The following is a 115,343-nucleotide window of genomic DNA, read 5'->3' on the forward strand; positions in this document are numbered from 1 at the left end:
CCTCACGCGCGAGTACGGGCTGCCGCCGATCGCCGGACGGGTGCTCGGCCGGCTCATGACGTGCGACCCGCCGGAGCAGTCGGCCGCGCAGCTCGCCGAGGCGGTCGGCGCGAGCCGCGCGTCGCTGACCACGAACCTGCGGCTGCTCGTCGCCGTGGGGCTGGTCGCCAAACGCGCCGGTCGCGGCGAGCGCACCGCGTACTACCGCGTGGACGACGACGCCTGGCAGCGCGTGATCCGCCGGCGCATCGCCACGCTGGGGTCGTTCCGCGACATCACGCGCGCGGGCGTCGAGCTGCTCGAGCGCGACGGCGGCCGCGCCGCGCGCGTCCGCAGCGCCGACGCGGCGTTCGCGTGGCTGGCCGAAGCCTTTCGAGACGCTGGGGAGCCGGGATGAAAGCAGTGGTGGTGGGCGGCGGGATCGGTGGACTCACGGCGGCGATCGCGTTGCGGCGCACGGGACACGAGGTCGCCGTGCTGGAACGGGCGCCCGAGCCGCGCGAGATCGGTGCGGGCCTGTCGCTGGCGCCGAACGCGTTGCGCGCACTGGAGGCACTCGGCATCGGTGAGCGCGTGCGGAAGCACTCGGCGCCGTCGGAGGTCACGGGGACCCTGCGCACGTCCTCGGGCCGGTACCTGCGGCGGTTCCGGGCCGGCCGCGACGAGCCGCTGGCCGCGTTCCACCGCGCCGAACTGCACGGCGCGCTGCTGGCCGAGCTGCCGGAAAGCGTGCTGCACACGGGAACCGAGGTCACCGATCCGTCCGAAGTGGACGCCGATGTGGTGGTCGCGGCCGACGGTGTGCACAGCGGGCTGCGGCGCCGCCTCTTCCCGGCCGCGCCGGCGCCGGGCTTCCGCTACACGTGCTGGCGCGGCGTCACCGAACCCGGCGCGGCACCGCCGGTGCGCGGCAGCTTCACGATGGGGCGCGGCGCGTACTTCATGATCCACCCGCTGCCCGGGGACCGCTCGTGCTGGGCGCTCGGCGCCGCCGAGGCCACGCCCGGCGTGACTCACCCGGACGAGCACGCCGAGGTGTCCCGTCGCGTCGCCGACTGGCCGGCCGAGCCGCGCGAGCTCGTCGCGGCGACGCGGCCGGAGGCCGTGCTGCACAACGACATCCTCGACCTCGACCCGCTGCCCGCGTTCACCAGCGGCCGCGTCGCGCTGCTCGGTGACGCGGCTCACGCCGTGCCGCCGGACCTCGGGCAGGGCGCCTGCCAGGCGATCGAGGACGCCGTGGTGCTCGCCGCCGCCCTGCGCGACGACTCGGTCGCCGACGCCTTGGCCGCCTACGACTCGGCGCGCCGGCCGCGCGCCGCGTACGTCACGAAGCAGGCGCGCGCGAAGGCCGTGGCCGACACGTCGTCGGCGTGGTGGCTGCACTTCCTGCTGGCCGTGACGGTGCCGGTGATGCCCGCGTCCGTCATCCGCCGCCAGGCGTCGCCGCTGTGGGACTGGACACCGCCTGCGCTCTGACCGGGCGGGCGGACCGTCGCAGGTGGACGGCTACGCTGGTGGCATGGCTGTGGCGGTGAGGGTGATCCCGTGTCTGGACGTCGACGCGGGCCGGGTGGTGAAGGGCGTGAACTTCGCCGACCTGCGCGACGCGGGCGACCCGGTGGAGCTCGCCCGGCTCTACGACGCGGAGGGCGCCGACGAGCTGACCTTCCTCGACGTCACGGCGTCCTCGGGCAACCGCGAGACCACCTTCGACGTGGTCCGCCGCACGGCCGAACAAGTCTTCATCCCGCTGACCGTGGGCGGCGGCGTGCGGTCGAACGACGACGTGAACCGGCTGCTGCGCACGGGTGCGGACAAGGTGAGCATCAACACGGCCGCGATCGCGCGCCCGGAGCTGCTGCGCGAGGCGTCGCGCCGGTTCGGTGCCCAGTGCATCGTGCTGTCGGTCGACGCGCGGCGCGTGCCCGAAGGCGGCGAGCCGACGGCGTCGGGCTTCGAGGTCACCACCCACGGCGGCCGCCGGGGCACCGGCATCGACGCGGTCGAGTGGGCCGCGCGCGGTGAGGAGCTGGGCGTCGGCGAGATCCTGCTCAACTCGATGGACGCCGACGGCACCAAGTCCGGCTTCGACCTCGGGCTCATCGACCTGGTCCGGCGCGCCGTGCGCGTGCCGGTGATCGCCAGCGGCGGCGCGGGCGCCGTCGACCACTTCCTGCCCGCCGTCGAAGCCGGCGCCGACGCGGTGCTCGCGGCCAGCGTGTTCCACTTCGGACAGCTGAAGATCGGCGACGTGAAGCGCGCGCTGCGCGGCGGCGGGGTCGTCGTCCGATGACCCTCGACGCGGCGCTGTCCCAGCGGCTCAAGCGCAACGCCGACGGCCTGATCGCGGCCGTCGTCGTCGAGCACTCGACCTCCGACGTGCTGATGATGGCCTGGATGAACGACGAGGCCCTCGAAGCCACCCTCACCACGCGGCGCGGCACGTACTGGTCGCGCAGCCGCCAGGAGCTGTGGGTGAAGGGGGACACCTCGGGCCACGTCCAGCACGTCCGCGAGGTGCGGATCGACTGCGACGGTGACACAGTGCTCCTGCGCGTGGACCAGACCGGACCGGCCTGCCACACGGGCACCCACACCTGCTTCGACTCCGCGGAGCGCCTGCTCCTCGCCGACGAGAGTGAGAACACCCCGTGACGGTGGTCGCGAACGTGCTGGTGGGGCTCGTCGCCCTCATCCACGTCTACATCGTGGTGCTCGAAATGTTCCTCTGGACGACCCCGCGCGCCCGCGCGGCGTTCGGCACCACCGAGTCCTTCGCCCAAGAGAGCAAGGCACTCGCCGCCAACCAGGGCCTGTACAACGGTTTCCTCGCGGCCGCCCTGATCTGGGGCCTGATCGCCACCGACCCCACCGGCTTCCAGCTCAAGCTCTACGGCCTGGCCTGCGTGATCGTCGCCGGTCTCTACGGCGCCGCGACGGCGTCGAAGCGGATCCTGCTGGTGCAGGTCGTGCCGGGCGTTCTGGCGCTCGTGTTCCTGCTGCTGGCCCGCTGACCGGCGTCGACCTCACGCGCGAAACCGCCCGGCTGCGGGCCGTCGCCTGGCGGGCGTGGGTGCTCACGGGATTCTGGACCGCGGGGTTCGCCGCCGGCCTGCTCGGTGTGCTCGGTGCGCTCCACGCAGCCGACGACCTGCTCGTGACCGGGACCCGCGTGCCCGGCACGGTCGTCGGCGTCGACAGCCCGGACACGGGCACGCGGTCGATCGTCGTGGCCTTCACCGCCGACGGCCGCGAGGTCTCCGAACGGATCGATCGAAGCTCCCCGGCGACGTACGCATCCGGGCAACGCGTGACGGTGGTCTTCGACCCGGCCGACCTCGAGCGGGCCCGCACGACCGAAGAGGACGGCCTGAACGACACCGGCCTCGGTTTCGCGTGGACAGGGCTCGTCCTGGTGGCGGGCTGCGCGCTCGTCGCCGCGTCGGCCGCCGCCGGCTGGTCCCGCCGCCACCACGCGGTGCGCCGCACGGGCTGGCGCGCGGCGACGGCCACGGTGGTGCTCGCACCCAGTACGGGCCGCGGGCTCAACCCGCCGTACCTGGACGCGCGCCTGGCGTCCGGCGAAGCCGTCCGCCTGCGCGCCGCGCCGTCCACCCACGGCGCCCGCTTCCTCCGCGTGTACACCGACCGGCCCGCGTGGCTGGGCGGCTCCGGCGCCGCGTCGGTGGTCCTGTTCCGCCACGGTCGCGGCGAAGCGCCGTACGCGGTGCCCGCCGGGGTCGTCGACCCGCGGGCACAGGACTAGACAACACGCCGGACGGGGGCGTTCGGTTGCCTTCCCGCCTGGTGTTCTCCATCGCAGACTTTTCCCTGGTGGAGCTGCATTTCGCAGCCGTACGCTCAGCAGATGGATCTGGGGACGACCAACGAAGAAGGCGGCAGACCCGAGCGGGCTGCCGAAGACGGCGAACCGCTCTTACCCGCTTCGAAGCCGACCGGGCGTGCGCGCAAGCGCATGCGCCGGCACGAACTCGCCCAGCGCGAGCGGGCGCGCCGCGGCCCGGCGGCTCCCGCGGAATGGGACCGGGCGCTGCGCCGGCGGTTCTGGCGCGCCGTCGTCGCGGCGACGGTGTGGTTCCTGGTGATCCCGGCGGCAGCGGTGGGGATCACGGTGCTGCAGAACTCGTCGGACTGGTTGCTGCAGAACGGTTCCACGGCGCGGGGCGAGGTCGTGGCCGTGCGCACGCCGGTGAGCGGGCACGGGACACCGACCATCATCGTGGCCTACCTCGCCGGCGACGTGTACGAGCAGCAGGAGATCAACCGCGACTCCGGCGCCGGCTACACGGTCGGCCAGGCCGTGACGGTGTACTACGACCCGGCGGACCCCGAGCGCGCGCGGACCGACGCCGAGCAGAACCTGAGCGACGGCCGGATGGGCGTCTTCGTCGTCCCGCTCGTACTGGTCCTGATCTTCTTGCCGTTCGCGGTGGCCTACGCGGTGGGCTGGGCCGGGCGCCGGCGCGCGGCGCGGCGCACGGGGTGGGCACCAGTGGCGGCGCAGGTGTTCGACTCGTCGGGCGGTTACCACCTCCTGCGCCTCGAGTTCCCCGGCGGCGCACACCTGGTTGCCCGGACGGTCGCGGCGGTGCGCGGGCGGTACTCGTTCCTGCGCAAGGGCCCGTTCGAGGCCTGGGTCGCGGGCGAAGGCCGCCGCCTGGTGCTGGTGCTCCCGAGCGGTCCCCGCGGCCCGACCCCGTACGCGGTCCCGCTCCGCATCCCGCGTGGTTCGAAGTGGAGCGGACGATGACCCGGCGGCCGGTAGGCAAACGTCGGCGCGAAGCCTTCCCCGCCGACCGCACGGCACCCGAAGACGGCGAACTGTGGCTTCCGCCCGGCGACGACGCCCGCCCGGACGGCCGCTACCGCGTGCTGTCCTGGCTGGTCCGTCGCGTCGGCTGGGCGTTCGCCGGCGTGGTCGTGGCCGTCGGCGTGCTGGTCTCGGGGATCGTCCTGCTCGTGGTCGAAGAGGCCACCGCGGCCCGGGCGCACGCGAACGACCTCACGGTCTACGGCGTGGTGGTGTGGCTCGCCGACCGGCACTTCGAGGTGTCCTACCCCGGCCCCGACGGTCCGCACGAAGTCGACTTCCCCTACCGGAAGAGGGAGTTCCTGGGCGTCGGCGAGCGGATCGAGGTGACGTACGACCAGGCGGCGCCCGGTGTCGCGCGCCGGCCGGACGACTCCGTCCTGAACCCGCTCGGCGCCACCATCGCTTACGGCCTGATCTTCGGCGGACTCATCGGCGGGCCGACCGCCGCCGGGTTCGTGGTGCTCTTCCACCGCCGCCGCCGGGCGGTGCTCAGGACGGGCTGGCGCTCGGCCACGCTCGACTTCGGCGAGCCCGGCGTCACCCGCGCCACGTTCGCCGACGGCAGCCACCTGCGGCTGCGGCCGGCGCGTGGCCTGTCGCGCCCATACGCGCGGCTCGGCACCCGTCGCCGCGGCGGGTTCCTGGCGGGCGAAGGCAACCGCATGATGCTGCTCGTCCCCGGGTTCCACCCGGTCGACGTGCAGGCCGTGAGCACGCGCTGGACCTAGAGCCCGAGATCTCCGGTCAGGTACCGCTGGATGGTCGGCGCGATGGCGGTCACCAGCGTCTCGACCTCGGCCGTCGCCATGGGTTCGAAGCGGGCGATGTAGCGGATCACGCCGAGGCCGACGAGCTGTGAGGCGCACAGCGTGGTGCGCAGGGCGCCGTGGTCGGAGCCGAGGCCGCCGATGAGCTCGGTGAAGAACTTCGAGAAGAACTCGCGCAGCACGGTGGACGCGAGTTCGTGGCCGGCGACGCTGCGGACGAGCGCCTGGAACGTGTCGCCGCCCGCGCCGTCCCAGCGGGTGACGAACGTGCGCACCACGCGTTCGCCGAACTGCTCGTCGGGCCCGTCGCGCAGGGTCGCCACGAGTTCGATCGGCGAGAAGGGCAGTTTCAGCACGGCCTGGGCGAACAGGCCCTCCTTGCCGCCGAACCAGTGGTTGACCATGGCGGCGTCGACGCCGGCGCGGGCCGCGATCGCGCGGACCGTCGCGCGTTCGTAGCCGTTCTCCGCGAACACCGCCCGCGCGGCCTCCACCAGCGCCGTCTTGGTGTCCTGCCCGGCCGGGCGGCGGCCGCGCCGGCGGGAGGTAGTGTCTTCGGTCGTCACGGTGTCCACTATGAACCCTGGCCACGTTGAATTCAACAGGCGCTGAATTCAAGGCCGCCCACGGTCGGCCCAGGCCCGCGCGGCACAATGGCCCCTATGGTCAGTTCAGCAGCCGGCAAGCCCGCGGGACCCGGCCCGGTCAGCCCGTCCCGCGCGGAGTTCCGCGCCCTCGCCGAAGACCGCCGCGTGATCCCCGTGGTGCGCAAGGTGCTCGCCGACGGCGAGACCCCGCTCGGGATCTACCGCAAGCTCGGCGCCGATCGCCCCGGCACGTTCCTGTTCGAATCGGCCGAGAACGGGAAGTCGTGGTCGCGCTGGTCGTTCGTGGGCGTGCGCAGCCCGGCCGCGCTGACGGTGCGCGACGGGAAAGCCGTGTGGACCGGCACGCCGCCGGTCGGCCTGCCGACCGAAGGCGACCCGCTGCAGGTGCTGCGCGCCACCGTCGAAGCGCTGCACACCGAACCGCTGCCCGGCCTGCCCCCGCTGACGGGCGGCATGGTCGGCTACATCGGCTACGACGCCGTGCGCTGGCTGGAGAAGCTGCCCGAGCTCGCCGAGCGCGACCTCGACATCCCCGAGCTGACCATGCTGCTCGCCACCGACCTCGCGGCGTTCGACCACCACGAGGGCACGGTCACGTTGATCGCCAACGCGGTCAACTGGGACAACTCCCCGGAACGCGTCGACGCGGCGTACGACGACGCGCTGCAGCGCCTGTCGGCCATGACCGAGCAGCTGCGCGTGCCCGCGCCGCCGACCGTCGCGACGTTCGACCGGCCCGCGCCGGAGTTCACGCGCCGCCGGACGAAGGAGGACTTCCACGCCGCCGTCGACAAGGCCGTGGAAGCGATCAAGGCCGGCGAAGCGTTCCAAGTCGTGCCCTCGCAACGGTTCGAGATCGAGACGGGCGCCGACGCCCTCGACGTCTACCGCGTGCTGCGCACCTCCAACCCCAGCCCGTACATGTACCTGCTGCGCCTGGAGGGCTTCGACATCGTCGGGTCCAGTCCGGAGTCGCTGGTCACCGTGCGCGACGGGCGCGCCACCACGCACCCCATCGCGGGCACGCGCTGGCGCGGCGCCGACCCGGAGGAGGACGCGCAGCTGGCCAAGGACCTCCTGGCCGACGAGAAGGAGCGCGCCGAGCACCTCATGCTCGTGGACCTCGGCCGCAACGACCTCGGCAAGGTCTGCCGCCCCGGCAGCGTCCACGTGGTCGACTTCTTCCAGATCGAGCGCTACAGCCACGTGATGCACATCGTGTCCACGGTCACCGGCGAGCTGGCCGAGGGCAAGACGGCCTTCGACGCGGTCGCCGCCTGCTTCCCGGCCGGCACGCTCTCGGGCGCGCCGAAGGTGCGGGCGATGCAGCTGATCGAGGAGCTCGAACCCGTGCGCCGCGCGCTGTACGGCGGCGTCGTCGGCTACCTCGACTTCGCCGGCGACGCGGACACCGCCATCGCCATCCGCACCGCCCTGATGCGCGACGGCGTCGCGTACGTGCAGGCCGGCGGCGGCGTCGTGGCCGACTCCGTGCCGGACTACGAGGACACCGAGTCGCTCAACAAGGCGCGCACCGTGCTCTCGGCCGTCGCGGCGGCCCAGACCATGGTGCCGGCGGGTGAACTCGACCCGGCCGAGGACTCAGCCGGTGTCTGACGAACCCGAACCGGCCGGCGCCACCCCGCCGGAGCCGGAATCGCCGCAACCAGCCGGTTCGGCGCGGTCCGGCGCGGAAACCCCCGCCACGGTGGGGGAAACCGCGGCGCCGCCGTCTCGACGTCCACTGTGGACGATCATCATCGGCCTGCTCCTCGGTGCCCTCGCGTTGTGGGGCGCCGCCAAGCTCGCCTGGTACGCCGAGTTCCGCGACGAGGGCGTGCTCGGCGTGAAGCTCTACACCGAAGACGGTGAGCAGCGCGCGACCGCCCTCGTGCCGCTGGCCCTGCTGGCGCTGGCCGGCGTGGCGGGGGTGATCGCGACCGGCGGCTGGGCGCGCCGGCTCCTGGGCGTGGTGCTGGCGCTGGCCGGGCTCGCGGGCGTCTGGACCGGCGTGAACGGCGTGAAGTTCAGCGGCTGGGCGTCCGGGCTGCCCGTCGCGGAGTTGCTGCTGGGGCGCGGTCTGGCGGTGCTCGGCGGAATTCTTCTCGTCGTCGCGGGGTTGGTGGCCGTCAAGGGCGCCGGTTCCGCGCGGCGGCTCGGTGCCCGCTACGCCGCGCCGGGTGCCAAGCGCGCCCGGCGTGATCCGGACACCGAGTTGTGGGAGGCGCTTTCCGAGGGTGAGGACCCCACCGCGGGCAGGTGAACGCCGGGTACCGAAGGGCATTCGGAGCAAGGCGTGCACCCGGAACGGGCGGGTCTCAGAGCGGGGGTTAGCATCGTTTCGGCGGGAAGGGGAAGGTTTTTGTGAGCGACCTTGCGAATGGATCGATGACTTCACCGTCGGGTGGGGTTGCCCGGTGAGCGTGCTCGAAGACATCGTCGCCGGTGTGCGGGAGGACCTCGCGGTGCGCGAGTCCGTGCTGCCCTTCGACGAGCTGAAGGCCCGCGCGGCGAAGTCCGCGGCGCCCCGCGACGTGATGGCCGCCCTGAAGGAATCGGGCATCGGCGTGATCGCCGAGGTGAAGCGGCGCAGCCCGTCCAAGGGCGACCTGGCCACGATCCCGGACCCCGCCGCGCTGGCGAAGGACTACGAAGACGCCGGGGCGCGCGTGATCAGCGTGCTCACCGAGCAGCGCCGCTTCGGCGGCTCGCTCGCGGACCTCGACGCGGTGCGCGCGGCGGTCGACGTTCCCGTGCTGCGCAAGGACTTCATCGTCAGCCCGTACCAGGTGCACGAGGCCCGCCTGCACGGTGCGGACATGGTGCTGCTGATCGTGGCCGCGCTGGAGCAGAACGCGCTGGCCGCGCTGCTCGACCGCGTCGAGTCGCTGGGCATGACCGCACTCGTGGAGATCCACAACGCCGAAGAGGCCGACCGCGCTCTCGAGGCCGGCGCCAAGGTGATCGGCGTGAACGCCCGCAACCTGCACACGCTCGAAGTGGACCGCGACGTGTTCTCGCGGCTCGCCCCCGGCCTGCCGTTCGAGGTGTTCAAGGTCGCCGAGTCCGGGGTCCGCGGCCCAGGCGACCTGATGTCGTACGCCGGTCAGGGCGCCGACGCCGTGCTGGTCGGCGAGGGCCTGGTGGCCTCCGGCGACCCGAAGGGAGCGCTGGTGAAACTCGTCACCGCCGGTTCGCACCCCGCCTGCCCGAGGCCGTCGCGGTGACCGAGCAGGAGCACAGCAAGCACGACCCGGACGAGCGCGGTTACTACGGCCCGTACGGCGGCCGGTTCATGCCGGAAGCGCTGATCGGCGTCGTCGACGAGGTCGCGGCCGAGTACGACAAGGCGCGCCGCGATCCCGAGTTCACCGGCGAACTGCGCCGGCTGCTCAACGAGTACGCCGGCCGCCCGTCGCTGCTCACCGAGGCCAAGCGCTTCGGCGAACACGCGGGTGGCGCCCGGGTGTTCCTCAAGCGCGAGGACCTCAACCACACCGGCTCGCACAAGATCAACAACGTGCTCGGCCAGGCACTGCTCACCAAGCGCATGGGCAAGAAGCGCGTGATCGCCGAGACGGGCGCCGGCCAGCACGGCGTGGCCACGGCCACCGCGTGCGCGTTGCTCGACCTCGAGTGCCTGGTCTACATGGGCGAGGTCGACACCGAGCGCCAGGCGCTGAACGTCGCGCGCATGAAGCTGCTCGGTGCCGAGGTCGTGCCGGTCAAGACCGGGTCGCGCACGCTCAAGGACGCGATCAACGAGGCGCTGCGCGACTGGGTCACCAACGCCGACACCACGCACTACCTGTTCGGCACCGCCGCGGGGCCGTACCCGTTCCCGATGATGGTGCGCAACTTCCACAAGGTCATCGGCGAGGAAGCGCGCGCCCAGATCCTCGAGCAGGCCGGGCGGCTGCCCGACGTCGTCGCCGCGTGCGTGGGCGGCGGCTCCAACGCCATCGGCATCTTCTCGGGCTTCTACGACGACCCGTCGGTGCGGCTGGTCGGGCTCGAGCCGGGCGGCGAGGGCATCGACGGCAACCGCCACGGCGCCACGCTCACCAAGGGCAGCCCGGGCAACCTGCACGGCGCGATGTCGTACCTGCTGCAGGACGAGGACGGCCAGACGGTGGAGTCGCACTCCATCTCCGCCGGTCTCGACTACCCGGGTGTCGGCCCGGAGCACGCGTGGCTCAAGGATTCCGGCCGCGCCGAGTACCGGCCGGTCACCGACGCCGAGGCGATGGACGCGTTCCGGCTGCTGTCGCGGACCGAGGGCATCATCCCGGCGATCGAGTCGGCCCACGCGCTGGCCGGCGCCCTCGTGCTCGGCCGCGAACTCGGGCCCGACGGCCTGATCATCGTGAACCTCTCGGGGCGCGGCGACAAGGACATGGACACCGCGGCCAAGTGGTTCGGGCTCGTGGACGGGGAGGACAAGTGAGCGGCCTCGACGACCTCTTCGCGGCGACGCGGGCGGAGGGCCGGGCCGCGCTGGTGGGCTACCTGCCCGCAGGCTTCCCGTCGGTCGACGGCTCCAAGGACCTCCTGGCCGCCACGATCGACGGTGGTGCGGACCTCCTCGAGGTCGGCGTGCCGTACTCGGACCCGGTGATGGACGGCCCCACGATCCAGGCGGCCGCCGAATCGGCGCTGGCGAGCGGGTTCAAGCTCAAGCGGCTCTTCGAGGTCGTCGAGTCCGTGTCCGCCCGCGACGGCAAGGCCGTGGTGATGACGTACTGGAACCCCGTGCACCGCTACGGCGTGGACCGCTTCGCGCGCGACCTCGCGTCGGCCGGCGGCCTCGGCATGATCACCCCGGACCTCATCCCCGACGAGGCCGGAGAGTGGATCGAGGCGTCGAACAACCACGGCCTGGACCGCATCTTCCTCGTCGCGCCTTCGTCCTCGGAGGAACGCCTCGCCCTCACCACCGCAGCCTCCTCCGGCTTCGTCTACGCGACGGCCGTCATGGGCGTCACCGGCGCCCGCGACCAGGTCGGCGTGCACGCGGAAGACCTGGTCTCCCGCACACGCGCCCACACGAACCTCCCGATCGGCGTCGGCCTCGGCGTCCGCTCCGGCGACCAGGCCGCCCAAGTCGCCGCCTTCGCCGACGCGGTCATCGTCGGCTCCGCCCTGGTCACCGCCGCCGCCAACGGCGGCCCCGACGCCGTCCGCCACCTGGCCGGCGAACTAGCCGAAGGCGTCCGCCGAGCCCCGGCTCCTGCCTGACACGGGTTTCGCTTCAGGTTGCCCCGGGCTTGGATTGGGCTTGGGGCCACGCGATCTGCGCACCCGCCCTTTCAGCTCGCGTTGCCCCGGCTACGGATGTGTGCCGGTCCCGCACCGAACCTGCGCTGCCCTCGGCTACCCAACCCACCACCCAGCCGCACCCACCCCCACCCAACAACGCAACTCACCGCGCACCCAGACCCCGCCCTGCATCTCGATCCCCGCTCTTCACGCGGTCTGGATCACCTTGTCAAGGCACGCTTTCCAGCCTTGACAAGGTGATCCAGACCGTCGTCACAATCCAAGATCGGGGTGCCCCTCCGCACCACCCCAGGCGCAACGTCGCGCTCCGCGCGACGAGCCGCCCGGCCAACGACGAGCCGCCCCCACACCCCCTCAATGCAACCACCGCATCACCTCACACAACTCCTCATCCGACAAACCCCCCAACTCCGCCACCTCACCCCGCCGCACATCCATCAACGTCGTAGCCAGCTCCGCCCCGAACTCCGCCTTCAGCACGTCATCGGCCTCAAACGCCGCCACCGCCTCGTCCAGCGACCGCGGCAACCGCCGCACTCCCGCAGCCGCTGCCTCCGCCGCCGACAACGAACCCGGATCCACCTCCACCGGCGCCGGTAACCGCGTCCCGGCAGCTACCCCGGCGAGCCCCGCGAACAGCAACCCAGCCACCACCAGGTACGGGTTCGCCGTCAGGTCGAAGCACTTCACCTCGAGATTCGCCGCGGTCTCGCGCCGCCCCACCGGTCCGCGCACCAGCCGCAGCGGCGCCTCCCGGTTTTCCCACCCCCACGCCGTGAAAACCCCGGCCCAGTGGTGCGGCTCCAGCCGCAAGTAACTCACCACCGACGGCGCACCGACGGCCAGCAGTGCCGGTAAGCGCGTGAAAATCCCGGCCGCGAACATCTCGGCGGTGTCCGTCAGCCCGAACTCCCCGTCGCCTCCCGAGCACAGGTTGCGGGCGCCCTCCCAGAGGCTCAGGTGCACGTGGCCGCCGTTGCCGACGCCGCCGGGCGCGAACTTCGGCGTGAACGACGTCCGCAGCCCGTGGTGGGTGCCGACGACCCGGATCGTCTCGCGGATCAGCACCGCCACGTCCGCCGCGCGCACCGGGTCGGCCGCCGCGACCGTGAGCTCGAACTGTCCCGCCGCGTACTCCGGGTGCAGCTGTTCGACGTCGACGTGCTGACTGTCCAAAGCGGACACCAGCTCGCGCAGGTACGCGGAATTGCCGGTGAGGCGCGAAAAACCGTACGCCGGGCCGGGCACCGGGACGCCGTCGGAGTCCGCGACGACCCACTCGATCTCGAAGGCCATCCGCGCCGACCAGCCCCGGGAAGCCAGCCGCGACACGGCCGCCGCCGCGAGCGCCCGCGAATCCTGCGGGTGCGGTGCACCCTCCTGGTCGTAGCGCAGCGCCGGCGCCCACGCCCAGCCGGGCTGGGCCGCGAGCGGGGTGAGCGCGTCGAGGTCCGGGTGCAGGCGCAGATCGCCGACCGGGCCGAGTGAGTACGGGCCGGGGGCGATGGTGTCCGTGCACAGGAAGAAGTCGAACGAGTTCGACGCGCCCACACCCCACGCCGCGGCGTCGGCCAGCCGGGCCACCGGCACCGCCTTCACGCGTGAAATGCCGGAGTTGTCGACGAAGGTCAGCGCGACCAGCTCGACCCCCGAACGGCCCAGCCGCGCTGCGGCGTCCGCACCCCGCCGGCCGAGTTCCGCCCGATCGAGCTGGCTCATCCGTGCCCCCGCGATGTTCACTGTGTACTTCACGTCGCCCAGCAACGAGGAGTTCGCTGCCTCCGGACCACCGAGGAGCGCATCGTGTCAGACATCGTCGAAACCCGTCCAGCGCTGCGCCGCACCCTGTCGGTGTGGCAAGCCGTCGGCCTGTCCGTGGCGCTGATGGCGCCCAGCATGGCCGCCAACATCAACCCGCAGCAGACCGCGGCCGCCGCCGGGCGCGCCGTGCCGCTCGCCTTCCTGCTCTCGGCCGTCGGGGTGCTCCTGGTGGCCTACGGCTTCGTCCGCCTGTGCCGGTACTACAACCACGCCGGGTCGGTCTACGCCTTCGTCGGCGCGACGCTCGGCCCGCGCGCGGGCGTGGTGTCCGGCATCGGCCTGCTCGGCACGTACACCTTCTACGCCGTGGTCACCAGCTCCGCCGCGGGCACGCTGGGCACGGCGTTCCTCACGCAGGTGGGGATCTGGCCGAACCCGCCGTGGTGGGGTCCGTTCGTGCTGACGGGCGTCGCGCTCGTCGGCACGTGGCTGCTCGCGGTCGCGCCGGCGCGGCGCGGCACGTCGACGTTGCTGGCCGTCGAGGGCGCGACGATCGCGGTGATCCTGCTGGTCACCGCTGTGATCCTGGTTCGGCTGATCGCCGGCGGCGCCCCGGGCGGAGCGCACTTCACGCTGTCGGTCTTCACCTTCACCCCGGACGTCGGCCTGTCCGGGGTGTTCCTCGGTGCGGTGTTCGGGTTCCTGTCGTTCGCGGGCTTCGAAGCGGCCGCGACGCTGGGGGAGGAGACCCACAACCCGCGCCGCAACATCCCGCGCGCGATCCTCGGCACGGCGCTGTTCGGCGGCGCCTTCTTCGTGGTCGTCACCGCCGTCGAGATGATGGCCTTCGGCGCCGACGCCCAGGCGTTCCACGACTCCGCCTCGCTGCTCGGCGACCTCGGCACCTCGTTCGTCGGCGCCTGGGTCGGCGACGTGATCAGCATCGGCGCCGCGATCAGCGCCTTCGGCTGCTGCCTCGCCTGCGTGGTCGGCGGTTCACGTCTGCTGTTCGCCGTGGGCCGCGACGCCTTCAACGGCCGCGCCATCGGGCGGGCGTCGGCCAAGGGCACACCCGTCATCGCCGTGACGGCCGTCGCGCTGGCCGCAGCCCTGATCATCATCGTGTGCGCGGTGTTCTTCGGTGCCACCGCGGAGGACACGTTCGCGTGGAGCGGGTCCATCGGCACGCTCATCCTGCTGGTGATCTACCTCCTGACCACCCTGGGCGCCATCCTGCTCCTGTTCGTCCGCCGGGCGATGCACGTGCCGTGGTGGCACCTGATCTTCCCGCTGGGCGCGTTGGCCCTGCTCGGCTACACGGTGTACGTCAACGTCGTCCCGTACCCCACCGAAGGCCCCGCCCGCTGGTTCCCCGTGGCGGCCGGCGCGGTCCTCGTGCTGGCGATCGTCTTGGTGCTCGTGGCGCCGGGCTTCGCCCGTAGGGTGGGGGAAAAGCTGGCGGTCGCGGGAGGGGACGGGTGAGCGGGGTGCTGGACTTCGTCGCCGACGTGCCGCTGGTGGACCACCACTGCCACGGCGTGGTGACCGGCGAGCTGGCGCGCGAGGCGTTCGAGGCGATGCTCACGGAGGCCGACTCCGTGTCTCCGCTGGGGACGTCGCTGTTCGACTCGCTGATCGGGCTGGCCGTGCGGGAGCGGTGCGCGCCCGTGCTGGACCTGCCGAAGCACGCACCCGCCGAGGACTACCTCGCGCGGCGCGCGGAGCTGGGCGCCGACGAGGTCAACCGGCGGCTCCTGCGCGCTACCGGCACCACCGACTTCCTGCTCGACGGCGGTTTCCGGCCGGACTCGCTCACCGGCACCGGCGAGTTCGCGCAGCTCGCCGGCAGCCGCGCGCACGACGTGGTGCGGCTGGAGCAGGTCGCGGAGGACGTGGTGCGCGCGGGCACCACCGCGAGCCGGTTCGCGGCCGACTTCGGGGCGGAGCTGGCGAAGCGCGCGGAGCACGCCGTCGGGGTCAAGTCGATCGCCGCGTACCGCGTGGGGCTGGCGCTGGAGGGCGACCGTCCCGACCCGGTCGAGGTGTCCGACGCGGCCGGGCGCTGGCTGGCGCGCGTCGGCGCCGGGCTGCCGCTGCGGCTGGCCGACGAGGTGCTGCACCGCCACCTCGTCTGGTCGGGCATCGACCTCGGCCTGCCCGTGCAGTTCCACGTGGGCTACGGCGATTCCGACGTCGACCTGCACCGCTGCGATCCGTTGCTGCTCACCGGTTTCCTGCGGGCCACGCGGGAAACCGGGGTGCCGATCCTGCTGCTGCACAACTACCCGTTCCACCGGGGCGCCGCCTACCTCGCGCAGGTCTTCGAGCACGTCTTCGTCGACACCGGGCTCATCACGCACAACGCCGGCTTCCGCGCCCCCGCGATCCTGGCCGAGACGCTGGAGCTCGTACCGTTCGGCAAGCTGCTGTTCTCGACCGACGCGTTCGGTCTCGCGGAGCTCTACCACCTCGGCACAACCCTGTTCCGCCAAGGACTTTCCGATTTCCTCGAGTCCGCCCTCGCCGCCGACGCGCTGTCCGAAGTGGACGCGCAGCGCCTCACCCGGCTGGTCGGCCACGAGAACGCCCGACGCGTCTACCGCCTGGAGCCCCGATGACCGACCTGGCCGCGCGGTGGCGCGCCGCACTCGCCGACGAGCTGCCCGCGGCGATCGAGCTGCGCCACCGGCTGCACGCCGACCCGCGCGCGTCCGGCGACGAGGAGGACACGGCTCGTGCAGTCACCGCCGCGCTCGGCCTGGGCGAAGGCACGCGCGTCGCCAAGACCGGGCGGCTGCTCGAGCTGCCCGGCGAGCACCCCGGCCCGGCCGTGGCGCTTCGGGCCGAGCTCGACGGGCTGCCGGTGGCCGAACGCACGGGCGTGCCGTGGGCGTCGGCGTCCGGGCTCATGCACGCGTGCGGCCACGACGTGCACCTGGCCGCGCTCGTCGCCGTGTGCCGCGCGGCGCGACGGCTGGGCCTGCCGCGACGGCTCGTCGCGGTGCTGCAGCCGCGGGAGGAGACGTCGCCGTCGGGCGCGCTGGACATCGTCGAGTCCGGCGCGCTGGAGGAGCTGGGTGTCGAAACGGTCATCGGCGCCCACGTGCAGCCGCGGCTCGCGCACAACGTCGTGTCGGCCGCGCCCGGGCCGGTGAACGCGTCGACCGACGAGTTCGAGATCGTCCTCCACGGCCAGGGCGGGCACGCCGGCTACCCGCACCTGGTGCGCGACCCGGTCCTGGCGCTGAGCCAGCTCGTGGTCAGCCTGCAGCAGCTGGCCAGCCGCCGGATCGACCCGGTGCACGGCGCCGTGTGCACGGTCGGGCGCATCTCCGCGGGCACGGCCGCCAACGTCGTCCCGACCACGGCGACCGCTCTCGGCTCGCTGCGGCTCATGCGCGCGAGCGATCGCGACGAGGCGCTGGCCGCGCTGGCCGAGATCGTGCACTCGACTGCCCGCGCGTACGGCTGCACCGCCGACCTGCACCTCAGCCCGTGCGAACCCGTGCTGGTCAACGACCCGGCGCTGGCCGCCGCGGCCCAGCCGTGGCTGCTCGAGGGCGGCGCCGACGTCGACGTGGACTTCCGGTCGTTCGGCGCCGACGACTTCGCCCACTACTGCGGCTCCGGGACGCGCGGGCTGATGCTGTTCGTGGGCCTCGGGGACACCGCCGGTGCGCGCAGCCTGCACGACGAGGTGTTCCTGCCCGAGGACGCGGCCGTCGGCCAGGTCGCGGGCGCGTTGCTCGCCGGGTACCTGGCCGCTCTGCAGCCGGGTGGCTACGAGTAGTCATCGTCGCGACCGGACCGTGACCGGTCCTTCACGAACCCTTCGGCGGCGTCCTCACCACACCGGAGCATTGACGCGCTACGGTGACCGCGTGTATTCCGCCTCGGCAGCAGCCTTCCTGGCCACGATCCCGAGCCCCGACCGCGGTGTCTGGCATCTCGGGCCCATCCCGCTCCGCGCCTACGCGCTGTGCATCATCGTCGGCATCATCGTCGCGATCTGGTGGGGTGAGCGGCGCTGGGTGGCCCGCGGCGGCACCAAGGGGACCGTGATCGACGTCGCGGTGTTCGCCGTGCCGTTCGGCCTCGTCGGCGGCCGGCTCTACCACGTGATCACCGACCCCGAGCTGTACTTCCTGCCGGGCAAGAACCCGTGGAACGCCTTCGCCATCTGGGACGGCGGCCTCGGCATCTGGGGCGCCATCGCCCTAGGCGGGGTCGGCGCGTGGATCGCCTGCCGCCGCAAGGGCATCCCGCTGCCCGCACTCGCCGACGCGATCGCGCCGGGCATCGTCACGGCGCAGGCCATCGGCCGCATCGGCAACTACTTCAACCAGGAGCTCTACGGCGCGCACACCGACCTGCCGTGGGGCCTGGAGATCTACCAGCGCTTCGACCCGGTGACGGGCGCGCCCGACACCCTCTCCGGTGTCGCCACCGGTCACATCCCGCTGCCCGACAGCCCGGTGCACCCGACGTTCCTGTACGAGCTGATCTGGAACCTGCTGGTCGCACTGGTCGTCGTGTGGGCCGACCGCCGCTTCAAGCTCGGCCACGGCCGCGCGTTCGCCCTGTACGTGGCCGGTTACACGCTGGGCCGCTGCTGGATCGAGCTGATGCGCACCGACACCGCCAACCACATCCTCGGCCTGCGGGTCAACGTCTGGACCTCGATCCTCGTGTTCCTCGGCGCGGTGATCTTCATGATCGTCGCGAAGCGGCGCGGACCGCGCGAGGCGCCGGAAACGTTGCGCAGCAAGGGCGACGAGCGTGATGCGGAAGAGGCGGCCGAGACACCTGAGGCACCGGCGGCCGAGGAGCCCGAAAGCCGCAACGAGATCAAGGTGGACGCCGGATCGTCCGGTTCGGACCCGGAGAAGCCCGAAAAGTCCTGACAGGTTTCCCAAGCACGAGGTCCCTGGTCCGAGCTGGACCGGGGACCTCGTGCGTGAGGGGCTCAGCCGAGCGGAGAGCCGCCGAAGTAGTCGTCGTCGCCGGGCGCGGGGTCGGCCGGGCGGCGGCGCGGGGGCGGGTCCTGGCGCTTCGGCGCGCCGTCGCGGTTGGCGAGCGGGTTGGTGAACTCGTCGTCGTCCGTGGCGGGTTGTTCGTGCCGGGGTGCGGCGTGCCGGCCGTGGTCCGGCGCCGGCGGTGCGGGCTCCGGGGCCGGGGTGCTCGGCGGAGCCGGAGTGGCCGGGGTGGCCCGGCCGCGGTCCGCGAGCGGGTCGGCGAAGTCGTCGTCCGACGGCGCGCTGTGGCGCGCCCGCGGTTCCTCCTGCGGCGGCCCGGTGTGCCGCTCCTGCTCCGGGGCGTCCTGCGCCTGCTGCGCACTGCTCGCGAGCGGGTCTTCGTTCGAGAAACCCTTCGGCTCCACCTCGGCTGCGGGGTAGGCCGAACGGCCGCTGTCGGCGACGTCGTTGCGGGCGCCTTCGCGTGCTTCGAGGACCTCTTCGGGCGAGAGTCCTTCCTGCAGCTCCTCGAACATGTCCTTCGCCTCGCCGAGCTTGCCGGACGCGAGCGCCCGAACGTCCGGGTCGGCGAAGGCGCGGCCGGAGGCGACGTCCTCCCACGTGAGCTTGCCGGCGTCGACCTTCTTCTTGACGAGCCGCAGTTCGGCCGGAGCGTCCGGCTTCGACGCGGCCTTCTTGACCGCCTCGACGCGCTCCGGGGTGTCGGTTTTCGGGAGTGGCTTCAGCCGCAGCTTTTCGAGGTTCTTCAGCAGCTCGCGCGACTTGGCCACGGCGCTGTCGAGCGCCGCTTCCGCCTGGCGGATCTCCGGGGTCTTCCACGCGTCCTGCGCGGGAACGGGCCCTGACATGACGGACGGTCCTTTCAGTCGATGTGGCCGCTGATCCGGCCGCTTCCGGAGTGCGCCGGGGACCGGCTCTCCGCGCGGCTGTCCCAGTACTTCTCGTTCTTCTCTGCCTGCTCGTCGGATTCCTTGACGCCCTTGGCCGCGGTCTTCCCGATCTTGACCCCGTCGCCGGCGATGGCTTTGGTGTCGTCCTTGATGTCGCCGACGTCGCCCGCGATGTTCTTGCCGATGTCGACGGCATCGCCGATGCTGCTGATGTCCTTGATCTTGGCCAGCTGGGACCCGATGTCCTTCACCGAGTTCCACAGCTCGCCGACCTTCTCGATCACGTCCTTGATCGTGTCGATGATCGAGATGATGGCGTTGATCAGCGGCAGGATCTCCGTGAGGCCGGTGATCGCGTCGGCGACCCACCCGGCGATCGGCACGCACGCCTCGGCCGCCATCGTGAGCAGCCGGTCGATCAGGCTCTTCAGCAGGTCGAGTGCCTTGGCCGTGAGCTTCTTCGACGTGTCCGACAGGAAGTCGAAGCCCTTCGCGATCAGGCTCGCGATCCCGGCCTCCGCGACCAGCCCGGCGCGCCACCCCGCCTCGACGTACGCCTTGTGCGCGAGCGCCGCGGGGCCGGTCCAGCTTTCGCCGAGCACCTTCTCGTTGCCGATCATCACGGCCGAGAACGCCTTCATCGACGTCGAGATGTTGCGCCACGCCTCGGCGTCGGCCGACATCTTCGAGAAGTCGCCCGTGATCGGCTCGATGAACTTCTGCGTGAGCGTTTCGCCGGTGAGCTTCTGGAAGATCCACTCCACCGCCATCACCTCGACGCCGGCTTCCTTCACGAGGTCCTGGATGTCCTCGCCGGACGTGTCCTCGGGCGGCTTGAGCGGCTCGGTGATGGTGCTGCCGTCGTCGAACCCGGCAGGCGTCTGGCCGCCGGGCCCCGGGAGTTCCGGCGCCTCCTTCTTGTCGTCGTCGGAGTCTTCGTCTTCGTCCTTTTCCTTTTTCTTCTTCGGCTCTTCCTCGTCCTCGTCCTTGTGCTTCTTCGTCTTGGTGCCGCCGCCGTGCTTGGCCATGTCGGTTCCCCTCGAGGCTGTGGATCAGAGGCTGTGGGTCAGGTGAGTGGTGGTCAGCCCACGGTCGGGGGCTTGATCGAGTCGAGTGAGCCGCCGAGCTCCTTCAGCAGCGCCGAGACCTGACCCTGGTGGTGGTCGTAGGCGTCGGCCGCGCCCTTGATGCCCTGGCTCAGGGACGAGAGCCGGTTCTGGCCGAAGCCGAGGGTGTCGCCGTAGAGGCCCGACACGAGCTCCACCACGGGGCGCAGGACGTAGAACAGCCCCGTGAAGCCCGCCGTGTCGCACGCGGTCGTGGTCATGTAGTCCTTGATCTTTTCGACCTGCGCGTGGAGCCCGTCGACCACGTCGGCGTATTCCCGCATCGTGCCCGTGTGCACTTCGAAGTCCGGCACCGATTCCTCCCCTTTGATCGTCGGTCGACGAACACTATGGCAGGAACCGATCACCCAGCGTGGAAGGTTTGGGGAAATCAACCCGTTCGACGACAGCAACCAGTCAAACGGGGCAAATCAGGCGCAGATCCACAGTGGACGGTCAGAGGTCCGGCAGGCCGAGTTCCAGGTTGGGCGCCTGCAGCCCACCGTCCACTTCGAGCACTTTGCCCGTCACGTATGCACCGGCCGGCGAAGCGAGGTACAGCACCGCCGCGGCGACGTCCTCGGCGGAGCCGATGCGCCGCAACGGGGTGGCACCCTCCATCTTGGTCCGGATCTCTTCGTTGCCCGCCACCAGTTCCAGTGCGGACGTGAGCACCGAACCGACGCAGATCGCGTTCACGCGCACCTTCGGCGCCAAGTCGACGGCGGCCAGCCGCGTGTAGTGCGACAGCGCGGCTTTCGCGGTGCCGTAGGCCAGGAACCCGCGGCCCTGCACGCGGCCCATGATCGACGAGATGTTGACCACGGCGCCGCTGCTGTCGAGCAGGGCGGGGGTGGCGGCGACGGTCAGCGCGTGGGCCGTGGCGACGTTGAACCGGAACGCCTCCTCGAGGAAGTCCGCCGTCGTCTCCGTGAACGGGCGCGGGTACGTGCCGCCGACGTTGTTGACGACGATGTCGAGCCGGCCGAACTCCCCGGTGGCCGCGGACGCCAGCGCGGCGGCGGCCGCGGGGTCCGACAGGTCGGCGGGCACCACGTGCGCGCGGCGCCCGGCCGCGGCCACGCGCTCGGCGACCTCGCGGAGCTGCTCTTCGGTGCGGGAGGCGATGACCACGTCGGCGCCGGCTTCGGCGAGCGCCACGGCGGTGGCCGCGCCGATGCCGCGGCCGGCGCCCGTGACCACCGCGACCCGGTCCGTGACGCGGAACCGATCGAGGATCATGCGGCGGACGCTAACACGTTTCACTTCGGTGCGGCAGCGGTCACACAGGTGGACGCGGGGCAGCGGGCCGACCACGCTCGGTGCCGGAAATCCGTCTGTGACCCAGGATCCGTTAAGGGCCGGTTACACTTGACGGAATCGCGTAGATCAGATAGTTAGCTAAGCGAACGACATAGTTGTCATCAGGAACTACATCGTTCCGCGCAGCCAGATCGTTACCGTTCACCGCCGTTCGGGCCGCTCTGAGGTGCTGCTCGCCTGTTTCCCAGGTGTTAAAGTCGCGCTAACAAGCGGGCCATCGTCGTCCCGTGCGCTCCCCACGGCCGGTTCGCCGGCCATCGCACGAAACGACGAAGGAGGTCCCTTTTCCATGATCTTCTCCGCCAATCCCGGCAAGCAGGGTCTCTACGACCCGACGAGCGAGCAGGACTCCTGCGGCGTCGCCATGGTGGCCGACGTCAAGGGCCGCCGCTCCCACGGCATCGTCACCGACGGACTGACCGCGCTGGCGAACCTCGAGCACCGCGGCGCCGCGGGGGCCGAGCCCACCAGCGGTGACGGTGCCGGGATCCTGCTGCAGCTGCCCGACGAGCTGCTGCGTGCCGAGGCCGGCGTCTCCCTGCCCGCACCCGGCACGTACGCCGCCGGGATCGCGTTCCTGCCCGTCGAGGCCGAGCAGCGTCGCAAGGCCGTCGAGCTGACGAAACGCGTCGCCGCGGAAGAGGGCCTCGACCTGCTCGGCTGGCGCGACGTACCCGTGGACGCCGAGCGGGCCGGAATCGGTCCCACGGCGCGTTCGGTGATGCCGCACTTCGCGATGCTGTTCGTCACCTCGCCGGGCGGCGAGTCCGGGCTGGACCTCGACCGGCGCGTGTACGGCCTGCGCAAGCGCGTGGAGCACGACAGCGAGTCCGCGGGCTGCGGCACGTACTTCTCGTCGCTGTCGGCGCGCACGATCGTCTACAAGGGCATGCTCACCACCGAGCAGCTGCCGCGGTTCTTCCCCGACCTCACGGACACCCGGCTCGAGAGCGCGATCGCGCTGGTGCACTCGCGCTTCTCCACCAACACTTTCCCGTCGTGGCCGCTCGCGCACCCGTTCCGGTTCGTGGCCCACAACGGCGAGATCAACACCGTGCGCGGCAACCGCAACCGCATGCGCGCCCGCGAGGCGCTGCTCGAGTCCGACCTGATCCCGGGCGACCTCACGCGGCTCTACCCGATCTGCTCGCCCGAAGCGAGTGACTCGGCGTCGTTCGACGAGGTGCTCGAGCTGCTGCACCTGGGCGGGCGATCGCTGCCGCACGCGGTGCTGATGATGATCCCGGAGGCGTGGGAGAACCACGTCACGATGGACCCCGAGCGCCGCGCGTTCTACCAGTTCCACGCGAGCCTGATGGAGCCGTGGGACGGCCCGGCGTGCGTCACGTTCACCGACGGCACGCTCGTCGGCGCGGTGCTCGACCGCAACGGCCTGCGCCCGGCGCGCTGGTGGCGCACCGTCGACGACCGCGTGGTCCTCGCCTCCGAGGCCGGTGTGCTCGACGTCGCACCGGAGGACGTCGTCGCGAAGGGCCGCCTCAAGCCGGGCCGGATGTTCCTCGTGGACACCGAGGCCGGCCGCATCGTCTCCGACGACGAGGTCAAGTCCGCGCTCGCCAAGGAACACCCGTACGAGGGCTGGCTGCACGCCGGCCTGCTGAAGCTCGCCGAGCTGCCCGACCGCGACCACGTGGTGCAGAGCCACGATTCGGTGCTGCGCCGCCAGCTCGCCTTCGGCTACACCGAAGAAGAGCTCAAGATCCTGCTCGCGCCGATGGCCGCCAAGGGCGCCGAGCCCATCGGCTCGATGGGCACCGACACCCCGGTCGCCGTGCTGTCGCAGCGTTCGCGGCTGCTGTACGAGTACTTCAAGCAGAACTTCGCGCAGGTCACCAACCCGCCGCTCGACGCGATCCGCGAGGAACTCGTCACGTCGATGGCGCGCATCATGGGTCCGGAGCGCAACCTGCTCGCGCCCGGCCCCGCGTCGTGCCGGCACCTGAACCTGCCGTACCCGGTCATCGACAACGACGAGCTCGCCAAGCTCATCCACGTCAACGACGACGGCGACCTGCCGGGCTTCGCGTGCAGTGTCCTCTCCGGACTGTATGAAGTGGACGGTGGCGGCGAGGCGCTCGCCGCCGCCGTGGAGCGCGTGCGCCGCGAGGCGTCGGAGGCGATCGCCGCCGGGGCGCGCACGCTCGTGCTGTCCGACCGCGATTCCGACCACCGCCTCGCGCCGATCCCGTCGCTGCTGCTCGTGTCCGCGGTGCACCACCACCTGGTGCGCACCAAGGAACGCCTGCGCGTCGCGCTCGTCGTGGAGACCGGTGACGCGCGCGAGGTGCACCACGTCGCGCTGCTGCTGGGGTACGGTGCCGCGGCCGTGAACCCGTACCTCGCCTTCGAGACGATCGAGGACATGATCGCGCAGGGCGCCATCTCCGGTCTCGAGGCGGGGAAGGCGGTCCGCAAGTACGTGCAGGCGCTCGTGAAGGGCGTCCTGAAGATCATGTCCAAGATGGGCATCTCCACCGTCGGTGCCTACACGGCGGCGCAGGTGTTCGAGTCGCTGGGCCTGAGCCAGGACCTGCTCGACGAGTACTTCACCGGCACGTCGTCGAAGCTCGGCGGAGTGGGCCTGGACGTGCTCGCCGAAGAGGTCGCGGTGCGCCACCGCCGCGCGTACCCGGACAACCCGACCGACCGCGTGCACCGCGGCCTGGACACCGGCGGCGAGTACGCCTACCGCCGCGAGGGCGAACTGCACCTGTTCACGCCGGAGACGGTGTTCCTGCTGCAGCACGCGTCGAAGACGGGCCGCGAAGAGGTCTACCGCAAGTACACCGAAGAGGTGCACCGCCTCTACCGCGAGGGCGGCGCGCTGCGCGGGCTCTTCGAGTTCCGCGAAGGCGCGCGCGAGCCCGTGCCGCTCGACGAGGTCGAGCCCGTGGAGGCGATCCTCAAGCGCTTCAACACCGGCGCGATGTCCTACGGCTCGATCTCGGCCGAGGCCCACGAGACGCTCGCCATCGCGATGAACCGCATCGGCGGCCGCTCCAACACGGGTGAGGGCGGCGAGGACGCGGAGCGCCTCTACGACCCGACGCGGCGCAGCGCCATCAAGCAGGTGGCGAGTGGCCGGTTCGGCGTCACGAGCGAGTACCTGGTCAACTCCAGCGACATCCAGATCAAGATGGCGCAGGGCGCGAAGCCGGGTGAAGGTGGCCAGCTGCCGCCGAACAAGGTGTACCCGTGGATCGCGCGCACGCGGCACTCGACGCCGGGCGTCGGGCTGATCTCGCCGCCGCCGCACCACGACATCTACTCGATCGAGGACCTGGCGCAGCTCATCCACGACCTGAAGAACGCCAACGAGCAGGCCCGCGTCCACGTGAAGCTGGTGTCTTCGCTGGGCGTCGGCACGGTCGCGGCGGGCGTGTCCAAGGCGCACGCCGACGTGGTGCTCATCTCCGGGCACGACGGCGGCACCGGCGCGTCGCCGATGAACTCGCTCAAGCACGCGGGCACCCCGTGGGAGATCGGCCTCGCCGAAACCCAGCAGACGTTGCTGCTCAACGGTTTGCGCGACCGCATCACCGTGCAGGTCGACGGCGCGATGAAGACCGGGCGCGACGTGGTGATCGCGGCGCTGCTCGGCGCCGAGGAGTACGGCTTCGCGACGGCCCCCCTCGTCGTCGCGGGCTGCGTGATGATGCGCGTGTGCCACCTCGACACGTGTCCGGTGGGCGTCGCGACGCAGAGCCCCGTGCTGCGCAAGCGGTACACGGGCCAGGTCGAGCACGTCGTGAAGTTCTTCGAGTTCGTGGCCGAAGAGGTGCGGGAAACGCTGGCGCAGCTGGGTTTCCGCACGCTCGACGAGGCCATCGGGCACGCCGAGCTGCTCGACACGGCCGAGGCGCAGGCGCACTGGAAGTCGGCCGGGCTCGACCTCGCGCCGATCTTCGAGATGCCGTCGGAGACCCCGTACGGCGGTGCCAAGCGCCGCGTGCGCGGGCAGGACCACGGTCTCGAGCACGCGCTGGACCGCACGCTCATCCAGCTCGCGGAGGCGGCGCTGGAGGACGCGCACCCGGTGCGGCTGGAACTGCCCGTGCGCAACGTGAACCGCACCGTCGGCACGCTGCTGGGCTCCGAGATCACGCGCCGCTACGGCGGGGAGGGCCTGCCCGAGGACACGATCCACGTGCTGCTCACCGGTTCGGCCGGGCAGTCGCTGGGTGCGTTCCTGCCGAGCGGCCTCACGCTCGACATGGTCGGCGACGCCAACGACTACGTCGGCAAGGGCCTCTCGGGCGGGCGGATCATCGTCCGGCCGCACCCCGACGCCAAGTTCGCCGCCGAGGCGCAGACGATCGCGGGCAACACGCTCGCCTACGGCGCCACGAGCGGGGAGATGTTCCTGCGCGGCCAGGTCGGCGAACGCTTCTGCGTCCGCAACTCCGGCGCCACGGTCGTCGCCGAGGGCGTCGGCGACCACGCCTTCGAGTACATGACCGGTGGCCGCGCCGTGGTGCTCGGCCCGACGGGCCGCAACCTCGCGGCCGGCATGTCCGGCGGCGCCGCGTACGTGCTCGACCTCGACCGCGCGAAGGTCAACGACGACATGGTGGACCTGACCCCGCCGGATGCCGAAGACCTGGTGTGGCTCAAGCAGATCGTCCAGCAGCACCACGACCTCACCCGCTCGGCGGTGGCCGCGTCGCTCCTCGGCGACTGGACGCGGCGCTCGGTGGCCTTCACCAAGGTGATGCCACGCGACTACCAGCGGGTCCTCGACGCGGCGAAGGCGGCTCGCGCCGACGGCCGCGACGTCGACGAAGCGATCATGGAGGCCGCTCGTGGCTGACCCGACCGGTTTCCTGAAGTTCCGGCGCGAAGAGCCGAAGAAGAGGTCCAAAGAGGACCGGCTCGCCTCCTGGGGCGAGGTGTATGCCGACGTGGATCCCGGCGAGCGCAACGAAGCCGTGCGCGCGCAGGCTTCGCGGTGCATGGACTGCGGCATCCCGTTCTGCCACTCCGGCGGTTCGGGCTGCCCGCTCGGCAACCTGATTCCCGAGTGGAACGACCTCGTCAGCCGCGGCGACTGGGCCGCGGCGAGCGATCGGCTGCACGCCACCAACAACTTCCCCGAGTTCACCGGGAAGCTGTGCCCGGCGCCGTGCGAGGCGGGCTGCGTGCTGGCGATCTCGCCGCTGTCGGGCGGGCCCGTGGCGATCAAGCGCGTCGAGGCCACGATCGCCGATCAGTCGTGGGAATCGGGCCACGTGCAGCCGCAGGCAGCCGAGGTCTCCTCGGGCCGGCGGGTCGCCGTGGTCGGGTCCGGGCCGGCCGGGCTCGCGGCCGCGCAGCAGCTGACGCGCGCGGGCCACGAGGTCACGGTCTTCGAGCGCGACGACCGGCTGGGTGGCCTGCTGCGCTACGGGATCCCCGAGTTCAAGATGGAGAAGAAGGTCCTCGACCGCCGCCTCACGCAGCTGCGCAAGGAGGGCACGCGGTTCGTCACCGGCTGCGAGGTCGGCGTGGACCTCACGGTGGAGGACCTGCGTGAGCGCTACGACGCCGTGGTGCTGGCCGTGGGCGCGCTGCGCGGGCGCGACGACCGGACCATCCCGGGCCGCGAGCTCGCCGGCGTGCACCTCGCGATGGAGCACCTGGTGCCCGCCAACAAGTTCGTCGAGGGCGACGGCCCGTCGGCGATCGACGCGGCGGGCAAGCACGTCGTGATCATCGGCGGCGGCGACACCGGCGCCGACTCCTACGGCACGGCGACGCGCCAGGGCGCGCTGTCGGTGACGCAGCTGGACCAGTACCCGGTGCCGCCCACGACGCGCGACGACGAACGTTCGCCGTGGCCGACGTGGCCGTACATCCTGCGCACCTACCCGGCGCACGAGGAGGCCGGCGAGCGGAGGTTCGCCGTGGCCGTGAAGCGGTTCGTCGACGACGGTGAGGGCCGCGTGAAGGCCTTGGAGCTGCAGCACGTCCGCGTGGAGAAGGACCCGGAGACGGGCCGCCGCGAGGTCGTGCCCACCAGCGACGAGGTCGAGGTGCTGCCCGCCGACCTGGTGCTGCTCGCCATCGGCTTCGAGGGCGTGGAGGAGATGCCGCTGCTCGACGGGCTCGGCCTCTCGCTCACCCGTCGCGGCACGCTGTCGTGCGGCCCCGACTGGCAGACCGCGCCGGGCGTGTTCGTCTGCGGCGACGCGCACCGCGGTGCCTCGCTCGTGGTGTGGGCCATCGCCGAAGGCCGCTCCGTGGCCAACGCGGTGGACACCTACCTCACCGGCGATTCGGATCTGCCCGCGCCGGTGCACCCGACGGCGCTGCCACTCGCGGTGGTCTGACCCGCACCCCCCCGGCCGCAGGCCCCGGCGCAACGGCGCGCCGGGGCCTGTTTTTCACCCGTCGGCGGCGTCGCGATCGAGGGTGACACCGGGTCCTTCGCGGACCACGGCACGTCGCCGATCGTTTGAGCGAGAGGCTCACCGCGGGCGGCTGAACTCGGCGGACACCACGCGGGTTCGGGGCTGCCGAGGCTGCGCAGACCGCCGCTGCCGCGCCTCGCCCCCGCCGCGGCGACCAGGCGAGCCGCACCGCCGGGAAGGCCTGGACGCGTGACCCGCGTCGCCCTCGCGCAGCCGGGCGGGGCGGCGAACCTTATCCTGGGTCGCGTGAACTGGACAGTGGACGTTCCCGTCGACACACTTCCCGAACTCCCGCCGCTCCCGCCCGAGCTGCGTGAACGCCTGGACGCGGCGCTGGCGCTGCCCGCCGCGCAGCAGCCCGAGTGGCCCGACGTCGAGCTGGCCAAGCGCGTGCGCGGTGTCCTCGAGAGCGTTCCGCCCATCACCGTGCCCGCCGAGATCGACCGGCTGCACAGCGAGCTCGCGATGGTCGCGCGCGGCGAGGCCTTCCTGCTGCAGGGTGGTGACTGCGCGGAGACGTTCGAGTCCAACACCGAGCCCCACATCCGCGCCAACCTGCGCACGCTGCTGCAGATGGCCGTGGTCCTCACCTACGGCGCCAGCCTGCCCGTGGTCAAGATGGGCCGCATCGCCGGCCAGTACGCGAAGCCGCGTTCGGCGTCCACCGACGCGCTGGGCCTGCCGGTCTACCGCGGCGACATCATCAACTCGCTGGTGCCCAAGCCCGAGCTGCGGGTGCCGGACCCGGGCCGCATGATCCGCGCGTACGCGAACGCGGGTGCCGCGATGAACCTCGTCCGCGCCCTCACCGGCGCCGGCATGGCCGACCTGCACCAGGTGCACGACTGGAACAAGGACTTCGTGTCGTCCTCGCCCGCGGGCGAGCGCTACGAGGCGCTGGCCGCCGAGATCGACCGCGGCCTGCGGTTCATGAACGCCTGCGGGGTCACCGACTCGTCGCTGCAGTCCACCGAGATCTTCGCGAGCCACGAAGCGCTGCTGCTCGACTACGAGCGCGCCCTGCTGCGGCTGGACAACGCCGACGCGGCCAACCCGAAGCTGTACAACCTGTCCTCGCACTTCCTGTGGATCGGCGAGCGCACCCGCCAGCTCGACGGCGCGCACATCGCGTTCGCGGAGCTGCTGGCCAACCCGATCGGCCTGAAGATCGGCCCGACGACCACGCCGGAGCAGGCGCTGGAGTACGTCGAGCGGCTCGACCCGCGCCACGAGGAGGGCCGGCTCACGCTCATCTCGCGCATGGGCAACGGCAAGGTCCGCGAGGTGCTGCCGGCGATCGTCGAGAAGGTCGAAGCCTCGGGCCACAAGGTCATCTGGCAGTGCGACCCGATGCACGGCAACACCCACGAGTCGTCCACCGGGTACAAGACCCGCCACTTCGACCGCATCGTCGACGAGGTGCAGGGCTTCTTCGAGGTGCACCACAAGCTCGGCACCTACCCGGGCGGCATCCACGTGGAGCTCACGGGCGAAGACGTCACCGAATGCCTCGGCGGCGCCCAGGAGATTTCCGACGTCGACCTCTCCGGCCGCTACGAAACCGCCTGCGACCCGCGGCTGAACACGCAGCAATCGCTCGAGCTGGCGTTCCTCGTGGCCGAAATGCTGCGGGGCTGATCCCTCACACGGTGTTCAGGAGCGCGGCGGCGGACTTCACGACGGCGTCGCGCAGGCCGCCGAGGTCGGGCACGGCCTCGGCGTTCGCCTGGAGTCCGATGTGGACGCCGTCGCGGTAGGTCGCGACGGCGATGCCCACGGCGTGGTTCGGCGCCAGCGGCACGAACGGGTAGACCTGCGCCAGCGGCGCGCCCGCCAGCGTCAGGCGCGCCGGCGGCAGCGGCACGGTGGTCACGACCAGGTCGAACAGCAGCGGCGCGGCCCGGCCGGCGGTCTTCGTGCCGAGGCGGTGCAGGACCGTCGGCACGCGCTCGGCCAGCAGCGGGAACGCGCCGGCGCCCCGGGCGGGGCCGGCGGCCTTGTTGCGGGTCATCGCGCGGCGCACCAGGGCGAGGCGCTCCACCGGGTCGTCGACGCCGATCGGCAGGTCGCACAGGTAGCCCGACAGCTTGTTGCCGCCGACCTGCCCGCCCGAGCGGCCGCGCACGCTGACCGGGACGAGGGCCCGCAGCGTGCGCCCGTCGGCGCGTTTGCCGCGGTTGACCAGCCAGTCGCGCAGTGCCCCGGCCAGCACGGCGAGCACCACGTCGTTGCTCGTGCCGCCGTGCGCGCGCCGGATGCGGCGCACGTCGCCGCCGCTGAGGCGCACGAACCCCAGCCGCCGTTCGGCGGACGCCGGCGCGGACACGGGCGAGAGCGGCGGCCGCGCGGCGCGGACCACCGACGTGGCGATCCCGGCCTGCGCGAGCCCGCTGCCCAGCGCGTCCTTCACGGTGTCCAGGGCCGAGCGCGGACGCGGGATCGGCGCCGGCGCGGCGGTGCGGTCCGCGGCCCGGCTCGCGACCGTCAGGCCGTCGAGCAGGCCGACAGTGACCTCGTAGGCGCCCGCGCCGTCGGTGAGCGCGTGGTGCAGTTTGAGCAGCACGGCGAACCCGCCCTGCGGCAGCCCGGTCACCACCGTCAGGTCCCACAGCGGCCGCCCGGTGTCGAGCGGTTCGGCGATCCACCACGACGCGAAGTCCGGTAACGGGTCCGGGTCGTACAGCGTGGTCAGTTCGTGGTGGTGGATGTGCTGCGCCGCAACGAAATCCGGATCGTCCGACCACGACGCCGACCCGGGCGGGAACAGTTCGGTGCGCGTTTTCCGGCGCAGCTGGGGGATTTTCGCCGCACGTTCGGCGAGGGTTTTCGCGATCTCCGCGCCGTCGACCCGCGCGGAAGAAGTGAACAAAAGTACCGCACCCATGTGCATCGGCGCGGTTTCTCTTTCCAGGCACAGAAAAGCGACGTCGAGCGAGCTGAGCGGGGTACGAGCCATCCGACGACCGTCCTCGGTGGGTTTCGTGCGGTGGGTTTTGGTGCGGGAAGGTCCCCACGACACCACCCGCACATGACGGGAGGGTGGTCACCGTGTTTCGCGAGCGCTAACGACCCGCCGTTTCACTCACCCGGGTCACGCCCGGCCCTTGCGTTTCGGCCTCGGCTCGCCCTTCGCGGCTCGCGTCGGCTGCGGCAACTCCACCGGCCACGACGACCGCGGCCCCGCCCCTTCGCCACCCCGCGACGGCTGCGGCAACGGTTCCGTCACCTCGGCCGCCGGCGGCTTTTCCGCCGGCCGCGACGGCTGTGGCAGCGGTTCGTCCGGCGGCTGCGCCACCCGTTCCCCGGCGAACCGGGACAGCTGGAGCAACGGGTCCTCCGCCTGTTCCTTCGCCGGCGCGAACGTGGGCCGCCCCGGATCCGCCCGCTTGCGCTGCGGCAACGGCGACTTCCCGCCGGCCACCCGGTTCGGCAGCGCTCCGTCTGCGGCGTGCCCCGCCGAAGCGGGCTGCCCGGCGGCCGGCGGCCTCGTCCCTTCTTCCGACGCACGGCGGGGGCGCAGCGAGACTCCTTCCAGCAGCGGGCGCGGTGGCGCACGGTGGGACGTCGCACCGTCGGCCGGGTCCTGGCGGGGGAGAAGCGAGGTTTCGGAGGCTGGCAGCTCACCCTCGGCCGTCGGCGTCGTCTCCTGTACCGGTTCCGCAGGTGCTGCTGCCTCCGCCGACGGGCGAGCAGCCTCACCGTTGCGCGCGCGGTCGGCGAAAGCTCGTCGAGGACCCTCTGCCGGCGCGCGGTGGGGGATCGAGGAGCTGTCGTCCGGAGCGCGCCGCGGCAGTGAACCCGCGGCCTCGCCGGCACCCGGCTGTCCGAACTGGCCCGCCGTGGCCGAGAGGTTCCGGAACGCCACCCCGTTGCCCGGGCGCTTCGGCAGGCCCGGCCACAGCTCCCCGGCGCCCAGCGCCGCCGCGTGGATGGCCGCACCGTCCAGCTCCGTGTGGGTTTCCTCGACGTCCCGCTCCAGCCACTGGACCACCACCGTGAACGGCCCGTCCTCGGGCAACGGCCACACGAAGACGCGGTGGTCGAGGTGGAACTGGGAGCCGCCGCAGCCGTGGGCGCGCAGGACGGGGTGGTCGGGTTCCGAGGCGGACGGGACGGAGATCGACTCGGAACTGGCGCGGCTGCCGTCCGGGTAAAGCACGCCCACGAGCAGTGCGTTGTAGTCCGGGATCCGCCGGTGGTCGATGAGGGAGCCGCTGCGGCCCTCCTCCAGGGTGTCGCGCGAGTACACCGTCAGCCGGAGCGTCAGGGCCTCCGGCCAGACTTCGACGCCCCGCAGCGCCACGATCGTGCGTTCGGAGCGGCCGAGCGGACGGGTCCACGGCAGCAGCGCCGGGACGATGTGGTCGCTCGGCGGGCCCATCCACGGGCGGCCCTCGTACCCGAAGAGCTCCCGTTCCCGCACGGGGAACAGGGGTCTCTCACGAGGGCCGTCCGTGAAGAAGCTCATGCGCTACTCGCGCCGGGACAGGTCGCCGTTCGTCAGCGCCTGCTCCGAAGCGGCCGGACCGGTCGACGGGGTCGTGGACCCGCCACCCATGGCGTCCATGAGCTGGCGGGCCAGGCCGAGGCCCGTACCGCCCAGCGACAACGCCTTGGTGAACATGTCCGACATCCCGTCCGCGCCGTTCAGGACCACCATGTGGTCGACGTTACCGAACGCCTGGGCGCCGGCCTCGACGATTTCCGGCCAACGTTCGGCCAGCTGCTGTGCTACCACAGCTTCCTGGTTCTCCGCCAGTGCCGCGGCCCGCGCCTTGATGGCCTCGGCCTCGGCGAGGCCCTTCGCGCGAGCCGATTCGGCGTCCGCGAGACCCTTCGCCTTCGCGGCCTCCGCCTCGGCCAGACCCCGGGCCTGGGCCGCCGCGGCCTCGGCTTCACCGGTGGCGCGGGTGGCGCCGGCCGACGCCTCGGCCCGGGCCTTCGTGGCCTGCGCCTCCGCGTCGGCGGCCGTCTTCACGCGGGTCGCGTCGGCGGCGGCCCGCAGCTCGGTCTCCTTCGCCTCGGCCTGGGCCCGGGCGATCTGCGCGTCGCGGTCGGCGTCGGCCGTCGTGCGCGTCTCGTAGGCCTTCGCGTCGGCCGGCTTGCGGACCTGCGACTGCAACCGCTGCTCGGCCAGCGCGGCCTCGAGTTCGGCCGCCCGCGTCTCCTGGACCACGACCTCCTGGCGCGCGGTCGCCTCGGCCAGCGGGCCCGACTGGCTCGCCTTCGCCTTGGCCTGGTCGACCTCGGCCTGGTACCCCGCCTGCTTGATCTGGCTTTCCCGCATCGCGCCCGCTTTCTGCGCGGCGGCGACTTGCTCGGCCTGCGTGGCCTCCTGGTCACGCTGCGCCTCCGCGATGCGCGCGGCCGCCGCGATGGCCGCGGCGTGCGGCTTGCCGAGGTTGTTGATGTAACCGGACTCGTCGTCGATCTCCTGGATCTGCAGCGAATCGACGATCAGGCCCAGCTTGATCATCTCGGTCGCCGACGACTGCCGCACCTCGCCGGTCAGCGCGTCGCGGTTGTGGATCATCTCCTCGATGGTCAGCCCGCCCACGATCGAGCGCAGGTGGCCCGAGAACAGCTCGTGGATGGTGTCGTTCATGCCCTTCTGCTGGTCGAGGAACCGGCGGGCGGCGTTGGCGATCGAGGCGTAGTCGTCGCCCACCTTGTAGATCACCACCGCGCGCACGGTCACGGGCAGGCCCTGCTTGGTCACGCAGGAAACCTGCAGGTTCACGCCGCGCGTGTCGAGCGAAAGGCGTCGCGCGGTCTGGAAGCCGGGGATCACGTTGACCCCTCGGCCGGTGACGATCTTGAAGCCGAGGCTGTCGGCGGTCTCGGTGCGCTCCACCCGGATCCCCCACCCCGAGATGATGAGCGCCTCGTTCGGCTCCGCGACCTTGTACAGCATCCGCAGGAGGCCGAACAGCACGATCACGGCGACCACCGCGATCGCGACGATGAGCCAGATTTCCATAACCCCTCGCAGCCCGATTTTCGGTTGTTGGCAGCTCTACGACGCAGCTACGGCCGCAGTGGTTGCCACCGTTCGACGTAAACCGTCCGCGGGGGTTCGAAATCCACTACAAGGACCTGTGTGCCCGTCGGGAACCGGGCTTCGGGGTCGGCCGCGTACGCGTAGAACGCCTCGGTGCCGCCCCGCACGCTGAGCAGCACCTCACCGATCAGGCCGGGGCCGACAGCGCCCGTGATCCGCCCGCGGCTGCCGATCATCCGCCGAAGCCCCGGATCTTCACCTTCGTGCCCTTCGGCACCAGTGAGCCGGGCTGCGGGTCCTGCTGGAACACGAAGTTGAAGCCGCCGCCCCCGCCGTGGCCGCGTCCGCCGCCGCCACCTTGCTTGTCGACGTCGAGCCCGGCCTGCTTGAGGATCTGCTCGGCTTCGTCGAACTGCTTGAACCGCACGTCGGGCACCTGCACGGAGTTGGACACGAAGACCCGGACCTGCTTGCTGCCCGGCGTGTTCGCCGGCGGATCGGTGCGCGTGACGCCGCCCGCGGGGATCGTCTGCGAGAACTCCTCGCCGCCGTCCACCGGCTGGAACCCGGCCTGCTGCAGCAGCTGGAACGCCTCGGCCTTCGGCCGTCCCGTCACGTCCGGCACGGGCGGAAGCGGTTCCGGGCCCTTCGACAGGACCACGGTGACCTGGCCGCCGATGTTCACCGGCGTGCCCACCGCCGGGCTGACGCTCATGACGGTGCCCTGCGGCGCCGTGTCGCTGAACGCGGGCGTGCCCTGGGCGACGGTGAGCTGCTGGGCCTGGATCGCCTTCGTCGCGTCGGCCAGCGGGGTGCCGACCTGGATGTTCGGCACCACCGGCCGGCCCTTGGACACGACCACCGACACGGTCGCGTCCTTCTCCAGCTGCGTGCCTTCGGCGGGATCCACCTTGATGACGGTGTTGGCCGGGACGGTGTTGCTGAACTCCTGGCTGTACTTCGGGGTCAGGCTCTCCGCACGCAGCTTGTCGCCGGCTTCGGCCTGCGTCAGGCCCACGAGCTGGGGCACGGCCGCCGTGGTGGGGGCCGATTCGCTGAGGATGAAGGCGAACGCGCCGATGAGCCCGCCCAGCACGAGCACACCCAGCGCCACCAGAGCGATCATCTTGCGCCGGTCGCGCGGCTTCGGCGCGTCCTCGGGACGGGCGTGCGAGCGTGGCCGCGGCGGGGGCGGTGGGGGCGGCACGGCCATCGTCGGCTGTCCGCCCGGCGGCGACGGCGGCGGCCCGGCGGGGACGGCTCGCGTCAGCGCCCGCGTGCCCTGCGGGCCCGAGACGGGCATGGTCCGCTCGGCCACCGGGATGCGCGGCATCGTGCGCTCGGCGTCGGACATGCGGTCGCCGTCCGGCGGCGGGGGCACGGGGATCGGCACGGGCTGCAGGCCCAGCTCCGCGCGCACGGCCTGAAGCTCGGCGAGGAACGCACCGGCGTCGGCCGGGCGCAGCTCGGGATCGCGGCGCGTGGCGCGCAGGATCAGCTCGTCGAGCGCGGGCGGCAGGTCCGGGCGCAGCTCGCTCGGGCGCGGCACGTCGTCGTTCACGTGCCGGTAGGCGACCGACAACGGCGTGTCCCCGGTGTAGGGCGTCGCGCCGGTGAGCATCTCGTACAGCAGGATCCCGGCCGAGTACACGTCGCCGCGGGCCGCGGTGACGCCCGTCGTCACCTGCTCCGGGGAGAGGTAGGCGACCGTGCCCAGGATGACGCTCGAGCTCGTGGTGCCCGCACTGGCAACGGCGCGGACCAGGCCGAAGTCGCCGACCTTCACCACCCCGCCCGACAGAGCACCGCTGCTGCGGCCGATGAGCACGTTCTCGGGCTTCACGTCGCGGTGCACCAAGCCGGCGGCGTGGGCGGCCGCCAGGGCCGACAGCACGGGCTCGGCGATGCTCAGCGCGAGCGCCACGTCGAGGCGGCTCTGCTCGGCCAGCAGGTCGCGCAGCGTCCCGCCGTCGACGAGTTCCATCACGAGGAACGCGAGCCCGCTTTCCTCACCCGCGGGGACGTCGAAGCCCTGATCGTGCACGGCCACCACGTTCGGGTGGTGCAGTTGCGCCGCCGACCGCGCTTCGCGCACGAACCGGTCCACGAACGACCGGTCGTCGGCGAAGCGGGGGTCCATGATCTTGATCGCGACCTGCCGGTCCAGCCGGGTGTCCACACCCCGGTAGACCGACGACATCCCGCCCCGGGCCAGCAGCCGGTCCACGCGGTAGCGGCGTTCGAGCAGCGTGCCGACGAGGCTGGGGTGCGTGCGTGTCACGGCTGGCTATCGTACGGACTGACGCCCGCGGGGGTGAGATGACCTGGCGGGTCACCCGTGCGTACCAGTGGGGAAACCGGTCGAATGTGGCACAGTGTCACGTGTGAGTGGGATACCTGTCGCCGATGACGTCCTCGACTCCGCGGTCGCCGTTCTTCCGCTTGCGGAGGTGGCGGCCGTGCTCGGGATCTCGTCCAACAAGGTGCGCCAGCTGCTTCGCGACGGCCACCTGATCGCGCTGAAACGGAACGGCGAGCTCTGCGTGCCGAACGACTTCTTCGTCAAGGACGGAGTGGTCAAGGGCCTGGCCGGCACGATCACGGTGCTCGCGGACTCCGGGTTCAGCCGCACGGAGATGCTGCGCTGGCTCTTCGCGGAGGACGAGACCCTGCCGGGCGTGACGCCGGTCAACGCACTGCGGACGAGCCACGGCACGGAGGTCAAGCGGCGCGCCCAGGCCATGGCTTTCTAGGCACTTCGCCCGGTTCACCCCGCACTGGCGTGACCACGCCGGGTAGTCGAACGCGGCCGCGGCCCGCCCGTCGCGCCGAACACCCGTACGACCGAAGGCCTCCCCGCGTGCGCGAGGAGGCCTTCGGTGAATCGGTGCAGCTCAGCCCTGCTGCTTGTCGCGCCAGGCGAGCCACTTCTTCACGTCGGTGAGGTCGTGGTCGGGGCCGCCGACGCCGACGGTGAACGTGGTCACACCCAGTTCGGCGAGCTTCGGGCCGAGCTCGTCCGGGTCGCCCTGCACGCCCACCGAGCGCTCGATCTCGCCCGGGTCGCGGCCGAGGTCGGCGCAGTGCTGGTCGAGGACCTTCACCTTGCGCTCGACGACCTCCGGGTCGCCGAAGCCGTGCCAGATGTCGGCGTGCTTGGCGACGAGCTTGAGGGTCTTCTTCTCGCCGCCACCGCCGATCAGCACGGGGATCTTGCGCGTCGGCGCCGGGTTCAGCTTGCCCAGCCGCGATTCGATGCGCGGCAGCGACTCGGCCAGGTCGTCGAGGCGCCCGCCCGCGGTGCCGAACTCGTAGCCGTACTCGTCGTAGTCCTTTTCGAACCAGCCCGAGCCGATGCCGAGGATGAGGCGGCCGCCCGAGATGTGGTCCACGGTGCGGGCCATGTCGGCGAGCAGTTCCGGGTTGCGGTAGCTGTTGCACGTCACCAGCGCGCCGATCTCGACGCGCGAAGTCGACTCCGCCCAGGCGCCGAGCATGGTCCAGCACTCGAAGTGCAGGCCGTCGGGATCACCGTAGAGCGGGAAGAAGTGGTCCCAGTTGAACACGATGTCCACGCCGAGGTCTTCGGCGGCGGAGGCGGTGCGGCGGATGCTGTCGTAGTCGGCGTGCTGCGGCTGGAGCTGAACCCCGATCCGCAGCCGCTTGGTCGAACCAGTCATGGTTCAGAGCCTACGCACCCGGGAGCGGGCCCACACGGCGACCAGCTGCGGCAGCGCGACGGCCAGCCGGCGGCCCTTGCCGACGACCGCGCGCCGGTTCAGCACGTCGTAGTCCAGGCTCTCGATCTCGTCGAGGATGCCTTCGTAGAGCGTGATCGCGGTGCGCACGCACGGCCGGGATTCGGGGCGCAGCAAGGGAATTCCGGCCTCGGCGCGCCGGTACACCGCGCGGGCGCGCGACACGGCGACGGCGAGGGCGCGCCGCACGCGCGGGTCGGCCGCGTTGCGGCGCCGGGATTCCACGAGCAGCTCACGGTCGACGCCGAACGCCGCGAGTTCTTCCGCGGGCAGGTACAGGCGTCCGCGGTCGAGGTCTTCGCCGACGTCGCGCAGGAAATTGGTGAGCTGGAAGGCTTCCCCGAGCGCCGCCGCGCTCGGTTCGGCTTCCGCCAGCGGCACGACGGTGCCGAACACCGGCAGCATCTGCAGCCCGATCACGCACGCCGACCCGTGGACGTACTCGGCGAGGTCCGCGTACGTCGCGTACTCGGTGACGGTGAGGTCCATCCGCATCGAGTGCAGGAACGCGTCCACGAGCTCGCGCCGGATGGCGTAGCGGTGCACGGTGTCCGCGAGCGCGGCCAGCACCGGGTCCGCCGGCGCACCGCCTTCGTAGACCTCGTCGACCATCCCGGCGACGGTGTCGAGCGCGCTCTTCGGGTCGGAACCCGGTTCGGGGTTGTCCACGAGCTCGTCGGCCATGCGCGCGAAGCCGTACAGCGCGTGCGCCGCCGGCCGGGCGCGCGCCGGCAACAGGCGGGTGGCGAGGAAGAACGTGCGGCCGTGGTGGGCGTTGATGCGGCGGCACTCGGTGTACGCGGCCCGCAGGCCGGGCTCCGTGATGCCGGCGGCGTCCAGTTCTGTCACCGGCCGGTGATCCTTTCCGCGGCGAGACGTCCGGAGATCAGCACCGGCGGGATGCCGACGCCGGGGGTGGTGCCGCAGCCGGCGAGCACCACGTTGCCCGCCGCCCGCACCAGGTTGGCGGGCCGGAAGGGGCCGGTCTGCGTGAACGTGTGGGCGAGCGAGAACGGCGTGCCCGCCGCGAGCCCGCGCGCGGCCCAATCGGTGGGCGTCACGAGTTCGTCCACGGTGAACTCGGCGCCGAACCCGGTGAGCCCGCGCCCTTCCAGCGTGCGCACGAGTTCTTCGCGGTAGGCGGGACCGACGCGTGGCCAGTCGATCTGGCCGCGGCGCAGGTTCGGGGCGGGCGCGAGCACGGACACGATTTCGCCGCCGTCGCCCGCGAGGCCGGGCTCCGTCGCGGTCGGGCGCGTGACGAGCAGCGAGGGATCGCTCATCAGGCGACCGTCGCGCACGATCTCGGCGAACGTCTGCTCCCAGGCGCGGCCGAAGAAGATCGTGTGGTGCCCGAGCTGGTCCCACGACCTCGTGGTGTGCCCGTGCAGCACCACGGCCGAGGGCGAGTACCGCAGCGGCAGGACCCGGTTCGGTCGGGCGCCGAGGAGCCGGTAGGCCGTGCGCAGTTCGGTGGCGAGCACGACGGCGTCGCAGTCGATCCGCTCGCCGGTGCGCGTGCGGACCGCGCGCACGCGCGACGACACCCGCTCCAGCCACGCCGCCTCGGTGCCGAACCGCAGGTCGGCGCCGGCTTTCGCGGCGGCGTTGGCCATGGTCCGGGCGATCGCGCCCATGCCGCCGCGCGGGTAGTAGACGCCGCCGACGGTGTCCATGTACGCGATCACGCCGTACGCGCCGAGCGCCCGCGCCGGGTCGAGCCCGGCGTACAGCGCCTGGAACGAGAAGAGCCGTCGCACGCGCTCGTCGCGCAGGAAGTGCGCGACCTTCGGGCCGAGCCGGCCGAACCCGCCCAGCGCGGCGAGCTTGGCCAGCTCGGGGCGCGCCAGATCGAGCGGCGTGTCGAAGTTGGCGCCGATGAAGCGGTCCTTCTGCACCGCGTACAGCTCCGTGAGCCAGCGTCGCAGCGCGCGGTATCCGGCGGCCTCCACGGGGCCGGCGAACGCGCGGATCTCCTCCTCCATCGCGTCGCCGTCGGTGCGCAGCGCGAGCGTGCTGCCGTCGGCGAACCGGGCGTGGTAGGCGGGGTCGAGCTTCGTGAGCTGCAGCGTGTCCGCGAGGGATTCGCCGACGGCGTGCAGGGCCTCGTCGACGAGCTCGGGCATGGTCAGCACGCTCGCGCCGGTGTCGACGGCGTTCGCGCCGAAGTCCTGCTGGCCCGCGCGGCCGCCGGGCACCTTGTCCTGCTCCAGCACCGTGACGCGCCGGCCCGAGCCCAGCAGGTGCAGCGTCGCGGAAAGCCCGGCCAGGCCCGCTCCGACCACCACCACGTGATCGGTGGGCCCGGTGACGGCTTTGGTCACGAGGTCCGCCGCGTCGCCTTGCCGACCAGCTCGGCCAGCGCGGCCGGCGCCGGCTCGGCCAGGTGCGCGCGGTCGAGCGCGGCCATCGCCGAGTGGGTGAGGTCGTCGATGCGCCGCTCGACGGCGTCGACCGCGCCGACGCTCGTGAGCGCGTCGCGCACGGTGTCGACGGCCGTGTCGGACAGATCGGCCTTGCCGATCGCGCCGGCGATCACCTTCGCCGCGGCCGACTCGCCGCGTTCGTCGGCCAATTGCAGGCCCAGCGCCACGAGCAGCGTGCGCTTGCCCTCGCGCAGGTCGTCGCCGGCGGGCTTGCCGGTCACGGACGGGTCGCCGAACACGCCCAGCAGGTCGTCGCGCAGCTGGAACGCCACGCCGACGTCACCGCCGAACTCCAGCAGCGTGGTGACCAGTTCCTCGTCGGCACCGGCCAGCGCCGCGCCGAGGTGCAGCGGGCGTTGCACGGTGTACGCGGCGGTCTTCAGCCGGTCGATCCGCAGCGCGGCCTCGGGCGAGGCGTCGCCGACGGCCTGCGTCCGCACGTCCAGGTACTGCCCGGCGAGGACCTCCGTGCGCATCGCGCGCCACGCCGGCCGCGCCCGCGCCAGCGTCTCGGCCGGCAGCGGGGCCTCGGCGAACATGTCGTCGGCCCACGCCAGTGCGAGGTCGCCGACCAGCACGGCCGTGGCCAGCCCGAACGTCGCGGGCGACCCCAGCCACCCGTGGTCCGCGTGCACCTTCGCCGACGCCACGTGCACCGTCGGGAACCCGCGGCGCGAGTCGGAGGAGTCGATGAGGTCGTCGTGGATCAGCGCGCAGGCCTGGATCAGCTCCAGGCTCGCGACGACCTGCAGCGCCCCTTCGGCGTCCTTCCCCGACGCCGCACCGCCCGCGCCGCGCCAGCCCCACCACGCGAACGTCGGCCGGATGCGCTTGCCGCCGTTCAGCACGAACCCCGACAGCACGTCGATGCCGGCGCGCACGCTCGGTTCCGTCCGCACGATCCCGTCGCCGGCCCGGCCGAGGAACGCGGCCAGCGCCCGCTCGACGTGGGCGGGCAGGTCGTCGTCGAAACCGGGCACATCCATGCCGCCATCATCCGGGGCACGCGCCCGCACGGTGCCGCCGGGTGCCCCGGATGTGGCGAACGAGACGTCAGGTACTGGTGATCGCACCACGCCCCGCCGCCGGGACGGCAACCGCAGGTCCGCGCCTTCCGGCTCGGGCCGGTGCAGTGCCGGCTACCCGGTCCAGAACTCGCCCGGCAACCCGGCCGCGGCGAAGTACTCCGCCGCTTCGGCCGGGTCGCGGCGGCGGTAGCCGTACTCGAGGCGACCGGCGTACCAGCCTTCCGCCAGCCGCCACAGGGCCGGCAGGTCCAGCACCGCGCCCTTGGCCATCCCGGTCCGCGTGACCCATTCGTCCACACAGGACTCGTCGCAGAACAGGCGCTGGACCGAGCACGTGTGGCGCACGTCGTCCCACATGCGGGCCGTCGGCACGGGGAAGTGGGCGACGTACGCGCCCGCTGGGGGCGCGGAACGGTTCACGACGAGCGCGGTGGGCGAGGAGCAGCCCGGGCAGCGCGTGGCCACCAGCACCTCCGGTTCGGCGGGCACGAGGTGCGGGATCGCGAACGAATCCCACGCGCAGCCACCCCACCAGAGCGTGCGGGCGCCCATCACTGAAAAGCCGAGCGGGATCGCCGCGAACGGGTGCGCCAGCGCCACGTGCTCGCACTCGTCGAGGACGAGGTGGCGCTCGTCCGCGAGGCGGTGCAGTGCCTGCTTGGCCACGGCGAGTGAACCGTGGGCCGCATCGGCCAGCTCAGGGCCCGTTGGCGCGCGCCCGTGGGTGGCGAACGCCTGGTACACAGCCACTCGTACGTCTTCGTCCCAGGCGGTGTCGTCTTCGCTGCTCATCGCAGGCTCCTCGGCGGAGAGTTCCCCGTCTGACGGTACCCGTGGCCAAGGCCACGCGCCGGGGCTGCCCGTGTCCGGTTTGGCCCACTAACATTTCCTTTCATGAGGTCCGTGATCGAGCGGTTGCAGGGGGACTCGCCCAAGTTCTCCATCGAGTTCTTCCCACCCCGGGACGAAGCCGACGAGGCGGTGCTCTGGCGCGCCGTCCGGGAGCTCGAGCCGCTGGACCCGGCGTACATGTCGATCACCTACGGCGCGGGCGGTTCGAGCCGCGACGGCACGATCCGCAGCATCGCCCGCGTCGCCACCGAGACCACGCTCTGCCCGATGGCGCACCTGACGGCGGTCGACCACTCCGTTTCGGAGCTGCGCAACGTGATCGGCTGGTACGCGGCCGTCGGTGTGCGCAACATCCTCGCGCTGCGCGGCGACCCGCCGGGCGACGTCTACGGCGACTGGGTGCCGCACCCGCAGGGCCTCACCTACGCCGAAGAGCTCGTGGAGCTCGTCCGCTCCCTGGGCGACTTCTGCGTCGGCGTTTCGGCGTTCCCGTACGGGCACCCGCGGTCGCCGGACCTGGAGTCGGACACGAAGTACCTCGTGCGCAAGTTCCGCGCTGGGGCCGACTTCGCGATCGCGCAGCTGTTCTTCGAGGCCGAGGACTTCCTGCGGCTGCGCGACCGCGTCGCCGCAGCGGGCTGCGACGCCTTGGTGCTGCCCGGGATCATGCCCTTGACGACGCCGCGCACGCTGCACACCACCATCAAGCTCTCCGGCGCGGCCGCGTCGCAGCGGCTCCTCGACCGGCTCGAGCCGCTGTCGGACGACCCGAAGGCGTTCCGCGCGGCCGGTCTCGACGCCGTCACCGAGCTGTGCGAAAAGCTCATCGCCGAAGGCGTGCCCGACTTGCACTTCTACACGTTCAACCGGTCGAAGGCGACGCGCGAGGTCGTGACCCGGCTGGGGCTGGTCCCCGCCCGGGCGTAAGTCGCGCAAGTCCGTACCGCCGGCGGGGTTCCGGCCGGTACGGTGCGGCCCATGGCAACAACCGAACAGAGCGTGCACGGTATCTCCGACCGGTACGTCGACGATTACGCGGCCGTCGACCCGGTCGCCGCCACCATGCTCGGCGTCGCGGGGTACGACGACCAGCTCACCGACTACTCGCCCACCGGCCACGCCGCCCGCGCGGCGCTCGCGACGCGCGCCCTGGCCGAACTCGCCGCGACCGAACCCACCGGCGCGGGGGAGCGCGTCGCGAAAGCCGTGTTCGCCGAACGCGTCGGCCTCGACGTCGAGATCCACGACGCCGGCCTCGACGTCGCTTCGCTGAACGTGATCGCGAGCCCGGTGCAGGACCTGCGCATGGTGTTCGACCTGATGCCGACGGAGACCCCCGAACAGTGGGCGGACATCGCGGCCCGGCTGGGCAAGGTGCCCGAGGCGCTCGCGGGGATCCGCACGTCGCTCCTGACCGCGGCCGACGCGGGCCGCGTCTCGGCGCTGCGGCAGATCGGCAAGGTCGCGGAGCAGTGCGACACGTGGGCGGGCCTCGGTGACGCGCCCGGGTTCTTCGCCGGACTCGTGGGCGCCGCCGGCGAGGTCGGGGGCGCGCTGACGAACGACTTGCGGGCCGGCGCCCGCGCCGCGGAGGAGGCGTTCGCGGAGTTCGCGGGGTTCCTGCGGGCCGAGCTCGCGCCGAAGGCACCGGCCAAGGACGCCGTCGGCGAGGACGTGTACAAGCTGTGGTCGCGCTACTTCATCGGCGCGTCGCTCGACCTGCGCGAGGCCTACGAGTGGGGCTGGCAGGAGTTCTCGCGCATCGAAGCGGAAATGCGCGAGGTGGCCGGCCGGATCCGGCCGGGCGCGACCGTCGCCGAGGCCGCCGACGTGCTCGACGCCGACCCGCGCTACCGCGTGCACGGCCGGCCGCAGTTCGAGGCCTGGATGCAGGCCCTGTCCGACGACGCCCTGCAGTCCTTGCGCGGCAAGCACTTCGACATCCCCGACCGGCTCATGGCGCTGGAGTGCCGCATCGCCCCGCCGGGCGGCGGCGTCGGCGCGTACTACACCGGGCCGAGCGAGGACTTCAGCCGCCCGGGCCGGATGTGGTGGTCGCTGCCCGCGGACAAGGACGAGTTCACCACGTGGCGCGAAGTGTCCACTGTGTACCACGAAGGCGTCCCGGGCCACCACCTCCAGATCGCGACGGCCGTCAACCAGGCCGGGCGCCTCAACAAGTACCAGCGGCTGATGACCTTCATCTCCGCCCACGGCGAGGGCTGGGCCCTCTACGCCGAGCGCCTGATGCAGGAACTGGGTTACCTGTCCGACGACGGCAACCTCCTGGGCATGCTTTCGGAGCAGCTCTTCCGCGCCACCCGCGTCGTCGTCGACCTCGGCATGCACCTGGAACTGCAGATCCCCGCCGGCACCGGTTTCCACGAGGGCTCGCGGTGGACGCCCGACCTGGGTCTGGAGTTCATGCTGACGCGCACCATCACGGACCAGGCCCACGTCCGCGACGAGATCGACCGCTACCTCGGCTGGCCCGGCCAGGCCCCCGCCTACAAACTCGGCGAACGCCTCTGGCTCTCCGCCCGCGACGACGCCCGGCAACGGCTGGGGGATTCGTTTGACATCAAGGAGTTTCACACGCGGGCCCTCGAGATGGGTGGGATGGGACTGGACACGTTGCGGGAGCAGTTGGCTCAGTTCGAGTGAGATTCGGGCTGGCTGGCCGGGTTCGGTTCGACCGGCCAGCCGGTTCGGCTCGGTTTGGTGCGGCGGCCAGGTTCGGCTTGGGCTCGTTTGGCCGGGTCTGGCTTGGCTGGGTCTCGCTTGGCTGGTTCGGCTGGATTCTGAGTTGCCCCGCCTGGGTTGGCTCGGTTCGGCTGGATTCTGGGTTGCCCCGCCTGGGTTGGCTCGGTTCGGCTGGGACTGGCTTGGCTGGTTCGGCTGGGTCTCGAGATTGCGTGGTCTGGCTCGGCCTGGTGGCCCGGCCTATCGGGCCGGCCCGGCTCCGTCGGTTGGCTCGACTCGACTCGGCCTTGTTGAGCCGGTCCGGCTGGCCCGGCCCGTGGTGCGGCCGAGCCAGGCTCAGCCGGTCCGGTCCGGTCAGGTTCGGTTCGACTTGGGTTCGTTGGCTGGATCTGGATTGGCTGGTCTGGCTCGGTCGGCTGGATTTGGGTAGGTCTGGCTTGGCCTTTTGGCCCGGCCGACCCGGCGCGGCCGGCCCGGCCCGGCCGACCCGGCGCGGCGGGCTTGGCGCGGCGGGCTTGGCCCGGCCCGGCTTGCCGCACCCTCTCTGCTCCCCGGTCTGCTCGGCTTGGCTTCGTCTTGTCGATCTGGCTTGACTTTGTTGGACCGCCCCGCCCGCGGGTTGGCCCAGTCGGCGCGGTTCGGCTTCGCCAGGCCTCGTTGATCCGGATTGGCTGGGTTTCCCGCCCGCCCCCGCCCGACTCGGCATGGCGCGGCCAGGCTTAGCCGGTCCGGTCCGGTTCGACTTGGTGAAGTCCTCTGCAGCGTCGACGCGTCAGAGGGCTTTCCCTTGCCCGACGGTGGTTCTGCTCCCGCCCTCGAACAGTAACCGACTCCGCGTCGCACTCGCCGCGCTCGGCCTGAGTTGTCCACACGGGACCCGAGTTGTGGACAACTCGGCCCCCAAAACCGCTCAGCCCCGAAATTGTCGGGGGTGCCCGATAGACTGGACGTGGGACGCCCCCCTCGGGAGGGCGGGGGCATGTCGGCCCGGGGTCTGGTGCGGGGCAATGCACGGCAGCCCGCTCGGGCAGGGCCAGCCGCAGGCTGGATCAAGCCAAGCTCCGCGGAAAAATTCCAGCGCCGCACAACCCTCAGCCGTGTGCAAACAAGCCAACAATCGGCCCAGGCAAACACAAGCCGTCACCCGGGCAAGCCGGAGACGTGGGCGAGTGCCGAAGCCGGGCGCACAAGTCCCAGACAGTCAACCGCAGACCGGACGAAACACAAGGCGCCACGGCCAGGAAAAGCACACCAAGGCAACCCAAACCGACCACCCAAAACCAGTCGCCACCCAGACCCGCCAGCCCCTACACTCCCGCCCGTGCACCGGATCTTCCTCGTCACCCCACCCCCCGCGCTCTGAGCGGGGTGGTGCCCGCCGCGTGAGCCCGTGCCGGGTCCGCGGCCGGTCCGTGCTGTCTGCAGAACCGCCCCGCGTCGTCGATTGCCGGATTCCTTCGACGCTGGAGCAAAAAAGTGCATATCTCTTCACGTGCCCGTGCGTCAGGTGCGCTCGTTTTCGCCGGGGTGCTGTGGGGGACCGGGGGGCTGGCCGGGTCGTTGCTCGGGCAGCTGGCCGGGCTGCACCCGCTCGCGGTGGCCGCCTACCGGCTCCTCCTGGGTGGCGCGGCCGGGCTCGTGGCCGTGCGCCGGAAACCCCGGTCCGTCACCGAAGTGCTGATCGTCGGTGGGTTGTTCGCGTTCTTCCAGACCACGTACTTCGCCGCGGTCGCGCTGAGTTCGGTCGGGGCCGCGACGATGACGACCATCGGTGCGGCGCCCGTCCTGCTCACGATCGCCGCCGCGATGAGGAGGCGGCCGCGGCCCTGGACGCTCGTTTCGGTCGCCGGGGCGGTCGCGGGGCTGGTGCTGCTGCGCTGGTCGCCGGGTGAAACCGCAGCTGGGATGATCCTCGCGCTGCTCGCCGCGGCGGGGTTCGCCGTGCTGACCGCCCTGCCGAGGAAGGACGACCCGGCCGTCACCACGGCGTTCGGCTGCCTCGCCGGCGGCCTGCTGCTGACCCCGGCCGCGCTCGCGGTGGGGATGGGCCTGCCGGCCCGGCCGGACGTTCTGCTGACGGCCGCGTACTTCGGCGTCGTGCCGACGGCGCTCGCGTACGCGGCGTACTTCCGCGGCCTCGCCGGAGCCCACCCCGTGCTGGGCGCGCTTTCGGCGCTGCTGGAGCCGCTCACGGCGACCGTCCTGTCCGTCGTGTTCCTGCACGAACGGCTGAGCACGCCGGCGTGGTGCGGCGCGGCGCTGCTGGTCGGCGCGCTGGCGATCGGCTACTGGCGGCCCGAACCTAGCGCGGGTCGAGCGGCAGCGGGCGGCCGAGGATCGCGAACGGCCGCGGGTCGCCCGTGAACTGGTAGTCGCGCAGGACGTCGGTGAAACCGGTGCGCCGGTAGAGTTTCCACGCCCGGCTGGTGCCTTCGGGCGTGGAGAGCAGGACGTTGGCGTTGGGGACGCCGTCGAGCAGGCGGCGCAGCAGGTCCTCACCGATCTGCTTGCCCTGGTTCTCGGGCCGCACGTGGATCTCGGTGAGCTCGAAGTAGTCGCCGAGCCAGCGGTCCGCCTCGGCCGGTCCGGACCGGCGCGTGAGCCCGTGGCGGACCTGCTCGTGCCACCACTGCCCGGCGCGGCCGGTGTACCCGTAGGCGAGGCCGAGCAGCGCGTCGTCGGCGTCGAGGGCGGCGATGCAGCGCCAGCCTTCGCGCAGCGCGTGGGTGAGCCACATCGGCGCGCGCTGTTCGGCCGTGCCGTCGGGGTAGCGCATCGCCTTGACGTAGATGGCCAGCGCCTCGGACAGGCGCGTGCGGAACTCGTCCGGGGACAGCTGCGCGTACCGGGAAACTCCGGAGGACATGGCGGTCACGGCTGTCCATCCTCCCCTCCGGCCGCCAGTGCGCCCGGAGTGCCCCCGGTCAACGCGACGAGCCCGTCGAACGTCGTGGGGAACACCGACTTCGGGTGCCCGGCCGCGGCCCACACCTCGTCGTACGCGCGCAGCGCGGTGTCGACGAGCGTGACCAGCCGCCGCGGGTGGCCGACGGGGGCGACGCCACCGATGGGCTGCCCGGTGCGCTCGCGCACGAAGTCCGCGTCGGCCTTGCCGACTTCGGCGAACCCGGCGAGCTCCGCCAGCCGGGCGGGGTCGGCGCGGTGCGCGCCGGACGTGAGGGCGAGCAGCGCCACGTCCTCGCCGTTGGCCGTGCGCGCGCGGAAGACGAGGCTGTTGGCGATCGCACCGACCGGCACCCCGAGCGCCTCGGCGGCCTGCGCCGCGGTGCGGACCTCGGCGGGCAGCACGCGGACGCCTTCGGCTGCGGTCCGCTGGCCCGCCTCGGCGAGCGCGGCTGTGACCTTGGCGACGGCGGGATGGTCGAGCGAGCTCATGCCGTTATCAGATCACGCCTACGGCACCGTGTCCCGCACCACGTCCCCGGATTCCACCGGCGGGGTTGAGAGAACGCGGCACCGGGGGTTACTCTGGAAATCGTTCGAACAGACGTTCGACATCCGGTGAGTGTTCACCGGCCGGTGCCCGGCGAGGGGCGGGGGAAGCGCCTCGCCGCCGGGCACCGGCCGGGCTCACCCGAGCAGGAGGAGGGTCGTCATGTCCGTCTCGGTCGTGTCCCCCACGGATTCCGGGCAGCCGCAACTGCCCCTGTCGCTGCGCCCGCCGGTGCACCCGGCGGCCGCCACCCTGCTCGCCCAGGCCAAGCGTGCGCTGGCCGATGCCGAAAACGAACGTGATCCCGCCGAGCGGTTCATCGGGGCGTACCTCGCGGCGCTGCGCGGCGCGGGGGCCGTGCTCGCCGTGCGCGGGCGGCCGCGCCGGGGCCGCGGGCGTCCGGCCAGCGGCTGGGTGCTGCTCGACTCCGTCGCTCCGGAGCTGCGGGAGTGGTCTGCCTTCTTCGCGGCCAACTCGGCCACGCGCGCGGCCGCCGAGGCCGGCATCACGGGCAAGGTCACGGCGGAGTCGGCCGCCGAGCTGGCGCGCGCCACGGGGTTGTTCCTGGAAGTCGTCCGGCGGGTGGTCCACGGCCTGCCCATCTCCGGCGAAGCCAATGTCGCGTGAGCTCGGTCCGGTCGACCACGGCCGGTTGCTCGAAGCGCTGGAGATCGAAGCGCGCGTGCTGGGGGAGGTGGCGCACGCGGCGTCGGCGGAGGCGCCGGTGCCCACCGCACCCGGCTGGACGGTGAGCGAGCTGCTGCGCCACGTCGGCAGCGTCTACGGGGTCACCCTCGGCTGGCTGCGCGAAGGGCGCAAGCCCGCGCAGTGGCAGCGCGGCCCCCGCCAGGACGAAACGGTGGCCGACTACTACGCCGTCGCGCGCGACGCCCTGGTGGCCGAACTCGCCGCCCACGACCCCGCCGACCACGCCGCCACGTGGTGGCCCGCCGACCCGACCTACGGCTTCTGGCGCCGCCGCACGCTCCACGAGACGCTCGTCCACCGCGTCGACGCCGAGCGCGCCGCGGGCACCGTCCACCCGGCCGTGCCCGCCGACCTCGCCACCGACGGCGTCGACGAGGTCCTCACCCTGTACTTCGGCCACCGCCTCGCCCTCATGGGCCTCGCCGGCACCCGCCTCGGCACCGTCGGCGTGCAGACGGGCGGCCACAGCTGGATCGCCCGCGCCGGTCCCGACCGCATGGAGGCGTGGCGCTGCTCGCCGGAGGAAGCCGAAGCCGCCGACGAACTCGTCAGCGGCGAACCGGCCAACGTCTACCTCTGGCTGTGGGGCCGCGCCGCCCCGACCGCCGTCATCTCCACCGGCGGCCACGACCTGGCAGCCCAGCTCTGGGCCCTGCTTCGGCTGGCCACCCGCTGAACCGGAGAGTGGGGAAGCTTTCCCGGTTCACCCGGCGGTTTCTGTCGGTGGCGCCCGCTACGGTCCCGCCATGACCACCGGCCCGGCGAACCTGACCATCGACGCCGCACGGCCCCAGGAGCTGGCCCGCTTCTGGGCCGCGCTGCTCGGCTGGCAGGTCGTCACGGCTGCGGAAACGCAGAGCACCGCCTTTGCAAGGCGGGGGCCGGTGACAACGGGGGATGGCCCGGCTCCGCGGGGGCCGGCAACCGGTGAGGAAGGCGGCGCACAAGGCCCAGCTGTGGGATTCGAGTCGTCGATGCCCGCTACGGGAGGGCGGCACTCTGTCGTCGGGCGCGAGCCTGGGCAAGCCGACACCGGAGCGGGGCAACGCGTGACCAGGACCGGCGGCGAAGGTGCGAGCAGCGCACCGGGCCCGGTCGCGGGATTGGAGTCGTCGAGCGCCGCCTCCGGAGGGCAGCGGTCGGTCGGTGCTGTCGAGGATGCAGTGGCCGTGCGGCCGTCGGCGGGGGACGGGTGTGGGTTCGACCTCGTGTTCGTGCCCGAGGAGGGGCCGAAGCGGGGCAAGAACCGGTTGCACCTCGATCTCGCGAGCCGCACGGACGGGCACCAGCGGGAGCTCGTCGAGCGGGCCCGGGTTCTGGGCGCGCGGTGTCTCGACGTCGGCCAGGGGGACGTGCCGTGGGTGGTGCTCGCGGATCCCGGGGGGAACGAGTTCTGCGTCCTCGAACCGCGCCGCGAGTACGAGCGCGCGGGGGCGCTCGCGGCGCTGGTGGTCGACGCCACTGAGCCGGCGGAACTCGCGGAGTTCTGGTCGGCCCGCCTCGGCTGGCCGGTCGTGGCGAGGCATCCGGTGATCGTCACCCTGCGCGCGCCGTCGGGGCGGGGGCCGGCGATCGAGTTCCTGCGGTCGGCCGACGTGAAGAGCGGACGCAACCGGCTGCGCGTCCACCTCGGTGAACGGCCCGATCCCGCCGTGGATCCCGAGGGCAACGAATTCGCCTGAACCGCCGCCGCGAGGTCTCTCGGTGCAGGCAGGTGTGGGCGAATTGCTCGTGCTGCTGTTGAGCTCCGCCGAAGACCACCTGGTGTTCGGCGACGTCGTCCGCGACTGGGGCCGGCTCGGCGAGATCATGACCGGCTCAGCCAGCACGACGCCAGCCACGACACCACCGACTACCGCGCCCCGCCTGGTCACCAGCCCCGGAAAACGTGCACCTCCTCGTGCGGGCACCCCGGATTTCCGTGGCCGCGAAGGAAACCACGCCGACGGCACCCGGCTAGAGAGCTCCCGCGGCGGCTTCGAACCTTCCAGCGCAGGCAGCCCGAGGTCGCCGAACACCGCGTCCGGGTTCCCGCCGACCGCCGCGCCGGCCGTCTGCACCCACTCCGGCACCGCGACCTGGTCGAGCAGCGCGCGGTTGGCGACCGCATCCGGCAGCGCGGCGAACCCCTCGGCGCCCAGCCGGAAGTTCACCGACACGAACACAACGCCGCGTCGTGCGAAGGCCGCGCCGTCGTAGATCGGCATCGCCGACGAGCCCGTGACGTTCGAGCCGCCGCGCAGCCACACCAGCACCGGCAGGTCGGGTCGGGCGTCCACACGTTGAGGTTCAGGCACCCGGCACCACCGGCTCCGCCGGGAACGAACCCGGCAGCGGCACCGAAGGCGCGGTCGGCCCGAACTCGAGCGCGTCGCGCACGCCGTCTCACCCAGCGGGCTTACGCGGCGCCCGGAAGCGGCCGGAGCCGAAGGGCGCGGCGGCGTAGGGGATGCCCAGGAACCGCGTGACGCCTTCACCCACGCTGCCCCGGGTGCTGACGACGGGATCGATCACGCCACTGTTACCACCGCCTGCCGCGGCGCGGGGCGTCTGCCCGAAACAGCACGGTTTCGGAGCCCACAAGAAAGGGCCCCTGACCGGCGCGAAGCCGGCCAGGGGCCCTTGTTCACCCAGCTACTGTCAGCCGTCCGTCTCGGCCGACGGGATGTAGGCACCCGGCACCTGGTCCGGCGAGTAGATCTTGTTCTCGCCGGGGTACGGGGTCTTCCACCCGTGCACCTGGTACCACGTGAAGTGGTCCATCTGCTCGGGGTTGGCGGAGTCCGGGATCGCGCCCGGACCGGTGAAGTGCTGGTTCTTCTGCCACGTCGCCCACTGGGACGCGACCTGCTGCTGTTCAGCCGGCACCGCGGTGGGCGGCTGGACGGCCGCGAACTGCGGAGCGACCGTGTCCGAACCGCACGACGGCTGCGTGGCGAGACCGGCCGTCAGCGACGTCCGGTTCGGCACCGCCGTGAACGGCGTGAAGTCCGGCTTGTTCGTGAAGGCAGTCGCCATCGGGGTGGCCGCGCTGTCCTTCTGGTTCATCGGCTGGATCCCGAGGATCTGCTCGATCGTGCGGATCATCGTGATCTGCGAGTAGTACCGGTTGTCGACCACACCGTGCTGCGCGTACGGGCTGATGACCTGGATCGGCGCCCGGTGGCCGTCGACGTGGTCCAGACCGGCCTGCGAGTCGTCCTCGACCACGAAGATGGCCGAGTCCTTCCAGTACGGGCTGTGCGAGATCTCGTCGACGATCCGGCCGGTGGCGAGGTCGTTGTCCGCGACCTGGGCGGCCGGGCTGGCCGGGCCACCGGTGTGGTCGTTGGAGAGCCAGAACATGTTCAGGTTCGCAGGACCGTTCTTCTCGAAGTCCTGCTGCCAGACCTGCTCCTTGTAGACGTCCGGCACGCTGGTGTCGAACAGCGGGAAGCCGGGCACCGACACGTCGTTCAGCGACGGGATCGCCGAACCGGTCTTGATCGGGTAGGCGCTGGGCTCACCCGTCGCGGCCATGTTCTTGGCGTCGCAGTAGTAGTTCTGCCACGTCCCGCCGGCCGGCTTGGTCTCCAGCGACTGGAACTCGCCGTAGTCCTTGACGGACTTGCCCGCCGCCTGCGCGCCGGTCCAGATGAAACCGGACTTCTGGTGGCCGAGCACGTCGTTCTCGGTGTCGTAGCTGCGCAGGTACTCACCGGCCGAGGATTCGGTGTACTCCGGGTCGTCGGCCTGCATCAGCCAGTTGTGACCTTCAGCCGAGTTCGTGCCGATGTCGTACGTGTTGTCGTACAACCCGAACTGCTGAGCCAGCGCGTGCTGGTTCGGCGTCACGCTCTCGCCGAACTGCGCCAGCGCCGCGTCGCCGTTGCCCTGCGGCATGTCGCCGTAGAGCTGGTCGTAGGTCCGGTTCTCCTTGACGATCAGGAAGACGTGCTTGATCGTCGAGGGGTCACCGAGGCGCTGCGGCACCGGGACCGGCTTCTTGTTGCGGTTGTCGTTCGCGACCTGCACCGAGTTCTCGGTCCAGCCGTTCTGCTTGAACACCTTCGGCGTGTACGACTTGATCGTCTGATCGTCGGGCAGCTGGAAGCGCTGCACGCTGGCCGTCGTGTCGTGCGTGCCGTGCCCGGCGGCCGTGGTCGGGCGCTGGGCGTCGATGCCGCGGGTGTTGGACACGACGATGTCCTTGCCCACCGTGGCGATCGCGGTCGGGAAGTAGTCCGTCGGCAGCAGGCCGATGTAGCTGGTCGGCTCCTTCGGGCTGGCGTAGCGGTAGACGGCGATCGCGTTGGCGCGGCCGAGCGTCACCAGCAGGTGCCCGTCCTGGGTCAGCGTGATGCCGTCGGGCTCGTACCCGACCGACGCCTCGGGCCACGGCTGGGTCGCGATGGTCTGGACGACCTGGTCCTTCGCCGAGTCGATCACGGACACGGAGTTGCTGGAGGTGTTCGCGACGAACACCGTGCCCTTGCTCGTGTACAGCGCGGTCGGGTGCAGCCCCACGTCGATGCTCTTCACCGCGGCGGCCGGGTTCGCGGTGTCGATGACGCTGACCGTGCCGGTGGTGGAGGCACCGGTGGCGGGGTCGGCCGGCACCGGGGTGTTGTACGAGTTGATCGTCGTCTCGCCGGGCTTGGCCATCCGGCCGCCCTCGTTGCTGGCGTACAGCTTGTTGCCCACCAGAACCAGGTCGCGCGGCGCGATGCCGGTGTTCCAGCTCTGCAGCACGGCACCGGTCGCCGCGTTGATGGCGACGACGCGGTTCTGGCCGTTCACCGCGGCGTACACGACGGTGCCGTCAGGCGAGAACACGGCCTGGGCGACCAGGGCGTGCTTGGGTCCGTCGGCGGGGATCTTGACGGAGACGGGGTTCGCGAGCGTGCCGTCGGCGTTCACCGAGAACTTGGTGTAGCCGTCGGTCTGGGCGAGCCACAGGAACTTGCCGTCGGGGGAGTACGACGGGCCTTCCTGGCCGACGTCGTTGCCGGCGATCTTGAGGTTCGCGGTCGACGAGTTGCCGATCAGCTGCTGGACCTTGTAGCTCTTGAGGTCCACGATCGTCAGTGCGATGCCACCGTCGGTGGTCAGGGCGGCGAGGTGCGTGCCGTCCGGGCTGATCGACGACGCCATGATCTTGCCGTTGTTGACGACCAGGCGGTCGCCGATCGGGCTCAGGTACTGGTCGCTGGAGACGACCATCCCGTCCTTGGTCTGCTGCGTGACGTGCTGAGTGCCGAATTGCTGCGTCGAAGCGGTACCGATGCCGGTGCCGGTCACCACGAGCGCGAGAGTGGCGGTACCGGCGGTGGCGAGGCGGACCCGGCGGGATCTGCCGGCGGAAGCTCCGGTGGCGGCTCTCTCGACACGCCTGCGGCGGCGTGTTACCTGCATTGAGTTTTCCCTTCGGGGTGGGTGGTCACAGCAGTTCGACGTTGCCGTCGAACTGCCACATCGGGTTGGGTTGGTCCCCCGCGGGGGTCCGCACCTGGAAGTAGCCGTTCACTTCCTTCGGTCCGTCGCCGTCGGCGACGAACCGCCCGTCAGCGGTGACGTCGAGCTGGTAGATGGCCTGACCAGTCGCTGCGACGCCGGGGAGGTGCCAGGAGACAACGCACCGCCAGTCGTTGCCCGGGCCTTCCTGGGCGACCATGCCGCCGCCCTTCGTGCACGCGGACGTGACACCGAGCTGCTCTTCGGTGACGGCGGGGCGGTGGAGTTCGTCGGTCTGCAGGCGGTAGAGGTGGCCGTACGCGATGGAGAGCGACCGCTGCACCTTGTCCTGCGTGATCCCGGATCCGAGTGAGGGGGTCGCGACGGCGAGGACCGCGAACGCGACCACGATGAGCCCGACGAGCGGGAGCGCGCCGACGGTGATCGTGCGGCGGGCCGAGCCGTCGTAGCTGAGGTTCGTGAAGTCGCGGCGCATGAACAGGGAGTACGCCAGCACAGTGGCGACGACTGTCCACACCAGACACACGAGGACGCTGATCAGCACCGGACCGGTCTGGGCCGGCGACGTGAACAGGCCTTCCCACGAGATGAACGCGTAGGTCGGCAGCGCCATCCGCAGCGCGACGGGCAGCGGCAGCAGCTGGGCGACCGCCATGGCCAGCGCGACGACGGCCGGCAGCAGCAGGCCCATCGGCGACCGGCCCAGCGCGACGGAACCGAGCAGGCCGACCGCGGCCAACGCCAGGGTCGGGGCTAGCGCGCACACCCAGGCGAGCAGCACCGTGCCGGCCGCGGAGCCGGGCGAAAGCAGGTGCCCGTCGAGCCCGACCAGCTGCCTGCTGCCGGCGCCGACGACGCCGCCGACCGCGCTGGACACGGCCATCCCGGCGATCAGCACGAAGATCACGGTGAGGCTGGCCAGCGCCTTCGCGGCGAAGATCCGCCGGTACGACCGGACGGCGACGAGCAGGTGGCGCCACGTGCCCAGCCGGTCCTCCGACGCGAACACGTCACCGGCGACCACGGACGTCAGCAGTGGCAGCGCGTAGCTGCCCGCGAAGCCGAGCATCACGAGCGGGCCGGCCCAGCCGGTGGCGTTCATCCAGCGGCCGAACACGGTGTCCACGGGCAGGTCGCTCTGCTGGCTCACCGCGGCGACGAACAGCGCCGGCGCGATCCAGCACGCGAGCACCAGCAGGCGGATGCGCCACTGGGACACGAGCTTCACCAGCTCGAAGCGGTAGCCGCGCCCCACCGAAGCGGGACGGACGGGCGCCGCCGCGGCGGGCCCGGTCGGGGTGTCGAGGGTTGCGGTCATCGGTCGGACTCCTGCTCGGGCTGCTCGGTGAGGGCGAGGAACGCGGCTTCGAGCGGCGAGACGACGGGCGCGAGTTCGCGCACGGCGACGCCCTCGCGCACGAGGCGCGTCACGAGCTCGTCGAGGGCGGGCACGAGCGCGCGCACGACGAGCACACCCGCGTCCTTCCGCGTGAAGACACCGGATTCGTCGATGAGCTGGACACCGGAGGTGTCCCCGGCGAGCCGGCGGGCGGTCTCCTCGTCCGAGGTGATCAGCCGGTAGTCGAGCTCCTGGTTCTCGGCCGAGAGCTTGCCGAGCGGGCCGGTGAACACGATGCGGCCGGTCGCGAGGATCGTGACCTCGGAGCACAGCGCTTCGAGGTCGTCCATGCGGTGGCTGGAGAGCACGACGGTGGCGCCGTCCGCGGCCAGGCGCGTGAGGACGCCGTGCACGTGCTTCTTGCCGGCGGGGTCGAGGCCGTTCGCCGGCTCGTCGAGCACGAGCAGCCGCGGCCGTGTGAGCAGGGCGGCGGCGAGCCCCAGGCGCTGGCGCATGCCGAGGGAGAAGCCGCGGACGCGATCGTCGGCCACGTCGGTCAGCCCGACCTGAGCGAGCGTGTCATCGATGTCAGCGGCGCCGGCACTACCGCCGCGCAGGGCGGCGAGCGCGGCGAGGTTCTTGCGGGCGGTGAGCGAGGGGTAGAGGCCCGGCCCGTCGACGAATCCGGCGACTCCTCCGGGAGCCTCCAGGGCGCGCCCGACGGGCGAGTCCAGGATCTCCAGGCGGCCTTCGTCCGCGACGGCGAGGCCCAGCAGCAGGCCCAGCAGCGTGGTCTTGCCCGCGCCGTTCGGCCCGACCACTCCGTGGATCTGCCCCTGGGCGACGTCGAGATCGATTTCGTCGAGCGCGACGACGTCGCCGAAACATTTCGTGATTCCCCGAGCCCGGACTGCCAGAGGTGTGTCCATGGTCCCTTTGCTTTCGTTGTGAAACGTGCGTCAGGAACTTAGGGACGGCAAATTAATCGCCAACACGACGCGGGTGAACGCGCGGGGAACGCGGATGGGCTGGAAATCGTCCACCCGGTGGATTGTCCGGTTTAAACCGTGATCTTGCTGTCGGTTAACCGTCCGCTTGCCTTGGCGGCCTTCGGTTCCGGGGCGAGGCGCGGACGTGATCTTGGCTGATCTTGAGCCGGTTCGGTCGGCTGAACGAGGTCGAGTCGACGTTCTCGGGTGGCCGGTCGGTGCTCAGCTCCGCTATGACGGCTTGCGGCGCTTTGGTGTGAAAATCTCCGGATGTCGCGATGGGGAAGTATTCGACGATTCGCCGCTCACGGGAATAGGGGAGTTCACCGTTGCACCATTTGTTGTAATGGTAGATCTGCCAAAAGGAGTAACGAATTCTTCGGCCAGGCACGATTCTGACGTCCGGACGCCGGTCGGGCAACCCGGCGCGTGCCGTCCACTGCGACTGTCCTTTCTCGACGGTGGGCGGCTGATCTTGCCTGACGTTCACTTATACAGATCTAGTTCACGAGAAAGGGATGACAGTCATCAGCCGGCGGCGGGGCGCCACCGCGGTCTGGGACGGCTCCTTCGCCGACGACGCGACGCTCGCCGCCCTCGCGCAGAAGGCGGTCGAGCACTGATGCGGTGGTCCGCCGCTCCCGCTCAGCTCAGCGGTTCCAGAACCAGTCCTTGTCGCGCGCCTGCTTGAGGGCCTGCTTCTTGCGCTCGGGCGTGAGGCGGTCGAGGTACAGCGTGCCGTCGAGGTGGTCGGTCTCGTGCTGCAGCGCCTGCGCCAGCACGTCGACGCCCTCCACCTCGACCGGCTCGTTGCGCAGGTCCACCCCCCGCACCACGGCGTGCTTCGCCCGCACGGTCGGGAACCACAGCTCCGGCACGGACAGGCAGCCCTCGCCGATCTCGTGCGTCTCCTCGGACAACGAGACGATCTCGGGGTTGATCACATACCCCGTCAGCCCCCCGACGTCGTAGCTGAACACCCGCAGACTCACCCCGATCTGCGGCGCCGCCAACCCCGCGCGCCCCTCGGGCTTCACCGAGTCGAGCAGGTCCTTGACCAGCGCCTCGACCTTCTTGTCGAAGGTCGTCACGGGATCGCAGACCGTCTTGAGCACCGGGTCCCCGAAGTAGCGCAGAGCGCGCATCGCCATGATCGAACGTCCTTTTCCCGCCGAGTGTCCGGACGGAGTCTAGTGACCACCCGGCGCGGCTCCGCGCACCGCTCATGCGCGCCGCCGCCGCGCTCGCGCGGGCCTGCCTTGCGGCGACGGGTTCGGCGTCGCGTGGGGTGCGTGGCGTACGGGTGCGGAGCCGCTGCCGCACATGGCTCGTGCGGACGTGCCTCGCGGCGACGGGTTGGGCATCGCGTGGGGTGCGTGGCGTTCGGGCGCGCAGCCGCCGCCTCGCACGGCTCACGCGTGCAGCCGCCGTGCTCGCAGGGATCTGCCTCGCGGCAACCGGTTCGGATCGCGTGGGGCGTGCGGCGTTCGGTCGTGCAGCCGCCGCCTCGCACGGCTCGCGCGCGGCCGTCGCCCGTGCGTGGACCTGCCTCGCGGCAGTGGGTTCGGCATCGCGTGGGCCTGCAGCGTTCGGGCGCAGAGCCGCCGCGCAGGGCTCGCGAGCGCAGCCCTCTCGCTAGCGCGGATTTGCCTCGCGGCAGCGGGTTAGGCGTCGTGTGGGCGTACGGGCGCGTAGTCGCCGCCGCGCAGGGCTCGGGCGCGCAGCCGCTCTCGCGCGGACCTGGCTTGCGGTAACGGGTTCGGCATCGTGTGCGGCGTGCGGCGTTCGGGTGCGCAGCTGCCGCCGCGCCGACGGAGGCTGACTTCACGGCGGGCAGGGCTGTCGGATCGAGCGGGTGGCCGCTGTCGCGCGCGAGCGGGTTGCGCGACCGGGCGGGTTGAGGCGCGCATTGCCGGGCGCCTGATGTCGTGTGGAGCGTCGCGCAGATGCTGTGGGGTCAGGCGCGGAGGCGTAGGCCCTTGGGCGTCGCGCGGAAGCCGGCTTCGCGGAGGACGTCGGCGAGTTCGGAGGTGAGGGCTTGTTCGCCGTCGGCTTTCTGGACGGCGAGCTGGCCCAGCCAGCCTTCGCGGACGGCGGTGGAGAGCGCGTCCGCGGCGGCTTGCAGCGGGGCGCGTTCCTCGGTGAAGCTCAGCAGCGAGCGGCCGCCGCGTTCGACGTACAGGGCCGGGAGGCCGTCGACGAGCACCGCCAGCGCCCCCGCCTTGCGGGCGGGCCGGTGCTTCGTGTCGCCCGTGGCCGCAGGCCAGGGCAACGCCGCGCCGTATGGCTGGGCCGGATCGGCGGCCGCCAGCACCACGGCCCGCTGCGCGTTCGACCGGGCGGAGCCGCCCCGTCCGGAACCGCCGCCTGGTCCATACGAGTCGCGCTGCCCGGGGACCGGGCTGTCCCAGCCTTCGCTGCCGGGCGCAGGACCCGACAACGCCCGCAGGCGGTCGACCGCACCCTTCGCCGCGAACTGGGCGGCGCCGAGGCCTTCCACGACGTAGCCTCGCACGACCTGGCCCGAGTCCTCCATCCCTCGCAACACCTTGTAGATCCCGGAAAACCCGCCCGTCACGCGTTCGGTGTCGAGCGCCCCGCGGGTGAGCACGCCGTGGCGCTCCAGGAACGCTTCCGTCCGCGCGTGTGCCCGCCGCGTCGGGTCGGTTTCGCGTGCCGGGGTCAGGCCCCAGCGGCCCGCGACCGTCGGCGGGCCCGTGCGCGACGGCATCGCCGGGCGCCCGGCGCGCAGCCGCGCGTACCGGCCGCGCGGCGCCTGCCGCCGGGGTTTGTGCGCGCCGTGACCCGCGACCTGGGCCCGCAGCGGCGCCAGCGTGTCGCCCGTGACGAGCCCCGCCCACACCAGATCCCACAGCGCGCCGACGACGTCGCCGTCGTTCGGCGCCTTCTCCAGCTGCGGCGTGACCCGGTCCACCAGCTGGCGGAAGAACAGCGCCCCACCCTCCAAAGCGGACACGATCGCCTCGTGCACCGGACCCGACGGCGGGTTCTCCTCCACCTCCGGCAGCAGCAGGTCCGCGACGTCGGCCGGCGCCAGCGCCAGCCACCCGTCGCCGCCGGACAGGGCACCGCAGCCCGCCCACGTGACCTCGCCGGCCGTGGTCAGTTCGTCGAGCAGCGCCGGCGAATAGCCCGGCAGCCGGCTCGGCAGGATCAGCGATTCGACGGCACTCGCCGGCAACGGCGCGCCCGCCAGCTGCTCCACCACCGACAGCACGTCGTCGGCCGTCGGTGCGGAGCGCATACGCCCGCCGATCCCGTGCCACGCCGGCAGGAACCGGCCGAGCGCCGCGGGCTCCACCGGCTCGACTTCCGCACGCAGCTTCGCGAGCGACGCCCGCCGCAGCCGCCGCAGCACCGCCGCGTCGCAGTACTCCACGCCGACGCCGTGCGTGTCCGGGTGCCCGACGGGACTCAGCTCGCCGCGCACCAGCCGGCCCTGCCCGGTCAGCCGGTCGAGCACCCCCGTGACCACCGCCGCGCCCAGCCCGAAGCGCGTCGCGACCGCGGCAGCCGAGAACGGACCCCGGATCCGCGCGTAGCGCCCCACCAGGTCACCCAGCGGGTCCTCCACCGGCTCCGTGAACGCCTCCGGCACCCCCACCGGCAGCGCGACGCCCAGCGCGTCCCGCACCCGCCCGGCGTCCTCGATCGCCAGGAACCGCTCCTCGCCGGCGATCCGCACCCGGATCGCCCGCCGCGCCGCTTCCAGCTCCGCCAGCCACTCCGGCCGGATCCCGCGTTCGGCAGCCTCCACAGTGGACAGATCGCCCAGGAACCGCAACAGGTCGGCCGCGTCCTCCGCCGACCGCGCGTGCCGGTCGGGAGCCAGCCGCTGCAACGACCGCTCCACCTCGCGCACGGCCTCGGGATCCAGCAGCTCCCGGATGGCCTCCGTGCCCAGCAGTTCGGCCAGCAGCGTCGAGTCCAGCGACAGCGCCGCCGCCCGCCGTTCGGCCAGCGGCGCGTCGGTCTCGTACAGGAACATCCCGACGTAGCCGAACAGCAGGCTCCGCGCGAACGGCGACGCCGCCGGCGTCTCCACCTCGAAAAGCCGCACCTTGCGCGCCCGCACGTCGGCCATCAGCTCCCGCAGCCCGCCCACGTCGTAGACGTCCTGCAGGACCTCCCGCATCGCCTCCAGCACCACGGGGAACCGCTCGTACTTCGCGGCCACCGACAGCAGCTGCGACGCCCGCTGCCGCTGCTGCCACAACGGAGTGCGGCGCCGCGGATCGCGCCGCGGCAGCAGCAGCGACCGCGCCGCGCACTCGCGGAACCGCGCGGCGAACACCGCCGACCCGCCGACCTCCGCGACGATCAGCTGCTCGACCTCCTCCGGGTCCAGCAACACGTCGTCGGCGCCGATGGTGACCTCGCCGCCCTCGGCGTCGAGCGCGTCGGGCAGGCGCAGCACGATGCCGTCGTCGGAGTGCGCCACCTGCGCGTCGACTCCCCGGTTCTCCCGCAGCCGCGCCGCGATCGCCAGCGCCCACGGCGCGTTGACCTGCGCCCCGAACGGCGAGTGCACCACGATCCGCCAGTCGCCCAGTTCGTCGCGGTAGCGCTCGAGCAGGATCGTGCGGTCGTTCGGCACGTGGCGCGTCGCCGACTTCTGCTCCTCCAGATACGCGAGCAGGTTGTCGCACGCGCGCTGGTCCAGCCCGGCCGCGGCGGCCCGGTCCCGCGCCGCCGCCGTGTCCGAAGTGGACAGTTCGCGCACGAACGCGCCCAGCGCCCGCCCCAATTCCAGTGGACGGCCCGCCGCATCGCCCTTCCAGAACGGCATCCGCGCCGGCTCGCCCGGCGCGGGCACCACGATCACGCGGTCGTGGGTGATGTCCGTGATCCGCCACGACGACGTGCCCAGCAGGATGGTGTCGCCGACCCGCGACTCGTACACCATCTCCTCGTCGAACTCGCCGACGCGCGATCCGGGTTTGTCGTCGGGCCCCGGCGTCATCACGGTGAACAGCCCGCGGTCGGGGATCGTGCCGCCCGACGTGACCGCCAGCCGCTGCGAGCCCGGCCGCCCGCGCAGCTCGCCCGTGACGCGGTCCCACGTGATCCGCGCGCGCAGCTCGCCGAACTCCTCACTCGGGTACCGCCCGGCCAGCATGTCGAGCACCGCGTGCAGCGCGTCGTCGGGCAGCGCGGTGAACGGCGCCGCCCGCCGCACCAGCGCCGCGATCTCCGGGACCGTCCACGGTTCCAGCGCCACCATCGCGACCACGTGCTGCGCCAGCACGTCGAGCGGGTTGCGCGGGTACCGCACGGCTTCGATCGCGCCCGCGGCCATGCGTTCCGCGACCACCGCGCACGACACGAGGTCGCCGCGGAACTTCGGGAACATCACGCCCGTCGAGATCGCCCCGACCTGGTGCCCGGCGCGCCCGACGCGCTGCAGGCCCGACGCGACCGTCGGCGGCGCCTCGATCTGCACCACGAGATCGACGGCACCCATGTCGATGCCCAGTTCCAGCGACGACGTCGCCACCACACACGGCAGCCGGCCCGATTTGAGCTCTTCTTCCACGTGGGTGCGCTGCTCGCGCGACATCGACCCGTGGTGCGCCCGCGCGATCACCGGCGCCGCGCCCGTGGTGAGGCCCGACTGGCCGATCGCCTCGGCCGGGAACGTGTCGCCGGCCGCGAGCTGCGTTTGCTCCGCCACCAGTTCGTTGAGCCGCGCGGTGAGCCGTTCGGTCAGCCGCCTCGAGTTGGCGAAGACGATGGTCGAGCGGTGCGCCTGGATCAGCTCCAGCACCCGCTCCTCGACCGCGGGCCAGATCGACGCGCGCTTCACCTCGGCGCCCGCGATCTCCTCCTGCGTGCCGATGCCGCCTTCCGACGGGAGCTGCGACAGCGACGTCAGGTTCTCCAGCCGCTCCATCGGCGACGGCGCCGGCCCGTCGAGGTTCGCCATGTCCTCCACGGGGACCTCGACGCGGACCTGGATCGTCTTCGCGAGCTTCGGCTGCACCACGGTGACCGGCCGCCCGCCGGCCAGGAAGGACCCCACCTCGTCGATCGGGCGCACCGTGGCCGAGAGCCCGATCCGCTGCGCCGGCTTCGGCAGCAGCGGGTCGAGCCGCTCCAGCGACACCGCCAGGTGCGCGCCACGCTTGCCGCCCGCCACGGCGTGGACCTCGTCGACGATCACGGTCTCGACACCCGCCAGCGACTCCCGCGCCGACGACGTGAGGATGAGGAACAGCGACTCCGGTGTGGTCACCAGCACGTCGGGCGGCGTCTTGCCGAACGACCGCCGTTCGGCCGCCGTGGTGTCGCCCGTGCGCATGCCGACCTCGATCTCGGGCACCGGCAGGCCCAGCCGCCGCGCCGCCTGCGAGATCCCCGCGAGCGGCGCACGAAGGTTGCGCTGCACGTCGACCGCCAGCGCCTTCAGCGGCGAGACGTACAGGATCCGGCAGCGCTTGCGCGGCTCCGCCGGCGGCGGCTCGACGGAAAGCCGGTCGAGCGCCCACAGGAACGCGGACAGCGTTTTGCCGGACCCGGTCGGCGCGACCACCAGGGCGTGTTCCCCGGCGTGTGCCGCGCGCCAGGCCCCCTCCTGCGCCGCCGTCGGCGCGGCGAAGGCCCCCTCGAACCACGTGCGGGTCGCGGGGGAGAACAGGTCCAGGACGTCAGCTGCCACGTCCTCCATGATGCGCGGCACCCCCGACAGTTTCCGGCGCGGCCGCCGTGGTCCGCTCACAGCGAACGGTCGGCGGCCCGCACCAGGTCCGGCACGGCGTCGGCCGGCTTCCCGAGCCCGAAGTGCGCCAGGGGGCAGGTCGCTCAACGGCTCGCCCTCCCGGCGGCGTCGCGCAGAGTGGCCAGCATGGTTCTTTGCGTCACCTCGTGGCGTCAAGCCGCGGTCCGTTCTCCGGGTTCGGCACGCACGGTGACCTGCGGCGTGGGAGCATCTCCCCGCGCAGCTACGGCAAGGGGGATGGCACGTGCGGATCTTGTCGGTGGACCTGGGGACGTCCAACACGGTCGCCGTGCTCTCCGCGCACGGCCGGCCGCCGCGGGTCGTCGAGGTGGACGGGTCGGCCAACATGCCGTCGGCGGTCTACGCCGGCGAGGACCGCACGATCATGGTGGGCCGCGACGCCGAACGCCGCGCGCGCCTGGACCCCACTCGCTTCGAACCCAACCCCAAGCGTCGCATCGACGAGCAGACGCTGCTGCTCGGCACCGACGTCGTGCCCGTGAACGAGGCGCTGGCCGCGATCCTGCGCCGCGTGCTCGACGAGACCACGCGCCAGCTCGGCGGAGAGCAGCCCGACGAGGTCCGCCTCACCCACCCCGCGCAGTGGGGTCCGGTGCGCCGCAACGTCCTGCTGTCCGCGGCCCGGCTCGCGGGCATCGGCGCGAACGTCGTGCTGGTGCCCGAACCCGTCGCGGCCGCTGCGCACTTCGCGTCGTTCCCGGGCAAGGCGCTGGCGCCCGGGCAGGCACTCGCGGTGTACGACCTCGGCGCCGGCACGTTCGACGTCGCCGTGGTCGGCGCGACGCAGAACGGCTACGTCGTGCTCGCCGAAGACGGCCTGCCCGACCTCGGCGGCCTCGACGTCGACCAGGCGCTGATGGTGCACGTCGGCCGTGAGGTGTCGCACTCGGATCCCCAGCGCTGGCAACGGCTCCTGCGGCCGGAGTCCACTGCGGACCGGCGTACGCGGCGCGCGCTGCAGGAAGACGTGAAGGCGGCGAAGGAAGCCCTGTCGCGGCATCCGCAGACCGAGGTGCCGATGCCCGAGCCGTTCAAGGACGTGCTCGTCACGCGCGGCGAGCTGGAAGGCCTGGTGCGCCCGGCGATGCTGCGCAGCGTCGAGCTGCTCGCCCGCACGCTGCGCGCGGCGGGGCTCACGCCCGACCGGCTCGCCGGCATCTACCTCGTCGGCGGGTCGAGCCGGCTGCCGCTGGTCGGGTCGATGATCGCGGAGAAGCTCGGTGTGGTGCCCGCGAGCCTCGACCAGCCGGAGACGGCCGTGGCGCTGGGGGCGCAGCACGTGGCGCGCGACGGGTTGTCGATGCGGACGCAGAACGTCGAAGGCCAGGTCGCGGCGGGGACGCCGGCGTACGCGCCGCCGGGTGGGTACCCGCCGCCGCACCAGCAGCAGCCCGGTGGTTACGGGCCGCCGCCGTCGTCGTTCCCGGCCGGGCCGGCGCCGTCGAACTTCCCGACGTACTCGCTGCCGTCCGCCGCCACGCAGGCTCCGGCGAAGAAGCGCCGCGCGAAGCTGTGGATCGGCATCGCGGCGGCCGTGGTCGTGGTCCTCGCGGCGGGGCTCACGGTGTTCCTGACGTCGTCCTCGTCCGCGCAGACCTACACCGCGGCCCAGTGCCGCACGCCCGGGCAGGGCGACGCGCAGGGCCTCACCGGGTGCCTGCGCCAGCTCGCGGGGAAGATCGCGGACACGGGCGACTGCCGGCCGGGCATGGGCAACGGCCCGGCGACGCCGGCGCAGAGCCTCGGCACCACGTCGACCTGCTCGGCGCCGGGCCGCGCGGGATCGCAGGTCACGTACGTGCAGGGCACGTCGGCCGCCGTCCTCAAGCAGTACACCGACGGCCTGCTGGCCGCCGTCGGCGGCGACCGCGTCGAGGCCGACTGGAAGGGCAACGCGCTGACCGGCCACTACGCGTCGGCGGCCGGGCGCAACGCGGCGGTGCTCGTGTTCACCGTGAGCGACCGACCGATGGCCGGGTTCATCTACCAGGTCTACTCCGGCGACCAGGGCGCCGCGCCGACGCCGGGGACGCTGGCGGACTACTTCGAGCAGAGCGTTCAGCCGGGGGAGTAGAACTCGTCCGCTGCCGCGGCGCGAACGGGCCGTTCGCACCGCCGGCGCACGTGCGGGCTAGCATTCGATCGATGCGTATCACGGTTTTCCGGCGGCTCATGGCGGAGGAGTTCGGCGCCGGGCGGGCCGAGGTCCTGGCCCACGACCACGTGCTCAGCGGGCTCGGCGGGCGGACCGTCGAACAGGCGCTCGCCGCGGGGATCCCGGCCAAGCAGATCTGGCGTGAGGTGTGTGAAGCCTTCGAGGTCCCGCCGGAGCGCCGCTGACCTGCTCCGATCGCGGTCCGTGGCGGCAAGGGGGCGCTCGGGAGGGCGAAAATCCTAGCGGACGGCGTGTCGCTACCAGCCCTCGAACACTTGTTCGTCTACAGTGTTGTGCACATCGGGGGCAGGCGATCCACAGATCGGTCGCCGCGCCGGGAATTGTCGGTCCCTCCCCGTAGCGTCGGACCGGACAGAGCTTGATCTGAAAACCGAACAAGCCCCACAGGCTCCAACCAGCGAGGTGGACTCCATGGCACCAGCAGCACCCGACAAGGACAAGGCGCTCGAGCTCGCCCTTGCGCAGATCGACAAGCAGTACGGCAAGGGCTCGGTGATGCGTCTCGGCGAAGAAGGCCGCGCGCCCATCGCCGTGATCCCGACCGGGGCGATCGCGCTCGACGTCGCGCTCGGCATCGGCGGTCTGCCGCGCGGCCGGGTCATCGAGGTCTACGGCCCGGAGTCCTCCGGTAAGACCACCGTCGCGCTCCACGCGGTGGCCAACGCGCAGAAGGCGGGCGGCATCGCGGCCTTCATCGACGCGGAGCACGCGCTCGACCCGGAGTACGCCAAGAAGCTCGGCGTGGACACCGACGCCCTGCTGGTCTCCCAGCCGGACACCGGTGAGCAGGCGCTCGAGATCGCGGACATGCTGATCCGCTCCGGCGCGCTCGACATCCTGGTCATCGACTCCGTCGCCGCGCTCGTGCCGCGCGCCGAGATCGAGGGCGAGATGGGTGACAACCACGTCGGTCTCCAGGCCCGCCTGATGAGCCAGGCGCTGCGGAAGATGACCGGTGCGATGAACAACTCCGGCACCACCGCGATCTTCATCAACCAGCTGCGCGAGAAGATCGGCGTGATGTTCGGCTCCCCGGAGACCACGACCGGTGGCAAGGCGCTGAAGTTCTACGCCTCCGTGCGCCTCGACGTGCGCCGCATCGAAACCCTCAAGGACGGCGGCGAGCCGGTCGGCAACCGCACCCGCGTCAAGGTCGTGAAGAACAAGGTCGCACCGCCCTTCAAGCAGGCCGAATTCGACATCCTCTACGGCCAGGGCGTCTCCCGTGAGGGCTCGCTCATCGACATGGGCGTCGACCAGGGCATCCTGCGCAAGTCCGGCGCCTGGTACACCTACGAAGGCGACCAGCTCGGCCAGGGCAAGGAAAACGCCCGCAAGTTCCTGCGCGACAACCCGGACATCGCCAACGAGATCGAGAAGCGCATCAAGGAAAAGCTCGGCATCGGCGCCCAGGTCGACGCCGAGGCCGTCGAAGCGGTGCCGGCGCCGGTGGACTTCTGATCCTGGGCGGAGTGTGCTCGCGGAGAACGCTCGCGGGAGGGATCAGAAGTCGTGTTTTGTGGGGGTCGAACCCCCACACCCCCGCCAGGGGGCGAGCCCCCTGGACCCCCGGTGTGGTTGCGTTGGTGAGGTGACGTCGCCGCTCGAGTGGTCGGCTTGGGGCGGCGTGGGGGTCAGGCTGGTGCGGGTGTGAGCGGCGCCGGGAGGGCTGGGTGCGGTGTGCGCGCGGAGTGCGCTCGCCGGAATCCTTTCCGGCGTCTTGTGGGGGTCGAACCCTCGCGCCCTGCCAGGGGGCGACTCCTGGACCCGGCGGGGTTGCGTTGGCGAGGTGATCTCGCCACGTGAGTGGGCGGGGTGACGGAGATGCCAGCCGCGTTGTGAGGTGGGTCGGCTCGGTTCGGCCGTGGATGGCACCGGGCGGGCCGGGTGTAGTGCGTGAAGGAGGGCGGGCGTAGTGGCGAGGGCGCCGAAGGCGGAGCCGGCGGAGTTGCCGCCGGAGGAGCGGGCGAAGAAGGCCAAGGAGATCTGCTTCGATCTCCTGGCCATCCGGGCCCGCACCGTTGACGAGCTGCGGCAGACGCTACGCCGCAAGGGTTTCGACAGCGACACCATCGAAACCCTGCTCGGCAAACTCGACCGCGCGGGCCTCGTCAACGACGCCGAGTTCGCCGAGATGTGGGTGAAGGCCCGGCACTCCGCCAAGGGCCTCTCCCGCACGGCGCTCGTCGCCGAATTGCGCCGCAAGGGTGTCGACGAGGAGATCGCGGTGCAAGCCGCCGGAGAGGTCGACCGCGAGAGCGAAGAAGAGCGGGCGCGCGAGCTCGTCCGCAAGCGCCTCGGCTCGCTCGGCAACGTCGACGAGCAGACGGCCATCCGCCGGCTCCTCGGGTTCCTCGCCCGCAAGGGCTACCCGCAAGGCCTGGCCTACACCGTCATCCGCGACGAACTCCGCGAGTACGGCGCCACCTCGACCCTCCTCGACGACGCCACCATCGACTGACACCGCCTGACACCGACTCGCCCTGACGTGGGGAAACGCCCCGCCGTTCCCCACCCCCACACGAGGAACGGCAGGGCCGCCGCTCAGCCGCGCAGCGTCACCCTCGCAGCGCGGCGGCTTCCGCGGCCAGCTTCTCCACCGCGCCGAAATCCTTGGCCGCCAGCAGTTTCGCGGGCGTCAGCCACGAGCCGCCGAGGCAGCCGACGTTCGGCAGGGCCAGGTACGACGGCGCGGAGTCCACGGTGATCCCGCCGGTCGGGCAGAAGCGCAAGTCCGGTAGGGGACCCGACAGCGACTTGAGGAACGCCACGCCACCACTGGCCTCTGCGGGGAAGAACTTCAGCGCCGTCAGCCCCCGTTCGGCGAGCCGCATGGCTTCCGACACCGTCGCGGCACCGGGCAGGAACGGCAGGCCCGTCGCGAACGCGGCGTCGAGCACGGCGTCGGTGCAGCCGGGCGTCACGAGGAACTTCGCGCCGGCGTCCGCGGCCTGCGCGGCCTGCGCCGGCGACGTCACCGTGCCCGCCCCGACCACGATCTCCGGCACCTCCGCGGCCACCCGCTCGATCGCGGCCGTCGCGACCGGCGTGCGCAACGTCAGCTCGATCACCCCGATCCCGCCGGCGAGCAACGCGCGCGCGGTGGGCACCGCGTCGTCGACGTCGTCGATCACGACGACGGGCATGACGGGAGACAGGGCGAGCAGATCCGAGCCCGTGGTCACTGACCGACCTCCTGGGTTTCCAAGGTGTGCAACGGCAGTCCGAGTGTCCCCCGCCCCGCGGGCACGCCCCGGAGCAGGTCCAGCTCGGCGGTCAGCGGACCGAACACGCTCGCACCCTGGTCCGCGGGACCGACCGCCCGGCGCAGCACCCCGAACAACTCCCGGCCGGTGCCCTCGACGGCCGACGGCGGCGCGTCCACCAGGTCGCGGCGCGCGAACTCCTCCGGGTCGGCCAGCACGTCGACCGTGCCGGTGCGCGCGTCGAAGCGCACGACGTCGCCGTCCGCGAGACGCGCGATCGGCCCGCCCACCGCGGCTTCCGGCGTCAGCTGGATCGCGGCCGGGATCTTGCCCGACGCGCCCGACATGCGGCCGTCGGTCAGGAGCGCGACCTGGTACCCGCGGTCCATCAGCACCCCGAGCGCGGGTGTCAGGCCGTGCAGCTCCGGCATCCCGTTGGCCTGCGGCCCCTGCTGGCGCAGCACGACCACGACGTCGCGGTCCAGCTCACCCGCCTCGAACGCCACCTTGAACGCCTCCTGCGACGTGAACACCCGCGCCGGCGCCTCCACGATGCGGTGCTCCGGCGCCACCGCCGACACCTTCGTCACGGCCCGGCCGAGGTTGCCCTCGACCACCCGCAGCCCGCCCTCCGGCGCGAACGGCCGCCACGCCGGGCGCAGCACGTCCTCGTCGAGGCTGCGGGCCGGCACGTCGCGCCACACGAGCTCGCCGTCGGACAGGATCGGTTCCTGCGTGTAGCGGTGCAGCCCGAACCCGGCGACCGTGTGCACGTCCTCGTGCACCAGCCCGGCCTCGAGCAGCGTGCCCACCAGGAACTGGATGCCGCCCGCGGCGTGGAAGTGGTTGATGTCCGCGCTGCCGTTCGGGTACACGCGCGCCAGCAGCGGCACGACCGCCGACAGGTCCGAGAAGTCGTCCCACGACAGCTGGATGCCCGCCGCCGCGGCGACCGCGACGAGGTGCATCGTGTGGTTCGTCGAACCCCCGGTCGCGAGCAACGCGACGATTCCGTTCACGAACGCTTTTTCGTCCAGCACCCGGGAAATCGGGGTGTACGACGCACCGCGCGACAGCTCCACCACGCGCCGCCCCGCCTCCTCGGTGAGCGCCTGGCGCAGCGGCGTGTTCGGCGGCACGAAGCTCGCACCCGGCAGGTGCAGCCCCATCACCTCGACGACCATCTGGTTCGAGTTCGCCGTGCCGTAGAAGGTGCACGTACCGGCGGAGTGGTACGACGCGGCCTCGGCGTCGAGCAGATCCTCCCGCGTCGCACGGCCCTCGGCGTACAGCTGCCGCACGCGAGCCTTTTCCTTGTTGGGCAAGCCGGAGTTCATCGGCCCGGCCGGCACGAGGATCGCCGGCAGGTGCCCGAACGACAGCGCGCCGATCAGCAGGCCCGGCACGATCTTGTCGCACACGCCCAGCAGCAGCGCGGCGTCGAACAGGTCGTGCGACAGCGCGATCGCCGTCGCCATCGCGATCACCTCGCGGCTGAACAGCGACAGCTCCATGCCCGCGCGCCCTTGCGTCACGCCGTCGCACATCGCCGGCACACCGCCCGCGAACTGAGCCACGCCGCCCGCGGCGCGCACCGATTTCTTCAGCCACGCCGGGTAATCCTGCATCGGCTGGTGCGCCGACAGCAGATCGTTGTACGCCGACACGATCGCCACGCCCGGCGCCCGCAGTTCGCGCAGTGCCGCTTTGTCGACACCGTCCATGGCGGCGAAACCGTGCGCGAGGTTGCTGCACGCGAGGCCCCGCCGCACGGGCCCCTCCTCGTGGGCTGCGGCGCTGCGGGCGAGGTGCGCCGCGCGCGTCTCCGCACTCCGCGCCACGACGCGCTCGGTCACTTCCGCGACGACGGGATGCACCGTTCCGTCGGGTTTGCTGCTCATCTCCGGCTCCCGGCTCACTGGTGGTGGGGTCCGCGGGACGGCAGCGCTGACGTCTCAGGAACGTGACGAGTAGCACGGTAGCCGGTCTTCGTCCGCAGATCAAAATCGATTCAGAAAACCCCTAGAGGTGACCCTGATCACTCCAGGTCGAGCGAGTGTGCTACTTGTCACAGTGCACAACGAGAGGCAGAGTCGTAAGTGGCGACGTGATCGTCACCCGGCTCCTGTCAGCCCCACCGACCAGGGAGGCTCCCGATGTCCACCACAGAGCTCGCCGAACTGCGGCGCACCATCGGCCAGTTGCGGCAGTGCGTGGGCGCCCTGCGCTCTCGGTACGGCGACGCATCCGCCGTGCGCCGGCTGGCCAACGACGTCGAACGGCTCGACATCGACACCGCCGACCTCGACGGGCACCCGCAGGCCGTGCCCGCGCAGGCGAAACCGGTCGACCGCGTGCCCGTACCCGATACGCCTTACGACCCGGCGCTGTGGCAAGGCGCCGACGACGAAGGTGTCGGTGGCTACAAGCGCGATCAGCGGTGAGCGCCCCCGCTGACAACGACGTCAGCCGGGCCGGCACCGGCGTCCGCTCCCCGGGGCGGGCGCTACTGGCCGACCGGACGCTGCGCACCGACCGGTGGTGGCTGCAACCCCTGCTCACCGTGCTGGGGCTCGCCACCTTCATCGTCTACGCGACGGTCCGGGCTTTCGTGCGCACCGCGTACTGGGTGCCCGACTACCACTACCTGACGCCGTTCTACTCGCCGTGTGTGTCCACTTCGTGCGTTCCCGGCGCGAGCCACTTCGGACACTGGTTCGGGGACTTCCCGAGCTGGCTGCCGCTGGGCGCACTGGTGCTGCCGTTCCTGCTCGGGTTCCGCCTGACCTGCTACTACTACCGCAAGGCCTACTACCGCTCCGTCTGGTTCTCGCCGCCCGCGTGCGCGGTCGCGGAGCCGCACGAGCGCTACTCGGGCGAGACGCGGCTGCCGCTGATCGTGCAGAACGTGCACCGGTACTTCTTCTACGTCGCGGTGGTCGTTTCGCTCGTCAACACCTACGACGCCGTCGTCGCCTTCCAGAGCCCCACCGGATTCGGTTTCGGGCTGGGCAACATCATCATCGTCGCCAACGTGGTGCTGCTCTGGGCGTACACGCTGTCGTGCCACTCGTGCCGGCACGTCACCGGCGGGCGGCTCAAGCACTTCTCGAAGCACCCGGTCCGGTACTGGGTGTGGACGCAGGTCTCGAAGCTCAACACCCGGCACATGGCGCTCGCGTGGACGACGCTCGGCACGCTCGTGCTGACCGACCTCTACGTGATGCTGGTGTCGAGCGGGGCGATCGCGGATCTGCGGTTCGTCGGCTAGCGTCGGCACCCTCGTTTCCCAGCAGTGAAAGACAACGGCGTCCCAGCTCCGAGGTGGCTCCTTACATGACCGAGGTCGAACGGCACAGCTACGACGTGGTGGTGATCGGTGCCGGAGGCGCCGGTCTGCGCGCGGTGATCGAAGCCCGCGAACGCGGTTTCAGCGTGGCCGTGGTGTGCAAATCCCTGTTCGGCAAAGCCCACACCGTGATGGCCGAAGGCGGCTGCGCGGCGTCGATGGGCAACGCGAACCCGAACGACAACTGGCAGGTGCACTTCCGCGACACCATGCGCGGCGGCAAGTTCCTCAACAACTGGCGCATGGCGGAGCTGCACGCCAAGGAGGCCCCGGACCGCGTCTGGGAGCTCGAGACGTACGGCGCGCTGTTCGACCGCACGGCCGACGGGCGAATCAGCCAGCGCAACTTCGGCGGGCACACGTACCCGCGGCTCGCGCACGTCGGTGACCGCACCGGGCTCGAGCTGATCCGCACGATGCAGCAGAAGATCGTTTCGCTGCAACAGGAAGACTTCGCGCAGTACGGCGACTACGAGGCCCGCATCAAGGTCTTCGCCGAGTGCACGATCACCGAACTGCTGCTCGACGACGGCGCGATCTCGGGCGCGTTCGGCTACTGGCGCGAGAGCGGCCGCTTCGTGCTGTTCGAGGCGCCCGCGGTGGTGCTGGCGACGGGCGGCATCGGCAAGTCGTTCAAGGTCACGTCGAACTCGTGGGAGTACACCGGCGACGGGCACGCGCTGGCCCTGCGCGCGGGTGCGAAGCTGATCAACATGGAGTTCGTGCAGTTCCACCCCACGGGCATGGTGTGGCCGCCGAGCGTGAAGGGCATCCTCGTCACCGAGGGCGTCCGCGGTGACGGCGGCGTGCTCAAGAACTCCGATGACAAGCGGTTCATGTTCGAGTACGTGCCCGACGTGTTCAAGGGCCAGTACGCGGACAGCGAGGACGAAGCCGACCGCTGGTACGCCGACGCGGACAACAACCGCCGCACGCCCGACCTGCTGCCGCGCGACGAGGTGGCGCGCGCGATCAACAGCGAGGTCAAGGAAGGCCGCGGGTCCCCGCACGGCGGCGTGTACCTCGACATCGCCAGCCGGCTGCCCGCCGAGGAGATCCGGCGCCGGCTGCCGTCGATGTACCACCAGTTCAAGGAACTGGCCGACGTCGACATCACCAAGGAGGCCATGGAAGTCGGGCCGACTTGCCACTACGTGATGGGCGGCATCGAGGTCGACCCGGACACGGGCGCGGCGAGCGTGCCCGGCCTGTTCGCGGCGGGGGAGTGCTCGGGCGGGATGCACGGTTCCAACCGGCTCGGCGGCAACTCCCTGTCGGACCTGCTGGTGTTCGGCCGGCGCGCGGGTCTCGGCGCCGCGTCCTACGTGGACGGTCTCGGCGACAACCGGCCGAAGGTGACCGACGCCGACGTCGACGCGGCGGCGAAGATGGCGCTCGAGCCGTTCGACCCGCCCGCCACCGGTGTCGCGGAGAACCCGTACTCGCTGCACACCGAGCTGCAGCAGTCGATGAACGACCTCGTGGGCATCATCCGCCGCGCGCCGGAGATCCGGCAGGCGCTGGAGAAGCTCGGGGAGATCCGCGAACGCATGCACCGGGTGACCGTCGAGGGGCACCGGCAGTTCAACCCGGGCTGGCACCTGGCGGTCGACCTGCGCAACATGCTGCTGGTCAGCGAGTGCGTGGCCCGCGCCGCCCTCCTGCGCACGGAGAGCCGGGGCGGGCACACCCGCGACGACTACCCGAGCATGGACGCCGATTGGCGGCACAAGCTCCTGGTGTGCTCGGCGACGGCGGGGGACAATCCCGTGGTACCCGGCGTCGAAGTGGCGGAGGAGGAGCAGATCCCGCTGCGGGCGGACCTGCTGGAGCTGTTCGAGCTCGACGAGCTCGGCAAGTACTTCACCGACGCCGAGCTGGAGAACCACTCCGGGAGGAACGCGTGAGCTACAAGGCCAGTTTCCGGGTGTGGCGCGGCGACGAGACCGGCGGCGAGCTGCAGGACTTCAAGGTCGAGGTCAACGAGGGTGAGGTCGTCCTCGACATCATCCACCGGCTGCAGGCCACGCAGGCGTCGGACCTGGCCGTGCGCTGGAACTGCAAGGCGGGCAAGTGCGGGTCGTGCTCGGCGGAGGTCAACGGCAAACCGCGGCTGATGTGCATGACGCGCATGTCGACGTTCACCGAGGACGAGGTCGTCACGGTGACCCCGATGCGCACGTTCCCGGTGATCCGCGACCTCGTGACCGACGTGTCGTTCAACTACACCAAGGCGCGCGAGATCCCGTCGTTCACCCCGCCGAAGGACCTGAAGCCGGGCGAGTACCGGATGAAGCAGGTGGACGTCGAGCGGTCGCAGGAGTTCCGCAAGTGCATCGAGTGCTTCCTGTGCCAGAACACGTGCCACGTGGTGCGCGACCACGAGGAGAACAAGGAGAGCTTCGCCGGCCCGCGTTACCTCATGCGCATCGCGGAGCTGGAGATGCACCCGCTCGACGTCGCCGACCGGCGTGACGCCGCGCAGGACGAGCACGGCCTCGGGTTCTGCAACATCACCAAGTGCTGCACCGAGGTCTGCCCCGAAGGCATCCACATCACGGACAACGCGCTCATCCCGATGAAGGAGCGCGTGGCCGACCGCAAGTACGACCCGATCGTCTGGCTGGGCAACAAGCTGTTCCGCCGGTGACGCCGTCGCGGGCGCAGCTCGCCGACGCCGTCGTGCGGGCGCTCGCGGCCGCGTGCCCGGGTTCGCGCGCGCGGCTGCGGGGTTCGCTCGCCGCGGGCACCGCCGACGCGTTCAGCGACATCGACGTCGAGTGGGTGGTGCCGGACGGGCGCGTGCCCGCGTGCGCCCGTGACGTCCGCACGGTGCTGGAACGCGTGCGGCCGGTCGCCACCGTGCGCACGTCGCCGGACTTCTTCCGCTCCGGCGAACGCCGGCTGCTGTTCGTGCGGTTCTCCGGTGTGCCGTTGTTCTGGCGGCTGGACCTGGCCCTGCGGGAGGTGTCGGCGGACGCCGAGCCGGGGACTGGTGACCCGGACGTGCACGCGCTCGAAGGTGACTGGTCGCGTCCGGCGAGCGCGCTGGCCAACGCGCTCGGCGCGATCAAAGCCGTCGCCCGCGGCCGCGTCGACGACGCGAACGGCTTGCTGGAGCGGGGTTTCGCGCGGATCGGTGAGCCGGATGCCGCGACGGGCCGGTGGGTCGACGACGTCACGCGCCTGGCGCGCGCCGCCGTCGACCGCGAACCGGACCTCGCCGCGCTGGCCGAGGAGACGATCGCGCTGGCGACGGCGGAACTCGGCGGCTGAGCGTCCGGATTGGCTAGGGTCGGGGGCGTGCTCGTCACGAACGTGCGGGTCTTCGACCCCGATTCCGGTCTCGCCGAGCCGGCGAACGTGCTCCTCAACGGAGCGGTGATCACCGCGGTCGGGTCCGATGTGGATGGTCCGGACCCGGTCGACGGCGAGGGCGGGCTGCTCATCCCCGGCCTGATCGACTGCCACGCCCACGTCGCCTTTCCCCGCGGGGAAGAGCTTCCGCGCAGCACCCGGCTCTTCGAAGCGGTTTCCGTGCTGCGCTCGCTGCTTTCGCGGGGCATCACCACCGTCCGCGACGCGTGGGGCGCCGACGCCGGCTTCAAGCACGCGCTGCGCGAAGGCTGGATCACCGGTCCGGACCTGCTCGTCAGCCTCCGTCAGCTGTCCCCGACGGGCGGCCTCGGCGACTGGTGGGACGCCGACACGGGCCGCCTCGACCGGCTCGCCGACCCGGCCTTGCCCGACGCCGTGTTCGACGGTCCCGACCAGGCTCGCGCGGCCGTGCGGCGCATGGTGCGCGCGGGCGCCGACTGGATCAAGCTCGGCGCCGGCGGCTCGATGGCGGCCTTCGCGTCCGGGCGCGACGTGCGGCCCACCGACGACGAACTCCGCGCCGTCACCGATGAAGCCCGCCGGTGCGGCCGCGACGTGATGGCGCACGCGCATTCGGCGGTCGCGGCTTCAGCCGCCGCGTCCGCCGGGGCCCGCAGCATCGAACACGGCGTGTTCCTGGACGAGGCCGCCGTCGTGGCGATGCGCGACCACGGCTGCTGGTACGTCCCCACGCTCGCCCCGATCCCGTCCGAACACGCCACCGCGCACCGGCGCTCCGTGGCCCTCGCGCTCGAAGCGGGCGTGCCGATCGCCGCCGGCTCGGACCTCGCGCCGCGTCCCCATGTCGACTTGCTGACCGAACTGCGCCTCCTCGCCTCCGCCGGCCTCGGCGCGGCCGGCGCCCTGCGCGCGGCCACGAGCGAAGCCGCGCGCCTGCTGCGCCTGCCCGACCGCGGCCGCATCGCGCCGGGCCTGCGCGCGGATCTCGTGCTGCTCCGGGGCGCCGACGTCGACGTGACCGACTTGGCCGGACGCATCCGCGCGGTCTGGCAATCGGGCCGCCTCGTGCGCGCCTGACCCCGCTGCTGCTACGGCGGGCACTCCCGCGCCGCGCATCCGTTGCGCGCGCACGCCGGCAGGAATCCGTGGCGGACAACCCCTCGCCATTCCCAAGCGCGCTGTCCGGAGAGATTGCGATCGTGGTGACACGTGGCGTGCGGTTCGGTGTGGTCTGCGGCAGCTACGCCGACCAACGGAGGTCCTCGTGATCCGCGCGAATCCCCGACTTCGACCCACAGGCTGCGGCTTGCTCAGTTGCCGTGGACGAGGGCCGGCCTCTGCGGCGAACACCCACAGAGCATGGCTACCCACGTACATCCACCGCCGCGGACACACCGCACTCGCCGGCAGCCAATCCCCGGGCGGACAAACCCCCGTCCTCCCTAGGGGGCGTCCCCACGTCCAGTCTATCGGTCCACACCGACGAAATTTGGGCTGTGCACAGCGATCGAGGGAGCGCTGTGGACAACCGGCCACCTCAGCCGGGTGAAAAACCACTAGCCCTCAACGCGAACGACCGGCCACACTCGCCACCGTGGTTTTCCTGCCCGGACTGGAGCTCGCGCGTCGCTTCCACGACGAAGTGGTGCGGCCCGTCCTCGAGCGGCGGAGCGTGGTGTACTCGGCGGCGCTGCTGGGCCGCGGGTCCGAAGTCCTCGGGTTCGATTCGGAGCGCTCGACCGACCACGACTGGGGGCCGCGGCTGCAGGTGTTCGTCAGCGAGCCGGACGGGCTCGACGAGTTGCTTTCGCGCGAGCTGCCGTGCGAGTTCCTCGGCTACTCAACCCACTTCGCCGACAACCCCGGCGAACCCACGCGTCGCAGGGCGCCCGCGGATGGGCCGATCCGCCACGCCGTCGAGATCGCGGACGTCGATCGCTGGTTCGGGGCGTTCCTCGGCTTCGTGCCGGCTCCGCCGATTTCGCGCGCGGACTGGCTCGCGACCCCGACCCAGACCCTCGCCGAGCTCACCTCGGGTGGCGTGTTCCACGACGGGCTCGGCCGGCTCGAGCCGGTGCGCGCCGCGCTGGCGTGGTATCCGGACGACGTCTGGCGCGAGGTCCTCGCGGGCCAGTGGCGGCGCATCGCGCAGGAGGAACCGTTCGTGGGGCGGTGCGGTGAAGCCGGGGACGAGCTCGGGTCCGCTATCGTCGCCGCGCGGCTCGTGCGGGACGTCATGCGCCTGTGCCTGCTGATGGCCCGGCGTTATCCGCCGTACTCGAAGTGGCTCGGCAGTGCGTTCGCCCGGCTGCCGATCGCGCCCGCGCTCACGGCCCACCTCACCGGCGCCTTGGCCGCCCCCACGTGGCCCACACGCGAAGCCCACCTGGCCGATGCGTACGAAACCGTTGCGGCACACCACAACCAGCTGGGCCTGACACCACCCCTTGATCCGCGCACGCGCGGCTTCCACAGCCGCCCCTACCGCGTCCTCGACGCCGCCCGCTTCGCCGACGCGCTCTGCCCGGGCGCGGTCGGGGCCGTGGACCAGTGGGTGGACAGCACCGACGTCCTCGGCCGCCCGGAGCGGGCCCGGGCGGCCGCGCGCGGGGTGACGCAGCACGAAGAAGCCCCCGCACCGGGGGCGCGAGGGCTTCTTCGGGAGTGACCGGTCAGAGCGGTGTGCCCTGACCCATCGCGGAGCCCAGTGCGACCTGCTCCGCCTTGTTGTCGATCGTCTCGATGTGCTTCTTGCTCCGCCGGTTGCGGCGCTCGACCCAGGTCGCGAGCGCGGTGAGCAGCAGGCACAGCACGATGTAGATCGCGGCCGCCACGATCGTCGACGGGACGATCGGCCGGCCGAACGCGCCCTGCGAGCCGATGTAGCGCGCGTAGTAGAGCAGTTCGGGGTACGTGACCAGGAAGCCGAGCGCGGTGTCCTTGAGCAGCACCACCAGCTGGCTGATGATCGTCGGCAGCATCGCCCGGATGGCCTGCGGCAACAGCACCGAGAACATCACCTGCGTCTTGCGCATGCCGAGCGCGTACGCGGCTTCCGACTGGCCCTTCGGCAGCGAGTTGATACCCGCGCGGAAGACCTCCGCGAGCACGGAACCGTTGTACAGCGTCAAACCCAGTACCACGGCGAACAGCGGCGAGGTGTCCACGCCCACGGTCGGGAGGCCGTAGTAGAAGAGGAACATAAGGATCAGCAGCGGGATAGCGCGGAAGAACTCGACGACGAACGTGGAGATCCCGCGCAGCCACTTGTGCTCCGACAGCCGGCCGGCGGCGAAGACCGCGCCGAAGACCAGCGCGCACACGGCGCCGAGCGCGAAGGCCTCGAGCGTGGCGAGCACGGCGCTGGCGAGGTCCGACTGCACCTGCGCGTACTGCAGCCATTCCCACTTGCGCGGGGCGAACTGGCCGCTGGCCGCGAAGCTGTAGACGACGAAAGCGATCAGCGCGACGACGACGAGGATGCCGAGCACGGCGTAGAGCCGGTGCCGGGCCCGCGATTTCGGCCCCGGCGTGTCGAACAGGACGGTGCTCATCGGGCCACGCTCCAGCGCTTCTCCAGGCTGCGCTGCACGAGCGACAGCACGGCGACCAGGATGATGAACCCGAGCGCCACCCACAGGAGGGCGACCAGCTGGCTGTCGCCGCGCTCGGAGATGTACTGGCGGATCGCGCCGGCCTCCGCGACGGAGAACCCGCTGGCGATGGTGGTGTTCTTCAGCAGCGCGATGAGCGTGCTGATCAGTGGCGGGACCACGGACCGCAGCGCCTGCGGCAGCACCACCTGGCCGAGGATCTGGCCGAACGTGAGGCCGAGCGCGCGGGCCGCCTCGGCCTGGCCGACCGGCACGGTGTTGATGCCCGAGCGCACGACCTCGCAGATGAACGCCGACGTGTACACCGTCAGCGCCAGGACCGCGTACGTGAGGTAGTCGAGCGAGAGGATGTCGAGCAGTGGGTACGCGAACACGAAGAACGCGAACACCAGCGTCAGCGGTGTGTTGCGCACGATGGTGACGTAGGTCGTGCCGATCGCGCGCAGCACCGGCACCGGGCTCACGCGCAGCATCGCCAGGATCGTGCCGAACACGAGGCTGCCGGCGCCGGCGATGAGGAACAGTTCGATCGTGCGCAGGAAGAACGGACCGAACAGGTCCAGATTGTCGAGCAGGACGTCCATGGAGCCTTCCCCGCGTCCGTAGGTTCACGTGGCACGGCCGGTGAACGGAGTACCCGTCCACCGGCCGTGGAGGTGCGTCAGTAGGGCTGGATGGTCGGCTTCGTCGCGGTGGCGTTCGACTTGCCGAGGGTGGCGTCGTAGATCTTCTGCCACGTGCCGTCGTCGAGGCTCTTCTGCAGCAGGTCGTTCATCTTCGTCCGCAGCACCTTGTCGTCCTTGTTCAGGCCGATGCCGTAGGGCTCCTGAGAGAACGGCTTGCCGACGACCTTGAGCGAGGTCGGGTCCTGGGCGGCGAAGCCCTTGAGGATCGCGTCGTCGGTCGTGACGGCGTCGACCTCCTTGGTGCCCAGCTTTTCCACGCACTGCGAGTACTTCTGGAACTCGACGATGTTGGCGGGCTCGGTCAGGTTCTGCTCGCGCACGCGCTGGATCGGCGTCGACCCGGTCACCGAGCAGACCTTCTTGCCCTTCAGGGTCTCCGGGCCGGTGATCGAGGTGTCGTCCGCGCGCACCAGCAGGTCCTGGCCGGCCTGGAAGTACGGCCCGGCGAAGGAAACCTGCTGCTTGCGCTTGTCGGTGATCGTGTACGTGCCGACGTAGTAGTCGACCTGGCCGTTGGAGATGGCCTGCTCACGCGCGGCCGAGTCGACCGTGACGAACTTGATCTTGTCCGGCGCGACACCGATCCCGGCGGCGATCATCCGGGCGATCTCGATGTCGAAGCCCTCGAACTTGCCGGTCGTCGGGTCCTTCTGGCCGAGGCCCGGCTGGTCGTCCTTGACCCCGACGGTGACCGTGCCCGCGGACTTGATCTTGGCGAAGGTCGCCGAGCCGGGCAGGTCGACGTTCTGCGCGACCGTGTACGTCGGCAGCGCGGCGGTGTTCGTGCCTTCGCCGCCCGGGGGCGCGGGCGTGCCTTCCTTGCCGCAGGCCGTGAGCAGCAGCCCGCCGGCGAGCAGGCCCGCTGCGAGGGTGCGGATCCTCATTGCTTTGTCTCCTGTATCTGTCGTCGGTACGGCTGGTCCGAAGCCGCCGGGTACGGCAGGTGCCGGGAAAAACTCGGTGTCGTCAGTGGGTGAGGATCTTGCCCAGGAAGTCCTTCGCCCGGTCGCTCTTCGGCTGGGTGAAGAACTGTTCGGGCGTGGTGTCCTCGACGATTTCTCCGTCGGACATGAAGATCACCCGATCGGCTGCCCGTCGGGCGAAGCCCATTTCGTGGGTGACGACGAGCATGGTCATGCCGTCCTTGGCCAGGCCGGTCATCACGTCGAGCACCTCCTGGACCATCTCCGGGTCCAGCGCCGAGGTCGGCTCGTCGAACAGCATGACCTTCGGGCGCATCGCGAGCGCCCGGGCGATCGCCACGCGCTGCTGCTGGCCGCCCGAGAGCTGGGCCGGGTACTTGTCCGCCTGGTTCGCGATGCCGACGCGGTCGAGCAGTTCCATCGCCGTCTTGCGCGCGTCGGCGGAGGAGAGCTTGCGGACCTTGACCGGCGCGAGCATCACGTTCTCGACGATCGTCTTGTGCGCGAACAGGTTGAACGACTGGAAGACCATCCCGACGTCGGCGCGCAGCGCGGCGAGCGCCTTGCCCTCGGCCGGCAGGGGCACCCCGTCGACGGCGATCTCCCCGGCGTTGATCGGCTCCAGCCGGTTGATCGCGCGGCACAGCGTCGACTTGCCCGAACCGGACGGCCCGAGCACCACCACGACCTGGCCGCGTGGCACCTCGATGGTGATGTCCTTCAGCACGTGCAAATCGCCGAAGTACTTGTCCACGGCGTTCGCCTTGATCATCGGCGCCGCCACCTCCGCGGTCATCTGGCCTCCAGAGCTCCTTCACCACCGGCACCTGCGGGACCGGGTCCCGCGTCGATGGCGGAAACCTACTCGCATCGAACCCTTTGTAAAGGCGGCTTGAGCAATACTTAGGGTTTCAAGTACATATCGACTTCCGAGGCCGTCCTCGCTGGTCGGCGGCCATCGGCGCAGCTCAGCCTAGTCAAAGGCGCACTTCGCAAGCGCGTTCAGTGACCCGCGAGGGTGACTGTGGGTGATGCCTCCTGCCGTTTCGTGGTCGCGGACGAGTGCCCCCTAGAGTTCCTCGCTACCGTGGGCTGGATCACCGGGGAGGCGAGCGGTGCGGGTGCTGCTGGTTGAGGACGACGACCGGGTCGCGGGCGCCCTCGTGCCCGCGCTGACGAGGCGCGGGCTGGAGATGCAGCGGCTGGCGTCGGGCGCCGGCGTGCTCGACCGCGTGCACGACGTGGACGTCGTGCTGCTCGACCTCGGGCTGCCCGACGTCGACGGCGTGGTGCTGTGCCGCCGCATCCGCGCGGTCAGCGACGTCGCCGTGATCGTGGTGTCGGCGCGCGGCGAGGTGGACGACCGGGTGCAGGGCCTGCGCGCGGGCGCCGACGACTACCTCGTGAAGCCCTACGACGTGGAGGAGCTGCTGGCCCGCGTCGAGGCCGTGCGCCGCCGCCGGGGCGAACGCGCCGACGCACCCGCGCCCGTGATCGAGGTCGGGGACGTGAAGATCGACCTGGCGCGTCACGAGGTGCTCGTGGACGGGCAGTCGATCGCCTTGTCCCGCAAGGAGTTCCAGGTGCTGGCGCTCGTCGCGGGTGCGCGTGGCTCCGTGTGCTCGCGCGAACACGTGCTCACGGAGGTGTGGGGCCACCGCGGCGCGGCCGAGAGCCGCTCGCTCGACGTGCACGTGGCGACGCTGCGCACGAAGCTCGGGCGCCCCGCACTGATCGAGACCGTCCGCGGTGTCGGCTACCGCCTCGGCGGACGGGGCTGAGCGGTGCGCGTCCGCCTCCAGGGGATCGTGGTCACGCTCGTCGCGCTGCTCGTGTTCGGCCTCGGTATCCCGCTGGCGCTGACGATGGCGAACAGCCTCGAGCAGAACCTGTTCCTCGACCGGCTGACCGACACCGCGCGGTTCGCCTCGCTCGCGCAGCGGCCGCTGGTGGACAACCGGCCCGCGCTGCTGGAGCCGGAGCTGCGCCGCTACACCGACGTGTACGGCGTGAAGGTCGTCGTGGTGAACCAGGACGGCGTGGCGGTGCTCAGCTCGCTGGGCGGCACCGATGCCGCGCGGATCGACCGCTCGGCCATCGACGTGCCCGTGAACGAGGCGCTCGCCGGCCGGCCCCCGGCGCCCGGGCCGCTGCTGACGCCGTGGACGACCGCGCCGCTCGTGCTCGCCGAGCCGATCCTCATCGACGGCGAGGTGCGCGGCGCCGTCGTCACCGAGTCCGCGACCGACCACGTGCGCACGGTGCTGCTGTGGCAGTGGCTGGTGCTGGCCGCCGGCGCCGTGATCGCGTTCGGGCTCGCGCTGCTCGTCGCGATCCCGGTGGTGCGCTGGACGCTGCGGCCCGTGCGCCGCCTTGACGAGGCGACGGGCTCGCTGGTCGCGGCCGTGGTCAGCGGGCGCGAGGTGGTGCCGGTGGGGGAGAGCGGCGGGCCGCCGGAGCTGCGGCAGCTGGGCCGCTCGTTCGACCGGATGGCGGCGAGCGTGTCGGAGGCACTGGCGGCGCAGCGCGCGTTCGTCGCCGACGCGTCGCACCAGCTGCGCAACCCCCTGACCGCGCTGAAGCTGCGGCTGGGCAACCTCGAGGGCCACGTGGACGACGACACCGCGGCCGCCGACCTCGACGCCGCGCGCGTGGACGCGGGCCGGCTCAACCAGATCCTCGACGAGCTGCTGTCGATGGCTCGCGCGGAGGCGGCGGGCGGTGAGCTCGTGGCCGAGAACCTCGGTGAGGTGGTGGCCGACCGCGTCGCCGACTGGTCCGTGGTGGGCGCGGCCCGCGACGTCGCGCTGGAGACCGACGCCGACGTCGACGGCGCGCGCGTCCTGCTCCCGCCGCGCGGGCTCGAGGTGATCCTCGACGCGCTGATTGACAACGCGCTCAAGTTCACCGGCCAGGGGACGTCGGTGCACGTCTCGGCCGTCCGCGACGGTGAGGTGGTGAAGCTGGCCGTTCGCGACCACGGCCCCGGCCTGCGGGAGGACGAGCTGGAGCGGGCCGTCGACCGGTTCTGGCGCAGCACGGCGCACCAGAACGTGCCCGGGTCCGGGCTGGGCCTCGCGATCGTGCGGGAGATCGTCCGCCACTCCGGCGGTGACCTGCGGCTTTCGCTGCCCGAAGGCGGCGGGCTCCGGATCGAGATGGACCTGCAGGTGGCGCCTTAGACCTTCTGCTCGCGGTAGTACGCCATCGCGCCCGGGTGCAGTGGCAGGGGCTCCGTCTCGATGCCGGGGTGCACGTCGATGGACAGCGCCGCCCGGTTGGCCTCCGCGAGGGCGGGGCGCGCGTCGTAGAGACCGCGGGTGAGGGCTTCCGCGACCTCGTTGCTCATCGTCGTCGGGACGACCAGGAAGTTGGGCACCACGAGCGTCGTGACCGGGCCGGCCTGGTTGTAGGTGCTGCCCGGGATCGTCGCGGTGCCGTAGACGGGGCTGTAGGCCTGCATGCCCTGCATGAGGCTCGCCATGTCGAGCAGCCGCAGGCCGACCTTCTGCGTGTACCGGGTGATGAGCGGCGTCGGCAGGCCGCCGGACCAGAACAGGGCGTCGATGCGGTGGTCCTCGAGCGCCTTGAGGGAGTCTTCGAGGCCCAGCTGCTGCGGATCGGCGTTGTCGAGCCCGGCGACGTGCAGCACGCGCTCGGCGATGTACTCCACGCCCGACTCCGGCGACCCGACCGCGATGCGGCGCCCGGCCAGCATCGCCACCGAGGTGTAGGGCGAGTCGGCGCGCACGACGATGTGCAGGTAGTCGTCGTGGATGCGCGCCAGCGCGGCCAGCTTGCCCGGGTACTTCGCCGCGGACTCGGCGGCCAGGTCGGCGGCGACGAACGCGACGTCGGCGCCACCGGTCAGCACGCGGTTGAGGTTGTCGCGCGAGCCCTGCGTGGCCAGGACCTGCGGCCGGTCGACCTCCAGGTCCCCGGCCCACGCGCCGGACAGCGCCTGGGCGAGGTCGTTGTACACGCCGCCGACCGCGCCCGAGGCGATGCGCAGGTGCAGGCCCTCGAAGCTCGGCCCGCACGCCGCGGTCAGCGCCGTCACGAGCACCGCCGCCACCGCCGCGACCGTCCGCCTCCACCGCATGGGGCGATCGTGCCAGACGGCGCGCGGCCGCGGGCGGCGGCGAGCTCCGCAAGCGGTCAAGGGACCCGGCGGCGGTGAAAACCGCGTTGTCAGACATCGCGCGGTGATCGGGTCGAAAGGGGGCCGTGACCGGGGAACAACCAGGTGGGCGGCGGCTTCGGCGAGGTCGGCGGGGGTTACCCTGACTGACGATGACCGAGAACCTCAAGACCTTCCAGATCCGCACCTTCGGCTGCCAGATGAACGTGCACGACTCGGAACGGCTCGCCGGTCAGCTCGAGGAGGCCGGGTACGTCCCCGCGAGCGCGGAGGCGAAGCCGGACCTGGTCGTGTTCAACACCTGCGCGGTGCGGGAGAACGCGGACAACAAGCTGTACGGCACGCTGGGTCACCTGCGGCCGGACAAGATCGCCAACCCGGACATGCAGATCGCGGTGGGCGGGTGCCTGGCGCAGAAGGACCGCGGGGAGATCGTCAAGCGCGCCCCGTGGGTCGACGTCGTGTTCGGGACGCACAACATCGGCGCGCTGCCGACGCTGCTGGAGCGCGCGCGGCACAACGCCGAGGCCGAGGTCGAGATCCTCGAGTCGCTCGAGACGTTCCCGTCGACGCTGCCCGCGCGCCGCGAGTCGTCGTACGCGAGCTGGGTGTCGGTTTCGGTCGGGTGCAACAACACCTGCACCTTCTGCATCGTCCCGTCGTTGCGCGGCAAGGAACGCGACCGCCGCCCGGGCGAGATCCTCGCCGAGGTCGAGGCGCTCGCGGCCGAGGGTGTGCTCGAGGTGACGCTGCTGGGGCAGAACGTGAACTCCTACGGCGTCGAGTTCGGCGACCGGCTCGCGTTCGGCAAGCTGCTGCGCGCCGCCGGTGGCATCAGCGGTCTGGAACGCGTGCGGTTCACGTCGCCGCACCCCGCGGCGTTCACGTCGGACGTGATCGACGCGATGGCCGAGACGCCGAACGTGTGCCACCAGCTGCACATGCCGCTGCAGTCGGGTTCGGACCGCGTGCTGCGCGAGATGCGCCGGTCCTACCGCTCCGCGCGGTTCCTGAAGATCCTCGACGAGGTGCGCGCGGCGATGCCCGACGCGGCGATCACCACGGACATCATCGTCGGCTTCCCCGGCGAGACCGAGGAAGACTTCCAGGCGACGCTCGACGTGGTGCGCGAGGCGCGGTTCTCCAGCGCGTTCACGTTCCAGTACTCGAAGCGCCCCGGCACGCCGGCCGCGACGATGGCGGACCAGCTGCCGAAGGAGGTCGTGCAGGAGCGCTACGACCGGCTCGTCGAGCTGCAGAACGAGATCTCCTGGGCGGAGAACAAGAAACTCCTCGGCACGAAGGTCGAGCTGCTCGTGGCGACGGGCGAGGGCCGCAAGGACGCGGAGACGCACCGGATGAGCGGCCGCGCCCGCGACGGGCGCCTCGTGCACTTCACCCCCACCGGGCCCGCGGTGGCGGGTTCCGTGCGCGCGGGCGACGTGGTGGAGACCGTGATCACCTACGGCGCCCCGCACCACCTGGTCGCCGACGGCGACCTCCTGACGCACCGCCGCACGCGGGCGGGCGACAACGCCGAAGCGGGTCTTCGGCCCAAGACGAGCGGGGTCACGCTGGGGCTGCCGGGCTTCGGAGTCCCGGCGGCGCAGCCGGCCCCGGTGAGTGGGTGTGCGCTGTGAGCGAGCCAGGAACGCCGGCCGAGGTCGACGAAGAGCTGACGTCCGAAATCGACGACGCGGGTCACCGCGCGGCCCGGACGGTGGAGCTCGGCCGCCGTGGTTTCTACATCGCCGTGTTCATCGTCGTACTGCTGGTCGCGCAGGCCCTGCCGTGGGTCGGCGACCACGCGGGCTACCAGGTCCTGCAGGGCCAGGGCGGCGGCATCCCCCAGCTGTTCGCCGCGACGTCCACCGGCATCGGCGTCCTGGCCGGCGCGGTGGCTCTCGTGACGCGCCGCTGGTGGATCGCGTGGTGCTGCGCCGCCGGCGGCTGGTTCGCCTCGGTCGACGGCCTGCTCGCCGTGTGGTCCCAGCAGTCCGCCCACGCTTCCGGCGCCGCCGGCGGCGGCCCGGGCATCGGCCTGATCATCGCCTGGGTGGCCACGATCGTCCTGGCGACGATGTGGATGAGGACGGCTTTCTCGCGGTCTTGAGGACGGGCCGCACTTCGTTCGGCAGTTCCCGCCCGGGTGACGGCGGTCCGGCGCCGCGGCTGCGAGTTCCGCACGCTCACAGGGCTGCTCGCCGGTGCCAGGGAAGGCCGCGGCGACGCGCTGGTCCTGCGCGGCGAGCCGGGGATCGGCGAAACGGCGCTGATCTCCGCCGCCCTCGCGCGGCCGGACGTGTTCGGTGATGAGGGTGGTCGGGGTTGAGTGGTCGCGGGATTCCGTCTCGCGGGCTTCCGCCGGTGGTGTCGAGTGCCGGAGGCACGAGGGGCCTTTTGGCACCGCGGGCCGTCACCGAAGTTTCAAGCCCCGGCGATCACCGGCGATCATTCGCGGGCGTGAGCACCCCCGCCGAAGCTTGAGCGCCCACGGCTACCGCCGACCAACCCGGCGATTGAAAAAGGGCCGCTTCCCGGCTCACCCGGGAGCGGCCCTTCCTCAGCAGAAACCTCAGCAGAAACCTCAGCGGTCAGCCACAGCGGCCTCGGCGGCTTCCATCCACTCGCGCCACTGCGCGGCCTGCTCGTCGGCCTTCTTGGCGCGGCGTTCGTCGCCCGCGGCGCGGGCCTTGGCGGCCTGGGCTTCGAACTGTTCGACGCGCTCGCGGAACTGCGCGGCGCGCGCCTGGGCCTCCGGGTCGGTGCGGCGCCAGCGGCTGTCTTCGGCCGACTTGACCGCGTCCTGGACCGCTTTGAGCCTGCCGTCGAGTTCGCGGATGCGCTCGCGCGGGACCTTGCCGATCTCGTCCCACTGCTCCTGGATGCGCCGCAGGGCCGACTTGGCCGCGTCGAGGTTCGCGGCGACGTCGATCTTCTCGGCCTCGACCAGCAGCTCTTCCTTGCGGACGGCGTTGCCGGCGAACTCGGCGTCGCGCTCGGTGAAGACGGCGGAGCGGCGGGCGAAGAACTGGTCCTGGGCGGCGCGGAAGCGCTGCCACAGTGCTTCGTCGCTGTCCTTGGGCGCGCGGCCCGCGGCGCGCCACTCGGCCATGAGCTCCTTGTACCGGCCCGCGGTCGCGCCCCAGTCCTCCGAATCGGCGAGCGATTCGGCCTCGGCGATGAGCTCTTCCTTGCGGTGCTTGGCGCCCGCGCGCTGCTTGTCGAGCTCCGCGAAGTGCGAGCCGCGGCGGCGGTTGAAGGCCTCGCGGGCCTTGGAGAACCGCTTCCAGAGCTCGTCGTCCGTCTTGCGGTCGACGCCCTTGACCGTCTTCCACTCGTCGAGGATCGCGCGCAGCCGGTCGCCCGCGGCCTTCCACTGGGTGGAGTCGGCGGCGATCTTCTCCGCCTCCTCGGCCAGCGCCTGCTTGCGTGAAACGGCGGCGGCCCGGGCCTCCTCGCGCTCGTGCTTCGCATTGGCCAGCGCCTTCTCCGCGACACTGATCACGTACTCGACGCGCGCGGCCAGCGCCTTGAGGTCACCGACCACCGCCGACTCGGCCAGCCCGTCGCGGATCTGCGTGGCGCTCGAAAGCGCGTGCTTCGGATCGCCGGCGCCGGAGTGCAGCCGGGTCTCGAGCAGCTCGACCTCCGTGCGGACGTCGTCGAAGCGGCGGGCGTAGTGCACCAGCCCCTCTTCGGGGGTGCCCGCCTGCCAGACCCCGACCGAGCGTTCACCTTCGGCGGTGAAAACGAAGACAGTGCCCTCCGCGTCGACCCGGCCCCAGGTGGACGGGGTGGGCTCGGCGGGCGGAACCGGAGGTGCGGTCTGGGCACTGCCGGGCGCGTGCGGCACGGGGTGGGGTGTCGGGGTGCCGCTGGACGTGTTCTCCTGGGCCATCGCAGGCTCCTTATCGCCTGTACGCCCGCTGGTGCGGGCGCCCCGCGTGCTGCGGGGCCGGGTTACGCGGTTCTGCTCCGGGGCCACGGTGCCCCAGCGGCATTCAAGCAGCTCAGCGCCTGCTGTGGTACCGATGCGCCACCTGAAGCCAGTGATCCTACTTCTCCTTGACGCTCCGTGTCGGCAGGTCCTACCCGTCCAGGTACCCTCGGCCAGCGTGATCAGCCCTGCTCAGCCGCCTCGTCCGGTCGCCGTCGTCGGTCCCACGGCCACCGGGAAGACGGCGCTGGCCGTCGAGCTGGCCCTCGCCCTCGGCGGCGACGTCGTGAACGCCGACGCCCTGCAGCTCTACCGCGGCATGGACATCGGCACGGCCAAGGCCACCGAAGCCGAGCGGCGCGGGGTGCCCCACCACCTGCTCGACGTCCTCGACGTCACCGAGACCGCTTCCGTCGCCGCCTACCAGCGCGACGCCCGCCGCGAGATCGAGGAAGTCCTCGCCGCCGGGCGCGTCCCGGTGCTCGCCGGCGGCTCCGGCCTGTACGTGCAGGCCGTGCTCGACGACCTCAGGTTCCCCGGCACCGACCCCGCCGTGCGGGCCCGCCTCGACGCGGAAGCCACCGAGCTCGGCACCGCGGCGCTCTACGCGCGGCTGGGCGAGCGCGACCCGGCCGCGGCCGCGGCGATCCTGCCCACGAACACCCGGCGCATCGTGCGCGCGCTGGAGGTCATCGAGCTCACCGGAGAGCCCTTCTCCGCGAACCTCCCCAAGCCGGGCCCGGCCCGCTACGGCACGGTGCTGATCGGCGTCGACCGCGAGGCCGCCGAGCTCGACGAGCGCGTCGACCTGCGCGTGGAGCACATGTTCGATGCCGGCCTGGTCGACGAGGTGCGCACGCTCGTCACCCGGGGCCTGCGCGAAGGCAAGACGGCTTCCCGCGCGCTCGGCTACCAGCAGGTGCTCGCCGAACTCGACGGGGGCGGCGACTTCGCGGCCGCCGCCGCGGCGACGAAGCAGGCCACCCGCCGCTTCGTCCGCCGGCAGCGCTCCTGGTTCCGCCGCGACAAGCGGATCCGGTGGTTCGACGGCGCTTCCCCCGACCTGGCCGCGCGCGTGCTCGAGGCGCTGGGCCAGTAATCTTGAACCCATGGGCGGCATCGAATTCCTGAAGGGGCACGGCACGCAGAACGACTTCGTGCTGTTGCCCGACGCGTCCGGCCGCCTCGACCTCACGCCGGAGCGCGTGGCGGCGCTGTGCGACCGCCGGCGCGGGCTGGGCGCCGACGGCGTGCTGCGCGTGGTCCGCGCCGGTGCGCTGGGTGAGGCGTCCGAGGGCGAGTGGTTCATGGACTACCGCAACGCCGACGGTTCCGTCGCCGAGATGTGCGGCAACGGCGTGCGCGTGTTCGCCCGGTACCTCGTCGACGCGGGTCTGGCGGGCGACGGCCACTTCACGGTCGGCACGCGCGCGGGCGACCGCCCCGTGGTCGTGCACCCCGACCGTTCCGTTTCCGTCCACATGGGACCGGCCACGATCACCGGCACCTCGGTCACCGTGGTGGCGGGGCAGCCGTTCTCGGGCGTGGCCGTGGACGTCGGCAACCCGCACCTCGTCTCCGTGCTCGACGACGACGTGGCGGACCTCGACCTGCGCGAGCAGCCCGACTTCGACCACGACTTCTTCCCGAACGGTGTGAACCTCGAGTTCGTGAACCTGCTCGGCGAGAGCGCGCTGCGCATGCGCGTCCACGAGCGGGGCGTGGGGGAGACCCGGTCGTGCGGCACCGGCACGGTCGCCGCCGTCGCCGCGGCCTTCCACCTCGCGGGCACCGACACGGGTTCGTCCACCGTCGACATCCCGGGCGGGCGCGTGACCGTGACGGTCGAGCGAGGTGCCTCCACGCTCACGGGCCCGGCGGAGATCGTCGCGCGCGGTGAGCTGGACGAAGGCTGGTGGGCCGCCGCCGGAGAGTGAGCGGCGGCCCGGCGCCTCAGCCCACCGTCACCTCGACGGCCAGCTCGCCGTCACCCGGCCTCGTGGTCACGGCGGAGATCACACCCGCCGCGCGCACGTCGTCGGACACCGCGGCGAAGCCGGTGAGCACGTCGTCCGGCGCGCTGACCGTCACGGCCTCCACGGCCGAGCGCATCGACACCTTCGCGTCCGTCTTGGCCCGCCGCACGGCCGCGATCACCGAACCGGCCAGCGGCAGCAGCCCGGTGTCGCCGTCGACGATCGGCGCTTCGGGCCACGGCGCGCGGTGCACCGAACCCTCCTGCCACCACGACCACACCTCTTCGGCGGTGTAGGGCAGCACGGGGGCGAACAGCTGCACCAGCGTCGACAGCGCCGTGGTCAGCGCCGCCCGCGCCGACTCCGCGGCCGCCTCGCCGCGATCGCCGTACGCGCGCGCCTTGACCAGCTCGACGTAGTCGTCGCAGAACGTCCAGAAGAACGTCTCCGTCACCTGCAGCGCCCGCGCCTGGTCGAGGCTCTCGAACGCCGCCGTCGCCTCGCGGACCACGGCGCCGAGCGCGGCGAGCACCGACCGGTCCAGCGGTTCGGTGACCTCGGCGCCGGGCCCGGGCAGGCCGAGCCCGAGCACGAAGCGGCTCACGTTCAGCAGCTTCGTCGCGAGCCGCCGCCCGACCTTCATCTGGCCCTGGTCCTCGGCCGTGTCGACGCCAGGGCGCGCGCTCGCGGCCCAGTACCGGATCGCGTCGGGGCCGAACTGGTCCAGCAGCGCGGCGGGCGTGACGACGTTGTCCTTGGACTTCGACATCTTCTTGCGGTCCGGGTCGAGCACCCAGCCGGAGATCACGGCGGCGCGCCACGGCAGCACGTGCTCTTCGAGCTCCGAGCGCACGGCCGTCGAGAACAGCCAGGTGCGGATGATCTCGTGGGCCTGCGGCCGCAGCGAGTACGGGTACACGAGGCGGAACAGGTCGTCGTCGAGGCTCCAGCGCCCGCCGATCTGCGGCGTGAGCGACGAGGTCGCCCACGTGTCCATCACGTCCACCTCGCCCGCGAACCCGCCCGGTTTCCCGCGCTGGTCCTCGGTGTAGCCCGGGGGCACGTCGGTGGTCGGGTCCACGGGCAGGCTCGCGTCTTCGGGCACGAGCACGGCGTCGTGGTCCGGCTCGCCGTGCCCGTCGAGCGGGTACCAGACGGGGATCGGCACGCCGAAGAACCGCTGGCGGCTCACGAGCCAGTCGCTCGTGAGGCCCTCGGTCCAGGCGCGGTAGCGGACCTCCATGTGCGGCGGCACCCAGTTCAGCTCTTCGCCGCGCGCCAGGAGCTTCGCGCGCAGGGCCTCGTCGCGGCCGCCGTTGGCGAGGTACCACTGGCGGCTCGTGACGATCTCGAGCGGCCGGTCGCCCTTCTCGTAGAACTTCACCGCGTGCGTGATCGCCCGCGGTTCCCCGCGCAGCGACCCCTCGGCCCGCAGCGCCTCGACGACGAGCTGGCGTCCCGTGTGGACGGTTTTGCCGGCCAGCGGCGCGTAGGCCTCGGCGGGCACCCCGCGCGGCGGCTCGGGCAGGAACCGCCCGTCGCGGCCGAGCACCGGCCGCGTTTCCAGGCGCAGCGCGCGCCACCACGTGACGTCGGTGGTGTCGCCGAAGGTGCAGACCATCGCGATGCCCGTGCCCTTCTCGGGGTCGGCGAGGTGGTGCGCGTGCACCGGCACCTCGACGCCGAACACCGGCGTGCGCACGGTTTTCCCGACCAGGTCGCGGTAGCGCTCGTCGTCGGGGTGCGTCACGAGCGCGACGCACGCGGGCAGCAGCTCCGGCCGCGTCGTCGAGATCAGCACCTCCGCGTCGCCGGCCGCGCGGAACACGAGGTCGTGGTAGGCGCCGGGCCGTTCGCGGTCCTCCAGCTCGGCCTGCGCGACGGCGGTGCGGAACGTGGTGTCCCACAAGGTCGGAGCTTCGGACTGGTACGCCTCACCGCGCGCGAGGTTGCGCAGGAACGCGCGCTGCGAGATCTCCGTGGTCGAGGGGTCGATGGTCTGGTACGCGAGCGTCCAGTCCACCGACAGCCCGACGCGCCGCCAGACGTCCTCGAAGACCTTCTCGTCTTCCTCGGACAGCGTGCGGCACAGCTCGACGAAGTTGCGCCGCGACACCGGGAGCACGTCCTTGCCCGGCTTCGCCGGTGGCGTGAACGACGGGTCGTAGGGCAGGGACGGTTCGCAGCGCACGCCGTAGTGGTTCTGCACGCGGCGCTCGGTAGGCAGGCCGTTGTCGTCCCAGCCGATCGGGTAGAACACCTCCCGCCCGCGCATGCGCTGGTAGCGCGCGAGGACGTCGGTGTGCGTGTAGGAGAACACGTGGCCGATGTGCAGCGAACCGCTCGCCGTCAGGGGCGGGGTGTCGATCGAATAGACGTCGGTGCGCGGCTTTTCGCGGTCGAAGCGGTAGGTACCGGCGCGCTCCCACACCGCTACCCACTTGCCCTCCAGTCCGTCGACACCGACCTTCTCGGGGACACGGGGGCTGGGCTGCGGAGTGGCGTTCATGGGCCAACTCTAGGCGGGAGCCGCCACCGGTTTCCCGGGCACCGGGAGGTCGCGCATGCGCCGCAGCGGGGAGCAGACGACCCACAGCGTCGCGGCGAGCTGGCCCACCACCGCCGTCCACAGGGCGCCGGTGAGCCCGAACCACTCGCCGAGCGCGCCGCCCAGCAGGCCGCCGAGCGGCATCGTGCCCCACACGATGAACCGCACGCTCGCGTTCATCCGGCCCAGCAGGCCGTCGGGGGTGATCGCCTGCCGGTAGGACACCTGCGCGATGTTGTAGAGGATCACGCCGAACCCGGCCAGCGCCAGGCCGAAACCGGCGAGCGGCAGCCGCCAGCCGGGGCCCGCGAACGGCACGAGCAGGTTGCCGGGCCACACCAGCAGCGGCAGGAGCCAGATCGAGCGCGCCTGCCCGACGCGGCGGATGATCGCGCCGGCGAACAGCGCGCCGAGGATCCCGCCGATCCCGCCGACGGCCAGCAGCCCGCCGACCGCCGCCGGAGGCAGGCCGGCCGTGCGCGTCAGGAACAGCACTTGCACGGCCTGCGCGGCGGCGCCGAAGAGGTTGGCCGTGGCGGTGCAGGCGACGATCGCGCGCAACGGCTTGTCGGTGAACACGAACCGCAGGCCTTCGAGCATCTGCGGCAGCAGCCGCTCGTGCCCGGTCCGCTCGGGCAGCCGTTCGACGGTGCGGATCCGCCACAGGCACAGCGCCGAGACGAGGTAGCCGCACCCGGTGACCAGGACCGTGCTCGCGGCGCCGACGAACTGGACCAGGACACCGGCCGCGCTCGGCCCGGCGATCTGGGCCGAGGACTGCACCCCCTGCAGCTTGGCGTTGCCCTCGAGCAGCCGTTCGCGGCCGACGAGCGCCGGCAGGTAGGCCTGGTAGGAGACGTCGAAGAACACCGTGCCGATACCGGTGAGCAGCACGACCGCGATCAGCTGCGGCATCGTCAGGACCCCCGTCCACCACGAGACGGGGATGCTCAGGATCAGCACGGCCCGCGTGAGGTCGGCGGCGAGCATCACGGGCCGCTTGCGCAGCCGGTCCACCCACACGCCTGCCGGCAGGCCGATGAGCAGGAAGCCGAGCGTCTCGGCCGTGGTCAGCAGGCCCATCTCGAACGGCGTCGCCGCCAGCGTGACCGCCGCGAGCAGCGGGATCGCCGTGTTGCCCACGAACGTGCCGAACTGGCTGGCGGTGTCGCCCGACCAGAGCCGCCGGAAGTCGGCGTGGAAAAAGAGGGAGTCCCGGTTCACCCGAAAGAGTGTCGGGTAAGTGATTGGAAAGTGTCAATCACTTATCGCTGCCTAGGCTGTGCGCGTGCCGACCCCACGACGACCGGCGACGGAGGCCGAGGCCGCCGCGCTCGCGTCCGGAATACGCCTGCGGATCATCCGGTTGACCTCCTTCGAGGCCATGACCAACAAGGAGCTGGCCGAGCGGCTCGGCCGCGATCCGGCGACCACGCTCCACCACGTGCGGCGCCTGGTCGAGACCGGTTTCCTCGTCCCGGACGAACCCCGCCGGGGTGCTCGCGGCGCCAAGGAGATCCCGTACCGCTCCACCGGCCTGTCCTGGACGCTGGAGAACGACGACACGCAGGCCGTGCCCGTCGGCCAGGCGATGCTCGAGGCGTACCTCGCCGAGATGGGTGAGGCCGACCCGGCCGAGGTCGACACCTCCCGGCTCGTTTTCCAGGTCGAACCCGCCGAGGTCGCCGAGTTCAAGAGCCGCGTGGCGGAGCTGCTCGACGAGTTCGCTTCGCGGCCGCGCTCACCCGGCGCGGAGCGCACGGCCATCTACGTATCGATCTACCCCAGCCGCTAATCACTCGGTTCCCGCGCCGAATCGTGGGAGCATGGAGGCACGATGACAGAACTGACACACGAAGACCTGTACGACGACGACCCGTCGACCGGTGAGCTGGAGCTCGAGGACCGCGCCTCGCTCCGCCGCGTCGCGGGGCTGTCGACCGAACTCACGGACGTCACCGAGGTCGAATACCGCCGGCTGCGGCTGGAGCGCGTCGTGCTGGTCGGCGTGTGGACCGAAGGCACCGCTGAGCAGTCGGACGCCTCCCTCGCCGAGCTGGCGAGGCTGGCCGAGACCGCCGGTTCCGAGGTGCTCGAGGGCCTCGTCCAGCGGCGCGCCAAGCCCGACCCGGCCACGTACGTCGGCTCCGGCAAGGTGCGGGAGCTGCGCGACGTGGTCGTGGCGACCGGCGCCGACACGGTGATCTGCGACGGCGAGCTCTCGCCCGGCCAGCTGCGGCAGCTGGAGGAGAAGGTCAAGGTCAAGGTGATCGACCGGACCGCCCTGATCCTCGACATCTTCGCCCAGCACGCCCGCTCCAAGGAGGGCAAGGCGCAGGTCGAGCTGGCCCAGCTGCAGTACCTGATCCCGCGGCTGCGGGGCTGGGGTGCGTCGTTGTCCCGGCAGGCCGGTGGCCGCGCCGGTGGCGCCAACGGCGGTGTGGGCCTGCGCGGTCCCGGTGAGACCAAGTTGGAAACGGACCGGCGGCGGATCAACAAGCGCGTGGCGAAGCTGCGCCGCGAGATCGCGTCGATGGACACGATCCGCGAGACCAAGCGCGGCCGGCGCGTGGCCAACGAGGTGCCCAGCGTGGCGATCGTCGGCTACACCAACGCCGGCAAGTCGAGCCTGCTCAACGCGCTGACCGGCGCGGGGGTGCTGGTGGAGGACGCGCTGTTCGCCACCCTGGACCCGACCACGCGGCGGGCGCAGACGGCCGACGGGCGCACGTTCACCCTCACCGACACCGTCGGGTTCGTGCGGCACCTGCCGCACCAGCTGGTGGACGCGTTCCGCTCGACGCTGGAGGAGGCGGCCGACGCCGACCTGCTGCTGCACGTCGTCGACGGCTCCGACCCGGCGCCCGAGGAGCAGGTGAACGCGGTGCGCGAGGTGCTCGCGGAGATCACCCGCACCCGCAAGGAACCGCTGCCGCCGGAGCTGCTGGTGATCAACAAGGCCGACGCCGCGGACCAGGTCACGCTGGCCCGGCTGCGCCACCAGCTGTCCGGGTCCGTGCAGGTGTCCGCCCGGACCGGCGCGGGCATCCCGGAGCTGGCCGACGCGCTGGCCGAGCGGCTGCCGCGTCCGCAGGTCGTGGTCGAGGCGCTGGTCCCGTACTCGCGGGGCGAGCTCGTGGCCCGCGCCCACGCGGACGGCGAGGTGCTGGAGGAGGAGCACATCGCCGACGGCACGCGCCTGCTCGTGCGGGTCCACCCGGACCTCGCGGCGGCTCTGCGCCGGTACGAAACCAACTCCTCGCGGCTCTGAACGTCTTCCGTAGTGCGCGGCCGGTTCCGGCCGGGCACTACGGAGGTGAGCTGGTGCGGGTCGTCCTCGCTGTGGCGGCGGTTTTGCTGGTGATGGGTGCGGCGCCCGCCGCGGCGGCGCCACCACCCGCGCCGGAGACGCTGTGCAAGGTCACGGACTCGCGGCTCGGGGAGCTGTCCGGCCTCGCTTCCGATGGCGAGCACTGGTACGCGATCAACGACGGCGGCACGAAGGTGCAGGTCTTCGTGCTGAACCACTCGTGCGCCGTGCAGAAGGTGCTGTCGGCGAGCACCGACCCGTACGACGTCGAAGACGTCGCCCGCGCCGCCGACGGCACCCTGTGGCTCTCGGACACGGGCGACAACAGCCACAAGCGCTCGACCGTGGCGCTGATGGAGCTGAAGCCGTCCGGCGGCAGCGTGACACTGCACCGCCTGACCTATCCCGACGGTCCGCACGACACCGAAGCGCTGCTGCTGGACCGCTCGGGCACGCCGTACCTCGTGACGAAGGAAGTCTTCGGCGATTCCGCGGTCTACCGTCCGACCGGTCCGCTGGCGACCCCCGGCCCGACCAAGCTGGAGAAGGTCGGCTCGCTGACCATCCACGACACCGGCACCCCGGGCGGCCCGGTGGGCGCGTTCGGCTCAGTGCTGGTCACCGGAGGCGCCACCAGCGCCGACGGGACCGTGGTGGCCCTGCGGACGTACACCGACGCCTACCTCTACCCCGCCCCGGACGGCGACGTGCTCGCGGCGCTCAAACGCAATCCCGTCCGCGTGCCCCTGCCGAACGAGAAGCAGGGCGAGGCCCTCGCCTTCGAACCGGACGGGACGCTCCTGTCCGGTAGCGAGGGCGTCGGCCAGCCGCTGCGCGCGGTCAAGAACGCGACGTCCCTCGTCCCGGCCGCACCCCAGCGGGAAGCCGCGAAGCCCTCCGCCGCTTCGGGTGCCGGGGGCAGCGGTTCGGACGACTCGCCCGGCGTGCCGTGGTTGCCGGCGGCCGGGATCGCGGTCGCCGTGGTGCTGGGTGGCTGGTTCGTGGTCAGCCGGCTGCGGCGCCGCCCTCGGCGCTGATACCGCCCGCGGACGCACTCGCCGGCCGGGTCGCTCGACCTCCGCCCCCGCGGGGAGGCAACCGCGGGGGAGCGGCCGGGAGTGCGGTCCACACCGTTCATCGCACGGTTCATCGCACGGTGGCGTCCACAGTGCTGCCGGCACCGTCCACATCGGACCGCGGCGGCGACGGAGGCCGGGCATCCTCGTCGCCGTACCGCGGCCGCGGGAGGCGGAACCTAGAGCCGCCGCAGGACGGCGACGACCTTGCCCAGGATCGTGGCGTCGTCGCCGGGGATGGGGTCGTAGGCCTCGTTGTGCGGCATCAGCCAGATGTGGCCGTCCTTGCGCTTGAACGTCTTCACCGTCGCCTCGCCGTCGATCATGGCGGCGACGATCTCGCCGTTGTCGGCCGTCGGCTGCTGGCGGACGACGACCCAGTCGCCGTTGGTGATGGCGGCGTCGACCATCGAGTCACCCGTGACGCTCAGCAGGAACAGCTCACCCTCGCCGACGATCTCGCGTGGCAGCGGGAACACGTCCTCGATGGCCTGCTCCGCGAGCACCGGGCCACCGGCGGCGATCCGGCCGACCAGCGGCACGTACGCCGCCTTCGGCACGGACGGCTGCTGGTCCATGTCGATGCCCATGGGGTTGTCGTCGGTGGACGCGAGCACGCCCACCGCGCGCGGCCGGTTCGCGTCGCGGCGCAGGTAGCCCTTGCGCTGCAGCGCGCGCAGCTGGTGCGACACCGACGAGGTCGACGTGAGTCCCACGGCCTCGCCGATCTCGCGAACGCTCGGCGGATAGCCGAAGCGGCTCACCCACGTGCGGATCACGTCCAGCACCTGCTGCTGTCGCACGGTCAGCGTCTCGTCCACGTCGTAGACCTCCGGTAAGGGCGTCACCTTGCCCGCGTCACCGAGTGTGGTGCCCGCCTTGCTCTCCTTCGTCATCGTGTCTTTTCGCACCGGGTCCTTGCCCACCAGTGTCGCCTCCCAGACGTCCCGCGCGTTTCCGCGTCCGCCGGCCGGCTCCCGCGGCCGCGGGAGCCCTCGCCGGCGACATCTGCCCGGCAGATGTCCTGGTCACCGACGTTAGCCCACCGAGCGTGACTATTTCAAACATCTGTTCGATCGACACGCCGTGTCCTCTCGATTTTGTCGGTGCGGGGTGGTAGACCTTCGCACGGACGTTCGATAGAACGCCTGTTCGACCTGAGGGCATCGCCGCCGGTGAGGGGCTCGGGACGAACCGATCAGCAGGTCAGAAGGAGGTTCGCCATGTCGATCCTGGCAGACCGCGGGATCGTCCGCCCGCTCCGGCCCGTCCGGCAGGGCGCGGTTCCCGCCCGGGTTCCGGCGGGATCGCCGAGTCCGGTCCGGCGCCCCTCGGGCACGCGTGAGCGCCGCGGGGAGCCGCTTCGTCCGCCGACGCGCGCCCGCGTGGTCGCGGGGCACCGGTCGGCTGGGTCCGCGTGCGCGGAGCCGCGCCGGCCCGCCGTGCGCTGGCCGTGGCTCGTCGCGATCGCCGTCGGTGCCTGCCTGGTCGTCACCGTGCTGGGTGTTTTCGGGTCCGGCACGCCGGGTGGCTCGGTGCCCGAGCGCACGGCTGCGGTGTCCGTCCGGCAGGGCGACACGCTGTCCGACCTCGCGGCCCGGTTCGCGCCCGACTCCGACCGGTCGGCCGTCGTCGAGCGGATCAAGGAGCTCAACCATCTGGACGACGGTGTTCTCGTGCCCGGCCTGCCGCTCACGGTGCCGGTCGCGGCGGAGGTGGCGGGCCCGGGCCGGTGACGGTCGGGATCCGACCGGTCGCACCCCGAATCGGTGCCTTCTTCACCCGCTTGTGTCGCTTGCGTAGGCCGTCCGGGCGATCTATCGTCAACCCCTACATCTAGTAGTTACACCGCTGTAGTTGGTCCACAGGTAGGGGTACACTCGACACCAGTTGTCCACAGCTGGTCGGTGTTGATCCACCGGTTTTCCACAAGTCGATCACCAGGCACGGGGTCGTGCGGGGTGATCGTGGCCCGGGTCGTAGCGTGGCGGCCGGGGCCGGCGTGGACGGAAGCGGCCGGCGTTGAGGGGAAGGTGATCGGCGGATGAGGTGCCCGTTCTGCCGGCATGCGGACTCTCGGGTCGTCGACTCCCGAGAGGTGGATGAAGGACAGGCGATCCGGCGGCGGCGCTCGTGCGCCCAGTGCGGCCGGCGCTTCACCACGTCGGAGACGATGGTGCTCGCCGTCGTCAAGCGGTCCGGCGTCACCGAGCAGTTCAGCCGGGACAAGGTCGTCAACGGCGTGCGGCGGGCCTGCCAGGGCCGCCCGGTCGACGACGACGCGCTGCAGAAGCTCGCGCAGCGCGTGGAGGAGTCCATCCGCTCCGCCGGGCTGGCGGAGATCCCGAGCCACGAGGTCGGCCTGGCCATCCTCGGCCCGCTGCGGGAGCTCGACGAGGTCGCGTACCTCCGCTTCGCCAGCGTCTACCGCTCGTTCTCCTCGGTCGAGGACTTCGAGAAGGAGATCTCGGACCTGCGGAAAGCCATGGCGGGTACTGCTGCTGAAGAACGAGGCGAGCGCGCCGAAGACGACTGAGTGTCGCCTGCGCCGCGCGGGAGCGAGGGACGAGACCCGATGACCGAAACCGTGGGAACCGGCGCGGCGGCCGCCGGCCGGAGCAAGAAGAAGACCGCCGGCGGACTGACCGTCAAGCGGGTGTTCACCACCGACGGTGTGCACCCCTACGACGAAGTGTCCTGGGAGCAGCGCGATGTCGTGATGACCAACTGGCGCGACGGCAGCGTCAACTTCGAGCAGCGGGGCGTCGAATTCCCCGAGTTCTGGTCGGTCAACGCCACGAACATCGTCACGAGCAAGTACTTCCGCGGCGCCGTCGGCACCCCGCAGCGCGAGAGCAGCCTCAAGCAGCTCATCGACCGCGTGGTGAAGACGTACGTGAAGGCCGCCGCGGACCACGGTTACTTCGCCGGCTCCGCCGACCTCGAGATCTTCGAGCACGAACTCACCTGGATGCTGCTGCACCAGGTCTTCAGCTTCAACTCGCCCGTGTGGTTCAACGTCGGCACCGCCTCGAAGCAGCAGGTCTCCGCATGCTTCATCCTCGCCGTCGACGACACGATGGAGTCGATCCTCAACTGGTACCGCGAAGAGGGCCTGATCTTCAAGGGCGGCTCCGGCGCGGGCCTGAACCTCTCCCGCATCCGCTCCTCGAAGGAGCTGCTCACTTCCGGCGGCACCGCGTCCGGTCCGGTCTCGTTCATGCGCGGCGCCGACGCGTCCGCGGGCACCATCAAGTCCGGCGGCGCCACCCGGCGCGCGGCGAAGATGGTCGTGCTCGACGTCGACCACCCCGACATCGAGGAGTTCATCCAGACCAAGGCGCGCGAAGAGGCGAAGATCAAGGTCCTCCGCGACGCCGGGTTCGACATGGACCTCTCCGGCGCGGACATCTCCTCGGTGCAGTACCAGAACGCGAACAACTCGGTCCGCGTGTCCGACGAGTTCATGCAGTCCGTGGAGAACGGTACCGACTTCGGCCTGCGCGCCCGCCTCACCGGCGAGGTCATCGAGCGCACCGACGCGAAGAAGCTCTTCCGCAGCATGGCGCAGGCCGCGTGGGAGTGCGCCGACCCGGGCGTGCAGTACGACGGCACGATCAACGACTGGCACACCTGCCCCGAGTCGGGCCGGATCACCGCGTCGAACCCGTGCAGCGAGTACATGCACCTCGACAACTCGAGCTGCAACCTCGCGTCGCTGAACCTGCTGAAGTTCGTGTCGGCCGAAGGCACGTTCGACGCGCAGCTGTTCGCGAAGGCCGTCGAGTTCGTCATCACCGCGATGGACATCTCGATCTGCTTCGCCGACTTCCCGACCGAGCCGATCGCCGACACCACGCGCAAGTTCCGCCAGCTGGGCATCGGCTACGCCAACCTCGGCGCGCTGCTGATGGCGCTGGGCCACGCGTACGACTCCGAGGGTGGCCGCGCGCTCGCCGGCGCCATCACGTCGCTGATGACCGGTGTGTCGTACCGGCGTTCGGCCGAGCTGGCCAAGGTCGTCGGCCCGTACGAGGGCTACGCGCGCAACGCCGAGGCGCACCAGCGCGTGATGCGCAAGCACGCCGCGGCCAACGAGCTGGTCCGCACGTACCACTCCAACGACGCGGCCGTCCGCGCGCTGGCCACCGAGGAGTGGCAGCGCGGCATCGAGCTGGGCACGCGCCACGGCTGGCGCAACGCGCAGGCCTCGGTGCTCGCGCCCACCGGCACCATCGGCTTCATGATGGACTGCGACACCACGGGCATCGAGCCGGACTTCTCGCTGGTGAAGTTCAAGAAGCTCGTCGGCGGCGGGTCCATGCAGATCGTGAACCAGACGGTGCCGCGCGCGCTGAAGGTGCTGGGCTACCAGGACGAGCAGGTCGAGGCGATCGTCGAGTACGTCGCGCAGCACGGCCACGTCGTCGACGCGCCGGGCCTGCGTCCCGAGCACTACGAGGTGTTCGACTGCGCGGTCGGTGACCGCTCCATCGCGCCGATGGGCCACGTGCGGATGATGGCCGCGGTGCAGCCGTTCATCTCGGGCGCGATCTCGAAGACGGTCAACATGCCGGAGTCGGCGACGGTCGAGGACGTCGAGGAGATCTACTTCCAGGGCTGGAAGCTGGGCCTCAAGGCGCTCGCGATCTACCGCGACAACTGCAAGGTCGGCCAGCCGCTGTCCACCGGCAAGAAGAAGGAAGCCGAAGCGGAGCCGGAAAAGGTCGTGGAGTACCGCCCGGTGCGCCGCCGCCTGCCGAAGAAGCGCCCGAGCCAGACGGTGTCCTTCACCGTCGGCGGCGCCGAAGGCTACCTCCACGCCGGCTCGTACCCGGACGACGGCCTCGGCGAGATCTTCGTGAAGCTCGGCAAGCAGGGCTCGACGCTGGCGGGCGTGATGGACGCCTTCTCGATGTCGATCTCCGTCGGCCTGCAGCACGGCATCCCGCTGGAGTTCTACGTCTCGAAGTTCTCCAACCTGCGCTTCGAGCCGGCCGGCATGACGGACGACCCGGACATCCGCATCGCCACGAGCGTGATGGACTACCTGTTCCGCCGCCTCGCCCTTGACTACCTGCCCTACGAAAAGCGCTCCCAGCTCGGCATCTTCACGGCCGACGAGCGCTCGGCCGAGGTCGAGCAGAACTACGGCGGCCAGAACGTGGACCTCGAAGCGCTGCGCACCAGCGTCGACTCGTCCCCGGCCCAGGCCAAGTCGGACACCGCGGCCGAACCGGCCACCCGCGACGCCCAGAGCACGGCCGAACTGATGGAACTCCACCTCGGCAAAGCGGCCGACGCACCCCTCTGCATGACCTGCGGCACCAAGATGCGCCCCGCCGGCTCGTGCTACGCCTGCGAAGGCTGCGGCGCGACGTCGGGCTGTAGCTGATCCACCTCCGCCGCGAGGCGGTGAACGTCGCGGTCAGGGTGGCGAGATCCCGGTCTCGCCACCCTGACCACCGTCAAGTCGGCATCGCGACCGGAAAATCGCTCGTGCCGGTGGTGTCCCGGTGGAATGCTGGACGCATGATCGAGAGAATCGAGCCCTCCGCACGCCGGTGAGCGTCCGGCCCGAGCCGGCGCCGCTCGGATCCCCTCAGACCTTGTACGACCACGCTGTGTACTTGCACGCGTTGTCACCCGATTCACCGTTGCCCCGCGACGGCGAGCCCTACCCCGACGATCGCCGTCATCGCGGCCGAAACCGCCCGCGGCCGCCCGAGGACCTGAGTCTGCTCGGGGTCGAACCGGCGGGAATCCTCGCGGAACACTTCGCAAACCCGGCCTCGTTGCCGCACGAGCTCGCGGACACTTTCGACGGCAAGTACGTTCCCAGTTACCCCAACCCGCACATTTCCGCCGTGGTCGCTCGAACCGACCCGGCGCGAGCTCGGGCCACAGGGCGCTGGCTTGTCCTGAACGGCACCGATCGCTTCGCGATGCTCATCGGGCTCGCCGCCCTCGTCGTAGTGGGAACACCTGAGGACATACCCCTCCTCCGAACGATTGGGCTGCTGTCCGACAAGTTCGCGCACCTCGCGGCGCGTGCGTTGGAAAGACTGGCGGGCGGCACGGCCGCACTGTGCTGGCTGGCCGATCGGGTGGACGGATGGGGCCGGGTCTACGTGGTCGAGGCGCTGGTGCGGCTCGACGACCCGGCTGGGAAGCCGTGGCTGCTGAGGCGGGCCGTCAACGGTGACTTCCTCAACGGCTACTTCGCCGGCCGGCTCGCGGTGGACACCGCGCTGCACGAGGCGATCGCGGATCCCACTGCCGACGATGAGCTCGTCGACCACACTGGCCGGCTTTTGGTCGTGCTGACGTACTGCGACGGAATGGGCATCTCGCTCCACGACTACGCCCACGCGGTGGGTGTCCTCGACGTCCACGCTCGGCGCTGGGGCGGACAACAGCCCACCGCGAGGCGGTTCGCGACAGCGGCTGTGATCGCCGACTATCTTCGTGGTGCCGCTCGACTCGGTTGGCCGCAGGCGCAACGCGACCGGCTGCGTGACGCGTACCGGTCGGTGCTCGACCGCGAGGACTGGTGCGCCGTCATCCGTCGTGCCGTCAGCGATGGTGATGAGCACCTGGAGCGGGACTACCTGCGCTGGCTCGCCACCGAGGTCGGTCCGCGGCTGGGGTTGCGAGCGTTCTTCCGGCATCCCGGCGACGACTAGCGCCCCCGGCTTTTCCGCACAAGATCTCCACGAATCCTCCCTCGCGTGAGCACATCGGTGCGCCAGCATCGGGCGCGTGGGATGGCTGACGGAGTTCACAGCGGAAGCGGAGCGGCGCCGGGTGCGCCCGGAGCCGGCGTGGGGGCGCGGGGCGCGGCTGGAGGCGCCCGTGGTCAGGAGCGTGCAGCGCTTCCAGGTCGGGGAGTCGGGGGACGGGGCGAACCTGATCGCGAAGGCGCAGCCCCGGTACCGGGAGGCCGTCCGCCTGTTCGTGGCCGAGGAGCAGAACCACGCGCGCTTGCTGGCGGAGCTGCTCAAGGCGGCCGGGAGCACGACGATCCGGAAACACTGGTCCGACACCGCGTTCGTGTGGCTCAGGAGGGCGCTCGGGCTCCGGCTGGAGCTCATGGTGCTGCTCATCGCCGAAGTGGTCGCGCTGAGCTACTACCGAGCGCTCAAGGACGGCACCGACGACGCCCTCACGCGTGAAGTCGCGGCGCGCATCCTGGCGGACGAGCAGCGGCACGTGCCGTTCCAGTGCGACCAGCTGCGCGGCGCTTTCCCCGGCGCGAAGGGAAAACTCGTCGCCGCCGGGTGGCGGGTCCTCATGGGCGGGGCGTTGCTGGCGGTGCTGGCCGATCACGGCCGGGCGCTGCGCGCCTTGGGGATCACGCGCCTGCGCTTCGCGGCCGGCGTCCTGGCCCGGTTCGAGGAGGTCCTCGCTGACGTCCACAGTGGACCGAAGCCGGGTACTCGGCCCCTGACGCCCCGGGCGCGGCCGCGCGGGCTCGTCTAAGGCCGCGGCAGCGAAGCCAGGTGCGCCCGCAGGACGTCGCGGCACACTTGGGGGGACGTGGTGGCCGGGTCGAGGGCGCAGCGGAACGTGAGGCCGTCCAGGAGGGCCGCCAGGCGTTCGGCCTCCAGGTCCGCGGTGCCGGGCGGCAGGTGCGCGTTGCGGGTCATCGCGTCGGTGATGCGGCGGGCCAGGATGAGGGTGCCGCGAAGGGCTTCGTGCGCGAGGTCGGCCAGGTCGGTGTCCACGCGGGCCGCGATGAGGAACTCGACGAGGACCGTGGCTTCGGCGCGCCGCGGGGCGTCCAGGGGGAGCAGTTCGGCCAGGAAGTCCGTGAGCTGGGTGGCTGCTTCGTCGCGGGTGAGTTCGGCGAACGGGCGCAGTGACTCGCGCCGCTGTTCGAGGCGGGCGGTGACGCGGTCGATCGTCGAACGCATGGCGAAGCGCATGAGGTCGCGCTGGCCGTCGAAGTAGTGGCGCACCGAGCCGATGTTCAACCCCGACTCCGCCGCCACCGCGCGCAGCGAAACGGCCGGCAACCCGTCGCGTGCGGCCAAGCGCAGCACCGCGTCCGCGATCTCCGCGCGCCGCTGTTCGCCATCCACCTGCTTGGGCACTGGATCTTTCTATCACACCTGTGATACCAATGTTCATATCACAGGTGTGATAGAAAACGAGGTGGGAGAGATGGAGACGGTCCTGAACCTGATGCTGATCCGGTTCGGCCTGATCGCCGCCGGGCTGGTGGTGCTCGGGCTGGTCCTGTTCGCCGTCGCGGTCGCGCTGCGCCGCCGGGGCAGCGGCGACCGCGTGCGCCAGGGGGTGGAGAACGCCGCGCGGCTCGCCGGCCGCGTGCTGGACGAGCGGCGTGCGAACGGAGCCCGGCGTGGGGGCGGGCTCGGGAGCAGCGTGGCGCGCGAGGCCCTGCGGGGCTTCGACAACGGGCGAGACCGGTGAACGAGGCCGAGGGCGTGCTCCAGCACCTCGTGCTGGACCTGCTGATCAAGGGCCTGATCGTGCTCGGCGCGATCGGGGTGCTGGTGCTCGGCGCCGTCGTGATCTGGCGCAAGGTGGGCAGGTGAGCGCGGGGGCGCCCGGGAGCGCCCCCGCGTCGGCTCTCAGGACAGGCGCGACCAGAGGAACTCGAACACGAGCGCCCACTTGAACGCGAGCTGGCCGTTGTCCGCCGCCCCGCCGTGGCCGCCTTCGATGTTCTCGTAGTACGACACGTCGTGGCCCTGTCCGAGCATGCGCGCCATCATCTTGCGCGCGTGCCCGGGGTGCACGCGGTCGTCCCGGGTGGACGTCGCGAACAGGGTCGGCGGATAGGTCCGTCCTTCGTGGACGTTGTGGTACGGCGAGTACTTCGCGATGACGTCCCACTCGCCCGGCACGTCCGGGTCGCCCCACTCGGCCATCCACGACGCGCCCGCGAGCAGCAGGTGGTAGCGCTTCATGTCGAGCAGCGGCACCTGGCTCACGATCGCGCCGAACAGCTCGGGGTAGCGCGTGAGCATCACGCCCATCAGCAGCCCGCCGTTGCTGCCGCCCTGGATGCCCAGCCGCGCGGCCGTGGTGATGCCGCGGGTCACGAGGTCCCGGGCCACCGCGGAGAAGTCCTCGTAGACCTTGTGCCGGTTCTCCTTCACGGCCTGCGAGTGCCACTCCGGCCCGTACTCACCGCCGCCGCGGATGTTGGCGACCACGTACGTGCCGCCGCGCGCGAGCCAGCCGCGGCCGATCACCCCGCTGTAGGACGGGGTCAGCGACACTTCGAAGCCGCCGTAGCCGGTCAGCAGCGCCGGCCCGTCCTCGGCGCCGTGGGGGCGCAGCACGAAGTACGGGATCTGCGTGCCGTCCTCCGACGTCGCGAAGTACTGGTTCACCTCGATGCCGGACGCGTCGAAGAACGCCGGCGCCTGCTTGAGCACCTCGACGTCGCCGCCCACCTCGCCGCGGCTCAGCGTCGAGGGCTGCAGGTAGCTCGACGAATCGACGAGGTACTCGTCGCTCTCGTCCGGGTCGGTGCCCACGATGTCCGCGCTGCCGTACTCCGGCGCCCCGCCCAGCGGCGCTTCCGTCCAGCCGTCCGGGCCGGGCGTGAGCGCCACCAGTTCGGACTTCACGTCGCGCAGCTTCGCGAGCAGCACGTGGTGGCGGGTGAACGTGTGGTACTCGAGCGACGTGTGCGCGTCGGGCGTGAACAGCGCGGTGAAGTCGCGCTCGCCGGCGAGGAACGCGTCGAACCCGATCGCGAGCAGCGCGCCGGCCGGGTGCACCGTGTCGCCGACCGTCCACGCGGTGCGCGGCTGGACGTAGAGCCACTCGCGCTCCACCGACGTCTCGACGTCGTCGGGCAGGTCGAGCTTCTGCATCCCGGCCGGGGTGCGCAGGTGGACCTCGGTGCGGTAGAAGTCGAGCGACCGGTGCACGAAGTCGCGTTCGAACCCCTCGGTGGCGTCGTGGTAGGCGGACACGGCGACGTCGTCGGGCTTGCCCTCGAACACCGTCTCGGCGGCTTCGAGCGGCGTGCCCCGGCGCCACTCCTTCGCCAGGCGCGGGTAGCCGGACGTGGTGAGCGTGCCCGGCCCGAAGTCGGTGCCGACGTACACGTGGTCCTCGTCGATCCAGCCGACGCGGTTCTTGGCCTCGGGCAGGAAGTAACCGCCTTCGACGAACTCGTGCGCGTCGAGGTCGAACTCGCGCACCACGGTCGCGTCGGCGCCGCCGCGCGAGAGCTGCACGAGCCCCAGCCGGTGCCCGGGCCGCAGCACCGCGCAGCCCTTCCACACCCAGTTCTCGCCCTCGGCCGCGGCCAGCGCGTCGATGTCGAGCAGCACCTCCCAGTCGGGCTCGGCCTTGCGGTACTCCTCCAGCGTCGTGCGCCGCCACAGCCCGCGCGGGTGCTCGGCGTCCTGCCAGAAGTTGTAGAGCTTCGGGCCGCGGCGGGTCACGTACGGGATGCGCCCGCCGGCGTCGAGCACCTCGCGGATCTCGTCCCGCAGAGCGGCGAAGCGCTCGCTCGACGTCAGCACGTCCAGCGTCTCGGCGTTGCGGGAACGGACCCAGTCCAGCGCCTCGTCGCCGGTCACGTCCTCCAGCCACAGGTACGGATCTTCGTCACTCATGACCCCAGTCTCGCGGTCTCGAGGGGGTTCCGGCCACCGGCGCGGCGTTCCCGTTTCGTGATCCGGTGCCCGTCGGCTGCTCCGTATGCTGGACCGCGCGCGGGACAGGGGGGTTCAGTGACTGAAAACGACGGCCGGGAGCCGGCCGGGCCGCCGCCACCGCCGCCGGTGGCGGCCCGGCCTCCGGCCGCGAACCCGTGGGCGGCCCCCGCGTGGCAGCGGCCCGCCCGGCGCCGCGGCGGCGCGACCGTCGGCGCCGTCCTCGCGCTCGTCATCCTCGTCGTGACGGTCGGCGGGGTGGCCGTGGTGCCGCACGAGCTGTCCGGCCACGCCCTCGCGGTGCCGACCGCCCTGCACCGCGCCGACAGCGCACCCGACGGCGCCCGGTCCACGCCCGCGGCGGTGCCCGAGCTGGAGACCAACCCGCTGCTCGCGAACGGCGTCAAACTCGGTGAGGTGTCGTGCGACCTGCCGGAGCTCGGCCAAACCGGCGCGGAGCTCGAGGCGTACTACGAGGCGCTCACGGGCTGTCTCGAACAGGCGTGGCGCCCGGCCCTCGGTCACGCGGACGAGCCGTCGGAGAAGGTCAGCGTGTCCGTGACGCTGCCGAAGGTGAGCGCGTGCGGCTCGGCGCCGTCGCAGGACCAGGCCGTGGCCTACTACTGCGGCGGCGACTCCACGATCTACGCGCCGACCGACTGGATGCTCGCGGACGCCGGGCAGAACCGTTCGCGCCACCTCGCCACGATCGCCCACGAGTACGGCCACCACGTGCAGGACGAGAGCGGCATCCTGGCCGCGGCGGGCGACCGCATGACGTCGCCGAACCAGGACACCCCGCACGACCAGGCGCTGGTGCGGCGCATCGAGCTGCAGGCCAACTGCTTCGGCGCGCTGTTCATCGCCGCGGCCGAAGGCCGGGGCTCGATCAGCCGCGCCACGGCCAACGCGGCCGTCGCCGACTACGGCCGCGCCGACGACAGCGACGACCACGGCAGCCGGGCGAACCAGCTGGCGTGGGCGAAAGCCGGGTTCTCGGCCGGCACGACGTCGGCGTGCAACACGTGGTCGGCGCCCGATTCCGCGGTCAGCTGACCTGCCACCCCGGATCGCGCCCGAGCAGCGCGAGGAACCGGTCGAACTCGCTCGCGTCCGCGGGCACGTCGACGATGGCGGCGAACGTGCCGCCGGCCTCGCGCGCCGCCGGATCGGCGGGGATCATCGCCGCGAACTCGAGGGCCGCGTGCACGGCTTCCGGCACCGGCTCGTAGGGCACGCCCAGCGTCTTGGCGAGGTCCCAGCCGTGCGCGACCGTGTCGACGAGGTGCATGGCCGCCGCGATCTCGGCGGGCAGCGGGCCGATTTCGTGGATCTTCAGTTCGCGGTCGAGAGCGCCCTCCTCGCCGAACGCGGTGAGGAAGTCGTCGACGGACGCGGCGTAGGAGGCGTAGGCGTCTTCGCCGAGGCGGCCGGCGTCCCAGTCGGCGGCGACGCCGTTGCGCACGGCTTCGGCGAACGCGTGGTTTTCGCTGACCTGGTGGCGCAGCAGGTCGGCCAGGGTCCAGCCCGCGCACGGGGTGGGGCGGGTGAGGTCCTGGTGGCCTGCCGCGGCGACGATCTTGTCGAGGACGAGCAGGGACTGGCGGTCGAGTTCGAACGTGGTCATACCCGGACGCTAACCGCGTGAGCGGACCAGGTGAAGGTCCAAAACCCGCCCGAGTCCCGTGGACCAATCTAGGCTGACGACGTGGACCTGCACATCGACCTGACCGGCACCCGCGGCCACCGCGACGAGATCTACCGCCAGATCCGCGAAGCCGTGCTCGACGGCCGGATCCGCGACGGCGACGCGCTGCCGCCGACGCGGGAGCTGGCGCAGCGGCTCGCGGTGTCCCGCACGACGGTCAGCGCGGCCTACGAACGGCTCACCGCGGAGGGGTTCCTCAGCGCCCGGGCCGGCGCGGGCACGTTCGTGCGCTCGGGCGCCGGACGGCGGCCCGCCGAGCCGGCCGCTGACCCCGCGCCCGGCGTCCGGCCCCGTCCTCAGTGGACGGCCGCGCCGCGCCCGCCGAAGCCGTTCGGACCGGCGGCGGAGTTCGACTTCCGCGGCGGCGTGCCCGACGTGCGGCTGTTCCCGTTCGACACCTGGCGCCGCCTGACCACGCAGCGGCTGCGCGGCTCGCACGCCGAGCTGCTCACCTACGGCGATCCGCAGGGCGACCCGCGGTTGCGGGACGGGCTGGCGCGGCACCTCGGGGTCTCGCGCAACGTCCGCGTGCGGCCGGAGGACATCGTTGTCACGACAGGGGTCCAGCAGACGGTGGACCTCGTCGCGCGGGTGCTGCTGGAGCCCGGCGACCTCGTCGCCGTCGAAGATCCGGGGTACCCGCCACCGCGGATCCTGCTCGAAACGCTCGGCGCGCGCGTCGCCGGAGTGCCGGTGGACGACGAGGGCCTGATCGTCGACGCGATCCCGGACGGCACGCGGCTGGTGTACGTGACGCCGTCGCACCAGTGCCCGCTGGGCGTCGCGATGTCGCTGGCGCGGCGGCAGGAGCTGCTGGAGTGGGCCGAACGCGCCGGTGCCGTGCTCGTCGAGGACGACTACGACACCGAGTTCCGCTACACCGGCCGGCCGCTGGAACCGTTGCACAGCCTGGATTCCCGCGGCCGGGTCGTGTACGTCGGCTCGTTCTCGAAGGTGGTCTCACCCGCGCTGCGGGTCGGGTTCCTCGCGGCGCCGCCCTCGCTCGTCGGCGCGCTCACCAAGGCGAAGTACCTGACCGATTGGCATTCGCCGGCGATCGAGCAGGCCGTGCTCGCCGACTTCATCCACGAAGGCGGCTTCGCGCGGCACGTGCGCCGGATGCGCAAGATCTACCGGGAACGCCACGACGTGCTCGTCGACGGGCTGCGGCGCGAGTTCGGCGACGTCCTGCGGCCCGTACCGGCGGCCGCCGGGCTCCACTTGAGCGCGGCCGCCGACCACGATCTCCGTGCCGTCGCGAGGAACGCGCGGGCCGCCGGCGTGCGGGTGCTGTCGCTCGGCGACTTCGCCGTGACCGAGCCCCGGCACGGGTTGATGTTCGGCTACGGTGCCATCGCGGCCGAGCGCATCGGGCCGGGCCTGCACCGGCTGCGCCGGGTGTTCGACGAGGGAGAACGATGACCGACGACGTGATGGTGGCGATCGACGCGGGCCTGCGCAGGCACCTCGCGGGCGACCGAGCGGGCGCGCGCGAGACGTTCCTCGCGCTGTGGCAGGAGATCGGCGAAGCCGGCGACCCGCTGCACCGCTGCGCCCTCGCGCACCACCTCGCCGACGTCTGCGACGAGCCCGCCGACGAACTCGAGTGGGACCTGCGCGCCCTCTCGGCCGCCGATTCGCTCACCGACGAACGCGCGCAGGAGTACCACTCGACGCTCGCGGTGCGCGGGTTCTACCCGTCGCTGCACCTGAACCTCGGCGAGGACTACCGCAAGCTGGGTGACCTCGACTCGGCGCGCCGGCACCTGGCCCTCGCCAGCGAAAAGCTCGACGCGCTGGGCGACGACGACTACGCCGCCGGGATCCGCGCGGCCCTCGAAGGCCTGGCACAGCGGCTTTCCTGAGCGTTCCATACCACGGGTGAACGCTCTTCGCCGGACTTTCGCACTCGGCACCCGGGCCCTAACCTGGTGTGACCCAACTCGACGAGGAGAGGGGAACACCATGCGGATCGCTGATCTGCTCCGGGCGAAAGGCGCTGCCGTCGCCACCGTCGCTCCGGGGACCACGGTGACCGAACTGCTCGCCGGGCTCGCCCGCCACAACGTCGGTGCCATGGTGGTGGTGACACCCGAAGGCGGCATCGCCGGCATCGTGTCCGAGCGCGATGTGGTGCGGCGGCTCAACGACCACGGGCCCACCGTGCTCGACGGTCCGGTCGCGGACATCATGACGAAGCTCGTGGCCAGCGCGGCGCCGGACGACGAGGTCGATCAGCTGAGCGTGCTGATGACCGAGCGCCGCATCCGGCACGTGCCGGTGCTCGACGACGGGCGCCTCGCCGGGATCGTCAGCATCGGCGACGTGGTGAAGTCCCGGATCGAGCGGCTGGAGCAGAGCCAGGAACAGCTCGAGGCCTACATCGCGCAGGGGTGACGGTTATTCGCGCCAGCCGCTGAGTTCCACACCTTTGGCGACGTCGACGCGATAAGCGAGCGTGGCCGTCGCGGTCGCGCCCGCGGCCAGCGTGAGCCGCCAGGTGATCGCGCCGAGGTCGTCGGTCTCGACCGGGTCCGGGGTCGCGCGCACGTCCCGCACGGTGATGGCTTCGTCGCGCGACACGGGCGCCTGGTCGAGCACCGTGACGACGGCTTCGCGCGGGCTGTGGTTGGTGACCGTGGTGCGGTACTCCGCTTCGCGGCGGCGCTGGCCGGACAGCGTGGCCTTGCTCGCCGTGCGCCGTACGAGTTCGCGTTCCACGCGGATGCGGTCGTCGGCGCCCAGCGCGAGTTCGAGTTCCTCGCCCGGCGCCCACACGTCGAGCCGGGTGGTCCCGACGAATTCGGTGTCGTGGAAGACGGCGGCGCGACCGGCGCGCAGGGTGTGCTCGCTGGTGTTCACCACGGTCGCGCGCAGGTACGCCTCCGTGGCGCGCACGGGCGCGGTCACGTAACCGAGTTCCGCGGTGAGGTCGAGCCGCGCCAAGGTGGTGCGGTGACCTTGCGCGCCCGACGGGATGGCCACGGCGCGGCCCGGCCGATAGGTCAGCGCGGTGGCGCCCTGCTCGACCTCGGCGAATTTCGGTGCGACCCGACTCAGGGAGGCTGCTCCGGCCGGAGCGGCGCCGGGCGCGGCCGCGGCGAACGCGGCCACCGGGCGCGCCGGCGGAGCGGGCTGCCGGCGGTCGAGGAACCACGGGTCGAGCTCGGGCACCGTGACCGTGCTCGCCGGACGGGCCGTCGAGAGCGCGAGCTCGCACTCCGGCCAGTCCTCGCCCGTGTGCTGGCTGACCAGGCCGTAGGACGTGAGCGTGACCTCGGTGTCGCGCACCCGCACGTCGTAGCCGGATTCCCAGCTGGCCCCGGGGACCACATAGGACAGTTCGAGCTCGACGGTGGCGCCGTCGTCCTGCGGCTCCAGCTCGACGGTGACGGTGGAACTGTCCTGTTCGGACTGTGCACTGTGGCTCGCGACGCGCCGGTCGAGGGCGGCGAGGTCCTCGCGCATCCGCTCGAGCCGTTCGGTGAGCGCGCGGCGCGCCCGCAACGCCGCGGTGAGCTGGGTGCCCAACGCGCCGGTGACCTCCTCGACGCGGCCCGGCCCGGCGACCCCGGACGCGAGCGCCTTCGCGAAGCTGGCGCCGCTGCGTTTCGCGAGCCCCGTGAGCAGATCGACCTTCGCCGCTTCGGCGGCTTCTTCGTCGGCCACCGCGTCGAGCGCCGCCTGGTCGGCGCGGCGCTGCTCGGCGAGCGCGGCCAGCACCGGGTCGGCCGGCTCGGCGTGCTGCTCGTACCCGACGTCGACGCCCGTGATCAGCGCGGCGCCGGTGCCGGTGACGCGCACCGATTCCGCGTCGAGCGCCAGCGGCAGCCCGCTGACCCGCACCCGCGTGCCGTCGGCGAGGTTCGCTCGGCCGCGGCGCGTGATCCGCGCGTGCTGCGGGTAGACGGTGACGGCGACGATCGGAGCATCCATGACTCCGACGTTAGTCGGTTGACGGCGGCCGCGGTTGCCGGAAGTGTCGGAGGTGCTCGTCCGCTTCGTCCGCCTTGGGGGTTCTGTGGGAGCCGCTCGGATCGCCGCCGTGGTCGCCGCTGTGCTCGTGCTGCCGCTCGGATCGGGGGTGGCGCAAGCGGATCCGCCACCGGCGCCGGTGTTCTCGGACGGGCAGGCGCAGCCGGTCTTCGACCCGGCCGACGTGGTGCGCGAGGACGTCTGGGTCACCGCTCCGGTGGACAGCGACCACGACGGGCGCAGCGACCTCGTCCACGCCCAGGTGGTGCGGCCCAAGGCGACCGACGCGGGGATGAAGGTGCCGGTCGTGTACGAGGCGAGCCCGTACTTCGCGGGTGGCAACGACGTCGCGAACCACAACGTGGACACCGAGTTGTCCGTACCGGACGAGGCGCGGACCGCGGCCGTGGGCGTCGGCCCGCACGCGGCGCCACCGATCCGCTGGAGCTACCAGGACTACTTCACCGCACGCGGGTTCGCCGTGGTGTACGGGGAATCGCTGGGCACGGGCCTGTCCACGGGCTGCCCGACCACGGGTGACGTCAACGAGACCATCGGCGCCCGGTCCGTGATCGACTGGCTGGGCGGCCGCGCGCCGGCCCGCGACGAGGCCGGCACGTCGGTGACCGCGAGCTGGAGCACGGGCCACACGGGCATGATGGGCGTGTCCTACAACGGAACCCTGCCGAACGCCGTCGCGACCACCGGCGTGCAGGGACTCGAGACGATCGTGCCGATCGCCGCGATCTCGAACTGGTACGAGTACTACCGCAACGACGGCGCGGTCGTCGCCGCGGGCGGGTTCCAGGGCGAGGACACCGATGTGCTGGCCGAGTACGTCTACACGCGGGCGGACCGCGAGATCTGCCGTCCGGTGATCGACGGGCTGACCGCCGACCAGGACCGCGTGACCGGGGACTACAGCCCGTTCTGGGACGTGCGGAACTACCGCAACGACGTCGGGAAGGTGCACGCGTCGGTGCTCGCCGTGCACGGGCTGAACGACTGGAACGTGAAGACCGACCAGGTCGCCGCGTGGTACGAAGCGCTGAAGGCGCACGGGGTCGAGCACAAGATCTGGTTGCACCAATCGGGCCACGCCGACCCGATCTCGCTGCGCCGCGACGTGTGGCTCGTGACGCTGAACAAGTGGCTGTCGCACTACCTCTACGGCGTCGACAACGGCATCGAACGCGAACCGAAGGCGACGATCCAGCGCGAGGACAAGTCGTGGGTCGACGAGGCGGACTGGCCCGCGCCGGGCACCCGCGACGTGAAGGTCTACCCGTGGCCGGCCGGC

Annotated in this window: 99 protein-coding genes and 2 pseudogenes (2 of these 101 running past the window's edge); 61 read left to right on the plus strand and 40 right to left on the minus strand. The window is 71.8% G+C overall.

What is annotated here, in order from left to right:
- The 8 genes from ACIA77_RS21595 to ACIA77_RS21630 all read left to right on the plus strand — a co-directional run.
- On the plus strand, positions 1–397 hold the 3' portion of the coding sequence (locus tag ACIA77_RS21595; protein ID WP_395887703.1) for a GbsR/MarR family transcriptional regulator. Its footprint begins 44 nt before the window's first position; only the last 397 of its 441 coding nucleotides appear in the window; the start codon falls outside the window, past its left edge; its stop codon occupies positions 395–397.
- A complete protein-coding gene (locus ACIA77_RS21600) occupies positions 394–1,479 on the plus strand; it encodes an FAD-dependent monooxygenase (RefSeq protein WP_395887704.1) in 1,086 nt (361 codons plus the stop codon). The genes ACIA77_RS21595 and ACIA77_RS21600 overlap by 4 nt, the downstream gene beginning before the upstream one ends.
- Before the next feature lie 43 nt (positions 1,480–1,522).
- Positions 1,523–2,296, plus strand: coding sequence for an imidazole glycerol phosphate synthase subunit HisF (gene hisF, locus ACIA77_RS21605; protein WP_395887705.1), 774 nt, complete (start codon positions 1,523–1,525; stop codon positions 2,294–2,296).
- Positions 2,293–2,658, plus strand: a complete 366-nt coding sequence (hisI, locus tag ACIA77_RS21610; protein WP_395887706.1) for a phosphoribosyl-AMP cyclohydrolase — start codon at positions 2,293–2,295, stop codon at positions 2,656–2,658. Before hisF ends, hisI begins: the two co-directional genes overlap by 4 nt.
- Positions 2,655–3,017 carry a DUF1304 domain-containing protein gene (locus ACIA77_RS21615; RefSeq protein ID WP_395887707.1) on the plus strand — a complete coding sequence of 121 codons (363 nt, stop codon included), beginning with the start codon at positions 2,655–2,657 and terminating at the stop codon, positions 3,015–3,017. The genes hisI and ACIA77_RS21615 overlap by 4 nt, the downstream gene beginning before the upstream one ends.
- A 59-nt stretch (positions 3,018–3,076) precedes the next feature.
- On the plus strand, positions 3,077–3,769 hold the full coding sequence (locus ACIA77_RS21620) for a DUF3592 domain-containing protein (protein ID WP_395887708.1): 693 nt from the start codon (positions 3,077–3,079) through the stop codon (positions 3,767–3,769).
- 102 nt (positions 3,770–3,871) lie between these two features.
- Positions 3,872–4,774, plus strand: a complete 903-nt coding sequence (locus ACIA77_RS21625; RefSeq protein WP_395887709.1) for a DUF3592 domain-containing protein — start codon at positions 3,872–3,874, stop codon at positions 4,772–4,774.
- A complete protein-coding gene (locus tag ACIA77_RS21630; protein WP_395887710.1) occupies positions 4,771–5,565 on the plus strand; it encodes a hypothetical protein in 795 nt (264 codons plus the stop codon). Before ACIA77_RS21625 ends, ACIA77_RS21630 begins: the two co-directional genes overlap by 4 nt.
- Here ACIA77_RS21630 and ACIA77_RS21635 read toward each other — a convergent pair.
- On the minus strand, positions 5,562–6,170 hold the full coding sequence (locus ACIA77_RS21635) for a TetR/AcrR family transcriptional regulator (RefSeq protein WP_395887711.1): 609 nt from the start codon (positions 6,168–6,170) through the stop codon (positions 5,562–5,564). The genes ACIA77_RS21630 and ACIA77_RS21635 overlap by 4 nt on opposite strands.
- A 96-nt stretch (positions 6,171–6,266) precedes the next feature.
- On the opposite strand from ACIA77_RS21635, the gene ACIA77_RS21640 reads away from it, so the two are divergent.
- The 5 genes from ACIA77_RS21640 to trpA all read left to right on the plus strand — a co-directional run bounded on the left by ACIA77_RS21640 (position 6,267) and on the right by trpA (position 11,450).
- Positions 6,267–7,829, plus strand: a complete 1,563-nt coding sequence (locus ACIA77_RS21640; RefSeq protein ID WP_395887712.1) for an anthranilate synthase component I — start codon at positions 6,267–6,269, stop codon at positions 7,827–7,829.
- 91 nt (positions 7,830–7,920) lie between these two features.
- Positions 7,921–8,475, plus strand: a complete 555-nt coding sequence (locus ACIA77_RS21645) for a Trp biosynthesis-associated membrane protein (protein ID WP_395887833.1) — start codon at positions 7,921–7,923, stop codon at positions 8,473–8,475.
- A gap of 154 nt (positions 8,476–8,629) precedes the next feature.
- Positions 8,630–9,439, plus strand: a complete 810-nt coding sequence (gene trpC, locus ACIA77_RS21650; RefSeq protein WP_395887713.1) for an indole-3-glycerol phosphate synthase TrpC — start codon at positions 8,630–8,632, stop codon at positions 9,437–9,439.
- Complete coding sequence (trpB, locus tag ACIA77_RS21655) at positions 9,418–10,659, plus strand: tryptophan synthase subunit beta (protein WP_395887834.1); 1,242 nt, start codon at positions 9,418–9,420, stop codon at positions 10,657–10,659. The genes trpC and trpB overlap by 22 nt, the downstream gene beginning before the upstream one ends.
- Positions 10,656–11,450: a tryptophan synthase subunit alpha gene (trpA, locus tag ACIA77_RS21660; RefSeq protein WP_395887714.1), complete on the plus strand. Its 795-nt coding sequence runs from the start codon at positions 10,656–10,658 to the stop codon at positions 11,448–11,450. The genes trpB and trpA overlap by 4 nt, the downstream gene beginning before the upstream one ends.
- A 396-nt stretch (positions 11,451–11,846) precedes the next feature.
- On the opposite strand, the gene ACIA77_RS21665 is transcribed toward trpA, so the two are convergent.
- Positions 11,847–13,211: a glutamine synthetase gene (locus ACIA77_RS21665; protein WP_395887715.1), complete on the minus strand. Its 1,365-nt coding sequence runs from the start codon at positions 13,209–13,211 to the stop codon at positions 11,847–11,849.
- 84 nt (positions 13,212–13,295) lie between these two features.
- Between ACIA77_RS21665 and ACIA77_RS21670 the strand changes: the two genes are divergently transcribed.
- The 4 genes from ACIA77_RS21670 (at position 13,296) to lgt (ending at position 18,157) form a co-directional block, all read left to right on the plus strand.
- Positions 13,296–14,735, plus strand: a complete 1,440-nt coding sequence (locus ACIA77_RS21670; RefSeq protein WP_395887716.1) for an APC family permease — start codon at positions 13,296–13,298, stop codon at positions 14,733–14,735.
- Positions 14,732–15,871, plus strand: a complete 1,140-nt coding sequence (locus ACIA77_RS21675) for an amidohydrolase family protein (RefSeq protein ID WP_395887717.1) — start codon at positions 14,732–14,734, stop codon at positions 15,869–15,871. Before ACIA77_RS21670 ends, ACIA77_RS21675 begins: the two co-directional genes overlap by 4 nt.
- Positions 15,868–17,043, plus strand: coding sequence for a M20 family metallopeptidase (locus tag ACIA77_RS21680; protein ID WP_395887718.1), 1,176 nt, complete (start codon positions 15,868–15,870; stop codon positions 17,041–17,043). Before ACIA77_RS21675 ends, ACIA77_RS21680 begins: the two co-directional genes overlap by 4 nt.
- A 91-nt stretch (positions 17,044–17,134) precedes the next feature.
- Complete coding sequence (lgt, locus tag ACIA77_RS21685; protein ID WP_395887719.1) at positions 17,135–18,157, plus strand: prolipoprotein diacylglyceryl transferase; 1,023 nt, start codon at positions 17,135–17,137, stop codon at positions 18,155–18,157.
- A 62-nt stretch (positions 18,158–18,219) separates the two neighbouring features.
- Here lgt and ACIA77_RS21690 read toward each other — a convergent pair whose 3' ends face one another.
- The 4 genes from ACIA77_RS21690 to ACIA77_RS21705 all read right to left on the minus strand — a co-directional run bounded on the left by ACIA77_RS21690 (position 18,220) and on the right by ACIA77_RS21705 (position 21,467).
- Positions 18,220–19,077 (minus strand): hypothetical protein, encoded by an 858-nt coding sequence (locus ACIA77_RS21690; RefSeq protein ID WP_395887720.1) that lies wholly within the window; start codon positions 19,075–19,077, stop codon positions 18,220–18,222.
- 14 nt (positions 19,078–19,091) lie between these two features.
- Positions 19,092–20,147, minus strand: coding sequence for a hypothetical protein (locus tag ACIA77_RS21695; RefSeq protein ID WP_395887721.1), 1,056 nt, complete (start codon positions 20,145–20,147; stop codon positions 19,092–19,094).
- A 53-nt stretch (positions 20,148–20,200) separates the two neighbouring features.
- Positions 20,201–20,539 (minus strand): hypothetical protein, encoded by a 339-nt coding sequence (locus tag ACIA77_RS21700; RefSeq protein ID WP_395887722.1) that lies wholly within the window; start codon positions 20,537–20,539, stop codon positions 20,201–20,203.
- Between the two features lie 142 nt (positions 20,540–20,681).
- Positions 20,682–21,467 (minus strand): SDR family oxidoreductase, encoded by a 786-nt coding sequence (locus ACIA77_RS21705; RefSeq protein ID WP_395887723.1) that lies wholly within the window; start codon positions 21,465–21,467, stop codon positions 20,682–20,684.
- Positions 21,468–21,837: 370 nt separating this feature from the next.
- Here ACIA77_RS21705 and gltB point away from each other — a divergent pair, with 370 nt between their 5' ends.
- The 3 genes from gltB to ACIA77_RS21720 all read left to right on the plus strand — a co-directional run bounded on the left by gltB (position 21,838) and on the right by ACIA77_RS21720 (position 29,596).
- On the plus strand, positions 21,838–26,379 hold the full coding sequence (gene gltB, locus ACIA77_RS21710) for a glutamate synthase large subunit (RefSeq protein WP_395887724.1): 4,542 nt from the start codon (positions 21,838–21,840) through the stop codon (positions 26,377–26,379).
- Positions 26,372–27,877, plus strand: coding sequence for a glutamate synthase subunit beta (locus ACIA77_RS21715; RefSeq protein ID WP_395887725.1), 1,506 nt, complete (start codon positions 26,372–26,374; stop codon positions 27,875–27,877). Before gltB ends, ACIA77_RS21715 begins: the two co-directional genes overlap by 8 nt.
- A gap of 327 nt (positions 27,878–28,204) precedes the next feature.
- A complete protein-coding gene (locus ACIA77_RS21720) occupies positions 28,205–29,596 on the plus strand; it encodes a class II 3-deoxy-7-phosphoheptulonate synthase (protein ID WP_395887726.1) in 1,392 nt (463 codons plus the stop codon).
- A gap of 4 nt (positions 29,597–29,600) precedes the next feature.
- Here the strand turns inward: ACIA77_RS21720 and ACIA77_RS21725 are convergent, their stop codons facing one another.
- The 5 genes from ACIA77_RS21725 to pknB all read right to left on the minus strand — a co-directional run bounded on the left by ACIA77_RS21725 (position 29,601) and on the right by pknB (position 36,240).
- On the minus strand, positions 29,601–30,914 hold the full coding sequence (locus ACIA77_RS21725) for a wax ester/triacylglycerol synthase family O-acyltransferase (RefSeq protein ID WP_395887727.1): 1,314 nt from the start codon (positions 30,912–30,914) through the stop codon (positions 29,601–29,603).
- Positions 30,915–31,049: 135 nt separating this feature from the next.
- The gene (locus ACIA77_RS21730) at positions 31,050–32,426 is read right to left on the minus strand and encodes a hypothetical protein (protein ID WP_395887728.1); all 1,377 of its coding nucleotides are present in this window, start codon (positions 32,424–32,426) and stop codon (positions 31,050–31,052) included.
- Positions 32,427–32,429: 3 nt separating this feature from the next.
- Entirely contained in the window at positions 32,430–33,938 is a 1,509-nt protein-coding gene (locus ACIA77_RS21735; protein ID WP_395887729.1) for an SPFH domain-containing protein, read from the minus strand.
- 47 nt (positions 33,939–33,985) lie between these two features.
- Positions 33,986–34,195, minus strand: a complete 210-nt coding sequence (locus tag ACIA77_RS21740; RefSeq protein WP_204090468.1) for a hypothetical protein — start codon at positions 34,193–34,195, stop codon at positions 33,986–33,988.
- Positions 34,192–36,240, minus strand: a complete 2,049-nt coding sequence (gene pknB, locus ACIA77_RS21745) for a Stk1 family PASTA domain-containing Ser/Thr kinase (protein WP_395887730.1) — start codon at positions 36,238–36,240, stop codon at positions 34,192–34,194. Before pknB ends, ACIA77_RS21740 begins: the two co-directional genes overlap by 4 nt.
- Before the next feature lie 103 nt (positions 36,241–36,343).
- Between pknB and ACIA77_RS21750 the strand changes: the two genes are divergently transcribed.
- On the plus strand, positions 36,344–36,712 hold the full coding sequence (locus ACIA77_RS21750; protein WP_395887731.1) for an Rv2175c family DNA-binding protein: 369 nt from the start codon (positions 36,344–36,346) through the stop codon (positions 36,710–36,712).
- Positions 36,713–36,853: 141 nt separating this feature from the next.
- On the opposite strand, the gene ACIA77_RS21755 is transcribed toward ACIA77_RS21750, so the two are convergent.
- From ACIA77_RS21755 to merB, 5 genes are all read right to left on the minus strand, one after another.
- The gene (locus ACIA77_RS21755; RefSeq protein WP_395887733.1) at positions 36,854–37,639 is read right to left on the minus strand and encodes an LLM class F420-dependent oxidoreductase; all 786 of its coding nucleotides are present in this window, start codon (positions 37,637–37,639) and stop codon (positions 36,854–36,856) included.
- Between the two features lie 3 nt (positions 37,640–37,642).
- On the minus strand, positions 37,643–38,566 hold the full coding sequence (locus ACIA77_RS21760; protein WP_395887734.1) for a phytoene/squalene synthase family protein: 924 nt from the start codon (positions 38,564–38,566) through the stop codon (positions 37,643–37,645).
- On the minus strand, positions 38,563–40,041 hold the full coding sequence (crtI, locus tag ACIA77_RS21765; RefSeq protein WP_395887735.1) for a phytoene desaturase family protein: 1,479 nt from the start codon (positions 40,039–40,041) through the stop codon (positions 38,563–38,565). Before crtI ends, ACIA77_RS21760 begins: the two co-directional genes overlap by 4 nt.
- Positions 40,038–41,129, minus strand: coding sequence for a polyprenyl synthetase family protein (locus ACIA77_RS21770; RefSeq protein WP_395887736.1), 1,092 nt, complete (start codon positions 41,127–41,129; stop codon positions 40,038–40,040). The genes crtI and ACIA77_RS21770 overlap by 4 nt, the downstream gene beginning before the upstream one ends.
- 153 nt (positions 41,130–41,282) lie before the next feature.
- Positions 41,283–41,963 (minus strand): organomercurial lyase, encoded by a 681-nt coding sequence (gene merB / locus ACIA77_RS21775; RefSeq protein WP_395887737.1) that lies wholly within the window; start codon positions 41,961–41,963, stop codon positions 41,283–41,285.
- Between the two features lie 102 nt (positions 41,964–42,065).
- On the opposite strand from merB, the gene ACIA77_RS21780 reads away from it, so the two are divergent.
- The 3 genes from ACIA77_RS21780 to ACIA77_RS21790 all read left to right on the plus strand — a co-directional run bounded on the left by ACIA77_RS21780 (position 42,066) and on the right by ACIA77_RS21790 (position 47,090).
- Positions 42,066–42,950 (plus strand): methylenetetrahydrofolate reductase, encoded by an 885-nt coding sequence (locus ACIA77_RS21780; protein WP_395887738.1) that lies wholly within the window; start codon positions 42,066–42,068, stop codon positions 42,948–42,950.
- A gap of 51 nt (positions 42,951–43,001) precedes the next feature.
- On the plus strand, positions 43,002–44,687 hold the full coding sequence (locus ACIA77_RS21785) for a DUF885 domain-containing protein (protein WP_395887739.1): 1,686 nt from the start codon (positions 43,002–43,004) through the stop codon (positions 44,685–44,687).
- A 1,566-nt stretch (positions 44,688–46,253) separates the two neighbouring features.
- Positions 46,254–47,090, plus strand: coding sequence for a DMT family transporter (locus tag ACIA77_RS21790; RefSeq protein ID WP_395887740.1), 837 nt, complete (start codon positions 46,254–46,256; stop codon positions 47,088–47,090).
- On the opposite strand, the gene ACIA77_RS21795 is transcribed toward ACIA77_RS21790, so the two are convergent.
- Both ACIA77_RS21795 and ACIA77_RS21800 read right to left on the minus strand, forming a co-directional pair.
- A complete protein-coding gene (locus ACIA77_RS21795; RefSeq protein WP_395887741.1) occupies positions 47,029–47,601 on the minus strand; it encodes a GNAT family N-acetyltransferase in 573 nt (190 codons plus the stop codon). The two genes, ACIA77_RS21790 and ACIA77_RS21795, sit on opposite strands and share 62 nt — an antisense overlap.
- Positions 47,598–48,122 carry a YbaK/EbsC family protein gene (locus ACIA77_RS21800; protein ID WP_395887742.1) on the minus strand — a complete coding sequence of 175 codons (525 nt, stop codon included), beginning with the start codon at positions 48,120–48,122 and terminating at the stop codon, positions 47,598–47,600. The genes ACIA77_RS21795 and ACIA77_RS21800 overlap by 4 nt, the downstream gene beginning before the upstream one ends.
- Before the next feature lie 220 nt (positions 48,123–48,342).
- Between ACIA77_RS21800 and ACIA77_RS21805 the strand changes: the two genes are divergently transcribed.
- From ACIA77_RS21805 to ACIA77_RS21820, 4 genes and pseudogenes are all read left to right on the plus strand, one after another.
- On the plus strand, positions 48,343–48,807 hold the full coding sequence (locus tag ACIA77_RS21805; RefSeq protein ID WP_395887743.1) for an SAV_6107 family HEPN domain-containing protein: 465 nt from the start codon (positions 48,343–48,345) through the stop codon (positions 48,805–48,807).
- Positions 48,797–49,564, plus strand: a complete 768-nt coding sequence (locus ACIA77_RS21810) for a maleylpyruvate isomerase N-terminal domain-containing protein (protein WP_395887744.1) — start codon at positions 48,797–48,799, stop codon at positions 49,562–49,564. Before ACIA77_RS21805 ends, ACIA77_RS21810 begins: the two co-directional genes overlap by 11 nt.
- A 70-nt stretch (positions 49,565–49,634) precedes the next feature.
- Positions 49,635–49,760 (plus strand): annotated as a pseudogene (locus ACIA77_RS21815) (VOC family protein); the annotation flags it as partial.
- A gap of 177 nt (positions 49,761–49,937) precedes the next feature.
- Positions 49,938–50,570 carry a VOC family protein gene (locus tag ACIA77_RS21820; protein ID WP_395887835.1) on the plus strand — a complete coding sequence of 211 codons (633 nt, stop codon included), beginning with the start codon at positions 49,938–49,940 and terminating at the stop codon, positions 50,568–50,570.
- 393 nt (positions 50,571–50,963) lie between these two features.
- Here ACIA77_RS21820 and ACIA77_RS21825 read toward each other — a convergent pair.
- From ACIA77_RS21825 to ACIA77_RS21855, 7 genes and pseudogenes are all read right to left on the minus strand, one after another.
- Positions 50,964–51,185, minus strand: a pseudogene (locus ACIA77_RS21825) (carboxylesterase family protein); the annotation flags it as partial.
- An 88-nt stretch (positions 51,186–51,273) separates the two neighbouring features.
- Positions 51,274–51,402 carry a carboxylesterase family protein gene (locus ACIA77_RS21830; RefSeq protein WP_395887745.1) on the minus strand — a complete coding sequence of 43 codons (129 nt, stop codon included), beginning with the start codon at positions 51,400–51,402 and terminating at the stop codon, positions 51,274–51,276.
- A 126-nt stretch (positions 51,403–51,528) separates the two neighbouring features.
- On the minus strand, positions 51,529–54,282 hold the full coding sequence (locus tag ACIA77_RS21835; RefSeq protein ID WP_395887746.1) for an alkaline phosphatase family protein: 2,754 nt from the start codon (positions 54,280–54,282) through the stop codon (positions 51,529–51,531).
- A gap of 25 nt (positions 54,283–54,307) precedes the next feature.
- Positions 54,308–55,660, minus strand: a complete 1,353-nt coding sequence (locus ACIA77_RS21840) for an ABC transporter permease (protein WP_395887747.1) — start codon at positions 55,658–55,660, stop codon at positions 54,308–54,310.
- Positions 55,657–56,610 (minus strand): ABC transporter ATP-binding protein, encoded by a 954-nt coding sequence (locus ACIA77_RS21845; RefSeq protein WP_395887748.1) that lies wholly within the window; start codon positions 56,608–56,610, stop codon positions 55,657–55,659. The genes ACIA77_RS21840 and ACIA77_RS21845 overlap by 4 nt, the downstream gene beginning before the upstream one ends.
- Before the next feature lie 710 nt (positions 56,611–57,320).
- On the minus strand, positions 57,321–57,821 hold the full coding sequence (gene def, locus ACIA77_RS21850) for a peptide deformylase (RefSeq protein WP_395887749.1): 501 nt from the start codon (positions 57,819–57,821) through the stop codon (positions 57,321–57,323).
- An 806-nt stretch (positions 57,822–58,627) separates the two neighbouring features.
- On the minus strand, positions 58,628–63,358 hold the full coding sequence (locus ACIA77_RS21855; RefSeq protein ID WP_395887836.1) for an ATP-dependent helicase: 4,731 nt from the start codon (positions 63,356–63,358) through the stop codon (positions 58,628–58,630).
- A 295-nt stretch (positions 63,359–63,653) separates the two neighbouring features.
- Here ACIA77_RS21855 and ACIA77_RS21860 point away from each other — a divergent pair, with 295 nt between their 5' ends.
- From ACIA77_RS21860 to ACIA77_RS21875, 4 genes are all read left to right on the plus strand, one after another.
- Entirely contained in the window at positions 63,654–65,504 is a 1,851-nt protein-coding gene (locus tag ACIA77_RS21860) for an Hsp70 family protein (RefSeq protein ID WP_395887750.1), read from the plus strand.
- A 71-nt stretch (positions 65,505–65,575) separates the two neighbouring features.
- Complete coding sequence (locus tag ACIA77_RS21865) at positions 65,576–65,770, plus strand: DUF3046 domain-containing protein (protein ID WP_204090445.1); 195 nt, start codon at positions 65,576–65,578, stop codon at positions 65,768–65,770.
- A gap of 247 nt (positions 65,771–66,017) precedes the next feature.
- Positions 66,018–67,067 carry a recombinase RecA gene (recA, locus tag ACIA77_RS21870; protein ID WP_204090444.1) on the plus strand — a complete coding sequence of 350 codons (1,050 nt, stop codon included), beginning with the start codon at positions 66,018–66,020 and terminating at the stop codon, positions 67,065–67,067.
- A 454-nt stretch (positions 67,068–67,521) separates the two neighbouring features.
- Positions 67,522–68,067 carry a regulatory protein RecX gene (locus ACIA77_RS21875; RefSeq protein WP_395887751.1) on the plus strand — a complete coding sequence of 182 codons (546 nt, stop codon included), beginning with the start codon at positions 67,522–67,524 and terminating at the stop codon, positions 68,065–68,067.
- A 97-nt stretch (positions 68,068–68,164) separates the two neighbouring features.
- On the opposite strand, the gene eda is transcribed toward ACIA77_RS21875, so the two are convergent.
- Positions 68,165–68,791: a bifunctional 4-hydroxy-2-oxoglutarate aldolase/2-dehydro-3-deoxy-phosphogluconate aldolase gene (eda, locus tag ACIA77_RS21880; protein ID WP_395887752.1), complete on the minus strand. Its 627-nt coding sequence runs from the start codon at positions 68,789–68,791 to the stop codon at positions 68,165–68,167.
- Positions 68,788–70,713, minus strand: coding sequence for a phosphogluconate dehydratase (edd, locus tag ACIA77_RS21885; protein WP_395887753.1), 1,926 nt, complete (start codon positions 70,711–70,713; stop codon positions 68,788–68,790). The genes eda and edd overlap by 4 nt, the downstream gene beginning before the upstream one ends.
- A gap of 255 nt (positions 70,714–70,968) precedes the next feature.
- On the opposite strand from edd, the gene ACIA77_RS21890 reads away from it, so the two are divergent.
- The 7 genes from ACIA77_RS21890 (at position 70,969) to ACIA77_RS21920 (ending at position 78,168) form a co-directional block, all read left to right on the plus strand.
- Positions 70,969–71,256, plus strand: a complete 288-nt coding sequence (locus ACIA77_RS21890; RefSeq protein ID WP_395887754.1) for a hypothetical protein — start codon at positions 70,969–70,971, stop codon at positions 71,254–71,256.
- A complete protein-coding gene (locus ACIA77_RS21895) occupies positions 71,253–72,083 on the plus strand; it encodes a hypothetical protein (RefSeq protein ID WP_395887755.1) in 831 nt (276 codons plus the stop codon). Before ACIA77_RS21890 ends, ACIA77_RS21895 begins: the two co-directional genes overlap by 4 nt.
- A 65-nt stretch (positions 72,084–72,148) precedes the next feature.
- On the plus strand, positions 72,149–74,068 hold the full coding sequence (locus tag ACIA77_RS21900) for a fumarate reductase/succinate dehydrogenase flavoprotein subunit (protein WP_395887756.1): 1,920 nt from the start codon (positions 72,149–72,151) through the stop codon (positions 74,066–74,068).
- Positions 74,065–74,811, plus strand: coding sequence for a succinate dehydrogenase/fumarate reductase iron-sulfur subunit (locus ACIA77_RS21905; RefSeq protein WP_395887757.1), 747 nt, complete (start codon positions 74,065–74,067; stop codon positions 74,809–74,811). The genes ACIA77_RS21900 and ACIA77_RS21905 overlap by 4 nt, the downstream gene beginning before the upstream one ends.
- On the plus strand, positions 74,808–75,437 hold the full coding sequence (locus tag ACIA77_RS21910; RefSeq protein ID WP_395887758.1) for a hypothetical protein: 630 nt from the start codon (positions 74,808–74,810) through the stop codon (positions 75,435–75,437). The genes ACIA77_RS21905 and ACIA77_RS21910 overlap by 4 nt, the downstream gene beginning before the upstream one ends.
- A gap of 27 nt (positions 75,438–75,464) precedes the next feature.
- Positions 75,465–76,577 carry an amidohydrolase family protein gene (locus ACIA77_RS21915; RefSeq protein ID WP_395887760.1) on the plus strand — a complete coding sequence of 371 codons (1,113 nt, stop codon included), beginning with the start codon at positions 75,465–75,467 and terminating at the stop codon, positions 76,575–76,577.
- 517 nt (positions 76,578–77,094) lie between these two features.
- The gene (locus ACIA77_RS21920) at positions 77,095–78,168 is read left to right on the plus strand and encodes a DUF4037 domain-containing protein (RefSeq protein ID WP_395887761.1); all 1,074 of its coding nucleotides are present in this window, start codon (positions 77,095–77,097) and stop codon (positions 78,166–78,168) included.
- Positions 78,169–78,172: 4 nt separating this feature from the next.
- Here ACIA77_RS21920 and ACIA77_RS21925 read toward each other — a convergent pair whose 3' ends face one another.
- The 4 genes from ACIA77_RS21925 to ACIA77_RS21940 all read right to left on the minus strand — a co-directional run bounded on the left by ACIA77_RS21925 (position 78,173) and on the right by ACIA77_RS21940 (position 81,495).
- Positions 78,173–79,054, minus strand: coding sequence for an amino acid ABC transporter permease (locus ACIA77_RS21925; protein WP_395887762.1), 882 nt, complete (start codon positions 79,052–79,054; stop codon positions 78,173–78,175).
- Positions 79,051–79,698, minus strand: coding sequence for an amino acid ABC transporter permease (locus ACIA77_RS21930; RefSeq protein ID WP_395887763.1), 648 nt, complete (start codon positions 79,696–79,698; stop codon positions 79,051–79,053). The genes ACIA77_RS21925 and ACIA77_RS21930 overlap by 4 nt, the downstream gene beginning before the upstream one ends.
- Positions 79,699–79,775: 77 nt before the next feature.
- Positions 79,776–80,684: a glutamate ABC transporter substrate-binding protein gene (locus tag ACIA77_RS21935; RefSeq protein ID WP_395887764.1), complete on the minus strand. Its 909-nt coding sequence runs from the start codon at positions 80,682–80,684 to the stop codon at positions 79,776–79,778.
- Positions 80,685–80,766: 82 nt separating this feature from the next.
- Positions 80,767–81,495, minus strand: a complete 729-nt coding sequence (locus ACIA77_RS21940) for an amino acid ABC transporter ATP-binding protein (protein WP_395887837.1) — start codon at positions 81,493–81,495, stop codon at positions 80,767–80,769.
- Positions 81,496–81,838: 343 nt separating this feature from the next.
- Here ACIA77_RS21940 and ACIA77_RS21945 point away from each other — a divergent pair, with 343 nt between their 5' ends.
- Both ACIA77_RS21945 and ACIA77_RS21950 read left to right on the plus strand, forming a co-directional pair.
- Positions 81,839–82,504: a response regulator transcription factor gene (locus ACIA77_RS21945; protein WP_395887765.1), complete on the plus strand. Its 666-nt coding sequence runs from the start codon at positions 81,839–81,841 to the stop codon at positions 82,502–82,504.
- A 3-nt stretch (positions 82,505–82,507) separates the two neighbouring features.
- On the plus strand, positions 82,508–83,905 hold the full coding sequence (locus ACIA77_RS21950) for a sensor histidine kinase (protein WP_395887766.1): 1,398 nt from the start codon (positions 82,508–82,510) through the stop codon (positions 83,903–83,905).
- Here ACIA77_RS21950 and ACIA77_RS21955 read toward each other — a convergent pair.
- On the minus strand, positions 83,902–84,825 hold the full coding sequence (locus ACIA77_RS21955; RefSeq protein WP_395887767.1) for a TAXI family TRAP transporter solute-binding subunit: 924 nt from the start codon (positions 84,823–84,825) through the stop codon (positions 83,902–83,904). The genes ACIA77_RS21950 and ACIA77_RS21955 overlap by 4 nt on opposite strands.
- Before the next feature lie 191 nt (positions 84,826–85,016).
- Between ACIA77_RS21955 and miaB the strand changes: the two genes are divergently transcribed.
- From miaB to ACIA77_RS21970, 3 genes are read left to right on the plus strand one after another with little or no spacing between them, the layout of a single operon-like run.
- Entirely contained in the window at positions 85,017–86,504 is a 1,488-nt protein-coding gene (gene miaB, locus ACIA77_RS21960; RefSeq protein WP_395887768.1) for a tRNA (N6-isopentenyl adenosine(37)-C2)-methylthiotransferase MiaB, read from the plus strand.
- Positions 86,501–86,977, plus strand: coding sequence for a hypothetical protein (locus ACIA77_RS21965; protein ID WP_395887769.1), 477 nt, complete (start codon positions 86,501–86,503; stop codon positions 86,975–86,977). The genes miaB and ACIA77_RS21965 overlap by 4 nt, the downstream gene beginning before the upstream one ends.
- A 36-nt stretch (positions 86,978–87,013) precedes the next feature.
- Complete coding sequence (locus ACIA77_RS21970; protein ID WP_395887770.1) at positions 87,014–87,196, plus strand: hypothetical protein; 183 nt, start codon at positions 87,014–87,016, stop codon at positions 87,194–87,196.
- 255 nt (positions 87,197–87,451) lie between these two features.
- On the opposite strand, the gene ACIA77_RS21975 is transcribed toward ACIA77_RS21970, so the two are convergent.
- On the minus strand, positions 87,452–88,765 hold the full coding sequence (locus ACIA77_RS21975; RefSeq protein WP_395887771.1) for a DUF349 domain-containing protein: 1,314 nt from the start codon (positions 88,763–88,765) through the stop codon (positions 87,452–87,454).
- Between the two features lie 217 nt (positions 88,766–88,982).
- Between ACIA77_RS21975 and miaA the strand changes: the two genes are divergently transcribed.
- Both miaA and dapF read left to right on the plus strand, forming a co-directional pair.
- The gene (gene miaA / locus ACIA77_RS21980) at positions 88,983–89,903 is read left to right on the plus strand and encodes a tRNA (adenosine(37)-N6)-dimethylallyltransferase MiaA (protein ID WP_395887772.1); all 921 of its coding nucleotides are present in this window, start codon (positions 88,983–88,985) and stop codon (positions 89,901–89,903) included.
- 10 nt (positions 89,904–89,913) lie between these two features.
- The gene (dapF, locus tag ACIA77_RS21985) at positions 89,914–90,741 is read left to right on the plus strand and encodes a diaminopimelate epimerase (protein ID WP_395887773.1); all 828 of its coding nucleotides are present in this window, start codon (positions 89,914–89,916) and stop codon (positions 90,739–90,741) included.
- A 16-nt stretch (positions 90,742–90,757) separates the two neighbouring features.
- Here dapF and valS read toward each other — a convergent pair whose 3' ends face one another.
- Both valS and ACIA77_RS21995 read right to left on the minus strand, forming a co-directional pair.
- Positions 90,758–93,289 carry a valine--tRNA ligase gene (gene valS / locus ACIA77_RS21990; protein WP_395887774.1) on the minus strand — a complete coding sequence of 844 codons (2,532 nt, stop codon included), beginning with the start codon at positions 93,287–93,289 and terminating at the stop codon, positions 90,758–90,760.
- A 9-nt stretch (positions 93,290–93,298) separates the two neighbouring features.
- Complete coding sequence (locus tag ACIA77_RS21995; protein ID WP_395887775.1) at positions 93,299–94,552, minus strand: MFS transporter; 1,254 nt, start codon at positions 94,550–94,552, stop codon at positions 93,299–93,301.
- A gap of 64 nt (positions 94,553–94,616) precedes the next feature.
- Between ACIA77_RS21995 and ACIA77_RS22000 the strand changes: the two genes are divergently transcribed.
- From ACIA77_RS22000 to ACIA77_RS22010, 3 genes are read left to right on the plus strand one after another with little or no spacing between them, the layout of a single operon-like run.
- Positions 94,617–95,123 (plus strand): ArsR/SmtB family transcription factor, encoded by a 507-nt coding sequence (locus ACIA77_RS22000; protein WP_395887776.1) that lies wholly within the window; start codon positions 94,617–94,619, stop codon positions 95,121–95,123.
- Between the two features lie 42 nt (positions 95,124–95,165).
- The gene (hflX, locus tag ACIA77_RS22005) at positions 95,166–96,599 is read left to right on the plus strand and encodes a GTPase HflX (RefSeq protein WP_395887777.1); all 1,434 of its coding nucleotides are present in this window, start codon (positions 95,166–95,168) and stop codon (positions 96,597–96,599) included.
- 53 nt (positions 96,600–96,652) lie between these two features.
- Positions 96,653–97,675: a hypothetical protein gene (locus ACIA77_RS22010; RefSeq protein ID WP_395887778.1), complete on the plus strand. Its 1,023-nt coding sequence runs from the start codon at positions 96,653–96,655 to the stop codon at positions 97,673–97,675.
- 218 nt (positions 97,676–97,893) lie between these two features.
- Here ACIA77_RS22010 and lexA read toward each other — a convergent pair whose 3' ends face one another.
- On the minus strand, positions 97,894–98,610 hold the full coding sequence (gene lexA, locus ACIA77_RS22015) for a transcriptional repressor LexA (RefSeq protein ID WP_395887779.1): 717 nt from the start codon (positions 98,608–98,610) through the stop codon (positions 97,894–97,896).
- A gap of 327 nt (positions 98,611–98,937) precedes the next feature.
- On the opposite strand from lexA, the gene ACIA77_RS22020 reads away from it, so the two are divergent.
- From ACIA77_RS22020 to ACIA77_RS22040, 5 genes are all read left to right on the plus strand, one after another.
- Positions 98,938–99,450 (plus strand): LysM peptidoglycan-binding domain-containing protein, encoded by a 513-nt coding sequence (locus ACIA77_RS22020; RefSeq protein WP_395887780.1) that lies wholly within the window; start codon positions 98,938–98,940, stop codon positions 99,448–99,450.
- Between the two features lie 308 nt (positions 99,451–99,758).
- The gene (gene nrdR / locus ACIA77_RS22025; protein WP_204090417.1) at positions 99,759–100,250 is read left to right on the plus strand and encodes a transcriptional regulator NrdR; all 492 of its coding nucleotides are present in this window, start codon (positions 99,759–99,761) and stop codon (positions 100,248–100,250) included.
- Between the two features lie 39 nt (positions 100,251–100,289).
- Positions 100,290–103,109 carry a vitamin B12-dependent ribonucleotide reductase gene (locus ACIA77_RS22030; protein ID WP_395887781.1) on the plus strand — a complete coding sequence of 940 codons (2,820 nt, stop codon included), beginning with the start codon at positions 100,290–100,292 and terminating at the stop codon, positions 103,107–103,109.
- Between the two features lie 229 nt (positions 103,110–103,338).
- Positions 103,339–104,400, plus strand: coding sequence for a hypothetical protein (locus ACIA77_RS22035; RefSeq protein WP_395887782.1), 1,062 nt, complete (start codon positions 103,339–103,341; stop codon positions 104,398–104,400).
- A gap of 76 nt (positions 104,401–104,476) precedes the next feature.
- Positions 104,477–105,196 (plus strand): ferritin-like domain-containing protein, encoded by a 720-nt coding sequence (locus ACIA77_RS22040; protein WP_395887783.1) that lies wholly within the window; start codon positions 104,477–104,479, stop codon positions 105,194–105,196.
- On the opposite strand, the gene ACIA77_RS22045 is transcribed toward ACIA77_RS22040, so the two are convergent.
- Positions 105,193–105,810 (minus strand): TetR/AcrR family transcriptional regulator, encoded by a 618-nt coding sequence (locus ACIA77_RS22045; RefSeq protein ID WP_395887784.1) that lies wholly within the window; start codon positions 105,808–105,810, stop codon positions 105,193–105,195. The two genes, ACIA77_RS22040 and ACIA77_RS22045, sit on opposite strands and share 4 nt — an antisense overlap.
- Before the next feature lie 70 nt (positions 105,811–105,880).
- Here ACIA77_RS22045 and ACIA77_RS22050 point away from each other — a divergent pair, with 70 nt between their 5' ends.
- Both ACIA77_RS22050 and ACIA77_RS22055 read left to right on the plus strand, forming a co-directional pair.
- Positions 105,881–106,150, plus strand: coding sequence for a hypothetical protein (locus tag ACIA77_RS22050; RefSeq protein WP_395887785.1), 270 nt, complete (start codon positions 105,881–105,883; stop codon positions 106,148–106,150).
- On the plus strand, positions 106,147–106,275 hold the full coding sequence (locus ACIA77_RS22055) for a hypothetical protein (RefSeq protein ID WP_395887786.1): 129 nt from the start codon (positions 106,147–106,149) through the stop codon (positions 106,273–106,275). The genes ACIA77_RS22050 and ACIA77_RS22055 overlap by 4 nt, the downstream gene beginning before the upstream one ends.
- Positions 106,276–106,311: 36 nt before the next feature.
- Here ACIA77_RS22055 and ACIA77_RS22060 read toward each other — a convergent pair whose 3' ends face one another.
- The gene (locus ACIA77_RS22060) at positions 106,312–108,321 is read right to left on the minus strand and encodes a prolyl oligopeptidase family protein (protein ID WP_395887787.1); all 2,010 of its coding nucleotides are present in this window, start codon (positions 108,319–108,321) and stop codon (positions 106,312–106,314) included.
- Between the two features lie 168 nt (positions 108,322–108,489).
- Here ACIA77_RS22060 and ACIA77_RS22065 point away from each other — a divergent pair, with 168 nt between their 5' ends.
- Positions 108,490–109,416, plus strand: coding sequence for a neutral zinc metallopeptidase (locus ACIA77_RS22065; RefSeq protein WP_395887838.1), 927 nt, complete (start codon positions 108,490–108,492; stop codon positions 109,414–109,416).
- Here the strand turns inward: ACIA77_RS22065 and ACIA77_RS22070 are convergent.
- The gene (locus tag ACIA77_RS22070; protein WP_395887788.1) at positions 109,409–109,987 is read right to left on the minus strand and encodes a TIGR03086 family metal-binding protein; all 579 of its coding nucleotides are present in this window, start codon (positions 109,985–109,987) and stop codon (positions 109,409–109,411) included. The genes ACIA77_RS22065 and ACIA77_RS22070 overlap by 8 nt on opposite strands.
- 81 nt (positions 109,988–110,068) lie before the next feature.
- On the opposite strand from ACIA77_RS22070, the gene ACIA77_RS22075 reads away from it, so the two are divergent.
- The 3 genes from ACIA77_RS22075 to ACIA77_RS22085 all read left to right on the plus strand — a co-directional run bounded on the left by ACIA77_RS22075 (position 110,069) and on the right by ACIA77_RS22085 (position 112,465).
- On the plus strand, positions 110,069–111,490 hold the full coding sequence (locus tag ACIA77_RS22075; RefSeq protein ID WP_395887789.1) for a PLP-dependent aminotransferase family protein: 1,422 nt from the start codon (positions 110,069–110,071) through the stop codon (positions 111,488–111,490).
- Positions 111,487–111,933 (plus strand): hypothetical protein, encoded by a 447-nt coding sequence (locus ACIA77_RS22080; RefSeq protein WP_395887790.1) that lies wholly within the window; start codon positions 111,487–111,489, stop codon positions 111,931–111,933. The genes ACIA77_RS22075 and ACIA77_RS22080 overlap by 4 nt, the downstream gene beginning before the upstream one ends.
- Positions 111,934–112,033: 100 nt before the next feature.
- Complete coding sequence (locus ACIA77_RS22085; protein WP_395887791.1) at positions 112,034–112,465, plus strand: CBS domain-containing protein; 432 nt, start codon at positions 112,034–112,036, stop codon at positions 112,463–112,465.
- 3 nt (positions 112,466–112,468) lie between these two features.
- Here the strand turns inward: ACIA77_RS22085 and ACIA77_RS22090 are convergent, their stop codons facing one another.
- Entirely contained in the window at positions 112,469–114,004 is a 1,536-nt protein-coding gene (locus ACIA77_RS22090; RefSeq protein WP_395887792.1) for a DUF4139 domain-containing protein, read from the minus strand.
- An 85-nt stretch (positions 114,005–114,089) separates the two neighbouring features.
- Between ACIA77_RS22090 and ACIA77_RS22095 the strand changes: the two genes are divergently transcribed.
- On the plus strand, positions 114,090–115,343 hold the 5' portion of the coding sequence (locus ACIA77_RS22095; RefSeq protein ID WP_395887793.1) for a Xaa-Pro dipeptidyl-peptidase. Its footprint extends 531 nt past the window's final position; the window shows 1,254 of its 1,785 coding nt (coding positions 1–1,254); its start codon is at positions 114,090–114,092; the stop codon falls past the right edge of the window.

Source organism: Amycolatopsis sp. NPDC051903, assembly GCF_044452505.1.
GTDB lineage: Bacteria > Actinomycetota > Actinomycetes > Mycobacteriales > Pseudonocardiaceae > Amycolatopsis.

Excerpts from the sequence above, each read along its gene's own strand:
- ACIA77_RS21600 (WP_395887704.1), top strand. The coding sequence starts at position 394 with ATGAAAGCAGTGGTGGTGGGCGGCGGGATCGGTGGACTCACGGCGGCG.
- hisF (WP_395887705.1), top strand. The coding sequence starts at position 1,523 with ATGGCTGTGGCGGTGAGGGTGATCCCGTGTCTGGACGTCGACGCGGGC.
- hisI (WP_395887706.1), top strand. The coding sequence starts at position 2,293 with ATGACCCTCGACGCGGCGCTGTCCCAGCGGCTCAAGCGCAACGCCGAC.
- ACIA77_RS21625 (WP_395887709.1), top strand. The coding sequence starts at position 3,872 with ATGGATCTGGGGACGACCAACGAAGAAGGCGGCAGACCCGAGCGGGCT.
- ACIA77_RS21630 (WP_395887710.1), top strand. The coding sequence starts at position 4,771 with ATGACCCGGCGGCCGGTAGGCAAACGTCGGCGCGAAGCCTTCCCCGCC.
- ACIA77_RS21640 (WP_395887712.1), top strand. The coding sequence starts at position 6,267 with ATGGTCAGTTCAGCAGCCGGCAAGCCCGCGGGACCCGGCCCGGTCAGC.
- ACIA77_RS21665 (WP_395887715.1), bottom strand. The coding sequence starts at position 13,211 with ATGAGCCAGCTCGATCGGGCGGAACTCGGCCGGCGGGGTGCGGACGCC.
- ACIA77_RS21680 (WP_395887718.1), top strand. The coding sequence starts at position 15,868 with ATGACCGACCTGGCCGCGCGGTGGCGCGCCGCACTCGCCGACGAGCTG.
- ACIA77_RS21690 (WP_395887720.1), bottom strand. The coding sequence starts at position 19,077 with ATGTCAGGGCCCGTTCCCGCGCAGGACGCGTGGAAGACCCCGGAGATC.
- ACIA77_RS21695 (WP_395887721.1), bottom strand. The coding sequence starts at position 20,147 with ATGGCCAAGCACGGCGGCGGCACCAAGACGAAGAAGCACAAGGACGAG.
- ACIA77_RS21705 (WP_395887723.1), bottom strand. The coding sequence starts at position 21,467 with ATGATCCTCGATCGGTTCCGCGTCACGGACCGGGTCGCGGTGGTCACG.
- gltB (WP_395887724.1), top strand. The coding sequence starts at position 21,838 with ATGATCTTCTCCGCCAATCCCGGCAAGCAGGGTCTCTACGACCCGACG.
- ACIA77_RS21725 (WP_395887727.1), bottom strand. The coding sequence starts at position 30,914 with ATGGCTCGTACCCCGCTCAGCTCGCTCGACGTCGCTTTTCTGTGCCTG.
- ACIA77_RS21730 (WP_395887728.1), bottom strand. The coding sequence starts at position 32,426 with ATGAGCTTCTTCACGGACGGCCCTCGTGAGAGACCCCTGTTCCCCGTG.
- ACIA77_RS21735 (WP_395887729.1), bottom strand. The coding sequence starts at position 33,938 with ATGGAAATCTGGCTCATCGTCGCGATCGCGGTGGTCGCCGTGATCGTG.
- ACIA77_RS21740 (WP_204090468.1), bottom strand. The coding sequence starts at position 34,195 with ATGATCGGCAGCCGCGGGCGGATCACGGGCGCTGTCGGCCCCGGCCTG.
- ACIA77_RS21755 (WP_395887733.1), bottom strand. The coding sequence starts at position 37,639 with ATGACTGGTTCGACCAAGCGGCTGCGGATCGGGGTTCAGCTCCAGCCG.
- ACIA77_RS21770 (WP_395887736.1), bottom strand. The coding sequence starts at position 41,129 with ATGGATGTGCCCGGTTTCGACGACGACCTGCCCGCCCACGTCGAGCGG.
- merB (WP_395887737.1), bottom strand. The coding sequence starts at position 41,963 with ATGAGCAGCGAAGACGACACCGCCTGGGACGAAGACGTACGAGTGGCT.
- ACIA77_RS21780 (WP_395887738.1), top strand. The coding sequence starts at position 42,066 with ATGAGGTCCGTGATCGAGCGGTTGCAGGGGGACTCGCCCAAGTTCTCC.
- ACIA77_RS21785 (WP_395887739.1), top strand. The coding sequence starts at position 43,002 with ATGGCAACAACCGAACAGAGCGTGCACGGTATCTCCGACCGGTACGTC.
- ACIA77_RS21800 (WP_395887742.1), bottom strand. The coding sequence starts at position 48,122 with ATGAGCTCGCTCGACCATCCCGCCGTCGCCAAGGTCACAGCCGCGCTC.
- ACIA77_RS21805 (WP_395887743.1), top strand. The coding sequence starts at position 48,343 with ATGTCCGTCTCGGTCGTGTCCCCCACGGATTCCGGGCAGCCGCAACTG.
- ACIA77_RS21810 (WP_395887744.1), top strand. The coding sequence starts at position 48,797 with ATGTCGCGTGAGCTCGGTCCGGTCGACCACGGCCGGTTGCTCGAAGCG.
- ACIA77_RS21835 (WP_395887746.1), bottom strand. The coding sequence starts at position 54,282 with ATGCAGGTAACACGCCGCCGCAGGCGTGTCGAGAGAGCCGCCACCGGA.
- ACIA77_RS21840 (WP_395887747.1), bottom strand. The coding sequence starts at position 55,660 with ATGACCGCAACCCTCGACACCCCGACCGGGCCCGCCGCGGCGGCGCCC.
- ACIA77_RS21845 (WP_395887748.1), bottom strand. The coding sequence starts at position 56,610 with ATGGACACACCTCTGGCAGTCCGGGCTCGGGGAATCACGAAATGTTTC.
- def (WP_395887749.1), bottom strand. The coding sequence starts at position 57,821 with ATGGCGATGCGCGCTCTGCGCTACTTCGGGGACCCGGTGCTCAAGACG.
- ACIA77_RS21855 (WP_395887836.1), bottom strand. The coding sequence starts at position 63,358 with ATGGAGGACGTGGCAGCTGACGTCCTGGACCTGTTCTCCCCCGCGACC.
- ACIA77_RS21865 (WP_204090445.1), top strand. The coding sequence starts at position 65,576 with ATGCGTATCACGGTTTTCCGGCGGCTCATGGCGGAGGAGTTCGGCGCC.
- recA (WP_204090444.1), top strand. The coding sequence starts at position 66,018 with ATGGCACCAGCAGCACCCGACAAGGACAAGGCGCTCGAGCTCGCCCTT.
- edd (WP_395887753.1), bottom strand. The coding sequence starts at position 70,713 with ATGAGCAGCAAACCCGACGGAACGGTGCATCCCGTCGTCGCGGAAGTG.
- ACIA77_RS21890 (WP_395887754.1), top strand. The coding sequence starts at position 70,969 with ATGTCCACCACAGAGCTCGCCGAACTGCGGCGCACCATCGGCCAGTTG.
- ACIA77_RS21900 (WP_395887756.1), top strand. The coding sequence starts at position 72,149 with ATGACCGAGGTCGAACGGCACAGCTACGACGTGGTGGTGATCGGTGCC.
- ACIA77_RS21925 (WP_395887762.1), bottom strand. The coding sequence starts at position 79,054 with ATGAGCACCGTCCTGTTCGACACGCCGGGGCCGAAATCGCGGGCCCGG.
- ACIA77_RS21930 (WP_395887763.1), bottom strand. The coding sequence starts at position 79,698 with ATGGACGTCCTGCTCGACAATCTGGACCTGTTCGGTCCGTTCTTCCTG.
- ACIA77_RS21935 (WP_395887764.1), bottom strand. The coding sequence starts at position 80,684 with ATGAGGATCCGCACCCTCGCAGCGGGCCTGCTCGCCGGCGGGCTGCTG.
- ACIA77_RS21940 (WP_395887837.1), bottom strand. The coding sequence starts at position 81,495 with ATGATCAAGGCGAACGCCGTGGACAAGTACTTCGGCGATTTGCACGTG.
- ACIA77_RS21955 (WP_395887767.1), bottom strand. The coding sequence starts at position 84,825 with ATGCGGTGGAGGCGGACGGTCGCGGCGGTGGCGGCGGTGCTCGTGACG.
- miaB (WP_395887768.1), top strand. The coding sequence starts at position 85,017 with ATGACCGAGAACCTCAAGACCTTCCAGATCCGCACCTTCGGCTGCCAG.
- ACIA77_RS21975 (WP_395887771.1), bottom strand. The coding sequence starts at position 88,765 with ATGGCCCAGGAGAACACGTCCAGCGGCACCCCGACACCCCACCCCGTG.
- dapF (WP_395887773.1), top strand. The coding sequence starts at position 89,914 with ATGGGCGGCATCGAATTCCTGAAGGGGCACGGCACGCAGAACGACTTC.
- valS (WP_395887774.1), bottom strand. The coding sequence starts at position 93,289 with ATGAACGCCACTCCGCAGCCCAGCCCCCGTGTCCCCGAGAAGGTCGGT.
- hflX (WP_395887777.1), top strand. The coding sequence starts at position 95,166 with ATGACAGAACTGACACACGAAGACCTGTACGACGACGACCCGTCGACC.
- lexA (WP_395887779.1), bottom strand. The coding sequence starts at position 98,610 with ATGACGAAGGAGAGCAAGGCGGGCACCACACTCGGTGACGCGGGCAAG.
- ACIA77_RS22020 (WP_395887780.1), top strand. The coding sequence starts at position 98,938 with ATGTCGATCCTGGCAGACCGCGGGATCGTCCGCCCGCTCCGGCCCGTC.
- nrdR (WP_204090417.1), top strand. The coding sequence starts at position 99,759 with ATGAGGTGCCCGTTCTGCCGGCATGCGGACTCTCGGGTCGTCGACTCC.
- ACIA77_RS22030 (WP_395887781.1), top strand. The coding sequence starts at position 100,290 with ATGACCGAAACCGTGGGAACCGGCGCGGCGGCCGCCGGCCGGAGCAAG.
- ACIA77_RS22050 (WP_395887785.1), top strand. The coding sequence starts at position 105,881 with ATGGAGACGGTCCTGAACCTGATGCTGATCCGGTTCGGCCTGATCGCC.
- ACIA77_RS22060 (WP_395887787.1), bottom strand. The coding sequence starts at position 108,321 with ATGAGTGACGAAGATCCGTACCTGTGGCTGGAGGACGTGACCGGCGAC.
- ACIA77_RS22070 (WP_395887788.1), bottom strand. The coding sequence starts at position 109,987 with ATGACCACGTTCGAACTCGACCGCCAGTCCCTGCTCGTCCTCGACAAG.
- ACIA77_RS22080 (WP_395887790.1), top strand. The coding sequence starts at position 111,487 with ATGACCGACGACGTGATGGTGGCGATCGACGCGGGCCTGCGCAGGCAC.
- ACIA77_RS22085 (WP_395887791.1), top strand. The coding sequence starts at position 112,034 with ATGCGGATCGCTGATCTGCTCCGGGCGAAAGGCGCTGCCGTCGCCACC.
- ACIA77_RS22090 (WP_395887792.1), bottom strand. The coding sequence starts at position 114,004 with ATGGATGCTCCGATCGTCGCCGTCACCGTCTACCCGCAGCACGCGCGG.